This window comes from Pseudomonas sp. UME65, assembly GCF_014170225.1.
Taxonomy (GTDB): Bacteria; Pseudomonadota; Gammaproteobacteria; order Pseudomonadales; family Pseudomonadaceae; genus Aquipseudomonas; species Aquipseudomonas protegens.
In genome coordinates, this window is record NZ_LZZQ01000010.1 from 172,319 (window position 1) to 282,444 (window position 110,126).

The following is a 110,126-nucleotide window of genomic DNA, read 5'->3' on the forward strand; positions in this document are numbered from 1 at the left end:
GGTGGATTTACCGCCCATGTTCGGACCGGTGATCACCAGCATCCGCGTGTTGTCGTCCAGGCTCAGGTCGTTGGCCACGAAAGGCGTGGTCAACACTTGCTCCACCACTGGGTGACGACCCTGGGTGATGCGCATGCAAGGTTCGCTGACAAAACGTGGGCAGTTGAGGTCCAGGTTCAAGGCGCGCTCGGCCAGGTTGCTCAACACGTCCAGCTCAGCCAGGGCACCAGCGGTATCCTGCAACGGCGGCAAATGGCTGATCAGGGTTTCCAGCAGCGCGTCGTAGAGCATCTTCTCCCGGGCCAGGGCACGGCTCTTGGCCGATAGCGCCTTGTCTTCGAACGCCTTGAGTTCCGGAGTGATGAAGCGCTCGGCGCCTTTCAATGTCTGGCGGCGAATGTAGTCCGCCGGGGCCTGTTCGGCCTGCTTGCTTGGCAGCTCGATGAAATAGCCATGGATACGGTTGTAGCCGACCTTGAGGTTGGCCAGGCCGGTACGGGCTTTCTCGCGGGCTTCCAGGTCAATCAGGAACTGTCCGGCGTTCTCGCTCAGCGACTGCAGCTCGTCGAGCTCGGCGTCGTAGCCGGTCTTGAGTACACCGCCGTCACGGATCACCGCCGGCGGGTTGTCGATGATGGCCTTGGCCAGCAGAGCGGCCAGCTCCGGGTAGGTGCTGGTGGTGGCAGCCAGCTGATTGAGGTGAGTGGCCTCCAGTTCGGTCATGGCTTCTTGCAGCTCCGGCAGTGCAGCCAGGGCATCACGTAGACGGGCCAAGTCCCGCGGACGGGCATTGCGCAGGCCGATTCGCGCCAGAATCCGCTCGATATCGCCGATTTCCTTCAACTGCGGTTGCAACCGTTCGAAACGGTAGCCGTCCAGCAGGCAAGTAATGGAGGATTGGCGCGCTTCCAGGACCTTGAGGTCGCGCAGCGGGCGGTTCAGCCAGCGGGTCAGCAAACGGCTGCCCATGGCGGTCTGGCAGCGATCGACCACCGATTGCAGGGTGTTGTCCCGCCCGCCCGCCAGGTTGGTGTCCAGTTCCAGGTTGCGACGGCTGGCACCGTCCAGCACCACGGTGTCATCCAGGCGCTCATGACGCAGGCTGCGCAGGTGGGGCAGGGCGGTACGCTGGGTTTCCTTGGCATAGCTGAGCAGGCAACCGGCGGCGCCGATGGCCAGGGTCAGGGTTTCGCAGCCAAAGCCCTTGAGGTCCTGGGTAGAGAACTGCTGGCAGAGGCTCTTGTGCGCCGAGTCCCGCTCGAAATCCCAGGGGGCACGGCGTCGCACACCGCGGCGTTTTTCTGCCGGCAAGCCTTGTGGCCAGTCATCGGGGATCAGCAGCTCCACTGGGTTGATGCGTTCCAACTCGGCCAGCAAATTCTCCCAGCCCTTGATCTCCAGGACGCTGAAGTTGCCGCTGGTGATGTCCAGCACCGCCAGGCCGAACAGACGCTCGTCGCCCAGCACGGCGGCGATCAGGTTGTCGCGGCGCTCATCCAGCAGAGCCTCGTCACTCACGGTGCCTGGCGTGATGATACGCACCACCTGGCGTTCCACCGGGCCCTTGCTGGTCGCCGGGTCCCCCACCTGTTCGCAGATCACCACCGACTCGCCGAGCTTTACCAGCTTGGCCAGGTAGCCCTCGGCGGCGTGGTAGGGAATACCGCACATGGGAATCGCCTGGCCGGCCGACTGCCCGCGCGCCGTCAGGGTGATGTCCAGCAGCTTGGCGGCCTTCTTCGCGTCTTCATAGAAGATCTCGTAGAAGTCGCCCATGCGGTAGAACATCAACTGATCAGGGTGCTGGTTCTTGAGGCGCCAGTACTGCTGCATCATCGGCGTGTGGGAGGACAGATCGGAGGTATTTTTACTCATCGGTATTCAGGCGGATTCGTTGAATGGGTGAAGCAAAGGAGCGCTGGGCTCGGCTTTTTGCAGATGGCGGCAAGGTTACCATGGGTGCCCTGGCCTCGCAGGCACCAAGGCGCTACTGTGTTTGTCCGGTAAATGCAGCACAAATATGCAAAACAGCATTTGTCATTGACTAAAAGTTCGAGCAATATGCGTTCTATGCAAATACGCAACGTTTCTACCGTCTTAAGAGAGCTGCTGGATCGTGACGGAATCTCCCCCACGGAGCTTCACCGTCGCACCGGTGTGCCTCAATCCACCCTCTCGCGGATTCTCAGCGGGAAGATCGTCGATCCTTCGGATAAGCACATCTCGCGGATCGCCGAATACTTCCAGGTGAGCACCGACCAGTTGCGTGGGCGCATGGATATCGCGCCTGCCCGGGCTGCTGCGCCCCGTGACGAGATTCATTCGGAACTCAAGGACATAAGCCTGTGGGACGACGATACCCCTGTCGATGACGACGAGGTGTCGGTTCCCTTTCTGCGCGAGGTTGAATTGGCTGCTGGATCAGGAAGATTCGTCATCGAGGAAAGCGAACGCGCCAGCCTGCGCTTCGGAAAGCGCAGCCTGCGGCACAACGGCGTGCAGTTCGACCAGGCCAAGTGCGTCACGGTGCGTGGCAACAGCATGTTGCCGGTGCTGCGGGACGGCGCCACGGTGGGCGTCAATGCCGGCAAATGCGCAATTGGCGACATCGTTGATGGCGACCTCTACGCGATCAACCACAACGGCCAATTGCGGGTGAAGCAGCTGTATCGCCTACCTACAGGGATCCGCCTGCGCAGCTTCAACCGCGATGAACACCCGGATGAGGACTACAGCTTCCAGGAGATCCAGGAAGAGCAGATCAGCATCCTCGGTCACGTCTTCTGGTGGGGCATGTACGCCCGCTAAGCCAGCCCTCTTGAACAAAGCCCGCCCTTGAGCGGGCTTTTTTTTGCCCGCGAAAAATCCCCAGCCCTTTGTTTATGCGCCCCCATGCATTTCAGCAAATCTTGCGCATAAATAAATGCATTTACGCATTGACTGCATATGCATGAATGCATAATATGAGCCTCAAGCCGCGCAACAGCGGCTGCAAAGACGCTCTTTAGTGGCAAAGCAAAGGCAGCGATGAATCGGCCTCGACGGTTCAGAGGGTTGGCAACTGGCCCGGGTGTGCAGCGTAAAGCACCAAAAGCAGTTATCCGGCGGACAGGGTCGCGGTCGGAGGAACAATTTGAATGGGTCCGTACCGCACCAGTAGTGCCGAAAGACCAAGGTTTGCATTACTGAAAAGCCCGGGCGACCGGGCTTTTTGGAATGCCTGCCTAACGTGGGCCACCAACAGACAGGGACCCTTTGAAACATCGTTATCAGCCTTCTATCAACCGGCCATTTCGCTGGCCTCAATCCGCACGGGAGACGTGAATGACAAACGAGCAACAAGCGTTGCTGGACATGCCGATCTGGCTGGTCATCGTCCTGGCGCTGGTCGGTGGCGTTTCCGGTGAAATGTGGCGCGCCGACAAGGAGGGCGCCCGTGGCTGGTCGCTGCTGCGGCGTCTGGCACTGCGCTCCGGAGCCTGCGTGGTCTGCGGGGTCTCGGCGATCATGCTGCTGTATGCCGCCGGCGTGTCGATCTGGACCGCCTGCGCCTTCGGTTGCCTGACCGCCATGGCCGGCGCCGACGTCGCCATCGGCCTTTATGAGCGCTGGGCGGCCAAGCGCATCGGGGTATGCGAACCGCCTTCCCGGGATTCCCATTCGGACCAGCCTTGACTCACCGGGCGGCTACCGCCCTCAACATGGTCGTGCGCCCCGGGCTTTCGCCACCGGGGCCGCTTCGGCCTGATTCTGGAAGCAGACAATGAGCGTACTGACGCAGCTACCCGAGGCCATCACGTCCACGATCAAGACGGCCATGCCGCATCTGCACAAGGTCGAGGCATTTCCCGAGACCGTTGATGGCTCCGCCGAGACAGCGATCTACTTTGCAATCACCGGCATGGACCCGGGAGCTGATCCGGGCGACGGCCGTAGTTGCCTGCGGGCGACCTTCGAGGCCCGGGTGCGGGTTGACCCGAGCCTTGCGCAAGCCTCCTTGCAGGCGGTTGTTCTGGCAGCGCAGCTCATGGACCTGCTGCGTTGCCAGTACTGGAATCTTGATTCTGTCGATAGTGCGAAGGCGGTGTGGGCCAAACCAGCCGGCACGGCCGTGGATTCGGCGCCGAAAACCGAGTGGACCGTGCAATGGCAGCAGTCCATCTACCTGGGCCAGGAACAATGGCCCTGGCCCGATCAACCCCCGGGAACACTGGTATTGGGTTTCAGCCCCGACACCGGCCCCGGTCACGAGGGGCACTATCAGGCGCCGGAGCAGATGTCGTGAATTACGTCACCGCAACTCACGACCGAATGCTTTCTGGCCTGATCCTGCCTTGCGCTGTGGTCGGCGTGGACCTTGCCGCGGGCAGACTGCGGGTATCCGATGGCGCGGGCTGGACCAGCGCCTGGGTTCGCTGGCACAGCCAGGCCGCCGGCAAGGCCCGGCACTGGCGGGCGCCGAGCCTGGGGGAGCAGGGCGTACTGATCAGCCCCAGTGGCGAGCCGGCGCAGGGCACCTTCGTTCCCGGCCTATATGGCGATGCCGGTGCCCAGCCGGATAACCGCGAGCACGTCGAGGTCTGGCGCTTCGATGATGGCGGCTCGCTGGTCTACGACTGGCAGGCCAAGAGCTACAGCATCTCCCTGCCCAGCGGCACGGTGACGATTCAGGTCGGCACCAGTTCGGTCTTGGTGACGGACAGCAGCATTACCGGCAACGCCGACAGCATCACCCTGACGGGGGCAATCACCTTGAATGGCGAGGTGCAAATCAACGGTGCGAGCTTGAAGCACAACGGGGTGAATGTCGGCTCGACCCACATCCATCCAGCCGTGATGCCCGGCCCCGGAGCAACCGCTCCACCGCAGTGACGCCTTGGCGATCAACGCCGGCCACCCAACCTACAACCCCGATAAACCCGATCAATCTGCCGAATGCGGATTTTTTGTACCCGGAGAAAAGCATGGCAATCCCGAAAAAAAAGGCCGGCCGCACGGCCAACAGTGGCGCTGCGGTCTTTCGCGACACCCTCTACACCTCGCGCATTCTGATCCTGGCGGATGGCCGCGCGCTGTCGGTGGCCCAGGGCGAGGTATCGGTACCGGTCAGCGACACCCTCGCCCGAGACTACCTGGAGCAGCACCCGGACTTTCAGTTGCAGGAGTAACACGATGATCGGAATGGATCGCCGTACCGGCTTGCCGCTGTCCGGCATCGAGCATTTGCGGCAGTCCATCGAGGACATCCTGACCACGCCCTTGGGCAGCCGGCGGATGCTTCCTGAATACGGCAGCAACCTGCGCCGTTATGTCGACTTGCCGGTGACCGGTGGCTGGAAAAGCGCGGTTCAGGCAGAAGTCGCCCGGGCGCTGTTGCGCTGGGAGCCCCGCTTGAAGCTGGAGCGGGTAAAGGTTGTAGCGGTGGTGGAGGGCCAGGTCAGTTTCCAACTGACGGGCCGCTACCTGGGTAATGACGCGGTTTTGGAGGTGACGGCATGAGCATGCTGGATTTATCGGCACTGCCGGCGCCGCAGGTGCTGGAAACCCTGGATTTTGAAGCGCTGTATCAGGGCAAGCTGGCGACCTTTCGCCGCTATATGGGCGACAACTGGACGGCCAATCTGGAAAGCGATCCGGTCACCAAGCAACTGGAGCTGTCGGCCTACGGCGACATGCTGTTGCGGGCCCGGGTCAACGATGCGGCCAAGGCGCTGCTGCTGGCCCATGCCCAAGGCACGGACCTGGATCAGTTGGCCGCCAACGTCAACCTGCAGCGCCTGGTGATCCAGGCCGGTGACCTGCAAGCGGTACCGCCTGTGGCGCAGGTCAAGGAAGCCGACGACGCACTGCGCGAGCGTGTCCAACTGGCCTATGAAGGCCTGACCACCGCCGGGCCACGCAACAGCTACATCCTGCATGCCCGCAATGCCTCGGCCCGGGTGGCGGACGCCGAGGCCGAAAGCCCGTCACCGGCCTGCGTCACGGTTACGGTGATGAGCCTGGAAGGTGACGGCGCAGCGGCGCCGGAACTGCTGGCGACGGTCGCCGCGGCCCTCAATGACGAGGACGTGCGACCGCTGGGGGATCGGGTCACGGTGAACAGCGCCCAGATACTGCCGTATCGCATCGACGCGGTGCTGCACATGAAAGGGCCGGGCCCGGAAAGCGATGCCGCCCTGGCAGAGGCCGAGCGCAAGCTGGCCGCCTGGGTCAACCCACGCCGGCGCCTGGGCATCGAGGTGGCGCGTTCAGCCATAGATGCCCAGCTGCATGTGGCCGGCGTGGCCCGGGTTGAACTGCGGGGTTGGCAGGACATAGTCCCGAGCAAGGCCCAGGCCGCGTATTGCACCGGCTACAGCGTTACCTTGGGGAGCTGATATGACCAGCCTGCTGCCAAGCAACAGCACACTCTTGGAACGCGCCCTGGAGGCGACCAACAGCAGCGACACCGCCACCATGTTGCGCACCCTGTACAACCCCTCGACCTGCCCGGTGCACCTGCTGCCACAGCTGGCCTGGGCCTGGTCGGTGGATCGCTGGGACCCGCGCTGGAGCGAGACGGTCAAGCGCAATGCCATTCGCGCCTCGTTCTTCATCCATGCCCGCAAGGGCACCATCGGCGCTTTGCGCCGTGTGGTGGAACCGCTGGGCTACCTGATTGAAGTGGTCGAGTGGTGGCAGATGGCTCCCGAAGGCGAGCCAGCCACCTTTGCCCTGAAAGTCGGGGTGCTGGATACCGGCATCACCGAACAGATGTACCAGGAACTGACCCGGCTGATCGATGACGCCAGGCCGGTGAGCCGGCACATGACGGGCCTTGCCATCAGCCTGGAAACCTCCGGTGTCATCGGTTACGGCGCTTATGTGGACCAGGGTGAAGTACTCGACGTTTACCCCCCGACCCCTCGCGATATTGAAGTGATCGGCCGTTACGGCCAGGTCATGTGCATTGATGAAACAGACACCCTGGATGTGTACTCATGATCGATTCCAACAGTCAGTTCTTCGCCATCCTCACTGCGGTGGGCGAGGCGAAACAGGCCAACGCCACCGCCCTGGGCACGCCCTGGACCTTCAAGGACATGGCGATCGGCGATGCCAACGGCACCGACCCCATCCCGAACAGAACCCAGGCCAAGCTGATCAACGAATGGCGACGTGCCCCGGTCAATCAGGTGCGTACTGATCCGGCCAACCCCAACATCATCATCACCGAACAGGTGATTCCGCCTGATGTCGGCGGGCGCTGGATCCGTGAAATCGGCCTGCTCGATGCCGACGGCGACCTGGTGGCGGTGGCCAACTGCGCACCGAGCTTCAAGCCCCTGCTGGCCCAGGGTACCGGCAAGACCCAGGTCATCCGCATGAACTTCATCGTCGCCAACACTGCGCAGATCGTGTTGAAGATTGATCCGGCGGTGGTGCTGGCGACTCGTCAATATGTGGATGATTCCCTGGTGGCAGCCCTTCCGGCGGATAAGGTTGCCGGCGCTTATCGGCAAGTCACTATCGATAAGCGAGGCATAGTTGTCAGTGGCACCAACCCCACAACGCTATCCGGTTATGGCATTGCTGATGCATTTACCAAGTCAGAGACCAGTTCAGCCATACAGCTTTCAAAGGAGAGCATCGTAGCGGCGGCGCCTGTTGCACTCGACACACTAAAAAAGCTGGCTGGCGCAGTGGGCGATGACCCTGGCTTTTCAACGACAGTGACGAATGCGCTTGCCGGCAAAGCAGTAAAAGCCACCACTCTCGGTGGATATGGGATTACAGACGGGGTAACAAAAACTGACCTGGCGAGCGCAGTCAGCAATTTGCTTCCCACAACGGGTGGACGGTTGACGGGATCGGTATTGCTGTCGAGTGACAATAACGACTCGCCGGAGTTTGGCTGGGTGACGCCCACCTGTGACGCTCGCATGGATGTTCTAAATAACAACGTGAGGGTTTTTGCAAGTTATGGCGGTGAAACGTCAACACCGCTTCTTTTGAGTCTTGCCGACAGGACCGCCACCGTCTTTGGCAACTTGCTATGGAATGCTGGCAACTTTGACCCGACGCGAAAAGCAGACAAAGCGACCACGCTTGCAGGATATGGCATCACTGATGCTTTACCGGCGAATCGGCTGATCTACTCTCCAAATGCCCCTAAACCCACTGAGGGGGCGGTCGGTACGCTTTGGCTGCAATACGAGGAGCCATGATGAACTTCCACGTAAAACTGGATGGCGGTTACCGGCCTGGTGTCATGCCTTATGTAAAGCTTGCAGACGGCTGGCGAGAGGGTGCGGAACTGTTCATCAAAACCGAAAGTGGGTGGCGCACGGTCTGGCGGCGAACGTTTGTGTTTATCAACACGGTGGAGCGAGCAGGTGCGAGCATTTTTGAGCTCATGGGCAGTCCCGCCAGAGCCCGGAATTATCTCTTTATCAATCGCGCGATGATCTACGGCGGTGGCGCTGGATACTCACTGAGAACGGGTGTATTTCCCCCAGGCTCCACACTGAAAATCATCAATGAACACTACATCCGTGGTGCGGGCGGCGCGGGGGCTTATCCTCCTCGCCCTTTGCCAGGCGCTACAGCATTTGTTCTGGATTACCCAGCAACGTTGGACAACCGTAACGGGTACATTTTCGGTGGCGGCGGGGGCGGTGGGGATGCCTATTGGCCCAACGTACTGCACACCGGCGGTGGCGGCGGCGCGGGGCGTCCTGGTGGCGTGGGTGGAGGGATGTATCAAGTCTCGACTTACGGCTATGGCTATCCAGCGGCCGGCACTTTGGATGCTGGCGGCGCTGGCGGCTGGTACACCGCCGGGTGGAATGGTGGTGCCGGCGGAGCACCGGGCAGCCCTGGTGTCGGCTCGTCCAATCCCGCTGGTGCTGGCGGTTATTCGATTGAGAAAAATGGCAACAACTTGATCTTTGAAGCGGGCAACAGCCCTGATCGAGTAAAGGGGAATATCTTGTGAATGGATTTAAAGTTCTCTCTGTGTCGGCGACCGCTGGCACCATGCTTGTCGACTGGGGCGATGTGACGCTGAACCACTACATACCCCAGGAGATTCTGACCACCCCCGACATCGATGCCGTGGCCTTGGCCCAAGTCATCGAGAGTATGCGCCCAGCTCCAGCTGTCGCCTTGGAGTTGCCTCAAGCACTCCACGCAATGGTTGAACCTTCCAGCCTTGGAGACGATGAGCGACTCTGGCGTGCCGCGCAGTTGACGACGGTGACCTGGCTGCGCGATCGCCATTACGATCAGCTTGAAATGAAGGTATCCACCAATCTTTCGGAGCAGCAGTTCAACGAGCTTCTGATGTACATGCAATCCCTACGCGACTGGCCCCAATCTCCACACTTTCCACAAACCGAACACCGCCCCGCAGCTCCATTCTGGATCGCCGAACAAACCCGATAAACGCCCCGCACCGCCGGGGCGTTTTCTTTCCCGCTTCCCACTAATCAATCATCCCTACGAGCCCCCTTCACCCGGGGCTTTTTCATGTCTGGAGTTTATCCATGAGTGGTTTTTTCCACGGCGTTACTGTCACCAACGTCGACACCGGCGCACGCACCATCTCGCTGCCCACGTCTTCGATCATCGGCCTGGTGGATACCTTCACCGAAGGCCCTGACTTCAGCGCCAAGGCCAACGACCTGCTGCTGATCACCAATGAGCGTGAGGCCATTGCGGCCTGGGGCCCGGACGCGGCCATCACCAAGGCCTGCCAGGCCATCTACCAGCGGGCCAAGGCGGTGATCGTCGCTTGCGGCGTGGCCAAGGTGGCGGATGCGGCCGAGCAGACCTCGGCGATCATCGGCGGGGTGCTGGCCGACGGCAAGCGTACCGGCCTGCAAGCCTTGCTGGATGGCAAGAGCCGTTTCAACGCCCAGCCGCGATTGCTGGTGACCCCCAAGCACAGCTCGACCCAGGCGGTCGGTACTGCGCTGGTGGCCCTGGCCGACAAGCTGCGTGGCCTGGCGATCATCGATGGCCCCAACAGCACCGACGAAGCGGCCATGGCGTATGCCAAGCACTTCGGCGCCAAGCGCGCCTACATGGTCGACCCGGGCATTCAGTACTGGGACAACGGCGCCAGCGCCACCGTCGATGCGCCGGCTTCGGCCTGGGTCGCGGGCCTGTTTGCCTGGACCGACAACGAGTACGGCTTCTGGGCCTCGCCGTCGAACAAGGAGTTTGTCGGCATCACCGGCACTGCGCGTGCCATCGAGTTCCTGGACGGCGATGAAACCTGCCGCGCCAACCTGCTGAACAACGCCAACATCACCACCATCATTCGTGATGAAGGTTTCCGCCTGTGGGGCAACCGCACGCTCTCCAGCGATCCGAAGTGGGCCTTTGTCACCCGGGTACGGACCATGGACATCGTCATGGACGCGATCCTCTACGGCCACAAATGGGCAGTGGACCGCTCGATCACCGCGACCTACGTCAAGGACGTCACCGAGGGCCTGCAGGCGTTCATGCGTGATCTGAAGAACCAGGGCGCGATCATCAACTTCGAGGTCTACGCCGACACCGAACTCAACACCGCCAGCCAGCTGGAGCAGGGCAAGGTGTACTGGAACATCCGCTTCACCGACGTGCCACCGGCCGAAAACCCCAACTTCCGCGTCGAGGTCACCAACCAGTGGCTGACCGAAGTCCTCGAACACACCGCTTAAGGAGCAGCAGCAATGGCAATGATTCCCGAAACCCTGGCGAACATGAACCTGTTCGTCGATGGCATCAGCTTTCAAGGCGACGTGCCGAGCCTGACCCTGCCCAAGTTGACCCTCAAGACCGAGGAACATCGGGTCGGCGGCATGGATGTGCCCGTCGAGCTGGACATGGGCATGGAGAAGCAGGAAGCCGGCTTCACCACCACCGGTGTGCGCCGCGAGTCGCTGAAGATGTTCGGCCTGGCCGATGGCAGCGGTTTCAACGGCGTGTTCCGTGGCGCCTTCAAGGGCCTCAAGGGCAAGGTCACGCCGGTGATCGTGACCCTGCGCGGCTTGCTCAAGGAAGTCGACATGGGCGATTGGAAATCCGGCGACAAGGCCGAGGTCAAGCACAACGTGGCCCTGACCTACTACAAGCTGGAAGTCGATGGTCGCTTGATCTACGAGATCGATGCCCTGGGCATGAAGCGCGTGATCAACGGCGTCGACCAACTGGCCGCGCAACGTTCTGCCCTGGGCCTGTAAGGAAAAAACATGTCTCAAGCAATCGACAAGACCCCGTCCTGGATGACCCTGAGCAGCGACAGCGTGGTGCTGGCGCTGAGCAAACCGGTGGAGATGAATGGCGTGGTCTGCGACAAGGTCACCTTGCGCGCCCCCACCGTGCGTGATGTGCGTGCGGCCAACTCCGGGGCTGCCGGCGATGATGAACAGCGCGAACTGATGCTGTTTGCCAGCCTGGCGCAAATCAGTGCCAAGGATCTGGAGGGCATGGCGCTCAAGGACTATCAGCGCCTGCAGGCCGGCTATTTTCGCCTGGTGCAAGACGACGAGCTTTGACCCTGCGGTGATGAAGATGGCGGCGAAGCGGCTCGCCAGCGAGCTGCATTTTTCCGCCGAGGAAATCATGACCATGAGGTTTTCCGACATGGTCTGGTGGCTCACGGATTGAGCCCGTCACCCAAGGAGCAGGAGAAGCAGATGGCGAACAAGCTGGAATCAGGGCTGGTGGTGGTGGGTACCGCCCTCAGTTCGACGTGGGACGCCGCCTTCAAGACGGTGGAAGGCCGGATCAAGCAACTGGAGCAGCAGGGCAGCAAGGCCAGGGTACTGGAAAAGACCATTGGCCAGACCCTGCGCCTGCAGGATGAATGGAAAAAGGCCCATGACACCGGTGCTGCTTCTGCCGCCGGGCTGTTGCGCCGGTTGGAACAGAGCCGTGATGGCCTGCGCCAGCAAGGTGTGCAGGTACATAAACTGCGTCAGGAATATCAGGCGCTGGGTAAGGTGGCCCGGGGCTCCGCTCTGCAGGCCCGGGGGCACCAGCAGATCGACCAGGGGAAGGCCGACTTCAAGGCGGCGTATGGCTTGGCCAAGGACGGGGTCGGCAAGCTGGCCATTCCGGTCAAGATCAATGCCGACTATCAGGCGCTGATCCGTGACATCGCTATCAAGGCCGGTGTGGCCAATCAACCTCAGGAAGCGCAGCTGAGCCGCAGCGTCGTTCAGACTTCACGGAATACGGGAATGGCCCGCAACGAGGTGGCGGCTCTGGTGGGGCAGATGACTGCCAAGGGCATGTCGCTGGACAAGGCGCAAGGTTACGCGGGGCTTGCGGCCAGGTTCGCGGTGGGGCAGGGCGCGGGTATCGAAGATACGTCGAACCTGATGCGGGCCCTTGAGCTGAAGGCCGGGATCAGCGACCCCAAGGTCATGGAGCAGGCCCTGGAGGCCATCGCCCTGCAGGGGCAGGCGGGCAACTTCGAGGCTGCCGACATGGCGCGCTTGCTCCCGGCGCTGCTCGAGAGCGCGAGCGGGGAGGGGCTCACCGGCATGGATGCGGTGAGCCAGCTGGGCTCGATGCTGCAAGTGCAGATGAACACCGCGGGCGGTGCTGATCAGGCCGCCGGTCAACTGCAGAACTGGATCGAGAAAATCGGTTCCAGTGAGGCGGTCAAGGCTTACGAAGATGCCGGCATTGATTATCAGGCGTCGCTGAACACCGGTATCCAGAAGGGTATGTCGAGCCTGGAGGCGAGCTTTGCCCTGGCCATGCGCTATGTCAGGGCCATCGACCCGGCCAAGGCCGCGAAGATGGCCGAGGCCCAGGCGCAGATCAGCAAGGAAACCGATCCGGCGAAGGCCAAGTCCATGCTCGAGGCTCTGGAAGAGTCCCTGCGTACCGGTGACCTGTTCACCGATATGCAGATCAAGGCGGCCTTGCTGGCTCACACCCAGGGCCGGCAGCAATACGAGCAACTGAAGAAGGACTCGTTGAGTGCTTCGGGGGTTATCGACAAGAACCTGGCCGAGCGTCGGCAAGCCTCCGCCCAGCTGTGGAAGGAAACCGCGCAGGCGGTCGACGGTGGCATGCTTGCCGTGGGGAAGGCCCTGCAACCGGCCACGGATCTGGTGGCCCAAAGCATCACGCTGGTGGTCGGCAAGCTGACCGAACTGGCGGAGAAGGCACCCTCATTGGTACTGGGGGTGACTGCCCTGGGCGCCACTTATGTCGCGGTGAAAAAGCTGATGGCTGTCTACACCATTGGCAAGGGCCTGCTGAATGTCGCTCGAGGTTCACTGCAGGTTGGCCGCAAAATGGCGAAGCGCTCCTCTGGTGGCACTGCGAGCGGTATCGACTGTTGTGCGCCCATGCTCGATTGCGGCCCGGACAAAAAACGCCGCAAGGGCCGTGGCGGGCGCAAGACGCCCAGGCGCGAGCCTCGTTCGAGGGGCATGGGCAGCAAAGGCTTCAAGAGCCCTTTGACGCCCAGCGGCCTGGAGAGAGTGGCCAGAGGGGCTGCCACCTCTGGTGCCGTAATGAAAGGCGCCGGTTCCCTGGCCAAGGGAGTCGCGCCCTTGCTCAAGGGCGGTGCGATCCTTTCGGTGCTCGGTGCAGGCTTCCAGGTGGCGGACACTTACCTGAATGCCCAGACCCAGGATGAAAAAGCCGAAGGCTACGGCGAGGCGGCGGGCAATCTTGCTGGCGCCGCCGCGGGTGCAGCAGCAGGGGCGGCCATTGGCTCCGTGGTGCCGGTGATCGGCACGGTGATTGGCGGGCTGGTGGGCGGCGCCCTGGGTGCCTGGGGCGGTTCGGCCGCCGGTGGCGCCTTGGGTAAAAAGCTGTTCGGCTCCGACGAGTCGCTCAAGCACTTGCCTGCAGCCGGCCCGCTGATGATGCGCAACGCTGGACAGAACATCCCGCCGGTCATGGGCGATATCGCCAAATCCTTCCAGAAAGGCCAGACGCCCCCGCTGATGGGGCAGGCGGCGCGCTCGATGCTCAGCCCATCGTCGTCTGCTGCGGCGCCGGCCACGATCACCGCGCCGGAGTCGCTCAAACCCCAGGTACCTCCAGTCATCGAGCAGCAGTTCAGCTTCGCGCCCTACTTGTCGATCTCGGTCCAGGGTGATGTGCGCGACCCCGCGCAACTGGCTCGGGAACTGGAACCCCACCTGCGCTGGCAGTTCGACGAGTTCAGCCGCCAGGCTGCCGCTCGCCAGCTGTTCGACGCCGCACACGTTTAAGGAGATCGCATGGCTTACATGGAGCAGCTGCAATCGGGGCTGGGTTCCCTGGTGGCGGCAGCGGAAGCGGGGCGGCGCAGTGCTGATGAAATGCTCGGGCCCATGAACGGTGCCATCAGCGACATCAGCGGCGCCGCCCTGGAGCTTGAAAGCCTGCCCGTTGTCGGGCCGGCGCTGGGCGCCAAACTGCAACGCACGATGCGCAGTATCGGCGCGGCGCAGTCGGCGGTGGGTGAAGTCGCGGCCAAGTACAGCCAGATCGTGACCGTGGCGGGGCAGATGCAGCAGCGTCTTGGCGCCTTGCAGGAGCAGGTGGCCAAGGCCGGCGCGGCGATCAACCGCATCGGCGGGCAGATCAGCCCGGCCCTGGGCAATATCTTCCCTTCCGGTGCGCTGGCGCCTCAGGACACCCCGGCGGCGGAGGCGGTGAAACCCTTCCCGCACCTGTTGATCCTGCAGCCTCTGGGGGCCGGTGCCGAGCCTTTCTACTTCAACCTCGACACTGCGGCCTTCGATGAGTTGCGCCGCCAGACCGGCTTTCGCTGGGCGGCCCAGGAGCGTTTGAGCCGCGGCATCGCGCAGCAGGCGGTGGGACAGGGTGACGACAAGATCTCCCTCAAGGGCGCGATCTACCCCGGGTTCAAGGGCGGGCTGGGCCAGTTGCAGGCGCTGCGCAGCATTGGTCGGCGTTTGCAGCCCCTGAGCCTGACCACGGGTTACGGCGAAGTGCTGGGCACCTGGTGCCTCACCAGCATCGACGAGGAACAGAGCCACCTGCTGGCAGGCGGTATTCCCCGCAAGCAAGGCTTTTCACTGGAGTTTGTGAGCTATGGCAACGACCTGCAGAACCTCTGACGGTGATCTGCTCGACACCCTGTGTCATCAGTATTACGGACACCTCAATGGCAGCGTCGAGGCGGTGCTGGACGCCAACCAGGGCCTGGCCGATGAGCCACAACCCTTTCGGGCCGGGGTACTGATCCTGTTGCCGGATCTGCCGATTCGGGCCGAGGCGATGGTTCAGCTATGGGACTGACCTTGCATCCAATCAACAGACCCCGTCGTGTACGGGGTCTTCATTTTCTGGAGCACGGAGCATGACCCCAGTCTTTCGCATCCTGGCCGATGGCCGGGATATTACGGCGCAGATCAACGACCGGCTGCTGACGCTGCGAACCTCGGATAAACCGGGAATGGAGTCGGACGAGTTTGAACTGCGTATTGATGACCGCGACTCGGCGGTTGCGCTGCCCAGTCGTGGCGCCAGCATTGAAATATTCCTCGGCTACGCCGGCCAGACACTGACCCGGCTGGGGCGCTACACGGTGGATGAAGTGGTGGTGAGCGGGCCGCCGGATTCGATCGAGATCCGCGGCAAGGCCAGCGACATGCGCGGCAGCGGCAAGACCACCCGCAGCGGCAGTTGGGAGAACGTGGCGTTGGCGCAGATTGTCCGCGACCTGGCGGCCCGCAACGGCTGGACGCCCATCTGCCCCGTCACCACCAAGGTGCTGCGGATCGACCAGCTCAACGAGTCCGACTTCAACTTCATCACCCGCCTGGCCCGGCAGTACGACTGCACCGCCAAGGTGGCCGAAGGCAAGTTGCTGGTGCTGCCTCGTCAGGCCGGGTTGAGTGCCAGCGGCAAGGCCCTGGGCGTGGTCACCCTCAGCCGTGGCGACGTTAGCCGCTATCAGTTCCGCCTGAGTGACAGCAGCACCCACAAGGCGGTGCAGACCCGGCATCAGGACAAGAAGAGCGGCACGCTCAGGGTGATCGACCTGGGCAACAGCGACTCACCGGACAGCGTACCGGCAGTGCATACCGATCGGCACCTGTACCCCAACAAGTCCGCCGCCGAGCAGGCGGCCAAGGCCCGTTTGGCCGCCTTCAACCGCAGCAACGCCAACGTCCGTCTGGAGATGCCGGGGCGCACCGACCTGTTCGCCGAGCGCCTGATCAATGCCCAGGGCTTCAAGCCCGGTCTGGATGGCGAGTACCTGGTGGACTCGGTGGAGCAGATGTTCAACCCGTCCGGGTGGAGCACCACGGTCGAATGCAACGGCGGCAAGCAAGGCAAAGCCAAGGCCAAGGCCAAGAAAAACACCGCCAAAAAACCACTCAGGGTGGTGCAGCTTTAAACCCTTCAACGGCGCCGCGAGCATTCTCGCGAACTGCTCATTCGGATCGTCTCCGATCCAGCATTCACTCCCTTTCAACCCACGCGGAAAACCCGCAGGAGTATTCATGAATCCAGGCATCAGCAGCCCGGCCTCGAAGCGAGGCATCCGGCATTTTTTTCAGGGATTGATCGCGGGCTGCACCCTGTTGCTGGCAACCGCAGCCCATGCCGAGCCCTTTGTTCTGGCCTACACCGACGGTCAGGTCGAAGCGTCCTACAGCAATCTGCAAGCGTTCTACCGCAACCTATCTGCCGTCGGTCTGGGCAGTACTTACGGGCTGACGGTCACCGGCCAGTTACATCAGGAGGGGATGAACGAAACCACCGAAAACATCATCCGCTTCGCCCAATCCAAGTCCCTGCCGCTGTATCCGACCGTCTCCGACTACAACGAAGGCATTGGTGATTTCGACCCGGCCATTTCCCACTCCATCGTCAACGACAAGACCTTGAGTGCCGGCAGCATCAAGCAACTGGTGACGCTGGCCAAGGACGGCGGTTTTGCCGGTATCAACCTGGACTTCGAAAAGGTCGAACCGAGGAATGCCAAGGCCTTTTCCGCCTATGTCAAAGCCCTGGGCAACGCCCTGCATGCCAGCAACAAGAAGCTGATCATCAGCATCCCGCCCAAATCCAGCGACCGCGAGCCCGAGTACCTCCAAGGCTACGACTACAAGGCCCTGGGCGCGGCCGTGGATTACTTCCAGGTCATGACCTATGACCAGGTCGGGCCCGGCTGGAGCAGTGGAGGTTTCCACGATGAAGTCTGGCCCGGCCCCGAGTCGGGCGTCGACTGGCAGCAGGCGCTGCTCAGCTACGCCGTGTCGCGAGTCGCGCCGAGCAAGGTCCTGGCGGGGCTTCCGGCTTACGGTCAGGACTACAGCATTGGCAATCGGGTGCACTGGTCGGCTTACCAGGAAGTGATTACCGAGCATCGCGCCGCTACCCATCTGGACGCCGCTTCGGCCACGCCTTACGCCACCTGGGGGCCGGTGCAGAGCTTCGCCGATGGTGTGGAATGGACCCAGGAGCGGGCACAACCGGTGCTCTGGTACGACGATGCCAAGAGCATCAGGACCAAGGCTGCGTTGGTCGCCAAGCTGGGGCTGGGCGGTACCAGTATCTGGGCCATGGGCTATGAAAATGCCGAGTTCTGGACGGCGGTTCAGGCTGGTCTCAAAGGCGGTCAGGCGTTGCTGCCTGCCGGGCTGGAGTGACCCTGGCCGGTGTCCATCGAGCTTGCATGCACCGAAAACCAGGAGCCTCTCTATGAAACTCACCGCTGTTCTCACTCAGTTGCAAACCCGGTGTCCCAGCCTTGCTGAGCGCATCATTGTTGGCGTCAACCTCGACACCCTGAGCAGCACTTCGCCCGCTGTTCCCGCCGCCTACGTCGCTCCGCTGAACGATCTGGCCACCGCCAATACGGCCCAGAACGCCCACCGCCAGATCATCCGCGACCGCTTCGAAGTCGCCTTGCTCCTCGACGCCAGCAACCCACAACAAGCCCTCGACCAACTCCACGACCTACGCGCCGAACTCTGGCGTGCCCTGGTCGGTTTCAAGCCCGGCACCGAGTACAACCCGATCCAATACGACGGCGGTGAACTGGTGTCGTTCGACGCCACCCGCCTGCTCTACCGCCTGCGCTTCTTCGCCGAGTTCCAGCTGGGGCGCAATCTGCCCGGCCAGCCGGCGGAAACCTGGCATGAGCGTGAACTCGACGGCTTGCCGTCCTTGACCGGGGTCACGGTGCGGGTCGATGCCATCGATCCGGCGGACCCCAATCTGCAACGCCCAGGGCCCGACGGGCGCCTGGAGCTGACTTTTTCAGGAGAGCTGAAGCAATGAGCAAACGCATCACCGTGCTGCCGGTTGCCGGCCGCGCCGTACCGGACCCGGAAGCAGGCGATCTGCTGCCCGCTTCCGGCCGTGAAGTGTCGGACAGCGCCTGGTGGCGCCGGCGTCTGGCCGATGGCGATATCACTAGCAAAGCCGTGAAAGCGGCGAAATCTCAAGGAGCCAAATAATGGCGATCGGTTTCAGCAATATCCCGGCGGACATCCGTGTGCCGCTGTTCTACGCCGAGATGGACAATTCGGCGGCCAATAGCGCGTCCTCGGCCATGCGTCGTCTGATCGTCGCCCAGGTCAACGACAACCAGGCCGGCGACGATCTCGGCAAACTGGTGCTGGTGTCCAGCGTGGCCCTGGCCAAGAGCATCGGCGGCCAGGGCTCGATGCTCGCTTCGATGTACGAAACCTGGCGCAAGACCGACCCGGTGGGCGAGATCTGGTGCCTGCCGCTGCACAGCACCGAGGGCAGCGTGGCCAAAGCCGAGCTGAAGATCAGCGGTAGCGCCAGCGCCGCCGGCCTGCTCAATCTGTACGTCGGTGGGGTGCGGGTGCAAGCCTCCATCGTCAGCGGCGCCAGTGCCGCACAAGCGGCCAGCGCCCTGGCCTTGAAGGTCAACGCTGCAGTAGATCTGCCGGTGACCGCCACCGCGGCCGAGGGCACTGTGACCCTGAACGCCAAGTGGACCGGCGACAGCGGCAATGACATCAGCCTGCAACTCAATCGCCTGGGCAAGAGCAATGGCGAAGAGACCCCGGCGGGCCTGACCCTGGTGCTGGGCAAGATGGCCGGTGGCACCGGTGCGCCGGATCAGGTCGCGGCGCTGGCCGCCCTGGGCGACGAGCCGTTCGAGTTCATCTGCATGCCCTGGACCGATACCGCCAGCTTGAATGCCTGGCAAGCGGTGATGGACGACAACACCGGCCGCTGGTCCTGGGCCAAGCAGCTGTTCGGCCATGTCTACAGCGCCAAGCGCGGCACCGTCGGCACCCTGGTGGCGGCCGGCCAGGCACGCAACGACCAGCACATCACCATCCAGGCCCTGGAAGGCGGCGTGCCGCAACCGGTGTGGGTCCAGGCCGCCGCCCTGGCGGCGCGGACTTCGGTGTTCATCTCCGCCGATGCCAGCCGCCCGACCCAGAGCGGCAGCCTGCCGGGCGTCGACCCGGCGCCGGCCAGCGAGCGCTTCACCCTCACCGAGCGCCAGTCGCTGCTGAGCTACGGCATCGCCACCGCCTACTACGAAGGCGGCTACATGCGTATTCAGCGGGCGATCACCACCTACCAGAAGAACGCCTACGGCCAGGCCGACAACTCCTACCTGGACAGCGAAACCATGCACCAGTCGGCGTTCATCGTGCGCCGCCTGCAAAGCGTGATCACCAGCAAATACGGGCGCCACAAGCTGGCTGCCGACGGCACTCGTTTCGGCGCCGGCCAGCCGATCGTTACCCCGAGCACCATTCGCGGTGAGCTGATTGCCCAGTACGCCAAGCTGGAGCTGGAGGGCCATGTGGAGAGCGCCGAGCTGTTCGCCGAGCACCTGATCGTCGAACGCGATGTGCAGGACCCGAGCCGGGTCAACGTGCTGTTTCCGCCGGACTACATCAACGGCCTGCGAGTGTTCGCGCTGCTCAACCAATTCCGCCTGCAGTGCGACGCGGCGGCCTGAGCCGGACCTGCATCGCTGCGCTTTTTCAGCCCGCCTTGAGCGGGCTTATTTTTTGGGAGAAACAACATGGGTCAACTGATAGCGGGCACCTGCTACGTCAAAGTGGACGGCGCTCAACTGACCATCAGCGGCGGCTGCGAAGCACCACTGATGGCCGTCAAGCGGGAAACCGTGGTTCCGGGCTTCTACAAGGAAACCGACCTCACGCCGTCGTTCAAAGTCACCGCGCTGCACACCCCGGACTTTCCGCTCAAGCAACTGATCGAAGGCTCCGACATGACCGTCACCTGCGAGTTCGCCAACGGCAAGGTCTACGTACTGGCCGGTGCCTACCTGGTGGACGAGCCTATTGCCAAGGGCGACGACGCCAGCATCGAGCTGAACTTCGAAGGGCAGAAGGGGACCTGGCAATGAGCAACACGGTGAAGCTGCAGGTGCCCATCGAGGCCCACGGCGAGCCCCTGGCCGAACTCAGCCTGCGCCGCCCGACGGTGCAGGAAGTACGGGCGATCAAGGCGCTGCCGTACAAGATCGACAAGAGCGAAGAAGTCAGCCTCGACATGGACGTCGCGGCCAAATACATCGCGGTCTGCGCCGGCATTCCACCGTCCTCGGTGAACCAGCTCGACCTGGTGGACCTCAACGCCTTGAGCTGGGCGGTGGCGAGTTTTTTCATGAGTGCGGCATCGCAGCCATCGCCGACCTGATCGCTGTCGCCTATGACCTGGCCTGGTTCTGGAAGGTCGACCCCGAACAGATGATGGCCAGGCCACTGGATGTGCTCCGCGAATCCCTGGAGCACGCGCAACGGATCAATGCGATGCAGCAGGTGCAGTGATGGCGTATCGAAAAAGAAACAAGACCAAGGGCCGGCGGCCCAAGCAGACAAGACAGGCCAAACCGGCAGCACCTGTGCAGCAGGTCAAAGCCGAAACTGAGGTGGTCAAGCCTGCTGTGGCCGAGAGCGCAAGCAAGGCCGTCGACCCGGAGCTCACCGGCATTCGCCAAGTGGTGGGCAAGTTCAGGAAAAGCCTGGAAGAAAGTGGCCTAGGAAATCTCGATCTTTCAGGATTGTTTTCTGGGCAGGGCCTATTGACCCCCTTTGTTGCGGGCATGCAGTCGGCGATCAAGGCGCAGAACATCCAGGCTGTAACGGCCGCCGCAGTCAGGGGGGAGGTAAGTCCGGAGAACGAGCTGGGCAATACCGCGCAAAACCTCAAGCACTTTGATGAGGCAGTGGAAAGAATCACCCTCAATGTGGGGGTTGCACTGTTGCCGGCCATCAACAGCATTGTCACGGGGCTTCAGCCCGTACTGACATCGGTCGGTCAATTTGTCGCTGATAACCCCGGGTTGGTGGAAGGGCTCGCGGCCGCCGCAATCGCTTTTACGGTGGCAGCTTCGGCGGCCACGGTCTTTGCTGCACTGTCCTCGCCTATAGGTTTGGCGATGCTGGCGATTGCTGCGGTAGCCGGTGTGGTGGTGGCCAATTGGAAGCCGGTTTCGCGGTTTTTCATCCAGCTGTGGGGGAAGATTTCACCCACGATCATGTCCATGGTCGGTCTTTTCAAGGAGGTGTTCGCCTGGACGCCCATTGGGCAATTGATTGCCAACTGGGGGCCGGTTAGCGCTTATCTGAGCGCCCTCTGGCAAGACTTTAGCGCCGGTACCGGGCGGGTGTACCAGGCGTTGAATCTGCTCTTCAACATGAGCGGGTTTGGGTTGTTGATCAGAAACCTGGAGCCCATCAGAGAGGCTGTCCAGGTGATTTTTCGCAGCCTGCGAGAGGTTTTCGAGTGGAGCCCGCTTGGATTGATAAGCAGTAACTGGCAACCCGTGGTAGGCCTGTTTGCAGCGATCTGGGATCTGATCTGGGCGTTGTCGATCACGGCAAAGAACAACGTTGCCAGTCTGTTCAGTTGGTCACCCGGTGAGGGGATGAGAAAGGACCTCGACGGTTTGATCCAGTGGTTCTCTTCGTTTCGTGAGCGGCTGGAAAAGGTCCTGGAGCCAATCCGCGAAAAGCTCCGAGCGACCTTTGGCAATTTGCTTGTCAGTGTCACCGGGAGCATCAATTCGCTGACCGAGAGTGTGGTGGAGCACAACAACTCGGCAAACCGGGGTGAGGACTCGCTGACCGATACACCTTCTCCGCTGCTAACCCCGGGCAATTTGCCGCAAAGCTCCAGTTCGCTGCTGCAACAGGCTGCGGCCAACAATCGCACTCGGCTTGAAGGCGGGCTGCTGCTGCGCTTTGAGAACGCACCTCCCGGCCTGCGCGCCGAACAGGCCACGACCAATCAACCGGGTTTGAACATCGCTTCGACCCTGGGCTATCGCTCACTTTCCCTAGGAGGTTCCCATGGCGGATAACTGGCGTGATCGTTTGTTGCCCGCATCCTTTCGCGGCGTGCCCTTCTGGGTCGACCAGGCGAAAACCCCGGTGGGGCAAAAAGGCCAGTTGCATGAGTACCCGCAGCGCGACCAGCCGTTTTTCGAGGGCCTTGGCCAGCAGGCGAAAGTCCATGACCTGACGGCCTTCATCGTCGGCGCCGATTGCCTGGAGCAGCGCGACAGGCTGCTCAAGGCCCTGGAGGAGGGCAGCGGCGAGCTGGTGCATCCGTGGCTTGGACGGATGCAGGTCAAGGTCGGCGAGTGCGAGATGACCCAGAGCCGCCAGGATGGTGGCCTGGTGACCTTCAGCCTGAAGTTCTACCCGGACCAGCCGCTGCGCTTTCCTTCGGCGGTGGTCAACACCCAGCAGCAGGTGCTGGTGGCCAGCGATACCTTGCTGGGCTCGGCGGTGCTGCGGTTCGAGTTCGCCACCAACCTGATCAAGCAGGCGCGGATCGGCGTGGATTCGCTGCGCAAGGGATTGACCGAGGTGTACGCGGTCATCGAACACGAGTTCAAGCCGCTGATCGAGTTCTATGGCGACCTCAACACCCTGGTCAAGGCGGTCAAGGAAATACCCAAGGAGCTGAGCACGGAGTTCAAGGGGTTGCTGGAGGATGTACGCGGGCTCAAGGATTTTGCCCGCACCGGCTATCGGCAGATGCTCGCCGATATTTCCCAGCAGGTGGAGGCGGCCAGGCGCATCGATGCGCCCAAGCTGACCACCGGCAAGGACACCACCGCGGCGGCCGAGGCGGTAGCGAACCTGGTCCAGGATGCGTTGCTGGTGCAGATCGCCCGGTTGGTGTCGGCCTTGCCGGTGGCCACCCCGGTGGTCAAGCTCAAGAGCACGCCGCCCCTGGCGCAGCAGGCCAGCCAGCCGGTGCAGCGCCTGGAGGTGCCGGTGGCCGACGATGTACTGGCCCTGCGTGACCAGCTCAACGAAGTGATCTGGCAAGCCGCGCTCAAGGCCGACCCGATGCATTACCAGGCGCTCAACACCCTGCGCCAGCAATTGCAGGGCCACCTCAATGTAGTGGCTTCGTCCGGGGTACGGCTGGTCAGCCTCAGCCCCAAAAGCAGCATGCCGGCGCTGGTCCTGGCTTATGAGCGGTTTGCCGATGCGACGCGTGTCGGTGAAGTGGTACAGCGCAACCGGGTGGCCCATCCGGGCTTCCTGCCGCCGGCCGATCTGCAGATTGCGCGGGAGTGACCCATGGACGAACTGGCAAATATCGTCACCCTGACGGTGGACGGGCTGGACTACAGCGGCTGGAAAAGCGTGGAGATCACGGCGGATCTGGAGCGCCAGTTCCGCACCTTCAGCCTTAACATCACCTGGCAATGGCCGGGGCAGGATGGGCAGGTGCGGATCCGCCCGGGCGCTCGCTGCCAGGTGCGCATCGGCTGCGACCTGGTGCTCACCGGGCATGTCTACAAGGCGCCGGTCAGTTATGACGGCAGGCAGATCAGCCTGAGCATCCAGGGCAGCTCCCTGACCCAGGATCTGGTGGATTGCGCGGCCATCAACCGGCCGAGCCAGTGGCGCCAGCAGGATGTGCTGAGCATCGTCCGCGCCCTGGCCGGCTCTTACGGGGTGGGGGTGCGCAGCGAGATTGCACCCACCAGCAAGTTGCACACCCACAGCATTGTGCCGGGGGAGACGGTGTTTGCCTCCATCGACCGCTTGTTGACCTTGTACCGGGTGTTCTCCACCGATGACGCCGACGGCTACCTGCTGCTGGCGGCACCGGGCAGCGGCGGGCTCGCCAGCGATGCCCTGGAGCTGGGCAAGAACATTCTTTCGGCCAATGCAGCGATGGATTTTTCCGCGTTGTTTTCCGAGTACCGGGTGATCGGCCAGCACAAGGGCAGCGACCAGAGCAGCGGTGTTGCGGTCTGCGAGGTGTCCGGCCAGGCCAGCGATGCCCGGGCTTCGCGCAAACGGGTGACGGTGATCAACGAGGCGGCGCAACTGAGTGCGGAACTGGCTCAGCAGCGGGCTGACTGGGAGTGCGGCACCCGCACCGGCAAGGCGCTGACCACCACCTATCAGGTGCAGGGCTGGCGCCAGAGCAATGGTGATTTGTGGCGACACAACACGTTGGTGCGGGTCATCGACCCGGTGCTGGGTTTCGACCAGGACATGCTGATCTCCAAGGTCACCTGGTCGCTGTCCGACCAGGGCTCCATCACCACCTTGCAGGTGGCGCCGCCGCAGACCTTCGATGCCAACCCGACACCCGAAAAAAACTGAAACCTGCGCCCAACCGCAGGAGCCGGCTGGCCGGCGAAGGCACCCGGCACGAAACCGCGCAATCCCTGTTCGCCGGCAAGCCGGCTCTTCTCCCCCCAAGGAACCCAGCATGAGCCTACTGACACGCCTGTTGGCGCGGGGCACCGTGGTGCTCGCCCATTCGGCCAACAAATTGCAATCGCTGCAAATGCGCCTCACCGCCGGCGAGGTCAACGACGACATGGAGCATTTCGAGCCTTACGGTTTTACCAGCAACCCCCTGGCCGGCGCCGAGGGCATCGCCACCTTCCTCGGCGGCGATCGCTCCCATGGAGTGGTGCTGGTGGTGGCCGACCGGCGCTATCGCCTCAAGGCCCTGGCCGCCGGTGAAGTGGCGATCTACACCGACGAGGGCGACAAGATTCACTTCAAGCGCGGGCGGGTCATCGACATCGACACCGCCACCTTGAATATCCGCGCCAGCAGCGGCGTCATCATCGACAGCCCGACCCTGAGCATGAGCGGCAAGATCGTCTCCCAGGGCGATCAGGTCGCCGCCGGCATCAGCCAGATCAACCACGTCCACAGCGGCGTGCAACCCGGCCCGGGGCAGACCGGCGCGCCGGTGGGAGGTTAAGCATGTTCGCCACTTATGACCTGAAGAACGCCCTGACCCGGGCTGTGGAAATCAGCCTGTTCACCTGGCGCCGCGCCGCCGATGACGACGCCCTGGATGACGACCAGCGCTACGGCTGGTGGGGCGACAGTTTTCCCAGCGTGGCCGACGACCGTATCGGCTCGCGGCTGTGGCTGTTGCGCCGGGTCAAGCTGAGCCGGCAGACCCAGCTCGATGCCGAGTTCTATGCCCGCGAGGCCCTGCAGTGGCTGATCGACGATGGTCATTGCAACGCTGTCGAGATCCTCAGCGAACGCCTCGATGCCCAGCGCCTGAACCTGCGCACGGTGCTGATCCTGGCCGACGGCGAACGTCTGGACCTCAACCCCATTCACAGTTGGCAGGTGACCTATGCCGTTTGAAACCCCTTCGCTGCCGGTGCTGATTCAGCGCACCCAAAGCGACCTGGCCAGCGATTCGCTGCGCCAGTCCGATGCCCAAGTGCTGGCCCGCACCCTGAGCGGCGCCGCCTTTGGCCTGTATGGCTACCTGGATTGGATCGCCGAGCAGATCCTTCCGGACAAGGCCGATGAGTCGACCCTGGAGCGCATCGCCGCGCTGCGCCTGAACCAGCCGCGCAAGACCGCCCAGGCGGCCAGTGGCAGCGTCAGTTTCACCGCGGCAGCCGGTGCCGTGCTGGATCTCGGCATCCTGTTGCAAAGCAGCGACGGTCGCAGCTACACAGTGACCGCCGCGCGCACCACCAGCGCAGGCCTCAACAGCACCACGATCCAGGCCGTCGACGGCGGTACCCTGGGCAATGCCGATGCCGGCCTGGAGCTGACCGCGGTGCAGCCGGTGCAGGGCATCAGCAACTCGTTCACCGTCCTGGCCCCGGGCCTGAGCGGTGGCGTGGCCCGGGAAAGCCTCGAATCCCTGCGCTCGCGGGTGATCCGTTCCTATCGGATCATTCCCCATGGCGGCTCGGCGGACGACTACGAAACCTGGGCCATGGAGTGCCCGGGCATCACCCGTGCCTGGTGCCGGCGCAATTACCTGGGGCCGGGCACCGTGGGCTTGTTCGTCATGCGTGACGACGACCTGCAGCCGATTCCCAACGCCGAGCAACTGGCGCAGGTCCAGGCCTATATCGAGCCGCTGCGCCCGGTCACCGCCGAGGTGCATGTGCTGGCCCCGGTGATGCTGCCGGTGACCTACACGTTGCGCCTGACCCCCGACACCAGCGCGGTGCGCGCCGCCGTCGAGAGCCAGTTGCGCGACCTACACAGCCGCGAGGCCGGCCTGGGCCAGACCCTGTTGCTCAGCCATATCCGCGAAGCCATCAGCAGCGCCACCGGCGAGCAGGATCACCAACTGTTGGCGCCCTTGGCCGATGTGCCGGCGGCGAATAATCAGTTGCTGGTATTCGGAGGTTGCCAATGGCTGCAATAAGAAGCGCCACCCAGTACCAGGGCCAGCTGCGCAGCCTGCTACCCAGCGGCCCGGCCTGGGACCCGGAACGGGTGCCGGAGCTTGAACGGGTGTTGCAGGGCATCTCCCAGGAGCTGGCGCGCATCGACGCCCGGGCCGTGGACCTGCAAAACGAAATGGACCCGGCCAGCGTCAGCGAACTGGTGACGGATTGGGAAAAGGTCATGGACCTGCCCGACCCCTGCCTGGGCCTGACCCCGCTGTTCGAAGACCGGCGCCTGGCCGTGCGCCGGCGTCTGTTGGCAGTGGGCAGCCAGCGCGCCGCCTACTTCGTCGAAATCGCCCGCAGCCAGGGCTATCCCAATGCCAGCGTCACTGAGCTGAGTACCCCGCGCATGGGCCGCTCACGCTTTGGTCACGCGCATTTCGGCACCTGGCGGGCGAACTTCATGTGGACCCTCAATACCGGCGGCCGCCTGCAACTGGGCCGGCGCTTCGGCGCCAGCTATTGGGGCGAACGTTTTGGCATGAACCCGGGCAGCGCCCTGGAGTGCCTTATCCATCGCAGTACACCGGCGCATACACAGGTGTACATCAACTATGACTAGAGAAGACAAGAACAAGTGGATTATCCGAAAAGTGTTCCCAGCGTAGGGCTGGTGAACGGGAAGTTTGTCGAGGAGAACCCGGTGACCGGGCAAGTCGGCTCACTGATTTCCTCTGAGTGGGGAAACGCGGTTACCGACGAATTGCTCAACGTGATTCGTGCGGGAGGGGAAGAGCCGGCCGAGGCCGAGCATGACCAGTTGCTGGCGGCGATCAAGGCGATCGTGCGTGGTTCGATACCGCCGGAGAAGATTCGCACCACCCTGGCCGAGTACGGGATCACCGATGCCTATACCAAGTCGGTGACCTATACCAAGGCGGAGATCGAGGCGCTGCTGAAGAACATGTCGGCGTTGCCGGTGGGGGCGATGGTGCCGTTTCCCAAGGGTACGGTGCCGGCCGGATTCCTGGAGGTGGACGGGAGCGTGCAGAGTACCAGGACTTATCCAGACCTGGCGGCGTATCTCGGGAACACCTTCAATAAGGGCGATGAGGGAGTTGGAAGTTTCCGGCTGCCTGAGTCTCGTGGTGAATTTTTTCGAGGTTGGGACCATGGGCGAGGTATCGACGCAGGACGGGTGCTTGGCGTCTATCAGGACGATGCATTACAGAACATTTTAGGTAATGTGGGCGGGGTGCGTAACGATAGTGCTCCGACTGCCCCAAACGGGGCCTTTTATGCAACCGCCGATGCTGGTGGTTTTCAGGGCGCCGGTGGGCGGTTTTCCGTTGTCAATTTTGATGCATCGAGAGTTGTTAGAACTGCGACAGAAACCCGGCCGCGCAACCTGGCTGTTATGTGGTGCATCAAGGCCTGGAATGCCCCGATCAATCAGGGAAACATCGACATCGCAAGCTTGGCCGCAAACGTTGCGGCACTTGAGGCCAGGCCACGTGGCCTGGGCGATGGCCAAGTTTGGCAGAACCTTACAACGAGCCGCGTATCTGGAACTGTCTACACCAACACGACGGGGCGGCCCATTCAGGTACATGTGGCGATCACGACCGGCAGTATTTACGCCAAGGTAGGTCCTGTGGACGTATCTTTTTCGGCCTATCACGCAGCATTCGTAGTACCTGCTGGAGCCACTTATACAGTCACACTCAGCAATCCTGTTAATTTGTGTTGGTCGGAGTTGCGCGCATGAAGTACTTCCAGAACCCCGAAACTAACGAAGTCCATGCCTATGATGACGATGCCCCTGGCCACTTCATTCCGAGCAGCTTGTTGCCAATGGCCGAAACGCGGGTGCAAGCCTATATCGCCAGTGCGACAACTGCCTTGCCTGCCAAAGAAGATATTGAGCGTGGCTGGCGTGATAGCGAACTGACTTCGCTGATGTGGCTGCGTGAGCGGCATCGTGACCAGCTCGACATTCAAGCACCGACAAGCATTGATGGGGAGCAATTCAAGGAGCTGCTGGTGTATATGCAAGCCCTGCGCGACTGGCCGCAATCGATGGATTTCCCCGATGCCTATCTGCGTCCGCTAGCGCCCCCCTGGATTGCCAAACAAGTTCAATAAACGCCCCGCCTCGCCGGGGCGTTTTCTTTTCCAGTTTCTAACTATGTTCACATCGAACTGTGTCGGCGTGGATGAATGACAACGAGAGGACAGACGAGTGGATTATCCAAAGAGTGTGCCAAGTGTTGGGTTGGTTAATGGGAAGTTTGTCGACGAGAACCCGGTCACGGGGCAAGTGGGTTCACTGATTTCTTCCGATTGGGGTAATGCAGTGACCGATGAATTGCTCAACGTGATTCGTGCGGGAGGGGAAGAGCCGGCCGAGGCCGAGCATGACCAGTTGCTGGCGGCGATCAAGGCGATCGTGCGTGATTCGATCCCACCGGAGAAGATCCGCACCACCCTGGCCGATTACGGGATCACCGATGCCTATACCAAGTCGGTGACCTATACCAAGGCGGAGATCGAGGCGCTGTTGAAGAACATGTCGGCCTTGCCGGTGGGGGCGATGGTGCCGTTTCCCAAGGGCACGGTGCCGGCCGGATTCCTGGAGGTGGATGGCAGTGTGCAGAGTGCTGCGACCTATCCGGATCTGGCGGCTTACCTGGGGACTGCGTTCAATACCGGAGGCGAGGGTGCGGGGAATTTCCGGTTGCCTGAGACGCGGGGTGAGTTCCTGCGGGGCTGGGATCATGGACGTGGGGTGGATGTTGGGCGGAATCTGAGTGGTTATCAGCTTGATCAGATGCAAGGCCATGTTCACGAGTATCTGTATAAATCGAACCGGTCGGGCGACTCAGCAATTTTTCCTGAGGGGTACGCTGTATCTGCGGCTGGCTCAGGGGCCAACCTTGCGACGTCGGTGCCTGCTGATGCAGTAAATATAAAGTTCATCGGGAAGCCACTCGTCGATGGTACTAACGGGGCACCGCGTACAGGCTCAGAAACCCGTCCCCGAAATTTGGCTGTCATGTGGTGCATCAAAGCCTGGAGTGCACCAGTCAATCAGGGAAGCATTGATGTGGCTGAACTGGCCTTGGAGGTCCAGAAGCAAAAGCCGATAGCGATTATCGGCGGGCATAGGAACTTGAAGGTTTCGGCTTCGGGCCTGAGTGCGCAAGTGAATGTATCAGCCGATCAGTTGATTGTCGGCACCGGTCAACTGGTGCATTCGCTGAGCGGGATTAACTTTAGCTTTAGTGGCCAGGCAGTGGGGGAAAACGGGATAGACGTGGGCGAAATGGCTCCTTCGACCTGGTACAGCGTTTGGGTGATTTGGGGCGGGAGCGCGCCAGCTGGTTTGTTATCGCTGAATGCAACATCTCCCAAGTTGCCGCCCGGCTATACACATAAAGCACGAGTCAGCTGGATTAAAACAGATGCGACGGCCAACAACTATCCGCTGAACTTTATACAAAGTGGTAAGCGTTGCAGTTACAGAGTAACTCCCGGCAGCAATGTACCAGGCAATATTGTTATATCGGCGGGCGTGCAGGGGCACATCAGCACTCCGATCTATGTCCCGATTCCTGTCGCGCCATTTGTGCCCCCTACAGCTGTCACGATACATATGGCGATGACAGGCACCAACAGCACGCAAATGGTTGCGCCCAATGATAGTTATGGCGGCTACACGAACCTTGCTAATCAACCATTGGTGTTTTATGCATCATCCCAACACCTTGCGCAGTACCAGTTACAGCTGGAAGGTCCGAACATCTATCGTGCCGCCCAGTACGCTGGAGATCGTTTGACGTGTTTGGGATGGGAGGACAGTTTATGAGTTTTGCAGTTCGTAATGATGGACAGGGCTGGCGACCAGTTTCGGGTCCTGAGAATGTAGGTGCTGATGAATGGTATTGCGTCGGTATTCCCCCTGATCCGGTTCCGCTACCTCTCACTGAAGAAGAGCTGGCGGCCAGTGAGCGTTCCTATCGGGACAAAGAACTGGCGAGGGGGGTGTGGCTGCGCGATCGTCATCGTGATCAACTGGAAATCGTAATGGTCACAACGCTTTCTGCCGAACAATTCACACAGTTACTGGTGTACATGCAGGCTCTACGCGAGTGGCCGCAATCGCCGCACTTCCCCGACTCTCAGTACCGCCCTGTCGCGCCATCCTGGGTTACTGAACAAACTGAATAAACGCCCCGTACCGCCGGGGCGTTTTCTTATCCGACCTGCAAACACTGACCATGCCAATAACCGAAGAACAACTGCTGCAAATCATGCCTAACGCCCGCCGCCAAGCGGGCGTTTTTGTTTCTCCACTCAACACCGCCATGGCCAAGCGGCAGATCGATACGCCGAAGCGCCAGGCGGCCTTTCTGGCTCAGATCGGACACGAATCCGGGCAGCTGCAATACGTACGCGAATTGGGCAGTGATCAATACCTGAGCAAGTACGACACGGGCTCTCTCGCCGCGCGCCTGGGCAATACCCCCGAGGCGGATGGCGACGGCCAGCGGTATCGCGGGCGCGGGCTGATCCAGATCACCGGGCGCAGCAACTATCGCCAGTGCAGCCTCGGGCTGTTTGGCGATGAGCGCCTGCTGGATTTGCCGGAGCTGCTGGAGCAAGCGCAATGGGCCGCCGAGTCGGCGGCCTGGTTCTGGGAGCGCGGTGGGCTCAATGCCCTGGCTGACCGCGATGAGTTCAACAGCATTACCCGGCGGATCAATGGGGGCCTGAATGGCTTGCAGGACCGCCTGCAACTCTGGGCCAGGGCGCGGGCGGTGCTGTGTTTGCCGGTGGTTTGAGGGCTGCCGTCTGAAGGTCCTGCGGACCTTTTCGCAGCCTGCGGCAGCGGCTACAGGTTTTTTTGGCAGGCTGGGTGATTCATTTCCTGCCCGCCTCAGGAGGGCTTGATGAATATCCGTGGCTGGCTGGCCATCGCTGTGGCGGCCGGGTTGCTTTATGCACTCGGCTACGTCAGCGGTGCCGGCAGTGAGCGCAGTAACAACCAACGCCTCGATGAGGCTCGTCTCAAACAATCCTTTGAACAAGGCCGGGCCCTGGGCACGGTCAGGGAAAAGGTGGTGGTCGAGTACGTCGACCGTATCGTCACGGTCTATCAGGCGGGCGCCACCATCACCAAGGAGGTTCCTGTCTATGTCTCGAAAGCGGCTGATAGAGCCTGTGTTGTGCCTGCTGGTTTTGTCCGGGTGCACGACGCCGGCGCCGCCAACCTGCCCGTGGCCGGAGGCCCCAGCGTCACTGATGGCGCCGCCTCGGGCCTTGCACTCTCTACCGTCGCCGCCAGCGTCGTCGACAACTACAGCGAATGCCACGCCAATGCCGAGCAATTGAAGGCGTTGCAGCGGTGGGTGCGCGAATCCCAGGCTGTGCTGCGCAGCTCTACGGGGATGTTGCTGCAGCCCTGAGAGCAGGTTGCCGATCCGCTCTCCGGCTCCACTGGAGCCGGCCGGTTGGGTTGCATCCAGGTGGAAGGGAGGAGTGACAAGGTGACGGCCAGTGATAGCCAGTAAAAGTGCTATCGCATCAGCGATGCAGGACATTGGCTTATGGCCTCGGGTACTTGGGGACTTATATGAAGTTCGCATTATTTGGCCGTTTCAGGATTGCCGAATGCGCACGGCTTTGTTTGAAAAATGAGCATGTACGCTCGGAATGAGAACTACTGGAGAAGTTATGCAGAATACTAAAAACATCTTGCTGATGAGCTTGTTTGCACTGATCGGGATTTCCCTCAATGTGAGTGCAGAGACGGCGATGTCGTGGAACCTGGCAAGGGATGTAATGCTGGCCAAGGAGAGCGTCGTGGCGAACTCGCCCTGGACATTCATGCAGAACACATCAGGGGTGAATAAGCCTGAAAACTATACGTTGCTACCTTTCTTCAAGGCGGACGACTGCACTGCTCAACCTGTGACCTGTTGGCAGGACCCGGTATCAGGGGCTCACGTATCGGTCCACTTCAAGACTTATACATTCACTGGAAACGGCAGTTTTGTTATCGCTCCGGGCAATGTGGCGTTTCACCCCGGGAAAAATAGCCAGACGGTTATCCGCTGGAGCAGCCCGGTCGTTGGTGAGGTAAATGTTCTCGGGCGTGTCAACAGCATTCACGACAGCTGTGGCGATGGGGTTGCCTGGTCCCTGAATTTGGATGACTCGGTTCTTCAGTCGGGTAGCTTGGCCAGAGGTACGGGAGCTGTTTTTTCGGTAAGCAAGGTGCCTGTCAGCAAGTTGTCGTCCATCTATTTTGTCCTGGACAAGAAGGCCAATTACTCTTGCGATACCAGCACCATCGACATGCTGATCACCAAGTGACGTGCCTCTATCAGTGGTTCTGGAGGCCGCGCGTGATTGTCGAAGCTGCGCAAGGGAGATAGACCGGTCCAAGAGTACTCAACTCTGATTCCGATCTAACAGCCTGTCACTTGCAAGCCACCTCGCCTGGTGTACGGTAAGCACACGCCAGCCCCATCAGGAGAGGATTGTGAAAGAAATCACCCAGCTTGCCGCTGAACTCGGCAGGCGTTTGCAGGTTCTGAATGCCCACGTCACCACCGCAGAGTCCTGCACCGGGGGAGGCATCGCCGAGGCGATCACGCGGATCCCTGGCAGTTCGGCCTGGTTCGAGGCCGGTTATGTCACCTATTCCAATCGCCAGAAGACCCTGCAATTGAATGTGCCGGCCGATTTGTTCAATTCGGTCGGCGCTGTCAGTCGTGAAGTGGTCGAGGCCATGGTCCGGGGGGCACAGGCCAGGAGTCATGCGCATTTTGCCGTGGCGGTCAGCGGTATCGCCGGGCCGGATGGCGGTTCTGCGCAGAAGCCTGTGGGCACTGTGTGGCTGGCCTGGGGGGCGGGAGAGACGCTGACCACCGAGTGCCGGCACTTTCCGGGAAATCGCGATGAGGTCCGCCGACAAACGGTGAAGGCCGCGCTAGAGGGGTTGCTGCAACATGCTGCGGCAGAAATCGCAAATCAGGGGTAGGCGATCCTCGAACGCTGTGGAATAATACTGGCTACTTATACAGGTGTTGGCCGTCAGGCCTTATTGATTACGTGAGGACTTTAATGGACGACAACAAGAAGAAAGCCTTGGCTGCGGCCCTGGGTCAGATCGAACGTCAATTCGGCAAGGGTGCCGTAATGCGTATGGGCGATCACGACCGTCAGGCGATCCCGGCCATTTCCACCGGCTCTCTGGGTCTGGACATTGCTCTGGGCATTGGCGGTCTGCCAAAAGGCCGTATCGTTGAAATCTACGGCCCTGAGTCGTCCGGTAAAACTACCCTGACTCTGTCGGTTATTGCCCAGGCGCAGAAAGCCGGTGCCACTTGTGCGTTCGTCGATGCCGAGCACGCACTGGATCCGGAGTACGCCGGCAAGCTGGGTGTGAATGTTGACGACCTGCTGGTTTCCCAGCCGGACACCGGCGAACAGGCCCTGGAAATCACCGACATGCTGGTGCGTTCCAACGCGGTTGACGTGATCATCGTCGACTCCGTGGCGGCCCTGGTGCCCAAGGCTGAAATCGAAGGTGAAATGGGCGACATGCACGTGGGCCTGCAAGCCCGCCTGATGTCCCAGGCGCTGCGTAAAATCACCGGTAACATCAAGAACGCCAACTGCCTGGTGATCTTCATCAACCAGATCCGCATGAAGATCGGCGTGATGTTCGGTAGCCCGGAAACCACCACCGGTGGTAACGCGCTGAAGTTCTACGCTTCGGTCCGTCTGGACATCCGCCGTACCGGCGCGGTGAAGGAAGGCGACGAAGTGGTGGGCAGCGAAACCCGGGTCAAGATCGTCAAGAACAAGGTGGCTCCGCCATTCCGTCAGGCCGAGTTCCAGATTCTTTACGGCAAGGGCATCTACCTCAACGGCGAGATCATCGATCTGGGCGTGCTGCATGGCTTCCTGGAGAAATCCGGTGCCTGGTACAGCTACCAGGGCAACAAGATCGGTCAGGGCAAGGCCAACTCGGCCAAGTTCCTGCAGGACAACCCGGAAATCGGCAACGCGCTGGAGAAGCAGATCCGTGAAAAACTGCTGACTGCATCGCCAGACGTCAAAGCCAACCCGGTCAAAGAGACCGAAGACGATATGGCCGACGCTGATATCTGATTGATCCAATGACCGCCGTACTCGATACCCTCGTCGCGGTGCGGCGAACCGCAATGGACCTGCTCGCAAGACGCGAGCACGGTCGTGTCGAGCTGACGCGTAAACTGCGTCAGCGCGGCGCCCCTCCTGAAATGATCGAAGCAGCCCTTGACCGTTTGACGGAAGAGGGCCTGCTGTCCGAATCCCGTTATCTCGAAAGCTTTGTTTCCTATCGTGCACGGTCCGGTTACGGGCCCATGCGTATTCGTGAGGAACTGGGCCAGCGCGGCTTGCAGCGCAGCGATATTGATCTTGCGCTGCGCGAGTGCGGTATCGATTGGCAGGAACAATTGCGTGACGTCTGGCAGCGCAAGTTTGCCGGGCGGTTTCCTGTAGATGCTCGAGAGCGTGCCAAGCAAGGGCGTTTCCTGAGTTATCGCGGGTATTCCATGGACATGATCAGCCGCTTGTTGAGTGGCCGAGGCATGGACGACTGACGCCGTACCCGCTGCATAACGCAGCGGGCTAGGGCTGGGGTCAGTTGGCTTTGCTGGTTTCTCGTGCCCGTTGCGTTGTTTGGGGCTGAGGCCTGGCCCAGTTTTCCGGCAGGTTGATGAAGTCGATCAGCTCGCGCAGGCGACCGTTGTCGCGAGCATTGAAGGCGAATGACAGCCGCGCCAGATGGCTGAACTGCACTTCGTCGTGTTCCTCCCCGCTGTAGGCATGCTGTTGAAACTGACCACTCAGGCACAGGTCGGCGAATGCTGTCTGCATCTGCTCCAGCGCCTGCTCATTGAGGTTGTAGTTCATGCGGATGACGAACTGCTGCTTGAGCCAGCGGCTGGAGTGGAAGTTGGCATAGAACTGCTGGATTTCCTGCACCGCTTCTTCAGTGCTGTGCACCAGGCGTACCAGCTTCATGTCACTGGGCAGAATGTAGCGATTGGCTTCCAGTTGGTTGTGGATGAAGTCCAGGGCGCCTTGCCAGAACTGTCCACCCGGCATGTCCAGCAGTACCACGGGTACCAGCGGGCTTTTGCCGGTCTGAATCAGGGTCAGTACTTCCAGGGCTTCATCAAGGGTGCCAAAGCCGCCTGGGCAAAGCACCAGTGCGTCGGCCTCCTTGACGAAGAACAGCTTGCGGGTGAAGAAAAAGTGGAACGACAGCAGGTTCTCCGTACCACCAACGGTGGGGTTGGCATGCTGCTCGAAAGGCAGGGTGATGTTGAACCCCAAGCTGTGCTCCAGGCCTGCACCATCGTGGGCGGCGGCCATGATGCCCCCGCCGGCCCCGGTAATGACCATCAGATCCGAGCGGGCCAGGGCCGCGCCCAGCTCTCGGGCCATGGCGTATAGCGGGTGTTCACTGGGGGTGCGTGCCGAGCCGAAGACCGTCACTTTGCGTCGGCCCTTGAACTGTTCCAGGACACGGAAGGCGTGCTCCAGTTCGCGCAGGGCCTGCAGGGTTATCTTGGCATTCCAGCGATTGAGGTCATCCTCGGCCATACGTAGGACGGTGAGCACGATGTCGCGGTAAAGAGGAAGATTCGGGCTGTTGGGGGCTATCTGGTTGAGTTGCGCTTCGACCTGGTTCGTCAGGTCGACGCCGTTGCTCTGAAAATGACGACTTAACAGGTCATTCGATTGGTAAGGCATTCAGCTTCTCCTTCTGCACAGAACCTTGCGCACGATCGAGATATTCGAATGTGCCACGACACTGCCTGTGTCGCTGCCTGCTCAGCCCAGCGAATGAGCGAATTTCCGGACCCGATCACAGCTGACAATCGCTGGGCAGTGTTGGGGTCATCCACAGAGGTCCTGCTTTCCTTTATTTGAGAACATTTGCACAGCAAGACGCACAAGGACGGCCTCCTCACCGTCCGCAAGCCGTTTCGGACATGGCTTGATCATGTGCTCATAAAGTCTTGGCTGGCAACCGCTTGTTCGCGGTTTTCCCCAGGCTGGCACCGCTGGTCAGGAGGGGCGGCAAGGGATGACGGCTCTGATTTACTAAGGTGCAGCGTCTGGCGCAGGAGCAGGGGCCGGAGAGAGGCAAGCGGGTTCTGGGCCATGCAGGCCCAGAGCAGGGAGGCAGAGGATGACCATTGTCACGCTGGAGATTGATCCGCAGTTGTATCAGCTGCTGCAAGCCGCCGCCGCTGACCATCAAATAAGCCTGGAGGATGAGTGCCGGCGCCGATTGGCAGCACAGGAGCGGCCATCGCGATACCTACAGGCCCTGGTCGCCGAACTGCGCGCCGATGATCAGCAGCGGCGCGCCGCTCGTTCGTGATTACTTTTTCTTGGGCGTGCTTTGCGCCGGGCAATCCGACTCCTGAAAGCGCGCCGACGCCACCGGGCGATTGGTGCGGTTTTCAGTGAACTCGTAACGCATGATGGCGCCTTTGGCCATCAGCTTGCGGTAGTTGGGGTTGCGGCAGACGCTTGCCCCAAGTTGCAGGTAGACCGCCTTGGGATTGGCGCGCATCTGCTCGGCATGGCCAGACTGCACGCTGAGGTGGTTGATCAGTTCCTTGCCTTCAACGGTATAGCCCTGGTCGAGAATGTTCTCGTTGATTTCCCGAGGAGTGCCGACGTTGCTTTCCGCAGCGACCTTCTCCAGCATTTTGCCCAGTTCGAATTCTTGCAGGGACGCAGCTTGGGCACCCAGGGGCAGGGCCAGCAGAAGGGCGACGGTAGGAATGGTAAAGCGCAACATGAAACTCTCCTGGTGCAGTGACTGATGCTTCGACCAGCCACTCGACTGTGCGTTCAGTGGCGACGAATTATAGGGGGAGAGGCCGCAGGGCGGTACAGGTTTGAACAGATAGCTCTGATAAACTTGTCCGACTTTTTACCCTCTTGAGTGTTTGTCGTGTTGATTCCTGTTTCTTGCTGGCATGTCCTGCGATGAGTCATGCGGTTTCCCGTCTACGTGATCTGCGGATGGCGCGCGTGGCCAAGCCCTTTTTCGCACGCGGCTCACGGGCTGAACGCTGCCCCCGCTGCCGAGTGATTCCCAGCCATTGCCTGTGTGCCTGGCGACCGAAAGTCGTTGCCCGGTCAGCCATGTGCCTGGTGATGCACGACGTCGAACCGCTCAAGCCGAGCAATACCGGTTGGCTGATTGCCGATGTGATCGGCGACACGACGGCGTTCAGCTGGTCGCGTACTGAGGTCGATCCGCAACTGCTGGCGTTGCTGGCCGACCCGCAGTGGCAGCCTTATATCGTGTTTCCGGGCGAGTTCGTCGCGCCCGAACGGGTGGTCAGCGAAGTCAGGCAGGAGGAGGGCAAGCGGCCGCTGTTCATTCTGCTGGACGCTACCTGGAGCGAGGCGCGCAAGATGTTCCGCAAGAGCCCTTACCTGGAGCACTTGCCGGTTCTCAGCCTGTCCCCGGAGAAGCTCTCGCGCTACAAGCTGCGTCGCTCCAAGCGTGATGATCACTTCTGTACCGCTGAAGTGGCGGCGTTATGCCTGGAACTGGCCGGCGATGAGCAGGTCAGCCAGGTACTGGATGCCTACCTCGATGTGTTCAGCACCCATTACCTGTCAGCGAAGTTCCAGAAGGCCATCGATCCGGATGACGATGTGCATGCCCGGCTCAAGCCCTTTGTGTAGTCGTGCTGGAATGAGGCTTTTGTGGCCATAGCTGGGCTACCAGCATGCCGCTGAGCATCAGCGCGCAGCCGAAGTAGCCGCGGGCCTGCAGCGACTCATCCAGCAACCAGGCCCCGGCAATGGCGGCAAATACCGCTTCCAGGGACAGAATGATTGCCGCGTGAGAGGCGATTGCGTCCTTTTGGGCAATCACCTGCAAGGTGTAGCCGATACCGACGGCCACCACCCCGCCATAGAGAATGGCCGGCCCGGCGCCGACAATCGCTTCCCAGCGAAGCGGTTCCAGGCACAACGCCAGGATCAGGCTGACCACCGCGCAGGTAGCAAATTGCAGGAACGCCAGGCGAATCGGGTCATGACGGCCGGCGAAAACTCCCACCAGAATCACGTGCCCACCCCAGACGAAGGCGCCAATCAACTGCAGCCAGTCTCCCGAGGCAACGTGGAAGCTGTCGCTGACGCTCAGCAGGAACATGCCCACCACCGCCAGCACGGCGCCGAGCCAGGTACCCAAGCCAGTCTTGTGGCCAATCAGCAGCCCCAGAAGCGGCACTACAATGACATAGAGCCCGGTGATGAAACCTGCATTGGTGACGGTGGTGAACATCAGCCCCACCTGTTGCAGATTGATGCCCAGGGCCAGGGCCAGCCCCATGAGTACGCCGCCCAGTAGCAGCCCACGATTGAGCAAGGGTTCGGGCTGACGATCCGTGGGTGTTTTACGCAGCACCAGCGGCAAGAGGCAGAGTGAGCCCAGGGCGAAGCGCAGGCCGGAATAAAGGAAGGGGCCGATATGATTCATACCGGAAGTTTGTGCGACAAACGCCGAGCCCCAGATCACCGCGGTAATCAGCATCAGGACATCGGCACGCAAGGCTTGGCTGCGCATGATGGCTCTCTTATTAGTTAGCCAGCTAAGATGCCGCAAAGCTTCACGCTTGACCACCCTGGCTTGGCTGGGCATGCTTGGCGCCGATTAGGGCGCCGGCGCTGTTTGAACCACTGTTTTGCTCAGGCTTTTCGCGGCGTTCGTGCTCTTTGGGTGCGGTATTCTGGCGTGCCTCCGTGTTGCTTTGGTGAGGGCTGAATGCATCAGTCCTGCCATGAAAAACAGGATCATTTGAAAAATGGCCACATACGAAATCCTGATTGCCGATGATCACCCGCTTTTTCGCAGTGCACTGCATCAAGCTGTCACCTTGGGCCTGGGCCCCGATGTGCGTCTGGTGGAAGTGGCAAGCATTGCCGAACTGGAAGTGCGACTCACCGAAAAATCCGACTGGGATCTGGTCCTGCTGGACCTGAACATGCCCGGTGCCTACGGTTTTTCCGGTCTGGTGCTGTTGCGCGGGCAGTACCCGCAAATTCCGGTGGTGATGGTTTCGGCGCAGGAAGAAGCCTCCGTCATGGTGCGCTCCCGAGAGTTCGGCGCCAGCGGTTTCATTCCCAAGTCCAGTTCCCTGGAAGTCATCCAGCAGGCCGTGCGCAGTGTGCTCGACGGTGATGTCTGGTGGCCGCCCCAGGCGTTTGAAGAGGTCAGTGTCTCAGCCGAAGCCAAGGCCGCCAGCGAAGGCCTGGCTAGCCTGACGCCCCAGCAGTTCCGGGTTCTGACCATGGTTTGCGAAGGGTTGCTGAACAAGCAGATTGCCTACGAACTGAGCGTGTCGGAAGCCACGATCAAGGCCCACGTGACGGCGATCTTCCGCAAGCTCGGGGTGCGTACCCGGACCCAGGCAGCGCTGCTCTTGCAACAACTTGAGTCAATTTCCAGCCATTAACCGGCTGTTTGTTCACGCTTTTTTGACTTTGGTTGAACTAGCTTCCCCACTTCTTTTTCTTCAGTTGCCCAGCTTATGTCGCCTTTCAAAGGTCAAACCGGTCTCAAACGTATCCTTAACGCCTCCGGCTATTCGTTCGATGGCTTGCGCGCGGCGTTCACTGGCGAGGCGGCATTCCGTCAGTTGGTGCTGCTCAATGTGATCCTGATTCCCCTGAGCTTCCTGCTCAATGTCAGCCGGGTCGAGCGTGCGCTGTTGATCGCCGTGTGCCTGCTGGCGCTGATCGTCGAGCTGCTCAATTCGGCGGTGGAGGCGGCCATCGACCGCATCTCCCTGGATCGTCATCCCTTGTCGAAAAACGCCAAGGACATGGGCAGCGCGGCGCAGTTTGTCGCTCTGAGCATGATCACCATCGTCTGGGCAGTGATCCTGATCTGAATCAGGGAATGCTCGGCAGGACGATCTCGTCGCTGCGTTGCACCCCGGCGGTAAAGGCGCGACACAGTTCCAGGAATTCGCGCATGGCCGAGGTCTGGTACTTCTGCTTGTGCCAGATGAAGTAGAACTGCCGGGCCAGGTCCAGGCCCGGGGTTTCCACTGGCACCAGGCTGCCGCGGCGAAACGCATCGCGCAGGGCCAGCCGGGAAATGCAGCCAATCCCCAAACCCGACTCCACCGCACGCTTGATGGCTTCGGTGTGCTCCAGCTCCAGGCGGATGTTCAGTGCACTTCGGTGGTGACGCATGGCCTGGTCAAAGGTCAGGCGCGTCCCGGAACCCTGTTCGCGAAGGATCCAGGCTTCATGGGTCAGTTCTTCCATGGTGGCGTGGCCGCGCTTGGCCAGTGGATGCTGGGGCGCGCAGAACACCACCAGTTCATCTTCGACCCAGGTCTGGACTTCGATATCCGGATGGCTGCAGTCGCCCTCGATTAGACCCAGATCAATTTCGTAGTGGGCCACCTGTTGCACGATATGCGCAGTGTTCTGCACATGGAGCTTCACCTGGCTCTCCGGGTGCACCTGCATGAAACTGCCGATCAGCAGGGTGGCCAGGTAGTTGCCGATGGTCAAGGTCGCACCTACCGAAAGCGAGCCGAACCCGGACTTGCCGTTGAGCAGGTCTTCGATCTCCTTGGCCTGGTCCAGCAGGGCCACTGCCTGTGGCAGCAGCTGTTTGCCCAGGGCATTGAGGCTCAGGCGCTTGCCCGCGCGATCGAACAGCTGGCAACTGGATTGGCGCTCGAGTTCGGTGATCGAGGTACTGGCGGCCGATTGCGAGAGGGACAGCAGCCCCGCAGCACGAGAAACGCTCTCTTGCTGGGCGACGGCGACGAAGACTTGCAGTTGACGGAGAGTAAATCGCATATCGATATAACCGATAACCCTTATCTTAATAATCCAGTTAACAGATATTGTCGCCGCCATTAGAATGCTGTGCAATTGCGCTCATGGTCAGCGCAGGCAATTTCTAGGAGCCCCCGTACATGAGCAACATGAACCACGAGCGTGTCCTCAGTGTTCATCACTGGAATGACACTCTGTTCAGCTTCAAGTGCACCCGCGATCCGGGTCTGCGCTTCGAGAACGGTCAGTTCGTGATGATCGGCCTGCAACAGCCTAATGGCCGTCCGCTTATGCGTGCCTACTCCATTGCCAGCCCGAACTGGGAAGAGCATCTCGAATTCTTCAGCATCAAGGTTCCAGACGGTCCGTTGACTTCCCAGCTGCAGCATCTGAAGGAAGGCGACGAGATCATCATCAGCAAGAAGCCAACCGGTACCCTGGTACTGGATGACTTGAAGCCCGGCAAACACCTGTACCTGCTCAGCACCGGCACCGGCCTGGCGCCGTTCATGAGCGTGATCCAGGATCCGGAAACCTACGAGCGTTTCGAAAAAGTGATCCTGTGCCACGGCGTACGCTACGTCAACGAAGTCGCCTACCGCGAGTTCATCACCGAGCACCTGCCGCAGAACGAGTTCTTCGGCGAAGCCTTGCGTGAAAAGCTGATCTACTACCCCACCGTGACCCGCGAGCCGTTCGAGAACGAAGGCCGCCTGACCGACCTGATGCGCAGCGGCAAGCTGTTCCGCGACATCGGCCTGCCGCCGATCAACCCGCAGGACGACCGCGCCATGCTGTGCGGCAGCCCGAGCATGCTGGATGAAACCAGCGAAGTGCTCAACAGTTTCGGCCTGACCGTTTCGCCGCGCATGCGCGAGCCGGGTGACTACCTGATCGAGCGTGCATTCGTCGAAAAGTAGGAGCGAGCGTGCTCGCGAAGACCGTCCAGGCAGCGCATTGGTGCTGACTGGGCGGATTCTCCCGGACACAGAAAAGCCCGCGTTGCCTGGAAAGGCAGCGCGGGCTTTTTCGTTTCCGGGGTTCAGCCCGCCGGGACCACTTCCAGCACCCGGATTACCCCGGGCTCTGGGTAATGCCAGCGCACGTCCAGATCCCAGAACTGGGCGCCGTACTCACGCTCGGTCGTGGGCACCTGGTAGGCCGGACGCGGATCCTGAGCCAGGCACTGCTCGATCAGCTCCACCAGGGGCTCCTGCAGACGCTGAGCGTGGATCTGAGCCTGTTGCAGGGCATTGTCCTGCCACTGCACCGGAATAATCTGCGGCGCGGCGCTAGCGATCTCATTGCTCGCCGTGGCAATGATGTCGGCGTAGGGCACGTAGGGCTTGATATCGAGGATCGGCGTACCGTCCAGCAGGTCGATGCCGGAGATCCACAGGCGGTTGGCCTCGACCTTGTCCAGCTTGACCACCGACTGGCCGATGCCATTGGGGCGGTGGGTCGCACGGGTGGCGAAGACCCCCATGGACTTGTTGCCCCCCAGGCGCGGCGGGCGCACCTTGAGTCGCGGCTTGTCCTCCAGGGCCTGGTGAAACAGGAATAGCAGCCAGACGTGGCTGACCTGCTCCAGCCCTTGCACCGCGTCGCCCTGGTCGAAAGGCGCCACCAGTTCCAGCACCCCGCGCGCGGCCGGAGCCAGTTGCGGTTGGCGCGGGATGGCGAACTTCTCCTTGAAGCAGGAGCGCACGAAGCCGATGGGGGAAACGCTGTAGGTCATGTTCTGGGGTCGAGGCTGTAAGGGGAGGGCATGATAACCCGTTCGCTGGCAAGCCAGCTCCTACAACACCCGCGCCACCTGTAGGAGCCGGCTTGCCGGCGAATTGCACAACATAGATCAGAGACTGAAGCCGCCATCCAGAGGAATGATGTTGCCGGTCATGTAGGCCCCCGCAGTGCTTGCCAGGCTGATGGCCAGGGCGGCCATTTCCTCTTCCCGGCCCCAGCGTTTCATCGGGATCAGCGCCACGTCTTCGGCTAGGGCCTGTTCATCGTTACCGATGTGCTGGGTCATCTTGCTGGGAAAACGTCCCGGCGCGATGACATTGACGTTGATGTGCTGGCTCACCAGCTCCCGGGCGAGGATCCGCGACATCTGGTGCAGCGCCGCCTTGCTCGGGCCATAGGCGTAGGCCTGTTCGCCGAAGGAGCTGATTCCGGCCACCGAGCCGATATTGATGATGCGCGCCGGATGGGCCGCCGAGCCAGCACGGCGCAGCAGCGGCAGCAACTGCTGGATACAGCTGAACACCGAGGTCACGTTCAATTGCATGACCTTTTCCCAACCCTTGGCCGGGTAGCTTTCCAGTGGCGCGCCCCAAGTCGTGCCGGCGTTGTTCACCAGGATGTCCAGGGAGTCGAGTTGCTGGCCCAAAGTGGCGGCAAGCTGCTGCACGCCTTCCTCATTGGCCAGGTTGGCGGCCAGCCCCCGGCACTCTCCGAATGCGGCCAGTTCCTCGGCGACCTGCTGGCAGGCGTCGGGATCACGGGCGCAGATATACACCCGGGCGCCGGCTTCGACAAAGGCCTTGGCAATCATCTTGCCGATACCACGGGTGCCGCCGGTCACCAGGGCGGTGCGGCCTTGCAGGGAGAAATAGGGATGCATGGGAAGTCCTGAGCAGATAGGTGTGTGCCTACCCTAGTCTTCAGGCGCTTGCCGGGGAGCCACTATTGCCTGGGGCAATAGCGGCTCATCAGGGCCGCTGAGAATGTACTGCGGCCGCGCGAGGGGTTCAGCCGCGTACGCGCAGGGTCAGGCCCTTGAGAAAGTTGCGCAGCAGCTGATCGCCGCACGGGCGGTAGTTGGTGTGGCCGAACTTGCGGAACAGCGCGCTCAGCTCCGGCTTGGACACCGGGAAGTCGGCCGCCTTGAGCACGGCGTGCATGTCGTCTTCCTTGAGTTCGAAGGCCACTCGCAGCTTCTTCAGAATGATGTTATTGGTGACCGGCAGTTCGATCGGCAGCGGAGGACGGCTTTCGTCCTTGCCGCGCTTGAAGATCACCAGGCCATCGAGGAAGTGCGCCATGACTTCGTCCGGGCAATGCACAAAACCTTCTTCCTCATCCTTCTTCAGGTAGCTGACGACATCGTCCAGGCTGACCTTGAAACCGGTGAGCTTGATGATCTCGACGACCTTCTTGTCGCTGATGTCGAGCATGTAGCGCACGCTGCGCAGTACATCGTTATGAATCATGGTTACAGTCCTGATCAATGCGCGTGGAGCGCCGCGCAAGGGCACGGCGTCTGAATGGGGGCGGCTTTAGAACTTCTCTTTGGCCGACAGGTAGCGCCACTGGCCCAGCGGCACCTTGCCGATGGACACGCCGCCGACTCGTATGCGGCGGATGGCGACGACCTTGAGGCCGACGGCCTGGCAAAACAGCGCAATCACACCCGGCTGCGGGTTCTTCATGGCGAAGCGCAGGCGGTTCTCGTTCTGCCAGCTGGCTTTTACCGGTGGCAGCTCGCGGCCTTTGTAGGTCAGGCCGTGGTTCAGGCGGTTGAGCCCGTGGTCGATCATCTCGCCTTCGACCTCGACCACGTATTCCTGCTCGATCTTGGCCACGTCGGCAGTCAGCTTGCGCAGCACTTTCCAGTCCTGAGTGAACACCAGCAAGCCGCTGGCGTTGGGCTGCAGGTCATCGCTGGCGGTCAGGCGCAGGAAATGCCCGCGCAATGGACGTTTGCCGTAGCGGTGTTCTTCGGACAGGCTGTCGGCGCCAATGGACTGCATGGCGCTGTCCAGGTCCTGGCCGGCAGGCACGTTGAGCAGGATGGTCACAGGCTCCGGCGCGGTGGCCTTGGCCTCGGGGTCCAGAGCGACGGTTTGCGCGCCGACCTTGAACTGCGGTTCGTCGATGACTTCGCCGTCTACGGTGACCCAGCCGCCCTCGATGAACAGCTCAGCCTCCCGGCGGGAGCAGCCGACCAGTTCGATGAGGCGTTTGGAGAGACGAATCGGGTCAGTCATGACAGGGGCCGTAACAAAAGAGGGCAGCTATTGTACCTGCCTGGCGCCGGTTAATCGCGGGTCCATTTGCCGGCTGTGGCTTTTAGCCGCGCCGGGCCTGCAGTTGTGCCTGTTTCAGGCGCATGTGCAGCAGCGGGTAGGGCTGGCCCATGCCGTCCTGCTCCGAGCGCCCGACCACTTCGAAGCCTTGCCTGAAGTAGAAGCCCAGGGCTTGGGGGTTCTGCTCGTTGACGTCCAACTGCTGGGCATTGAGGTGTTCCACCGCGTACTGCAGCAGCTGGCGGCCCAGGCCTCGGCCCCGGTGGGCCGGGTCGATGAAGAGCATTTCCACCTTGCCCGCCGCGACCCCGGCAAAGCCGGTGATGCGTTGGCGTGCATCGCGGGTGCAGATCAGCATCACCGCGTCCAGGTAGCGGGTCAGCACCAGTTTGCGCAGCAACTCTATATAGCTGTCCGGGAGAAAGTCGTGGGTGGCACGTACCGAGGCTTCCCAGACCTGGGTCAGTTCCGGGTAATCGCTGAGTTTGGGTGTATGCACGACCGAGTGTTGGCGCATGCCGCCTGCCCCTGAAGTGATAGGCCGCAGTGATTGCAGGCCTGGCAGAGCAAACGATAGACCGAAAAAAGCCCCGCATCTCGTGGCGAGAGCGGGGCTTGGCAGTTTTTTTACGCCTTACAGGGTTTCGGCCCAGAGGTCGTATTCGTCGGCGTCGGTCACCCGGCACCAGACCTTGTCGCCCGGCTTCAGGTCGCCCGCGCCGTCGATGAACACATTGCCGTCGATTTCCGGGGCATCGAAGAAGCAGCGGCCCACGGCGCCATTCTCGTCGACTTCATCGATCAGCACTTCGATTTCCTTGCCAATGCGCTGTTGCAGGCGTGCCGAGCTGATTTCCTGCTGGTGCGCCATGAAGCGCTCCCAACGGTCCTGCTTGACCTCGTCCGGGACCACTTCCAGGTCCAGGTCGTTGGCTGGAGCGCCTTCCACCGGCGAGTACTGGAAGCAGCCGACGCGGTCCAGTTGGGCTTCGGTCAGCCAGTTCAGCAGGTACTGGAAGTCTTCTTCGGTTTCGCCCGGGAAGCCGACGATAAAGGTCGAACGGATGATCAGTTCAGGGCAGATCTCGCGCCAGTTCTTGATTCGCGCCAGGGTCTTGTCTTCGAAGGCCGGGCGCTTCATGGCCTTGAGCACTTTCGGGCTGGCATGCTGGAACGGGATGTCCAGGTACGGCAGGATCTTGCCGGCGGCCATCAGCGGAATCAGCTCGTCCACGTGCGGGTAGGGGTACACGTAGTGCAGGCGAACCCATACGCCCAGGGTGCTCAGGGCTTCGCAGAGCTCGGTCATGCGGGTCTTCACCGGCGCGCCGTTCCAGAAGCCGGTGCGGTACTTGACGTCGACGCCATAGGCGCTGGTGTCCTGGGAGATCACCAGCAGTTCCTTGACCCCGGACTTGACCAGGCGCTGCGCCTCGTCGAGCACATCGCCCACCGGGCGGCTGACCAGCTTGCCGCGCATCGACGGGATGATGCAGAAGCTGCAGCTGTGGTTGCAGCCTTCGGAAATCTTCAGGTAGGCGTAGTGTCGCGGGGTCAGCTTGATGCCTTGCGGCGGCACCAGGTCGATCAGCGGGTTGTGGTCCTGTTTCGGTGGCACCACTTCGTGCACGGCGTTGACCACCTGCTCGTATTGTTGCGGGCCGGTGACCGCCAGCACGCTAGGGTGCACGTCACGGATATTGCCTTCTTCCACGCCCATGCAGCCGGTGACGATGACCTTGCCGTTTTCCTTGATGGCTTCGCCGATCACTTCCAGGGATTCGGCCTTGGCCGAGTCGATGAAACCGCAGGTGTTGACCACCACGACGTCGGCGTCCTGGTAGGTGGAGACCACGTCATAGCCTTCCATGCGCAGTTGAGTGAGGATGCGCTCGGAGTCGACCAGAGCTTTTGGGCAACCCAGGGATACGAAGCCGACTTTCGGGTTGGCCGGCGCGGAGGGGGTGGACATGTCTAACCTCGGTATTGGGTGTCGAGCCACTTGGGGGGCAAGTGCGACGGTTGGGCGCTGGCTGCGCCTCTGATCAAAAAGTGCGCAATTCTAGCGATGGTCGAAGCGCTTGACCAGCTTTATGCGGGGGAAATACGACGAGCGCTGGACTATGCTTCGTCCCGTTATACCCGGTTGCTTTCATACGGTGTTAGTTGGTGCCTTAGTGGTAATAAGAATCTGCAAATTACATGGCAAACTGCGCAACTTAAGAGAATAGCGCTTGTATAACCTTGCGCTTTCTATATAAGAAGCCCCGGTCTTGAGTAGTAGGAGTCATTGATGGGTCAGGCAAGTAGTCAGGCGGCGAGTGGCGAGCACTCCGGGGGCAAGCCTCTGGGGATGCTGGTGGCGGCGGTCGGGGTGGTGTATGGCGATATCGGCACCAGTCCGCTCTACACCCTCAAGGAGGTGTTTGCCGGCCATTATGGGGTTCAGGTCAATCACGACGGGGTGTTTGGCATCCTGGCCCTGATTTTCTGGTCGTTGGTCTGGGTCGTCTCGATCAAGTACGTGCTGTTCGTCCTGCGGGCCGACAACCAGGGCGAGGGCGGCATCATGGCCCTGACCGCGCTGGCCAGGCGGGCTTCCGGTTCCTATCCGCGCTTGCGTTCGATGCTGGTGATTCTGGGCCTGATCGGGGCGGCGCTGTTCTATGGCGACAGCATGATCACCCCGGCGATTTCCGTGCTGTCGGCGGTAGAGGGCCTGGAGCTGGCATTCAGCGGCCTGGAACACTGGGTAGTGCCGATGGCGCTGGTGGTACTGGTGGCTTTGTTCCTGATCCAGAAACACGGCACTGATCGCATCGGCAAGCTGTTTGGCCCGGTGATGGTGGCCTGGTTCGTGGTTCTGGGCGGGCTGGGGGTCAATGGCATTCTCCAGCACCCCGAGGTGTTGCAGGCGTTGAACCCGATGTGGGGCGTGCGCTTCTTCATTGTCCATCCGGGCATGGGGGTCGCCATCCTCGGGGCGGTGGTTCTGGCATTGACCGGTGCCGAAGCCTTGTACGCCGACATGGGGCACTTTGGGCGCAAGCCCATTGCCCGGGCCTGGTTTGCCCTGGTGTTGCCGGCGCTGGTGCTGAACTACTTCGGCCAGGGCGCGCTGCTGCTGGAAAACCCTGAAGCCGCCCGCAACCCCTTCTACCTGCTGGCGCCGAGCTGGGCCCTGATTCCGCTGGTGGTGCTGGCCACTCTGGCCACAGTGATCGCGTCCCAGGCGGTGATTTCCGGGGCTTTCTCCCTGACTCGCCAAGCGATCCAGTTGGGTTACATCCCGCGGATGCACATTCAGCACACCTCCAGCGCCGAGCAGGGGCAGATCTACATCGGCGCGGTGAACTGGGCGCTGATGGTGGGTGTGATCCTGCTGGTGCTCGGTTTCGAGTCCTCCGGTGCCCTGGCTTCGGCCTACGGCGTGGCAGTGACCGGGACCATGCTGATCACCAGCATCCTGGTGTCGGCGGTGATCCTGCTGCTGTGGAAGTGGCCGCCGATGCTGGTGGTGCCGCTCCTGGTGGGCTTCCTCCTGGTGGACGGGCTGTTCTTCGCCGCCAACGTGCCGAAGATCGTCCAGGGCGGTGCCTTCCCGGTGCTGGCGGGGATCGTGCTGTTCATCCTCATGACCACCTGGAAGCGCGGCAAGGAATTGCTGGTGGACCGCCTGGACGAAGGTGGGCTGCCGCTGCCAATCTTTATCGGCAGCATCCGCGTACAGCCGCCGCATCGGGTGCAGGGCACTGCCGTGTTCCTCACCGCCCGTCCAGACGCCGTGCCCCACGCCTTGCTGCACAACCTGTTGCATAACCAGGTGCTGCACGAACAAGTGGTGCTGTTGACGGTGGTCTACGAGGACATTCCGCGAGTGCCTGCAAATCGGCGCTTCGAGGTGGACTCCTATGGTGAAGGTTTCTTCCGGGTGATCCTGCACTTCGGCTTCACTGACGAGCCGGATGTACCGGAAGCCCTGAAACTGTGCCACCTGGATGAACTGGACTTCAGCCCGATGCGGACCACCTACTTCCTCAGCCGCGAGACGGTGATCGCCTCCAAGCTGGTGGGCATGGCCCGCTGGCGCGAAGCGCTGTTCGCCTTCATGTTGAAGAACGCCAACGGCAACCTGCGCTTCTTCAAGCTGCCGGTGAACCGGGTGATCGAGCTGGGCACCCAGGTCGAGATGTAACCCCGAGCCAACAAAAGCCCCCGCTGCCGAAAGGCAACGGGGGCTTTTTCGTTTCACGGCCCTGTAGGAGCGAGCTTGCTCGCGATAACGGACCGGCCATCGATATCGATGCTAATGACAGGACGGTTTCTCCCGGAGCCCACCGGCCCCGAGATCGCCCATGGCGCTCAGGTAGTACGCTGCCCAGGCGTGACGATCGCTGTCCTTGCTGTAGGCGGCGTCCTTGGCAAAGGCCTTGGCCAGGGGCGGCAGGTCGGAGGCTTCCCACAAACCTAACCCGTCCCCAATCAGTGAGGGCATTTATACCGTCGATGTAAAAAAGCCCCCGCAACCTGAGGCTGCGGGGGCTTTGTCGGGCGAGGCTCGGCTCACTCTTGAGCGGTGGCCTGATCCTTGGCCTGGCGCTTCTCGATGGCATCCACCAGGCGCTTGGCCAGTGCCGGGTAGTTCTCATCGAAGTGATGGCCCCCTGGCAGCTTCATGGCTTCACCAACGGCGGTCTTGTCGGTGCAACCGCTTTCATCGACCTCTTCCACGCCGTAGATGCACACCACCTTGGCGGCCGGCAGCTTGGCCATTTCCGGGCCGGTAGCGGCTTCCTTGCCGGCGTTGCCCAGCCAGCCTTCGACTTCAATCTCGAAGCTGCCGGTGCGGGCGAAGGCCAGCAGGATAATGGCGTCGACACGCTGCTGCTCGGCTTCCGGCAGGCGGTTGTAGATGGCAGGCAGCACGTCGGCGCCGAAGGAGTAGCCGGTCAGCACGAAGCGCTTGGTGCCCCATTTCTGCCGGTAGTGCTGCATCAGCTCGGTGAGGTCGATGGCGCTCTGTTCCGGGGTCTTGTGCTGCCAGTAGTAGCGCAGGGTGTCGATGCCCACCACCGGGTAGCCGATCTTGGCCATTTCGCCGGCCACGTCGCGGTCCAGGTCGCGCCAGCCGCCGTCGCCGGAGAGGAACAGGGTCACGGTGTCCTTGGTCTGGCCGGCCGGCACTTCCACCACGGGGATGCTAAGGCCGCCGTTTTCCGAACCCACCAGCAGCTTGCGCAACTCGTTGTTCAGCACCTGGGGCAGGTGGATGTCGTAGTCGCTGATGCTGGTGGTGGCGTTGGGGGTATCACGCACGAAGCCGGCGCTTTCGTCATCCGGGTTGTCGTTCCAGGCCACCAGCCAATGGCCGTGGGCCAGGGTCTTGGGCAAGGGATCGGTGCAGCCGGGCGCCGGGTTGATGGTGAAGCCTACCGACACGGCCTGGGCCTTGTCGTCGTTCTGGCTGGCGATCCAGCGCCAGGCCAGGGCTGCGCCCGGGCCGATGCCGCTGACCAGGGTGGCCGGGCCGGCGAGTTGCGGCAGGGCGTTCTGCAGGGCTTGTTCCTGCAGCTTGCAGTCGTCCTTGGGCAGGACCACCTGGACGATCTGCGCCGCGCCGCTGCGGCTCAGGGCCAGCAGTTGCTTGTCGGTCAGGGTCGCGTCAGGCAGCACTGCCACCACTACCCGGGCCTTGGCCTGGGTACCTGGGGTCACGCGGGTCAGGGTCGAGCCGTCGGCCTGAGTCAGTTGTTCCAGGGTCGGTTCGGGAGCGGGGCGGTTCCACCACCAGTAGCCGCCACCTGCAATCAGAGCCAGCACCACCAGGGTCGCCAGCAGGTACCGCCAAGAGCGTTGAATCATTAGCGTTTCACCAATCCAGTCAAGCCGCCTGCGATCAGGGCGGCAGTGTCGGCCAGTGCAACCAGCGGGTCCAGCCCTGCCGGCACGGCCATGTAACGGGGTTCCCAGTCAGGCTGGAACTTGTCTTTGAAACGGCGCAGGCCCTGGAAGTTGTACAGCTGTTCGCCACGGCGGAACACCATCGAGCCCAGGCGCTGGGTCAGCGGTGCGCCACGCCGTGGTTGCAGGCCGGACAACGGCACCATCCCCAGGCTGAAGCGGGCATATCCATGATTTTTATAATGCTGGATCAGGCCGACCATCATGAACTCCATGGTCAGCTTCGGCGCGTCCGGGTGCGCGCGCATCAGGTCGAGGCTGGCCAGGTCGTGGCTGTAGGTCTCGAGCAGGTTGGCGAAGGCCACCGGGCGCCCTTCAAAACGAATGATGGCGATGCGAAAGTGCTTGAGATAGTCGTCGCTGAAGCGGCCCAGGGAGAAGCCTTTCTCGCGGACATTCTTGCCGGTGAGCCAGGCGTCGGAGATCACTTTCAGCTCGTCCATCGGTGCTTGGCCCGGCTCGTGGATCTCCAGCGACAGGCCGTCGCGGGTGCCACGGTTCCAGGTGTAGCGCAGGTCCTTCATCTCCTTGCCCTTGGCTTCGAGATCAAAGCGCTGCAAGTCGACCCGGGCTTCTTCGCCGAGCTTGATCGCGGTCAGGCCGATGTCCATGTAGTAGGGCAGGTTCTCCGCCCGTACCTGGTAGAACACCGGGCGCGCGTGGTGCACGTCGCACAGGTCGCGGAACTGCCAGATCATTTCCGCGCGTTGCTGGGTCGGGCCGATGGGGTCGTACAGCGCCACCAGGCTGCGGCCGCGGCGGGCGTACATGAGGAAGGCGTCGTCGTTGGGGTGGAACAGCAGCGCCTTGTCGCCGGTCAGGGCCAGGCCGCCATCGGGTTGGGACGAGGCCATGAGGATCTTCGCAGCTTTGTCCAGCTCCTCGCTGGTGGGCAGGTGGATCACCGGGCGCGCGGTGCGCAGCAGCCAGGTCAGGGACACCACCAGCAGCAGCACCGCGGCGCCCAGCAGCGAGCGCAGACCGCGGGGCGCATCTGCGTCGAGGGTGAACTGCCACCACAGTTGATGGCTGTAGGGCACGTCCTGATAGGCGAACAGCAGCAGCCAGATGGAAGCCCCCAGCACGCAGACGCTGGCCACCAGGTACAGCGGCGAGAACGGCAGTTCAGTGAGGCGGCTGGGGCGATAGAACGAGCGGCGGAACACGGCCAGCAGGCTGGCGGTGAGGGTCATCAGGCAGGCTTCTTCCCAGTCAAAACCCTTGAGCAGGGAGAGCAGGGCACCCACCAGCAAGAGAATTGTGGTCAGCATCCAGGCCGCCGACAGGCGCCGACGCAGGCCCTGGGCCAGCAGCAGGCAGAGCACGCCGATCAGGCTGGCGCCGAAGTGCGAGGCATCCACCAGGCGATGGGGAATCAGGAAACCGATGTGTTGCAGACGGGTATCGATTTCCGGGGTGGCACCGGAAAACAGCAGCACCACACCGGAGAGGAACACCAGCACCGCGAGGATCGGAGCGGCCAGGCCGGATGCCACCCGCAGCGATTGGCGGGTCTGGAACAGGCGCTGGGCTTCGTTGATCAGCAGCAGGACGCAGGCCACCAGCATCGGCAGCACCACGTAGATCAATCGGTACAACAGCAGTGCCGCAGCCAGGGGCGCGGCACCGAGCTTGTCGGCGAAGGCCGCCAGCAGGATGGCTTCGAACACCCCGACGCCGCCGGGCACGTGGCTGAGCACACCTGCGGCCAGGGCCAGCAGGTACACCAGCAGGAAGGCGCCGAACGGCGGTGCTTCGGGCAGCAGCAGATAAAGCACTGTGGCGGCCGCAGCGACGTCCAGGGCGGTGATGATCAGTTGCAGGAAGGTCAGGCGGCGTCCGGGCAGGCGCAGGGTGCGGCGGCCGACGCGCACCAGCAGGTTGTCGCGCAGGGGCTGTTCCGGCAGGCGCCGGCGATAGATGCCGATGGCCAGCACCGCTCCCAGCAGCAGGATGGCCAGGGCGATGCCCGCCAGCAGGCTTTCCGGCAGGCGCAGGGCCGCGGAGGCTGCCGGCAGGTTGCTCAGTGTGGCCAGGGCTGCCAGCGGAGGCAGGGCACAGCCCAGGGACAGGCTGGCGAACAGGGTCATGTGGGCCACATCGGCGGCCCCCAGCCCATGGCGGGCGTACAGCCGGTAGCGCACTGAACCGCCGGAGAGCAGCGACAGGCCTATGGCATTGCCGATGGCGAAGGCCGTGAAGCCGCCCAGGGCCAGGGTGCGGCCGGGCAGGTTGACCCCGGCATAGCGGCTGGCGGACCACTCGTAGCCCAGCAGGATGATGAAGCCGACGATGGTCGCGCCCAGCGCGCCGAGCAGGGCCGGCTTGGGCACGTCGAGGATCGAGTCGTGCAGTGCGTAGAAGTCCAGCTCGCTGAGCAGGTGGCGACAGGCGATCAGGGCAATGGCGAACAGCAGCAGGGTCACGGCCAGGCCCAGCGGCTGGCGGTATTTGCTCAACAGGTCCAGCCAGCGCAAGCGAGTGACTGTAATGGGTTGAGTGGCGGTAGCGGTATCGGCGTCTTGTGAATCAGACATGTTGGCGCGCATCAATCACCTCGTGGATTGTGCGCGACAGGATGGGGGTATCCAGCCAAGTTACCAATCCCTGTAGAAAAAATAATTTCAAATATTAACGCGTCTCACCGTGGCCCGGCGAGCCTGCGCGATCAACGCAAGGTGGTTGCCCCGAGACAGAGCATAGCTTGCATGGTGAAGAGTCGACGCGCTGCTAAAGGTTCGCAACACATTGCCAGATCATTGTTGCCAAAGGACTTTTTCGACAGATACAAAAAAGGCCACTCTTTCGAGCAGCCTTTTTTGATGTTTGGTTGCGGGAGCCGGATTTGAACCGACGACCTTCGGGTTATGAGCCCGACGAGCTACCAGACTGCTCCATCCCGCGTCTGTGTGGCGGCATTCTACAGGCGAACGACTGAGTGTCAACCGTTAATGGTCCCAGAGGTCAAATTAACGTCGAAAACCTGGCTGGCCGACTTAAGTCATGGACCTGCAAGGAGTTTTACAGGGCGTGAGGGTAGGGAAAAACGCACGCGCACAAAAAAGGCCACTCTTTCGAGTAGCCTTTTTTGATGTTTGGTTGCGGGAGCCGGATTTGAACCGACGACCTTCGGGTTATGAGCCCGACGAGCTACCAGACTGCTCCATCCCGCGTCTGTGTGGCCGAATTCTACAGAGCTGGCAGATCCTGTCAATCATTAAATTTTGAAAATTGCTTCCGGTTCAATCGCTTAGCTTCCTTGAAGGGGCTTTTCGGAAGGCTCGGGCCTAGCTAGAACGGGGCTTGCAGCTCTATTGAAGGCGTTGTTGTCATTGAGCAAATAAATTCAGCCGGACCTGATGAAGGTCAGCGCGAAGATGCAAGGTACTGGTGCTATATACAGGTGTCGGTAGATACTTGCCTTCTGCTTTCATTGCGACCTGTGCCTTTCATGATCTCTGCCTTTATATGATGCAGCGCAAAATCATCCACATTGACTGCGATTGCTTCTACGCCGCCATCGAAATGCGCGACGCCCCGCACCTGGCCAGCAAGCCGCTGGCGGTGGGCGGGTCAGCGGATCGACGGGGGGTGATTGCTACCTGCAATTATGAGGCGCGGGCCTATGGGGTGCGCTCGGCCATGTCCTCCCGGCACGCCCTGACCCTGTGCCCGGACCTGGTGATCGTCAAGCCGCGCATGGAGGCCTATCGGGAAGCCTCCAAAGAGATCCATACGATCTTTCGCGACTACACCGACCTGATCGAGCCCCTGTCGCTGGACGAGGCCTACCTGGATGTTTCCGAAAGCCCGAGCTTTGCCGGCAGCGCCACGCGTATCGCCCAGGACATTCGCCGTCGGGTTTCCAATCAGTTGCACATCACCGTGTCGGCCGGGGTGGCGCCGAACAAATTCCTGGCGAAGATCGCCAGTGACTGGAAAAAGCCCAACGGCCTGTTTGTGATCACCCCTGACCAGGTGGAGGATTTCGTCTCCGAGCTGCCAGTGAGCAAGCTGCACGGCGTGGGCAAGGTTACGGCGGACAAGCTGGGGCGCCTGGGCATTGTCGACTGCCTGCAATTGCGGGACTGGAGCAAGCTGGCGCTGGCGCGCGAGTTCGGCAGTTTTGGCGAGCGCCTGTGGAGCCTGGCCCGGGGCATCGATGAGCGGCCAGTGCAGAACGATAGCCGGCGGCAGTCGATCAGCGTGGAGAATACCTACGACGTGGACCTGCCGGATCTGGACAGTTGCCTGCAGAAGTTGCCGGAACTGATGGAGATCCTGGCGGGGCGCATGGCGCGCATCGACAGCAGCTACCGGCCGGGCAAGCCTTTCGTCAAAGTGAAGTTTCATGATTTTACCCAGACCACCCTGGAACAGGCGGGGGCGGGGCGTGACCTGGAGAGTTATCGGCAATTGCTGACCCAGGCCTTCAAGCGCGGCGGCAAGCCGGTGCGCCTGCTGGGAATTGGCGTGCGTTTGCAGGATATGCGCGGCGCTCATGAACAGCTGGAGCTATTCCGAGGGGGGGTGTAGGGGCTGGCCGGTTGCGATCCATCCGAGGCATCGCTTTCGCCGGCAAGCCGGCTCCTACAGGGGGTCAGTTGCTGCCGGGGTCGGCCACCAGGCGGCCGGCATTCTTGGTCAGGGACTTGAGGAACTCGTTCTGCAGCTCCGGATCGTTGCGGGTCAGCTCGATCAGGCTTTGCTCCAGTTCGCTGGCTTCTTCCTCCAGGCCCAGCTCCGACAGGCGCTTGACCCGGTGCACCCACTGGCTCACCTCATCATCTTCCAGGTCGTCGTAGATCAGTGCATGGGCTTCCTGCAACTTGCTGCGCAGGCCGCTGCTGATGCTCAGGGAGGAGTCCGAATGCACTTCGTCCTGAGCGTCTTCGACACTGATCTGCAGCTTGCCGATGTGATTCAGGTCCTGCTCGGAAAACGGATTGTCCAGCAGGTTCAAGCGCAGCACGCCATTGCGGTCGGTGCTCAGCTCGTAGGTCTGCTTGCCGGCCTTGACCTGCACCGGACGCTCGCTCCATGGCAGGCTCGAATACTCCAGGCGCTTGTCGCGCTGGACTTCATCGATGGCTGCCAGGTTCTGCTGGGCACGGCCATGGGACGGCATGTTCATGAACGGGTTGAGTCCGGACACGCCGTAGCTGATCCAGTCCTTGGTCACGCTGTCCGGCAGGTTGCCCAGGGCGAACACATTGACCACATTGGCCCCGACGCCCGCCACCAGTGCCACCGCGCCCAGCGGGATCTCGTAGATCTCGCGCCAGGGTTGGTAGGGCGTGTAGCGATCGTAGCGGCGAGTGACCTCGAACTCGGTGACTTCGAAGGTCTTCTGTTCGTGAATGCGCACTCGGCGTTGCGGCAGCTCAAGCACCTTAGGCTCACCGACATCGATCTGCAGGCTGTGATCGAGCAGTTTGCGCTCGACACGTTCCTCGTGTTCGCTGCGTTGCGACATCTGGTTGGCACAGCCGCTGACCAGCAGGGCGCCGCATAAAGCGGCGCCCCCGAGGCTTAAGGTGTTTCGCTTGAACATGACTTCTCTATCTGGTTTCAGCGACGGATACGGGCTTGAAGGAAGGACAGTACGTCGGCCACGGGCAGTGCTTGCGCCTCGGCTTCGGTACGGCTCTTGTATTCCAGGTTGCCTTCGGCGAGGCCGCGGTCGCTGACCACGATCCGGTGAGGAATGCCGATCAGCTCCATGTCCGCGAACTTGATGCCCGGGCTGGTCTTCTTGTCACGATCGTCCAGCAGCACTTCGAAGCCGGCAGCGGTGAGTTCCGAGTAGAGCTTGTCGGTGGCTTCGCGAACCTGCTCGGTTTCGTAGCGCAGTGGCACCAGGGCAATCTGGAACGGCGCCAGGGTGTCGCTCCAGATGATGCCGTTGGCATCGTTGTTCTGCTCGATGGCAGCAGCCACCACACGGGATACGCCAATGCCGTAGCAACCCATTTCCAGGGTCACCGGCTTGCCGTTTTCGCCCAGCACTTCGCACTTCATCGCCTTGCTGTACTTGTTGCCCAGCTGGAAGATGTGCCCGACTTCGATGCCGCGCTTGATTTCCAGGGTGCCCTTGCCGTCCGGGCTCGGGTCGCCGGCCACCACGTTACGCAGGTCGGCCACGGTCGGAACCGGCAGATCGCGTTCCCAGTTGACGCCGAAGTAGTGCTTGTCGTCGATGTTCGCACCGATACCGAAGTCGCTCATCAGCTCGACCGAGCGGTCGATGATGATCGGCAGCGGCAGGTTCAGTGGGCCGAGGGAACCGGCGCCGGCGCCAATGGCGTCACGCAGTTCGGCATCGGACGCCATGACCAGCGGGCTGGCAACGCCAGGCTGGTTGGCGGCCTTGATTTCGTTGAGTTCGTGGTCGCCACGGATGATCAGGGCAATCAGCTTGCCTGGCTCTTCGGCGTGGACGATCAGGGTCTTGATGGTCTTTTCAATCGGCAGATTGAATTTTTCCACCAGCGCGGCAATGGTCTTGGTGTCTGGCGTATCGACCAGGCGCAGTTCTTCGGCTGGCGCTGGGCGCGAGGTTTCGCGAGGCACGGCCTCGGCCTTCTCGATGTTCGCCGCGTAGTCGGAGCCGTTGCTGAAGACGATATCGTCTTCACCGGATTCGGCCAGCACGTGGAATTCGTGGGAGCCGGCGCCGCCGATGGAGCCGTTGTCCGCTTCAACCGGGCGGAACTTCAGGCCCAGGCGGGTGAAGACATTGCAATAAGCCTGGTGCATGCGGTCGTAGGTGACCTGCAAGGACGCCTGGTCGGCGTGGAAGGAGTAGGCGTCCTTCATGATGAACTCGCGGCCGCGCATCAGACCGAAGCGTGGGCGGATTTCATCGCGGAATTTGGTCTGGATCTGGTACAGGTTCAGCGGCAGCTGCTTGTAGCTGCTCAGCTCGTTGCGAGCCAGATCGGTGATCACTTCTTCGTGGGTCGGGCCGGCGCAGAAATCGCGACCGTGACGGTCTTTGAAGCGCAGCAGCTCCGGGCCGTATTCTTCCCAGCGACCGGATTCCTGCCACAGCTCAGCCGGCTGAGTGCTCGGCATCAACACTTCAAGCGCGCCCGCGGCGTTCATTTCTTCGCGAACGATGGCTTCAACCTTACGCATCACCCGCAAGCCCATCGGCAGCCAGGTGTACAGGCCGGAAGCCAGTTTACGGATCATGCCGGCGCGCAGCATCAGCTGATGGCTGATCACGACCGCGTCGGAAGGCGTTTCTTTCTGTGTGGCGAGCAAATATTGACTGGTGCGCATGGTAGGCCGTTGTCGGTTGCTGAAGACTGGAAGTGACGGAGCATTGTACGGGCGAGTTCCGCTGGCGTACAGGATTGCGCTCGGAGGGGCCGGGGGCTACTGCGAAAAGTGCGCAACCCCCGGGATTTTCTAGGATTCTTCGCCGACTGCGGTGCTGTTGGCGGAGCTTTCGGGCTCGGGTTTCGGCCCGGCGCGGCGGCTCTCCTGGAACCAGTGAATGGCGATCAGGATCAGTGTCGGCACCCCGAGGATCGCGGTGATGAGAAAGAAGTCGTGATAGCCGAACTTTTCCACCATGACCCCGGAATAGCCGCCGATCAGGCGCGGCAGCAGCAGCATGATGGAACTGAGCAGGGCGTACTGGGTGGCGGAGAACTTGAGGTTGGTCAGGCTCGACAGGTAGGCGACGAAGGCTGAAGTGGCCATGCCTGAACTGAAGTTGTCCAGGGAAATGGTGACGATCAGCATCTTCAGGTTGGGGCCCATGTCGGCAAGCATCAGGAACAGGAGGTTGGTCCCGGCCGATGCGGCGCCGCCGATGAACAGGATCGGCAGGATGCCGAACCGCACGATCAGCAGGCCGCCCATGCCGGCGCCGAGCAGGGTCATGATCAGCCCGAAGATCTTGCTGACCCCGGCGATCTGGTCTTTGGTGAAACCCTGGTCGATGTAGAACACGTTGGCCATGACGCCCATGACCGTGTCCGACATGCGATAGGTGGCAATCAGCCCCAATAGCAGAAAGGCTTGCCAGCGATAGCGCAGGATGAAGTCGTTGACCGGCGTCAGCACCGGCGCCAGGCCCCGGCGGCCCATGGCCGAGAGGCACAGGGTGCTGAGGGTGATGTAGAGGATGGCCCGCAGGAAGGCGCGGTCTTCCAGCAGCAGGTCCAGCAGGCTGACGCCGTCGAAGATCACGCTGGCGAAGTCGGTGTTGTACAGCTGGGTGAAGGTGGCGGGGACGGAAACCAGTAGCACGATCAGCACGAATACCGAGATCAACTGGTGAGCGAAGCTGTAGCGCCCGGCGGACAGTTGGGTGCGCAGCGGCACCGCGGGTTCACGCATCAGCAAGGTGGTGATCAGGGCCGGGATCATCAGCACCCCGAACAGCACGTAGGTGCCGGTCCAGGCCGAGTGCTTGTAGCTGAAACCGGTGGAGCCGAAGCCTTCGGCGAAAAACAGTGCGCCGGCAGTGGCCAGCAGCACGGCAACCCGATAGCCGGACATGTAACTGGCGGCAAGGGCGGCCTGGCGGCTGTCGTCGGCGATTTCCAGGCGGTAGGCGTCGATGGCGATGTCCTGGGTGGCCGAGGCGAATGCCACGATCACCGCAATGGCAATCAGCCAGGAAAGGTGCTTTTGCGGGTCGCAGAAACCCATACCGATCAGGCCGAGAATCACCAGGGTCTGCGCCAGCACCAGCCAGGAACGACGTCGACCGAGCTTGCCCAGGAGGGGCAGGCGCCATTGGTCGAGCAAGGGCGACCATACCCACTTGAAGGCATAGGCCAGGCCGATCAGGCTGGCGTAACCGATGGTTTCACGGGCCACACCGGCCTCGCGCAACCACACCGAAAGAGTCGAGAACACCAGCATGTAAGGCATGCCGGCGGCGAAACCAAGCAGCAACAGCACGAGCGTCGAGGGGCTGGCATAGGCGGCAAGTGCGGCGCGCCAGGTTTTACGGGGCATGGGCTGAAGTCTGCCTCAGATTACGGAAACAAAGCGCGCACTCTAACCGCTGTGCTCCACCGGGCGCCAGCCATGGCGCTGAATATCCACGCGATTGTTCAGGATAGAGACACCTTCGCCACGCAGTCTGGCCCGCTGCTCGTTGCCCGAGGGACTGCCGGCCGGCAAGCTCAGGCGACCACCGGCGCCGAGCACTCGATGCCAGGGCAGGCTGGTGTCGGCGGGCAACTGGCTGAGGGTGCGCCCGACCCAGCGTGCCGCCCGCCCCAGGCCTGCCATCTCCGCCAGTTGGCCGTAGCTCACCACCCTGCCTTCGGGGACCTGGGCCAGGGTCAGGTACAGCGCCGTACGTCGGATCTGTGCAGGGCTTTGCGGCTCTTCGCTGTGTTCGGTCACATTCGCGGTTCCAGATAATAGAGGAGGGACGCTGGTCGGCTGTGGTGATCAAAGCCGGATGAGTATTGAACTCACTCTCAATACCCGGGTCAGTCCTGACTAAGGCTTGTTCAGCAGGAATAATGCCGTTTTTTTTCGCAAGATCGAGTCCTCTATTGCTTATGTTGCCTAGAACTTTGCTGTGTTTCGCGGTGCTCAGCGCCTCCATGCCTGTATTGGCCGATACCGTGTGGTTGAAGAACGGTGATCGCCTGAGTGGCAAGATCAAGGTGTTCGACGGCGGCAAGCTGTTGATCCAGACCGACTATGGCGGCGCCATCAATATTGACTGGAAGCAGGTCAAGACTCTGGAGAGCGACCAGGAGCTGCTGGTCAAGCAGGATGCCTACACCGGGGAGAAGGCCAAGTCGCTGCAGGCGGCGGACGAAGGCAAGGTGATCCTGGCCAACGGCGAGGCGCCCAAGACGGTGGAGCTGGCGAGCATCCAGCAGATCATGAAGCCCAAGCCGCTGGTGGAGGACATGGTCTGGAAAGGCAACGTCGATGTGGCCATGGACTACAAGCGCGCCGAAAAGAACACTGATGACTACGACATCGACTTCAAGACCTCGGCGCGTCACGGGGCCTGGCGCCACAATGCCCAGGGCGAATACAACCGTGAGTTCCAGGATCATGTGGTGACCACGGACAACTGGAGCGCCGAGTACGCTCTGGACCGTTTCATCACGCAAAAGTGGTTCTGGGAGGGGCGCCTGACCTACAAGCGGGACAAGGTCGAGGACCTGGCGCGGCAGCGGGTGGTGGGTACCGGCCCCGGCTACCAGTTCTGGGATGATGAGCTGGGTGCGTTCTCCCTGGGCTCGCTGCTCAACCGTACCGATTACGAGTACGCCGATGGCGGCAAGGACAACTTCTATTCCCTGGCGATGAAGTGGGACTACAACCGTTACCTGATCGGCAAGCGGGTGGAGTTCTTCACCAATGGCGAGGTGGGGCGGCCGCTTTCGGGGGTGGCCGACTATGCACTGGATGCCGAGATGGGGCTGCGCTACAAGGTCACCGACTGGGCTTCATTGAACCTCAAGGCGGAAAAAGACCTGATCCGCGGTACCGAAGACAGCGATCTGGACAAGACCCGCTACACCGTGGGCTTTGGCGTGACCTGGTAACCCGGGACGCATGGGCGCCTTTTCAACGAGGGCGCCGACAAAAGTGACGGGCACAAAAAAGCCCCGCTGTTGAGGGCGGGGCTTTTTTACTGGATCAGTACAAGTTAGATAACTTGAACTTCTTCAGCTTGCATGCCTTTCTGACCGCGGGTAGCGATGAAAGAAACCTGTTGGCCTTCTTTCAGGCTTTTGAAGCCGTCGGATTGGATAGCTTTGAAGTGTACGAACAGGTCGTCACCGGATTGTGGAGTGATGAAGCCGAAGCCTTTTTCATCGTTGAACCACTTAACGGTACCGGTTTGGCGATTAGACATGGTGTATCTCCTTGGACAAAGTTAACTGCGACTCAGGAAAAGCCCTGGCCGAGACTGAGTGCAAAGAGCAGGAAAAATTCTTGGAGATGGTTGGATCGAAATTCAACATCGTGTAGAGATTCTCAGTGACACAAGCAGCACAGTGGCGCCACCTTAACCCTTTTTCCTGAACGTGCCAATGGTCAGTGCGAAGGTTTCTCGGTTTTCGTGACTGACGGCGGGGCGCTCGTCGCCCAGCCCTTGAAAATCGTGGCGTGAGGCGAGAAAAACGTCCCAGACTTTGAACCCGACCTCGCGCCCCGGTAAGATGCCAGACCGTTTTTTTTCACCTCGCTATTTCAGGACACCCGCCATGAGCATCAAATCGGACAAGTGGATTCGCCGCATGGCGCAAGAGCACGGCATGATCGAGCCCTTCGTAGAGCGCCAGATGCGTGGCGAAGGCCAGGATCGGCTGATCTCCTTCGGGGTGTCGAGCTACGGCTACGACGTGCGTTGCGCCGACGAATTCAAGGTGTTCACCAACATCAATTCGGCCACTGTCGATCCGAAGAACTTCGATGAAAAGAGCTTTGTCGACATCAAGAGCGACGTCTGCATCATTCCGCCTAACTCCTTTGCCCTGGCACGCACCGTCGAGTACTTCCGCATTCCGCGCAACGTGCTGACCATCTGCCTGGGCAAGAGCACCTATGCCCGTTGCGGCATCATCGTCAACGTGACGCCGCTGGAACCCGAGTGGGAAGGCCACGTGACCCTGGAATTCTCCAACACCACCACCTTGCCGGCGAAGATCTACGCCAACGAAGGCGTGGCGCAGATGTTGTTCCTGGAGTCGGACGAAGAGTGCGAAGTGTCCTACAAGGACCGTGGCGGCAAATACCAGGGCCAGCGTGGCGTGACCCTGCCACGCACCTGAGTTCGTCTGTCTGACGAATAGCGGGAATTCCTGAGCCGGCAGGCACTCTATTGGAGGTACTGCCGGTACGCGCAAGGCGTACCCGGCACAGCTCAGGAGTGCCCTCATGAAGATAGATCCGCGAATCAGTGCCACCTTGGCCAGGCTGGAACCCAATCAGGTTGGCGTACTGGCCTGGACCCTGCTGGCGCATCCTCCCGTCAGCATGGCCGGTGGCATTCCCGGCCAGCCGGATCCCGATTCCCCGCAACCCCTTGAACCCACCGAGCCGGGCGAACCGACCCTGCCCGACGAGCCGCCTCCCGCGCCTGTCGCCTGAAGCCCGTACCGCGCCCGCCCGGCCCAGAGCCTGAACGGGTGCGGTACCGCTGTTACTTCAGGTTGCCGCTGAGAAACTGCTGCAAGCGCTCGCTTTTCGGGTTGCCCAGCACGTCCTCCGGAGCCCCTTCTTCCTCTACCAGGCCCTTGTGCAGGAACAGCACCTGGCTTGACACCTTGCGCGCAAAACTCATCTCGTGGGTGACCATGATCATGGTCCGGCCCTCTTCGGCCAGGCCCTGGATCACCTTGAGCACCTCGCCTACCAGCTCCGGGTCCAGGGCCGAGGTGGGTTCGTCGAACAGCATGACCTCCGGCTCCATGGCCAGGGCCCGGGCGATGGCCACCCGTTGCTGCTGGCCGCCGGAGAGAAACGCCGGGTACTGGCTGGCCACCCGTGCCGGCAGGCCGACCTTGTCCAGGTAACGCCGGGCGCGTTCCTCGGCCTCCCTGGTGCTGACCCCCAGCACCCGGCGCGGGGCCATGGTGATGTTTTCCAGCACGGTCATGTGGCTCCACAGGTTGAAGTGCTGGAACACCATTGCCAGGCGGGTGCGAATCCGCTGCAGCTCGGCCGGGTCGGCCACGTGCATGCCGTGGCGGTCGCTGACCATGCGGATCTGCTGGCCATCCAGGCTCATGGCGCCGTCATCCGGGGTTTCGAGAAAGTTGATGCAGCGCAGGAAGGTGCTCTTGCCCGAGCCGCTGGCGCCGATCAGGCTGATCACGTCGCCGGTCCTGGCCTTGAGGGAAACACCTTTGAGCACTTCATTGTCGCCATAGCATTTATGCAGGCCTTCAACGGTCAATTTGTACATGGGGGCGTGCATCCTCAAGGCGAAAGTAGGTAACCGCTGCGATAGGCCTCGCGACCGGCGACATGGGCGATCACCATGCCTGCGGTGGCCATGCGTCGCAGCGAGCGGGAGTACATGAGCCCGGCGTTGTTGCAATGGATGGGGGTGACCCGGTCGTGGATCGGGTCGATGATTTCGGCCACCAGTTGCCCGGCTTCCAGGTATTCCCCGGGCAGCGCGTTGAACACCAGCAGCCCGCCTACCGGGGTCGCCACCGGTTCGACGCCGGCCAGGGGCGTGGCCGGGAAGGGCAGCTCGGGCAGTGGCGGCGCTTCACCGGCGATGGCCCCAAGCCGGGTCAGGTAGTCGATCAGGGCCTGGCAGTCTAGGCTGGCCAGGCCGTGGTTGACGTCGCCCTGGCCGCGCAGCTCGACGGTCACCGCAAAGCTGCCTGTCGGGATGGCGAAACGCTCGCCGAAGCGCTGTTGCAGTTGCCACCACAGCAGGCTGAAGCATTCGTCGAACGACCAGGCCGCGGAGTCGGTGGCCAGCAAGCAGGCTTCGGCGCCCAGGTAGCGAGCCAGCGGCTCCACCCGGGGCCAGGCTTCGGGGGTGGTGTAGAGATGCGCCACAGCCTCGAAGTCGCAATGCAGGTCCAGCACCATGTCGGCATCGCAGGCCAGCCGTTGCAGGGTCAACTGCAGGGACTGCAGTTGGGTTTGCGGCCGCTGGCGGGCCAAGGCATCGATCAGGTGGCGGCGGATCAGTTCAAGGTTGTGTTCAGGGTCGGCATTGAGCAGCCCTTCGATGGCATCGCCGACTTGTTCGCCCAGGTCGGCGAAGCCGCGGTTGAAGTTCTGCCCGCTTTCCAGCTGGTAGCGGCCCAGGGGCACATCCATCAGCACCTGTTCCAGGCCCACCGGATTGGCCACCGGCACCAGGACGATTTCCTGGCGCAGGCGCCCGGTGGCTTCCAGCTCGGCCAGGTGTTGCTTGAGGTGCCAGGCCACTAGCATGCCGGGCAACTCGTCGGCGTGCAGGGAGGACTGGATATAGACCTTGCCGGCGGCCTGGGGCGGGCCGAAGTGAAAGCTGTGGACCTGGCGCGCTGTGCCCGGCAGCGGGGCGAGCAGGTCGTGGATCTCGTGGCGCATTGACGGTTTTCCTGCAGCAAGTCCTAGTGGGTCGGCCCGAGGAAGGCCAGCCAGCGGCGTTCAGCGAGGCGGAACAGGCCCACCAGGGCGAAGGTCACGCACAGGTAGATGATGGCGGCGATGCCGAACGACTGAAATGTCAGGAAGGTCGCCGAGTTGGCGTCGCGGGCGATTTTCAGAATGTCGGGAATGGTCGCGGTGAAGGCCACGGTGGTGGAGTGCAGCATCAGGATCACTTCGTTGCTGTAGTAGGGCAGCGAGCGGCGCAGAGCCGAGGGCATGATCACGTAGGCGTACAGCTTCCAGCCGCTCAGGCCATAGGCCTTGGCCGCTTCGACTTCGCCGTGGGCCATGCTGCGGATCGCCCCGGCGAAGATCTCCGTGGTGTAGGCGCAGGTGTTCAGGGCGAAGGCAAGGATGGTGCAGTTCATTGCATCGCGAAAGAACGCATCCAGGACTGGCTGTGCGCGAATCGCGGCGATGCTGTAGATCCCGGTGTAGCAGATCAGCAACTGGATATAGAGCGGTGTGCCACGAAACAGGTAGGTGTAGAACTGCACCGGCCAGCGGATGTAGCGCTTGGGCGAGACCCGGGCGATGGACAGCGGGATCGACACCAAAAAGCCGATGCAGATCGAGGCACTGAGCAGCCACATGGTCATGGCCAGGCCGGTCACGTGGTAGCCATCGCTATAAAGGAAGGGACGCCAGTATTCCTGCAGGAGTTCGATCATCGCACGGCCTCCCGGGCGCCGGCGGCGTAGCGCCGTTCAAGCCTGCGCAGGACAAAGTTGGAGGCACTGGTGATCAACAGGTAGATCAGCGCCGCCAGAACCAGGAAGTAGAAGAGTTGGTAGGTGCTCTTGCCGGCGTCCTGCGCAGCCTTGACCAGGTCGGCCAGGCCAATGATCGATACCAGGGCCGTGGCCTTGAGCATCACCATCCAGTTGTTGCCGATGCCTGGCAGGGCAAAGCGCATCATTTGCGGAAAGACCACGAAGCGAAAGCGCTGGCCGCGTTTCAGGCCATAGGCGGTGGCCGCTTCCACCTGGCCCCGGGGCACGGCAAGGATCGCCCCGCGAAAGGTTTCGGTGAAGTAGGCGCCATAGATGAAACCCAGGGTGATCACCCCGGCGCTGAAGGGATTGATCTCGATGTAGTCCCACTCCATGAAATCGGTAAAGGAGGTCAACCAGGTTTGCAGGCTGTAGAAAATCAGCAGCATCAGGACCAGGTCCGGTACGCCGCGGATCAGGGTGGTGTAGAGCTGGGCCGGAACCCGCAGCAGGGCAACGCTGGACAATTTGGCGCTGGCGCCGATCAGCCCCAGTAAAACGCTGACCAGCAGCGACAACACCGACAACTTGATGGTCATCCAGGTGCCTTCCAGCAGCAGAGGGCCGAAACCCTTCAGGCTGAGCGCGGAAAGCCCCAGGTTTTTTAGAAGTTCTTCGAGCATCGATCTGTGACCCGTAGCGATAAAAAAAGCGCCCATCGAGGATGGGCGCCGACAGGTTATTTACCGCTGTAGAGGTTCAGGTCACCGAAGTGTTTTTTCTGGATGGTGGCGTAGGTGCCATCATCGTGTAACGCTTTGATACCTTTATCCAGAAGCGCTTTCAGCTCTTTGTTACCTTTCGAGATACCCACTGCGGTCTTGGCCGGCAGCAGCGGGTCGTCCACCGGCTTGCTGATCTCATAGTCAGCGCCTTGCGGTGACTTGAGGAAGCCCAGTTCGGCCTGCAGCATGTCCTGGATCGAGGCATCGAGGCGCCCGGAAGTCAGGTCGGCATAGACCTGGTCCTGGTTCTGATAGGCCTGGGTCTTGACCCCGGCCTTGTCCAGCACGGCCTTGGCGTAGGCTTCCTGAATGGTGCCCTGCTCGTAGCCGACGGTCTTGCCCTTGAGCGAGGCGGTGTCTTCGCTCAGGCCCGAGCCTTTCTTGAACACGAATGCGGTGGGGCCGGAAAACAGTTCGTTGGAGAAGTCGATGACTTTCTCGCGAGCCGGGGTGACGGTCATGGACGAGATCACACCGTCGAATTTATTGGCCTTGAGGCCTGGAATCATGCCGTCGAAGTCACTTTCGACCCACTTGCACTTGACCTTCAGCTCGGCACAGATGGCATTGCCCAGGTCGATGTCGAAACCCACCAGGCTGCCGTCGGCGGCCTTGGATTCGAAGGGGGCGTAGGAAGGGTCGACGCCGAAGCGCAGTTCCTTGTATTCCTTGGCCAGCGCGGAGCCGGCGGCCATGCAGAGAGCCAATGCAGAAAGGGTCAGCAATGCTTTTTTCATTATTCAATCCCTAAGAACCAATATGAGCGCTTGTGGCGCATGAGTACTGTTACTGGACCGCATAAGACTTAATGAAAGTAGCAATTTCCGAACCAGAGTCCCGAACAGGTGTTTTAAAAGCGCTGGAAAGCAGCGACACGAGGGAACCCGTGCGCTGAGATGGGGCGTGATTTTTGGTAGGCGCCAATAAGGTGCGAAGGGGTGGGCAATCTACGATGGGCGAACTGACAGGGCTGCCAGTGCCAAGCGCGGTTGAGGGCGCCGGTGAGCTGTTCGTTTTGGAGCAGGCCCGCTTGCACAGGACGTGCAAGCGGGTGGGGGAAGGTTACTTGCCTGGAACCAGGGTCAGGCGGGTCTTGCCGTAGCTGCGCTCGAAGTTCTGCGGTTGCATCGGCAGGCTCAGGTACTGGGCCTTGAGCCAGCCGTCGATGCCGTTGGCATAGTTGGGGCTCACCGGGTTGCCGGACTGGCCGCTGCTGTTGAGGCCCATCAAGGGTTCGCTGAGGCCGAAATCCACGATCAAGCGCAGGGCCGGTGTATCGGTGATGGCAAAATCCTGCCCCCAACGGTACGCGGCGCTGTTGATGGTGTTGTGGTCGCCCCCGGCCTGAAGCGGGCCACGGATCTGCCGGCCATTGGCGTTGGTCCACTGGTAGCTGTGCAGCTTGCCCCATTGCCAGGTCTTGCGGTCGGCGCCCAGCAGTTGCTCGCCGGAGCTGATGGCGGCTGCCAGGCTACGGGCGAGGATGGCTGGCTTGTCTTCCTTTTGCGCGGTGCGCGAATCGTCCCAGAACGGGCTGTCTTCCTGGCCCAGCAGGTGGTCGGCCTGGGCCGAGTAGGAAAGGTTGCCGTTGGCGACGAAGGCTTGCCAGGCGTCACTGGACTCGGGGCCGAGCTTGTCGAGGAAGATCTGCTTGGCGCTCTCCTGCAGGAACAATTCGTACAACGCCGCGTCGGCCGAGCCGGCGCTGACCTTGCCGTCGAACGCCAGCAAGCGGCTATAGGCTTCCCTGGCCTTGGCGCGTTCGGTATCGGGCAAGGCCTCGATGGCCTGCTTCAGCGGCTGGGCCATGCCCGGAGCTTCGAACATCTTTTTCAGTTTGGCGGCGAACAGGGTGCTTTGGTCGTACTGCAGGGCGATCAGGCTGCGGTTGTCCTGCTTGCCGCTGGAGGCCAGACCGGCCATGCGCTCGGCCCGTTCCGGGGCGTGCCAGGAATTGGACAGCTGCATGCCGTAGCCCCGCGAGATCACTCGCTGGTTGGCGGTGGCGATCCAGCCCTGGGGCGGGTCCTGGTCGTAGGGGTGGAGCATCGGGTCGGCGTAGCCGTCCCAGTCGTAACGGCCATCCCAACCCGGTGAAGGCAGCAAGCCTTCGCCTTCGCGGCGGTTGGGGAAGCGCCCGGTGACTTGCCAGCCGATGTTGCTGGCGTCGGCAAACACCATGTTCAGGGCGATGGCGCGGATTTCCCGACTGGCATCCGAGGCCTTCTCGACGTTCTGCGCCCGGGACAGGTCGAAGAAGGCGTCCAGGGTCTTGTCGTCCTTGAGCTCCGGCGTCTGCAGGGCCAGGCCGAAACCGTTACCGAGCGCTGCCCCCAGGGCGCTGTTGAGCAGCGGGCCATGGCGGGTTTCGTACACGGCTTCGCGAATCGGCCGTTGGCCTTTGACGAAATAGGTTTCGTTGCGCACGGTCACCGGCTGCCATTTGCCGTTGTTCTGGTAGTACAGGGCGTTGCCCTGGCGCTTGAGCTTTTCCAGGAACAGGTCCTGGTTGTCTCCCTCCACCGAGCTCATGCTCCAGGCCACCTTGCCGTTGAAGCCCTGGAGAATCGCCGGCAGGCCAGCGATGGACGCGCCAGCGGCCTGGTATTTAGGCGCGCGGATCTGGGTGTAGTACCAGGCTTGCAGGTGGCTGTCGGCGGCCAGCAGGCTGCGGCCGGTGCGGCTGCGCTGTGGGGCGATGGCCAGGTTACTGCCGCCGCGGGTGCCCAGGCTGTTGAGCTGGGCCAGACGGTTGATGGCGCGGCTGACTTCGTTCAGGCCCGGCACAGTGAGATTCAGGCCCTTGAGCTTGTCCGCTTCGGCCAAGGGCAGGGGTTCATCGGGATAGCTCGGAGTCAGCCACGGCAGTTTGTCGCTGCCGACTTTCTGCGCCAGCACCAGGGCGTTGATCTCTTCTTGCAGGTTGGCGGACTGGCCGAAGTTCAGCAGGCAGAAGATCAGCGCCGAATCCTCGGCTTTCCAGTATTCGGGGGTGTAGCCCTGGGCTGCCAGGTCCGGCGGCAGCTTGTCGCGATAGCGGAACAGGTAGGCGTTGACGCCCCGGGCATAGACCTCGAAGAAGCGCTTGATCCGTGGCGACGAAGCCTTGTACAGCTCATCGGCGCTTTTCTTCAGGTTGATCGCGCGCATCAGGCGGTCCACTTCCAGTGCGTCGGCACCGGACATTTCGGCCAGGCGGCCCTGTGCCAGCAGGCGCAGGGTCACCATCTGGCCAATGCGGTCGCTGGCGTGCACATAGCCCAGGGTGAACAGGGCGTCATGGAAGCTGCTGCTTTCGATCAGCGGTACGCCGACCGCGTTGCGCCGCACGGAAACGTTCTGTGCCAGGCCCTTGAGCGGTTGCACGCCAGAGGTGGGGGGCAGGGTGTCTTGAGTGTTCCAGGACTGGCAACCGGCCAGGCTCAGAGCACTGGCCACTGCCGCGGCAACGCCGAACCGGGGAAGAAAATGTGAGAAGGCTGGCGAGGCCATGGCAAAGCTCCTGCGGGGGGTAGCGTCGATAAAGGCGCTACGTTAGTGAGCAGGCGAGTGCCGCGCAAGCGGGGGCAGGAGGTATTTCTCGACGACGCTGCAAATAGCGATCGCCGGCGCGTCAGCGCCTGGCAAAACCCGTAGGAGCCGGCTTGCCGGCGAAGAGGCCTTCTGGCCTTGGCTGGCCCTTGCGGGCACCGTGACTGGCAAGCCAGCTCCTGCAGGCACAAGGCTCAGGAGGCGGGATTGACCTGCTCTACCAAGGCATAGGCCCGCTCGGTAGCCGGCCGGGCCTGGATGCTGTTGAACCAGCGCTGCAGATGCGGGAAGTCCTCGAGTTTCTGGCTCTGCTTCTTGTAGGAAGCGATCCAGGGATAGATCGCCATGTCGGCAATGCTGTAGTCGCTGCCGGCGACGAACTTGCGGTCCGCCAGGCGCCTATCGAGCACGCCGTACAGGCGCGCGGTTTCATCCACATAACGTTTGATGGCGTAGGGGATCTTTTCCGGGGCGAACTGGCTGAAGTGATGATTTTGCCCAGCCATCGGCCCCAGCCCGCCCATCTGCCAGAACAGCCATTGCAGGGCTTCCTGGCGCCCGCGCAGGTCCTGGGGCAGGAACTGGCCGGTCTTTTCCGCGAGGTACAACAGGATCGCCCCGGACTCGAACAGCGACAGTGGTTGGCCGCCATCGGTGGGTTGGTGGTCAACGATCGCCGGAATGCGGTTGTTGGGCGCGATCTTCAGGAACTCGGGCTTGAACTGCTCACCCAGGCCGATGTTCACCGGGTACAGGGTGTAGGGCAGGCCGGCTTCTTCCAGGAACAGGGAGATCTTGTGGCCGTTGGGGGTGGTCCAGTAATACAGGTCGATCATGGAACGCTCCAATTGGGTTGTATCTGTGCTTAAGGACAGCAAACTCCGGCATTAGGTCGTCCTGTCTGCATTCGATGGCTTGCCTGAACAGCTAAGTGATGCTCAAGTGCGGCAAATTCAATGACCTCCACAGAGAAAAACATGCCCCTTCCGGCCAGCACCGCACTGATGCTCATCGACCAGCAGCAAGGCATCCTCCAGCCTCGGCTTGGCCCGCGCAACAACCCAGAGGCGCAGGTGCGGATGCTCGAACTGCTGGCCCACTGGCGCGCCCGCGGCTGGCCGGTGATCCATGTGCAACACCTGTCGCGTTCGCCGGATTCGGTGTTCTGGCCCGGGCAGTCGGGGGTGGAGTTTCAACCGTGCTTTGAGCCCCGGGACGGGGAATGGCGGGTTCAGAAGCAGGTGCCGGATGCGTTTTGCGCCAATTCGCTGGAAGCGGATTTGCGGCGCGAGGGGATTGCTGGGTTGGTGATTGTCGGTGTTGCCACCAACAACTCTGTGGAGTCGACGGCGCGTACGGCTGGCAACCTGGGCTTTGCTGTGTGGGTGGTGGCCGACGCCTGCTACACCTTCGACAAGCCCGACTTCAACGGTCGGGCCCGTAGTGCCGAGGAGGTGCATGCCATGTCGCTGGCCAATCTGGATGGCGAGTACGCCACCGTCCTGGACCTGGCGCAGTTGCTGGCCCAGGAGGCCGGGCGCAGCTGAAGGCGCAAGTGCTCAGGCAGGCCCCGCCCGCGCTCAGGTCAGGCGCCGTGGCACTTCTTGAATTTCTTGCTGCTGCCGCATGGGCAAGGGTCGTTGCGGCCAACGTCTTTCAGTGCGTTGCGTACCGGCTCCTGGTGGGCGTGGTTGCAGTGCGGGCCGTGAACATGGCCATGGTCGTGATCGTGGTGGTCATGATCGTGGTTGCAGTCAGGGCCATGGACATGAGGTTGCTGGGTCATTGCGGGTTACTCCGGGATAAAATCGCCGGGAATTATCACGCCATTGCGCTTCAGGTGCACGTCCTGGCCGATGAATAATCCGATTTCCAGTTCCCCTTCGAGGCGGTAGGGGATAGGTCGCTCGGGCTTGCGCAGCAATTTCACCACATCGCGGATCTGCGGCCACAGGTTGGTCCGCACCGGCACCTTGAAGAAGCGGCTGCTGTGGGGCGTGACGGTGAACCAGTGTTCGTGCTCGCCTTCGCTGAGCAGGAAGCGCTCCAGGTAGACCTTGTAGGTCAGGCGACGCACGGTCAGGTCGCTGTCGTTGGGGTTATCCACCCGCAGGTGCAGGGTGAAGCGTTGTTCCAGCAGGTTGGCCTTGACCACCTCGACCTTGACCAGATGCACCGTCGGGTCGACGGACTCATCGCTGAACCAGGAGGCACAACCCGTCAGGCCCAGCGCGCCGAGCAGGCACAAGGTTCGTAACGCACGCAGCTCACCGATCATTGCAAGACTCCCTCTGGATGCCGGTGCCCATCCTGGGCCCGGGTTGGTATCGGCCAGTCGCGGCTCAGCGGCTGAAGTAGCTGGCGCAGCACTTCTTGAACTTGTGCCCGCTGCCACAGGGGCAGGCGTCGTTGCGGCCGGATTTGAGGGGAACCGTGGGGTCGATGAAATACCAGCGTCCCTGGTTCTGCACGAAGGATGAGCGTTCGCGGTGGCTATGCTCGCCCTGGCTGTCGTGCCAGCGGGCAGTAAAGGTGACAAAGGCATGCTCGGGCTGGCCGCCGAAGACTTCCGAGCTTTCGACCTGCAACCCCAGCCAGGTGCTTTGGGCGCTCCAGTCGCTGATGGACTGGCGATCCAGGCCCGCCTGTTGCGCCGGCAGGGTGGTGGCCAGCAGGTAATCCACCTGCCCCAGCACATAGGCGCTGTAGCGCGAACGCATCAGGGCTTCCGCGCAGGGCGCGGGATGGCCGGCATGGTAGTGGCCGCAGCAGGCATCCAGCAGGTTGCCGCTGCCGCAGGGACAAATCGAGGCACTCATTGTGTTACCACCAATACTTTCCAAAGTTTTCCGGGTTTGCCCAGAAGCGTGAATTGAGCCAATCGGGCACTTGCTTGTATTCAAGCAGATCGTAGGTGAACAGGGTCAGGACCTGTTCATCGCGCTGAAAGCGTTCGCTGGCCTGCAACGCCAGGGAATAGAAGTCGGTTTCCTGCCAGCCGCAGGCCTGCAGATCGGCCAGTACGGCGATCCGGCTGGCATTGAGGTTGCGGATGCCTCCCAGCAGGTTCAGGCCGTCGCGCTTGGGCAAGTGCTCCAGGCAATCCACGGCCAGGGCCAGGTCGAAGCGCCGCGCTGCCAGTTCCGCAGGCAGAGGGCCGGGTGCCGCCTGGGCCACTTGGGTCGTGGGGTGGGCCTCCTTGAAGGCAGCCAGGGCGGGGAAGTCGCTGGCACCGATCAGCAGCAGCTGTTGTGGTGCGTAGCGATCCAGCAAAGCCGCCAGGGCCTGCTGCGGGGTACGGTCGGAAATGCCGGCGCTCATCTTAGCTCCTCGGTCAGAACGCTAAAGACTAGCGTGCCGGCATCTGCGGGCCTAGAGCGGTTCACCACTAAATCGGCGAACCTCCCGTGTTTACGGGGCGAAACCGGTGATAGCCGGGTGCTGGCGCAGATGAAATGCGCGGTCTTTACTCCGTGAATCGGCCTTGAGCCGATCCCTCAGGAGAAATCAGATGAGCATCATTCGGACGGCAGTACCCCTGGTTCTGTTAACCAGTGTGTTGACTGGTTGTGCAGGTTTGCAGAAAACCGACTGGCCGATCTGCGCCGCGGTAGGTGGCGTCACGGGCGCGGCGCTGGGCGCCACCGAAAGCTCCTCGTGGGCGGGCGGCGGCGCACTGGTGGTCGGTGGCCTGGCGGGTGCGTACTGCTGGGTAAAAGGTGATGGCGACGAGGACGGCGATGGCGTGCCGGACAGCCGCGACAAGTGCCCACACACACCCAGAGGCGTCCAGGTCGATGCCAACGGCTGCCCACCACCGCCACCGGTGGTAGAAGAGGTGGTAGTGGTCAAGGAAGAAACCATTGTCATTCGTGATGTGCACTTCCATTTCGACTCGGCCAAGCTGACCGATGCCGACAAAACCAAGCTCAACACCATTGTCACCCGACTGAAACAGGAGGCGTCGAGTGCCCAACTGCGAGTGACCGGCCATACCGACAGCGTCGGCAGCGATGCCTACAACCAGAAACTCTCGGACAAGCGCGCCCACTCGGTCGTGGAGTACCTGATCAGCAACGGCATTCCCCGCAGCAGCTTCGTCTCGGTAACCGGTGCCGGTGAAAGCAAGCCAGTGGCGGATAACAAGACCGCCGAAGGCCGGGCGATGAACCGTCGTACGGAAATCCAGATCAACCGCTGAAACCCCAGGGCCTGTGCGGCGACGAGCCGCACGTGGCCGCCTCTGCTCCTGTGCCAGGACCATGCTGATGGCGCAGGAGCCTTTGATCCCGGTGCCTTCTCGGCGATGGGCTCAGCCTGTCTGTAACGGACGATCCTCGTCGATCCGGTGGCTAAACAGCCACTTCGTGAAGAATTTTCATTCCCCTCTGGCTTACCCCCGGGATAAGTCGTTACTGTGCGCGCAAAGAATAATTCACGAGGGGAGCGTATGAAGGTTTTATGGGGGCTGGGGAAGTTTCTGACCTTGGTTTTCTGGTTGGTGGTGCTGATCAACCTGGCCAGGCCGTTGATCAACCCGCTGCATCTTCTAGTGAATCTGGCGGGCAGCCTGTTGCTGCTGACCCATTTGCTGGAACTGCTGCTGTTCAACGGCAGCCTCAAGGATCGGCCACATCCCTGGCGTGACCGGCTGTACATCCTGCTGGTGGGGATCTTCCACCTGCAGACTCTTCCTGCTCCTGTCGTTGTCGAGGCCGACCATGCGTAAGCTCTGCCTGCTGGCTCTTTTCTGCAGCCCCCTGGCCATGGCCCAGGTGGTCAAGGTCGAAACCAACTCCCTGATGCGTCTGCCCAATACCGCCAGCACTCTGCAACTGGAGCGGCTGGAAGTGGCGGACTATGGCACCTTGCTGATCCCGGCCAATGTCACCGAACTCAAGGTGGACGAACTGCGGCTGGGGCATGAGGCGCGGATCGCCATCGTCCCTACCGAACAGAGCCTGCACTTGACTGTCCGCCGTGCGGAGCTGGAAGCGGGCAGCCAGATCACTTCCCGCGGCGCGCCGGGTACCTACCTGAAGGCCGCCAAGCCGGGGCGCAACCTGAACCTGCGCATCGAGTCGTTGCAGGCCGAGACGCTGTCCGTGGACGCCCGGGGTGGTGCCGGTGCGCCGGGTTATGTCGGTCTGGATGGCGCCAATGGCCAGGAACCGGGCTGCACCTGGGGCAGCGCGGGGCGTGGGGCTGACGGTGACAATGGCGGCGATGGCCATCCTGGTGCGGCAGGCGCCCAGGTCCGGGTGGAACTGCCGCGGGACTTCCCCAGCGAGCAGATCAAGGTCTGGGTCGATGGTGGCGCAGGCGGGCTGGCCGGTGCCGGTGGCAAGCCGGGTGCGGGCGGCAAGTCCAAGGGGTGCCTGGTGTACCGCACCGACGGTGGCAAGAGCGGACGGCCCGGCGCCCAGGGGCAGCCCGGCCCGGCCGGCGAGCCTGGCGCGCTGACGGTGCAGCGCCTGTAACGTAACGTTTGCGTTGAACCTTGCCCGGCCGCCCGCTTCTGTAGCGGGCGGCCTGTTTTCAGAAGGTCGGCCGGGCCGCCGCCAGGGCGACCAGCACCAGGCCGATGATCAGGTTGCTGCCCACCAACCGGCGGATCTTGCCCAGCGCCGCGGCACCAGCGGGCCAATCCTCGGCCGCTACTGCCTTGCGCAGCTCCGGCAACTGCAAGGACTGGATGCGGATGAACAGGGCGGTCATCACCAGGTACAGGCCCATCATGATCTGCACATACTTGGGCGCGGTTTCAAAGCCGCTGAAGCGCAAATGCAGCAGGCCGATACCGCTGATCGGCAACAGCACCACGGCGATCCACACCCAGACGAAAAAACGCGGAAACACTTGCGCCCACAACTTCAGCCGCGCCGGCCCCTCCAGGGCCACCATGGCCGCCGGGCGCAGGACCATCCAGGCGAAGAACATGCCGCCGACCCAGACCAGGGCGGCCAGGACATGCAGGGTGTAGGCAAGGGCGAAAGGGGTCATTCGGGTACTCCGTTCTGCGCGGGATGAATTAGCGGGGTATGATAGCGGCCGATTCGAACCACTGAAAATTTATCCAGCGTTTTGTGCGCCCGAAAAACCATGATCAGCAACGAACTCAAAACCACGATCCAGGGCGCCTACTCGCGTTTTCTCGAAGCCAAGAGCCTCAAGCCGCGTTACGGCCAGCGCCTGATGATCGCCGAAGTGGCCAAGGTCCTGGGTGATATCGACACCGACGACGAAGGCCGGCGCAGTGGCGACCCGGCGGTGGTCGCCGTGGAAGCCGGCACCGGTACCGGCAAGACCGTGGCCTACAGCCTGGCGGCAATTCCCACGGCCAAGGCCGCCGGCAAGCGCCTGGTGATCGCTACCGCCACCGTCGCCCTGCAGGAGCAGATCGTCTACAAGGACCTGCCCGACCTGATGCGCAACAGCGGGCTGAACTTCAGCTTCTCCCTGGCCAAGGGCCGTGGTCGCTACATGTGCCTGTCCAAGCTCGACATGCTGCTCCAGGAAGGCCACGCCCAGACCGCCACGGCCCAGCTGTTCGAGGAAGAAGGCTTCAAGATCGAAGTGGATGAAGCCAGCCAGAAGCTGTTCACCAGCATGATCGAAAAACTCGCCGGCAATAAATGGGACGGCGACCGCGACAGCTGGCCCACGGCCCTGGAAGACGCCGACTGGGCGCGCCTGACCACCGACCACAGCCAGTGCACCAACCGCCATTGCCCGAACTTCGGCCAGTGCGCCTTCTATAAGGCTCGGGAGGGCATGGGCAAGGTCGATGTGATTGTCACCAACCACGACATGGTCCTGGCCGACCTGGCCCTGGGCGGCGGCGCCGTGCTGCCGGACCCGCGCGACACTCTCTATGTGTTCGACGAAGGTCACCACCTGCCGGACAAGGCCATTGGCCACTTCGCCCATTACACCCGCCTGCGCTCCACTGCCGACTGGTTGGAGCAGACCGCCAAGAACCTCACCAAGCTGCTGGCCCAGCATCCGTTGCCGGGTGATCTGGGGCGCCTGATCGAGCAGGTGCCGGAGCTGGCGCGGGAGATCAAGACCCAGCAGCAGTTCATGTTCACCGCCTGCGAGCAGATCGCCGATTTCCGCACCGGCGAAGACATGGAAGGCCGCGAGCGGCCACGCCACCGTTTTGTCGGCGGGCTGATCCCCGAGCATATGCGCGAGATGGGCCTTGAGTTGAAAAAGGGCTTTTCCCGTCTCACCGACCTGTTCACCCGCCTGACCGAGTTGCTCAAGGAAGGCATGGATGGCGAGGTCAACATCGGTATCGCCAGCAACCAGGCCGAAGAGTGGTACCCGCTGTTCGGCAGCCTGCTGGCCCGTGCCTCGGGCAACTGGGAACTGTGGACCGCGTTCACCGTCGAGGACCCGGAAGACAATCCGCCCATGGCCCGCTGGCTGACCCTGGCCGAAAGCGGCTCGCTGTTCGACATCGAGGTCAACGCCAGCCCGATCCTCGCTGCGGAAATGCTCCGACGCAATCTGTGGAACGTGGCCTACGGTGCCCTGGTGACGTCGGCGACCCTGACTGCCCTGGGCACTTTCGACCGTTTCCGCATGCGTGCCGGCCTGCCGAAAAAGGCCGTGACCGCCGTGGTGCCGAGCCCTTTCCACCATGCCGATGCCGGGGTGCTGCGGGTGCCCGACCTGCGGGCCGACCCGCGGGACGCGCCGGCGCATACCGCGGCGATCATCCGCGACCTGCCGGAACTGGTGGAGGGCTCGCGGGGCACCCTGGTGCTGTTCTCCTCGCGCAAGCAGATGCAGGACGTGTTCGACGGCCTGGACCGGGACTGGCGCAAGCAGGTGTTCATCCAGGGCAACCTGTCCAAGCAGGAAACCCTGAACAAGCACAAGGCGCGGGTCGACGGTGGCGATTCCAGCGTGCTGTTCGGCCTGGCGAGTTTCGCCGAAGGGGTGGACTTGCCCGGGGCCTACTGCGAACACGTGGTGATCGCCAAGATCCCGTTCTCGGTGCCGGATGACCCGGTGGAGGCGGCGCTGGCGGAGTGGATCGAAGCCCGTGGTGGCAACCCGTTCATGGAAATCTCGGTACCGGATGCATCCCTCAAGCTGGTCCAGGCCTGCGGTCGCCTGCTGCGCACCGAACAGGACCGCGGCACCATCACTCTGCTGGACCGCCGTCTGGTCACCCAGCGCTATGGCAAGGCTATTCTCAATGCCTTGCCGCCGTTTCGCCGAGAAATATCTTAAGCACGGCCCGCATATTTGCGTGCCGTGCTGTCTATTTCATGTCACCGCTTCAGCACCGGCCGTTCATCGGTCTTTAGGGAGAGCCAGGTTCATATGATTCGCCGTTCGTTGCCCGCTGTATTTGCCCTGTTGTTTGCCGCGCCCGTCTGGGCGGCCCCTGCCGGACAACAGACGCTGTTCAACTTTGTCCGACCTGCTGCTGTGGTGCAGGTGGCGACACAGGATGCCAGCCTGCCGCAATCCAACGCAGAGCAAACGGCCGAAGGCGAAGTGCTGCGGCGCATCATCTTCAACCCCACGAGCCGGCCGAGCCTGAGCCTGGCGCCCCAGAGCGGGGCCTGGGACTGGTCGCAGTCGGGAATGATGAGCCTGCGTATCCAGAGCGCGATGAACTGGGCCCTGACCCTCTACGTGACCATCCAGAGCAATGACGGCAAGACCCTGGTCAGCCGCGTCGACCTGCCGGCCGGCCCGGCGCAGACCCTGCTGGTGCCGCTGGTGGCCAGCAGTCCGCTGAGCCAGGGCATGAAGGCCGCGCCACCGATGCCGATGACCCTGGACGGCCAGCGCATCCTGCTGGCCAGCAGTGAAGGGCAACTGGACCGCAGCCAGGTGGTGTCGGTGACCTTGTCCATGGACAACCCCAAGGCGGCCCAGAGCATTCTGCTGGAGCGTTTCGGCGTGCAGGATGGCGAGGGGGTGATCAAGGCGGTCTACGGTTCCCTGGTGGATGCCTACGGTCAATCGACCCGGGCCCGCTGGCCGGAAAAAATCACCAGCGACGATCAGCTCAAGGCGGCCGACGCCAAGGAGCAGCAACAGCTCCAGGGCTGGCTGGGGGAGCGCGAGAAGGCTTCGCTGGACAGCTACGGTGGCTGGAACAAGGGGCCGAGCTTCAAGGCCAGCGGCTTCTTTCGCACGGAAAAACGAGATGGCCGCTGGTTCCTCGTGACCCCGCAGGGGCATCCGTTCTATTCCCTGGGGGTCAATACTGTGGCGCCCGACAACAACCAGACCTATGTCGCGGGCCGGGAATGGATGTTCGGTGCCTTGCCCAAGGACGACGAACCCCTGGCGGCGTATTACGGTGAAGGCGACAACCGTGGCGGCAATGGCGCCGACCAGGGCCGTGGCTATGGTTCAGGGCGCTGGTATGACTTCTATCAGGCCAACCTGCAACGGACCTACGGCAAGCCCTGCACCGCGGACAGTGCCACTGCGCAGCAGGCGCCGGCCGACACCTCGCCGGCGCCCCAGGCAACTCCTTGCGTGGCACCGGCCTTCGACCAGAAACGCTGGGTTGGCCACACCCTGGACCGCTTGCAGGCCTGGGGCTTCAATACCATCGGCAACTGGAGCGCTCCGGCCCTGGGGCTGGCCGACCGGGTGCCTTACACCTTGCCGCTGTCGATCGTGGGTGATTACGCCAGCATCAGCACCGGCAGTGACTGGTGGGGCGGCATGCCGGATCCTTTCGACCCGCGCTTTGCCATGGCCACCGAACGTGCCGTGGCCATTGCCGCCCGCGACCATCGGGACGACCCCTGGCTGATCGGCTACTTTGCCGACAACGAATTGGCCTGGGCCGGCCCCGGCGACGATGCCAAATCCCGCTATGCCCTGGCCTACGGCACCCTGCGCCTGACCACCGACGTACCGGCCAAGCGCGCGTTTCTCAAGCAACTGCGGGACAAGTACCGCAACCAGGCCGGGCTGTCGAAAGCCTGGGGCATCGACCTGCCGGCCTGGGAGTTGATGGAAGACCCGGGTTTCGTGCCGCCGTTGCCGAGCCCGGAGCACCCGGAGATCGAGGCCGATTTCAAGTATTTCCAGAAGGTCTTCGCCGATACCTACTTCAAGACCATCTCCGACTCGCTGAAATGGCACGCCCCCAACCACCTGCTGCTGGGCGGGCGGTTTGCCGTGAGCAACCCTGAGGCCGTGGCTTCCTGCGCCCAGTACTGCGATGTCCTGAGCTTCAACATGTACACCCTCAAGCCCCAGGACGGTCAGGACTTTGCCTACCTGCGCAGCCTCGACAAGCCGGTACTGGTGACCGAGTTCAACTTCGGTTCCCGGGATCGCGGTCCGTTCTGGGGCGGTGTGACCGAGCTGGCCCGGGAAGAGGACCGTGGCCCGGCCTATGCCAACTTCCTCAAGCAGGCGGTCAGCGAGCCGTCGATTGTCGGCGTGCACTGGTTCCAGTACCTGGACCAGCCGGTGACCGGGCGCTTGCTGGACGGTGAAAACGGCCATTTCGGCCTGGTGGGCATCACCGATGTGCCGTTCCAGGGCTTTGTCGACAGCGTGCGCAAGAGCAACCTGCAGGCCATTGATCAGTTGGGCAAGGCCGCGGAGCAGGCTCGGGTCGAGGCGGAGCAGGCCGTGGCTGGTGAGCATGGGGGCGATGGTGCTGACAAAGGCCGCGCCGGTAAGGGCCCGGGCGGGCACGCCGGAGGCCATGCCGGCAACGGTCATTGACGTTCACAAGGCCTGAGCGGCTTTCCGGGAAACCCCGGGCAGCCCTCTGAAACGAGGGTTTGCCGGTGATAGCCGGCAGCTCGCCGGCTGTTCCCAAATGCCTTCGGGGCTGGAACAATGCGCGCCACGTTGTCGAGCATTGTTGCAGGGGGAGTCAGGGGTGCAGATTCAAGGTCATTACGAGCTTAAATTCGAAGCGGTACGCGAGGCGTTCGCCGCCCTGTTCGAGGACTCCCAGGAGCGCGGCGCGGCGCTGTGCATCCAGGTCGGCGGGGAAACCGTCATCGACCTGTGGGCCGGTACCGCGGACAAGGACGGCGCCGAGGCCTGGCACAGCGACACCATCGCCAACCTGTTCTCCTGCACCAAGACCTTTACCGCGGTCACCGCGCTGCAGTTGGTGGCCGAGGGCAAGCTCAAGCTGGATGCGCCCGTGGCCGACTACTGGCCGGAATTCGCCGCGGCGGGCAAGGCAGCCATTACTTTGCGCCAGTTGCTCTGCCATCAGGCCGGCCTGCCGGCAGTGCGCGAGCTGTTGCCCGCGCAAGCCCTTTACGAATGGCAGACCATGGTCGATGCCCTGGCCGCCGAGCAGCCCTGGTGGACGCCCGGTGAGGGGCACGGCTACGCAGCCATCACCTATGGCTGGCTGGTGGGCGAGTTGATCCGGCGTGCCGATGGGCGCGGGCCGGGGGAGTCCATCGTGGCCCGGGTCGCCAGGCCTTTGGGGTTGGACTTCCATGTCGGCCTGGCCGATGAGGAGTTCTACCGCGTGGCGCATATCGCCCGTGGCAAGGGCAACATCGGCGATGCTGCGGCCCAGCGCCTGCTGCAAGTCACCATGCGCGAACCCGATGCGATGAGTACTCGGGCGTTTACCAATCCACCGTCTATCCTGACCAGCACCAATAAACCCGAGTGGCGGCGCATGCAGCAGCCGGCGGCCAACGGCCACGGCAATGCCCGCAGCCTCGCCGGGTTCTACAGCGGCCTGCTGGACGGCAGTTTGCTGGAAGCCGACATGCTCGAAGAGCTGACTCGGGAACACAGCCTGGGCATGGACAAGACGTTGCTGACCCAGACCCGCTTCGGCCTGGGTTGCATGCTCGACCAGCCCCAGGTAGCCAATGCCACCTTTGGCCTGGGCGCGCGGGCGTTCGGGCATCCGGGGGCAGGGGGCTCCATCGGTTTTGCTGACCCGGAGCATGATGTGGCGTTCGGTTTTGTGACAAATACCCTGGGGCCCTATGTATTGATGGACCCTCGGGCACAGAAGCTGGTGCGGGTTTTGTCGGATTGTCTGTAAAAAGGTTGCTGTTAAGAACTTTTTTGCTTAAACATGCTTGGAAAGCTGCAGGATGGAACCCTGTGGCTTTTATAATTTCCAAGCGTCTGTTTGTAACGGTTGTTTAGACCGAATTTTTTATCTCATTTTGTGGATATCCCATGTCGTCGAACAAGTCTCTAGCCTTGGCCATCTGCCTGACCGTCACCGGTTGCGCGCAAACCCCACAAAATGAAGCGGATGGCGGCCACTGGTGGTCATTCGGCTCCGATAAGGCCAGCAGCAAGGAAACCCCAGCTGCGCCTGAAAAGCCGGTTGCCACCACTGAAGCCGCACCTGCCGCTTCTGCAAGCAAGCCTGCGGTAGTGGCCAAGGCCGCTGCACCGGCCCCTGCTGCCAAGAACACAGCCGCTGGCAAGCACCCGGCCCCTGCCGCCAAGGCCGCTGCTGGCGCCAAGCCGGCGCCTGTCGCTGCTGCCGAGCCCGCTCCAGCTCCAGCGCCGGTCGTTGCCGCAGCCCCTGCCGCTCCTGCCGCCAAGGCCGAGAGCAGCAAGTGGTGGTGGCCGTTCTCCTCCAAGGATTCTTCCGACAAGCCAGTGGCCGAAGCGAAGAAGGCCGAGCCTGCCCCAGCGCCGGCAGTGGCAGCGGCAGCCGACTCTGAAACCCACTGGTGGTGGCCGTTCCCCAAGAGCCAGCCCAAGCCTTTGAGCAAGGTCAATGTGGCGGACATCCCGATGCCCGACCCGAAAATCACCCAAGCCTGGCTGGACGACTACGAGCCACGCCTGCGCGAAGCGGTGAAGGACAGCAAGCTGCAGATCGAGCGTCGTGAAAACGTGCTGGTGGTCACTGCGCTGGTAGATGCCTCGTTCAACCCGGATCGTCCAGCCATGCTGCTGCCGGTCACCCTGGGTCCGTTCACCCGCGTCGCCAAGGCGGTGGAAGGTGATCCGAAGACTGCCGTATTGATTCTCGGCCATGCCGACGCCACCGGCCCGACCCTGGCCAACCAGAAGCTGAGCCGTGATCGTGCCCAGTCCGTAGCGGCAATCTTCAGCCTCAGCGGCCTGAAGCAGGACCGCCTGATGCTGCGTGGCATGGGTTCGGTGATGCCGCGTGCCGCCAACGACAGCCCCCAGGGTCGCTCGCTGAACCGTCGGGTAGAAATCATGCTGACCCAGCGCAGCACCATGCTGGGCCTGCTGAGCAAGTACAACCAGCCGACGCCTTCCGAGACTGAAATGGTTGCCGTACAGGATGCCGTGCCTCCAGTACCCGCGGCTTCTGCCAAGAAAGCGGCGCCTGCGAAGAAGGCTACCGTGGCCAAGAAGCCGGCAGCCAAGAAGGCTCCGGTGAAGAAGGCCGCCGCCTCTTCGAAGACCGCAACGGCTACCGCCCAGGCTAAAAACTGATTTTCAAGGATAAGGAAGCAGGCATGACTCAGTCCCTGGCTGATATGCGCCGCGACTACACTCGCGACGGCTTGTCCGAGGCGCAGGCCCCGGCTGAACCTTTTGCGCTGTTCCACCAGTGGTTTGCCGATGCGGTGAAAACCGAGCAACCGCCGGTGGAAGCCAATGCCATGACCGTGGCGACCGTCGATACCGATGGTCGCCCTCACTGCCGCATCCTGTTGCTCAAGGGCCTGGATGAGCAGGGCTTCACCTTCTTCACCAACTACGAGAGCGCCAAGGGCCAGCAGCTGGCTGCACGGCCCTTCGCCGCCATGACGTTCTTCTGGCCGACCCTGGAGCGTCAGGTGCGGATTGAAGGGCGGGTGGTCAAGGTCACTCCACAGGAGTCCGATGCCTATTATCAGGTGCGTCCCCTGGGCAGCCGGCTGGGAGCCTGGGCTTCACCGCAGAGCCGGGTGATCGCCGATCGTGACGAACTGCAAGAGTTGCTCAAGGCCACTGAAGCTCGCTTCAGCGATAGCCAGCCCGATTGCCCGGAACACTGGGGTGGTTATCGCCTGCTGCCGGAGCGCATCGAGTTCTGGCAGGGGCGCCCCAGCCGACTGCATGACCGTTTGAACTATCGCCTGCAAGGCCAGGAGTGGGTCCGCGAACGTCTGGCTCCTTGATCGGATTGCAGGTCACTCGCCGGGGTAGCCGGCCGCAGCGGTTTCCAGCCATTGCGGCAGGTCCCGGCGTTTTACTTTCTGGCGCTGGGCCTCGGCCAGTTGCTCCAGCATGAATTGCTTCTTCTGGGCATCGGTTCCGGCCAGGGAGAGGGCCAGGTCCCGATCGGTCCAACGCTTGATGCGTACATACAGCCACCAGTGGAAATACAAGCCAGCTGCGGTGGTCGCGATGATGATGAAGTAGTCCATGGAAAATCCTTTGTTCGGTGGCGCTATGCAGGGAGCTGGAGCTACCGTAATGAGAAAGCCTGGCGTTTACGCAGCCTGTACTTTGGCTGAATGAAAGCAATTTTATCCGGGCGACGCCGTGACAGGCGTCAAGCTGCGGAGTCTAATGATTATCTGTCCTTTGGAGTTGATCCTATGCGTAAGTCTGTTTTGCTGGTTGCATCCTTCACCACGATGGCAATGTTGCTCGGTGGCTGTGCCTCCAACCTGACCGGTGACTCCTATTCCCGTGATGAAGCGCGTCGTGTGCAAACCGTGCGCATGGGCACCATCGAATCCCTGCGTCCGGTGAAAATCGAAGGCACCAAGACCCCGATCGGCGGCGCTGCAGGTGCTGTGATCGGCGGCGTTGGCGGCAGCGCCATCGGCGGCGGCCGTGGCAGCATCGTCACCGCAGTCATCGGTGCAGTAGCCGGCGGCCTGCTGGGCTCGGCCACTGAAGAAGGCCTGACCCGTACCCAGGGCGTTGAAATCACCGTGCGTGAAGACGACGGCAGCATGCGTGCCTATGTGCAGCAGGTTCAGGAAAACGAAGTGTTCCGCGTGGGCGACCGCGTGCGCATCATGACGGTCAACGGTACCAGCCGCGTTACCCGCTGACCCTCCCTGCTACAAAACAAAACCCCGGCCAGGCAACTGGTCGGGGTTTTGTGTTTTCAGCCTGGCCAAGCGCTGCGGATCAGGACGCCAGGGTGTTGTTCCTGCGGCTGGCAGCGGCGGTGACGGCGTAACCGATCAGGGCCGCAAACAGTGAACCGGTCAGGATGCCCATGCGGTCCATACCGGCGTATTCGCTGCTGCCGGGCTCGAAGGCCAGGGAGCCGACGAACAGGCTCATGGTGAAGCCGATACCACACAGAATTGCCACGCCGAGCACCTGGCCCCAGTTGGCCCCGGACGGCAAGGCAGCGATACCGGTTTTCACTGCCATCCAGGTCAGGCCGAAGACGCCGATGGTCTTGCCCAGCAGCAGGCCGACCGCGATCCCCATGGGAACATGGTGGGTGAAGCTTTCGAGGGTCACGCCGCTCAGCGACAGCCCGGCATTGGCGAAGGCGAACAGCGGCAGGATGCCGAACGATACCCAGGGATGCAGGGCGTGTTCCAGCGCCTTGAGCGGCGAGGGTTCGGCGTTGCGGGTGCGCAAGGGTATGCAGAAGGCCAGGGTCACGCCGGCCAGGGTCGCGTGGACCCCGCTCTTGAGCACGCAGACCCAGAGGATCAGGCCGATGATCATGTAGGGTCCGAGCTTGACCACGCCCATCCGGTTCATCGCCACCAGGGCGGCGATGCAGGCGCCAGCCAGCATCAGCGACAGGGTCGACAGCGTGCCGGAGTAGAAGATCGCGATGATCACGATCGCTCCCAGGTCATCGATGATCGCCAGGGTCATCAGGAACAGTTTCAGCGAGGTCGGCACCCGCTTGCCCAGCAAGGCCAGCACCCCGAGGGCGAAGGCGATGTCGGTGGCGGTGGGAATCGCCCAGCCATTGAGGGCGGGCGGGTTGTCACGGTTGAGGAACCAGTAGATCAGCGCCGGCACCAGCATGCCGCCGATGGCCGCTGCGCCGGGCAGGACGATCTGCGACGGCTTGGCCAACTGCCCCTCCAGCACTTCGCGCTTGACCTCCAGGCCTATCAGCAGGAAGAACAGTGCCATCAGGCCATCGTTGATCCACAGCAGCAGCGGCTTGGCGATCTTCAGGGCGCCAACCTGGGCCACCACCGGGGTTTCCAGCAGGCCGTTGTACAGCCAGGACAGGGGGGAGTTGTTGATAATCAGGGCCAGGATGGCTGCGGCGATCAATAACAGACCGCTGGCAGCTTCCATGGCAAAGAAACGAGTGAAAGTGCTACGCAGAGGCAAGGTCGCTCTCCATCTAAAAACTAAAAAGGTGGCACACCCTAACCCGTACAGTTAGTTGTTAAAACAAAAGTTATATTCTTTTTTGTTATATGCAGAAGGCAAGCGGGCTGCTGAAAAATCCCCCTTGCAGTTGTGTTTCCAATTGCTTCATAGCTGTACCTGTAAGGGGGGCAGGATATTTCCTAACATGTCCGTCCGCAGCGGCTGAGGGGGCATTTTTTCCAGGAAAAGGCGCCTGCCCGTCGCGAGCCTGGATCACCTATGCTGGGTGCATTTCATCTTCTTGCGCCGGTACGGCGTGCGATCCAACGAGAATAGAGCATGAGCGACAATCGCCAGTGGGCCCGTGAGGCCATCCGTATCATCGAAGCCGACTTCCAGCGCAGCGCCGACACTCACCTGATCCCGCTGCCGTTGCCGGGCCTGCCGGGCATCGAGCTGTATTTCAAGGATGAATCCAGCCATCCCACCGGCAGCCTCAAGCATCGCCTGGCCCGCTCGCTGTTCCTCTATGCCCTGTGCAATGGCTGGCTCAAGCCCGGCGCGCCGGTGATCGAGGCCTCCAGTGGCTCCACGGCGATCTCCGAAGCCTATTTCGCCCGGCTGCTGGGGCTGCCGTTCATTGCCGTGATGCCGGCGACCACTTCCCAGGAGAAAATTGCCCAGATCGCCTTCTATGGCGGCAAGAGCCACCTGGTGCAGGACCCGACGCAGATCTACGCCGAGTCCGAGCGCCTGGCCCGGGAGAGCGGCGGCCATTTCATGGACCAGTTCACCTATGCCGAGCGCGCCACCGACTGGCGGGCCAACAACAACATCGCCGAGTCGATATTCCAGCAGTTGCGTTTCGAGCGGTACCCGGAGCCCAGCTGGCTGATTTCCAGCCCGGGCACGGGTGGTACCACCGCGACTCTGGGGCGCTACGTGCGCTATCGCCAGCACTGCACTCGGGTGCTGTGTGCCGACGCCGAGCGCTCGGTGTTCTTCGACTATTACCAGAGTGGCGACGCCAGCCTGCGCCTGGACTGCGGTTCGCGGATCGAGGGCATCGGCCGGCCGCGGGTCGAGGCTTCGTTCCTGCCCAAGGTGATCGATGCCATGGTCAAGGTGCCGGATGCCCTGTCCCTGGCGGCCATGCATTATCTGGCCCAGCGCCTGGGTCGTCGGGTTGGCGGCTCCAGCGGCACCAACCTGATCGGCGCGCTGATGGCCGCGCAGCAGATGGTTGCGGCCGGCGAGTCGGGGTCGATCGTGGCGATTCTGTGTGATGGGGGCGAGCGCTATGCAACCACCTACTACGATGAGCAGTGGCTGGCAGAGCAGGGTTATGAACTGACGGTGTTGATCGAGGCGGTAGCCGCCAGTGTCGAGCGTGGTGAGGCGCTACCTGCCAGCGTATTGCGCGCCGGTATCTGAACTTGTCGTAGGCGCCGGCTTGCCGGCGAAGAGGCCCTTGAGCCTTGCGTTGTTCTGGACGACGCCTTCGCTGGCAAGCCAGCTCCTACGGTAGGCGGTAGGAGCCGGCTTGCCGGCGAAAGGGCCCGTCCCTCAGGCCTGGATGCCGAGAATGTCGCGGGCCACGGCTTCGGCAATGCGAATTCCGTCGACCCCGGCGGAGAGAATCCCACCGGCATAACCGGCGCCTTCACCGGCCGGGTACAGCCCCTTCACATTCAAGCTCTGCATCGAGGCGTCGCGGGTAATGCGCAGCGGCGATGAGGTGCGGGTCTCGATACCGGTCAGCACCGCGTCATACAGCGAATAGCCCTTGATCTGCCGTTCGAAGGCCGGCAGGGCTTCACGAATGGCCTCGATGGCAAAGTCCGGCAAGGCCAGGGCCAGGTCACCCAGGGTCACGCCGGGCTTGTAGGACGGCTCGACGCTGCCCAGGGCGGTGGTGGGCTTGCCGGCGATAAAGTCGCCCACCAGCTGCGCCGGGGCCTGGTAGTTACTGCCACCCAGGACAAAGGCGTGGGACTCCAGGCGCTCCTGCAACTCGATGCCTGCCAGCGGGCCGCCCGGGTAATCCACTTCCGGGGTGATGCCCACGACGATGCCGGAGTTGGCGTTGCGCTCGTTGCGCGAGTACTGGCTCATGCCATTGGTCACCACCCGGTTCGGCTCGGAGGTCGCCGCCACCACGGTACCGCCCGGGCACATGCAGAAGCTGTAGACCGAACGGCCGTTCTTGGCGTGGTGCACCAGCTTGTAGTCGGCGGCGCCGAGTTTCGGGTGGCCGGCGTACTTGCCCAGGCGCGCGCTGTCGATCAGCGATTGCGGGTGCTCGATACGAAAGCCCACCGAGAACGGCTTGGCTTCCATGTACACGCCGCGGCTATGGAGCATGCGGAAGGTGTCGCGGGCGCTGTGGCCCAGGGCCAGGATCACGTGCCGCGAATGCAGTTGTTCGCCGCTGGCCAGTTCCACACCTTGCAGTTGACCGTCTTCGATCAGCACGTCGGTAACCCGCTGCTCGAAGCGCACTTCACCGCCCAGGGCGATGATCTGCTGGCGCATGTTTTCCACCACGCCGGTGAGGCGGAAGGTGCCGATGTGCGGCTTGCTGACGTAGAGGATCTCGTCCGGCGCACCGGCCTTGACGAACTCGTGGAGCACCTTGCGGCCGTGGTGTTGCGGGTCCTTGATCTGGCTGTAGAGCTTGCCGTCGGAGAAGGTCCCGGCGCCGCCTTCGCCAAATTGCACGTTGGACTCGGGGTTGAGCACGCTCTTGCGCCACAGGCCCCAGGTGTCCTTGGTGCGCTGGCGCACTTCCTTGCCACGCTCGAGGACGATCGGCTTGAAGCCCATCTGCGCCAGCAAGAGGCCGGCGAAGATCCCGCAGGGGCCGAAGCCCACCACGATCGGCCGCTGGCTGAGGTCGGCCGGAGCCTGGCCCACCACCTTGTAGCTGACATCCGGCGCCGGGTTGACGTTACGGTCGTCGGCGAACTTGAGCAGCAGCGGCGCTTCGTCGCGCACGCTGAGGTCGATGGTGTAGATGAAGCACAGCTCGGAAGACTTCTTGCGCGCATCGTAGCTGCGCTTGAACAAGGTGAAATCGAGCAGCTCATCGCTGGCGATCCCCAGGCGCTGCACGATGGCGGCGCGCAGGTCTTCATCGGGATGGTCGATCGGCAACTTGAGTTCGGTGATTCGTAACATGACAGGATCCGGGGTAGGCGGTGCGCAACAGTGCGCCGGCTTGCTTTGCACAAACCGGCGATTATAAGCCGCAAACCACCTTGGCCGTGAGGCTAAAACCGCTGCTCGTCGAATCAGTCGTTGCGCGAGCCGCCGAAATAGCCGCAGCCGCGCTGCACCTGGCCGTCCACCCGCAGCTCTGCGCTCAGGTGCTGAACGCTGCCGGTGACGGGGTCGACGCAGCGTTGCGGGGCCACCCACAGCTCCACGCGCTGGTGATTGGCTTCACTGGTGAGGTTGAAGCGGCCATCCCCCAGCTGTTCTTCCAGATAGGGCAGGGCCAGGGTCGGCTGGCCGGCGCGTTCGATCATCATGCCCTTGGCGCTGACATCGACGTTCCACGCCGGGTTCTTGCTACCGGCCCGCAGGATCAGGCGCTGGAAGTTCGGATCGCTGCAGGCGCTGGCGGAGCGCTCGACGCGGTACAGTTGGCGCAGGTCCAGCTGGCCGTCGCTGCTGGCACTGGCGGAGAACTTGCCCCGCAGGTCGGCAAACAGCTTGCCCTGCTTCTCGGCCAGGGTTGCCGCTTCCTGCAGCACACTGGTGTTGCCGCCATCGTTGACCACATAACGGCGGTCTTCGGTGCAGGGTTTGAACAGCAGCTTGCCATCGGCGGCACTGAGTTCACCCTGCATCCGGGTCAACCCGGCCATGGACGGCGCCTGGGGCTGTTGGTTGAACATCGGCAGCATCTGGCAGCCGGCAAACAGCGGCAATAGGGCGAAACAAAGCAGGGAACGGGCGGTGCGCATCATTGGGCCTCCAGGCGGAAGTCCGACACGTTACGCAGCCCGCCCGGCCACCACAACCCCGGATTGAACGCAGCAGCGCCATCCACTGTAGGCGCCGGCTTGCCGGCGAAGAGGCCCAGGAGCCTTGTGTGGTTCGGGAGGACGCCTGCGCAGGCGAGCCAGCTCCCGCACAAGCCGGCTTTTGCACAAACGGGCTTAGCCGACGCGATAGGTCTGGCCAGTCTGCAGGCCTTCCACGCTCTTGGCGTAGGCCAGGGCCACGTCGGCCGCCGGCACCGGCTTGAAACCGCGGAAGTAGGGCGCGTAGCTGCCCATGGCTTCCAGCAGCACGTTGGGGCTGATGGAGTTGACCCGCAGGCCCCGGGGCAGCTCGATGGCAGCGGCCCGCACGAAGCTGTCGATGGCGCCGTTGACCAGGGCGGCCGAGGCGCCGCTGCGGATCGGGTCATGGCTCAGGACGCCGGTGGTGAAGGTGAAGGAGGCGCCGTCGTTGGCGTACTCGCGGCCGATCAGCAGCAGGTTGACCTGGCCCATCAGCTTGTCCTCGAGGCCCAGGCTGAAGTGCTCGGCAGTCATTTCCCCCAGCGGCGCGAAGGTCACGTTACCGGCTGCGCACACCAGCGCATCGAAGCGCCCGGTCTTTTCGAACAGCGCGCGGATCGACTGGCTGTCGCTGATATCCACCTGGAAATCACCGCTGGTACGGCCGATGCGCACCACTTCGTGACGTTGTTCCAGCTCCCGCGCGACCGCCGAACCAATGGTGCCATTGGCACCGATCAAGAGAATCTTCATGGGCTGTTCCTCGAAAAGGGGGTGAGGTCGCAGTCTAGAGTGGTTTTTTTCATGGATTAACGCGCTAATAGGCAACCTTTGGTTTTCAAATGGAAACAATCCATGAGCGAGATGGATGACCTGGCGGCATTTGCGGTGCTGGTGGAAGCCGGCAGCTTTACCCAGGCGGCCCAGCAGTTGGGGTGCAGCAAGGGCCAGCTCTCCAAACGCATCAGCGCCCTGGAAGCCCGCTACGCCGTGGTACTGCTGCAACGCACCACCCGGCGCCTGGACCTCACGGCCGCCGGCGCGGCGTTGCTACCCCAGGCCCAGGCCCTGGTGGCTCAGGTCGAGCGGGCCCATCAGGCCCTGGCCCGGCTCAAGGACGATATGGCCGGCCCGGTGCGCCTGACGGTTCCGGTGTCCCTGGGAGAGACCTTTTTCGATGGCCTGCTGCTGGAGTTCTCCCGGCACTATCCCCAGGTGCAGATCGAGCTGGACCTGAACAACAGCTACCGCGACCTGACCCGGGAGGGTTTCGATCTGGCCGTGCGCTCGGAGGTGGCCAACGACCAGCGCCTGGTGGCCCGGCCGCTGTTGGCCTGGCATGAAATGACCTGCGCCAGCCCGGCCTACCTGGAGCAATACGGCGAGCCGCGCACGCCTCAGGAGCTGGCCGGGCATCGCTGCCTGCTCAATAGCCATTACAGCGGTCGGGAAGAGTGGTTGTACCACCAGCGCCATGAACTGTTGCGGGTGCGGGTCAGCGGCCCCTTCGCCAGCAACCACTACAACCTCCTGAAGAAGGCTGCCCTGGTGGGCGCGGGGATCGCCCGGCTGCCGTCCTATGTGCTGCACAGCGAACTAGCGGACGGCCGCCTGCGCTGGCTGTTGCGGGACTACCAGACCCGCAGCATGCCGATGTACCTGGTGCACTCCTATCAGGGCGGCCTGCCCAAGCGTACCCAGGTGCTGGCCGATTACCTGATGGACTGGTTTCGTCGCAGCGGTGAGGCGCTGGATCGTTTGTAGCTTCCTCCGGCTTTACCGTCGTTTGTGAACTTGAAGGGCCTGCGGCCCTGTTCGCAGCCTGCGGCAGCGGCTACAGAGGACGGTGGCGAAAATGCCGGGCCAGCAGGTGGTCGAGGGACAACACGCCCGGGCCGCGGGCCATCAACAGCAGGAAGATCGCCGCCCAGGTGCCGTGGGTCGGGTAGGCGTCCGGGTAGACGAAGAGCTGGATGGTCAGGGTCATCCCCAGCAGCGCCAGGGCGGAAAAGCGCGTGGCCAGGCCCAGCAGGATCAGCATCGGGAAAAAATGCTCGGCAAAGGCCGCCAGGTGCGCCGCCACTTCCGGCGTCAACAGGGGCACGTGGTACTCGCTCTTGAACAGGGGAATGGTCGAATCCGCCAGGCGCGGCCAGCCCAGCTGGAAGGTGCCATCGACCAGGTCGACGGCCAGCCCCTCGACCTTGGTCTGTCCGGATTTCCAGAACACCGCGGCAATGGAAAAACGCGCGATAAAGGCGATCAGGCTGTAGGGAATGCGCTCAAACCCTTGAATGATCCGATTCACCAGTCCGGCAATGGGTGTTTCTGTCTGGGTGTTCATGGTCAGGCCTTCTTCTGGGGTTGCAGGTCGATAAGAGCGCCGTGGCCGAGCAGCAGGCCCAGGCACTGGCCCAGGTCGAAGTCGGCCTGGGCGTCCAGGGCATGGGCCGCGGCGATTTCCAGCGGCCAGTGGTTGCGTAGGGCTTCAATGAAGGTCATGGCGCCGGTATCCACGGCGATCACCTCGACCTCCAGGGCGTTGCGCAGCACCAGGGCGTTCTGCCCCTGCTGCAGGTCGAAAGCCGGCCAGGGCTGGTCGCTCTGGTGCGCCGCCCACAGGCTCACTACGGCGTAGCCGGAGTGCAGGGTGCGCAGTGACGGATGCAGGAGCAGTTGCGCCTGGCCGAGGCGGTCGGGCTGGTTCATCGCCGCCAGTAGCCGTGACGGCTCCATGGGGCGGGCGTCGGCGGCGTGGTAGGCCTCGACCCGCAGCCGCTCAAGGCGGGCCATGTCGGCCAGGTAGGGCAGGCCGGCGGCCGGCCCGAAGCCCTGGATAAAGTCGCCCAGATCCCGGCCATAGTCGTTGAGCAGAGGGCTGGCGGGGGCGAAGTCCCGGATGTAGAGCGCGGCCATGGCGTTGAAAAACTCGCGACCAACCAATTGCATGACGACCGGGTATGACTCGGCCAGGGCGTTGCTCAACGAGGCCTGCACATTGTTGCGATAGACCGCGAAGCGGCTGGCCGGATCGGCGCCGTTGCTGCTGGACAGCCCCTGTGGGCAGCCCGGTTCGGCGCTCAGCAGGGCCCTGGCGAATTCCCCCTGGCCACTCATGGCTGCACCTGGGCGCCGAGCAACAGCGCTTCTGCCTGGCTGGCCTCGGCCATCAGGGTGGCAAAGGCCGGCAGGTGGTTGTCGCGCTCGATCAGGGTGGCCATCGGGCCGATGAGCCCCAGCACCTCCTGGTACAGGGCCCAGACCGCAGCGTCGACCGGGGCGCCGTGATCGTCGATCAACAGCCGGTCACCGAGGCTGTCCCGGTCTTCGGCGAACCCGGCCAGATGAATCTCGCCCACCGCCTGCAGCGGCAGTGCTTGCAGGTAGGCCAGGGGATCGCGCTGGTGATTGATGCACGACACATAGAGGTTGTTGACGTCCAGCAGCAGGCCGCAGCCGCTGCGCTGGACCACTTCGCGGATGAAGTCGGTCTCGTCCAGGGTCGAGCGTTGGAATTGCAGGTAGGTGGCCGGATTCTCCAGCAGCATGGTTCGTCCCAGATGGTTCTGCACCTGGTCGATGTGCTCGCAGACCCGGCGCAAGGTGGGCCCGTCGTAGGCCAGGGGCAGCAGGTCGTTGAGGAACACCTGGCCGTGGCTGGACCAGGCCAGGTGTTCGGAAAAGGACTGGGGCTGATAGCGTTCGATCAAGCCGGCCAGCCGCTCCAGGTGAGCCAGGTCCAGGGGGCCTTCGCCACCGATGGACAGGCCGACACCGTGCAGCGACAGCGGGTAGCGTTCGCGGATCAGGCCCAGGTAATGGTGGAAAGGGCCGCCCGCCACCATGTAGTTCTCCGCATGCACCTCGAAGAAACCGATGTCGGGCTGCTCTTCCAGCACGTGTTTGAAATGCTCGGTCTTGAGCCCCAGCCCGGCGCGGGGCGGCAGGCTGGAGGCGCGCGCCTGAATGTCGTGGCCAGGGTGGTGCAGCGGGGCGGTGTTCATCGTCGACACTCAGGCAGGCGCAGGATCAGGACTTGGCTTTGAAGGCTTCGAGCTGGCCGAAACCGGTAGGCGAGGTACTGCTGGCGGTTTTCTCGCAGCTGCCCTTGGGTACCAGCTTCCAGGCGTTGGCCTGGTCGTTGACCTTGGAGGTCCCGGCGCAGGTGGTGCCGGCGCCCGCGGCGCAATCGTTCTTGCCCTTCATGGCCACGCCGAAGCACTTTTCCATGTCGTCCGCGGCATGGGCGGTGGTGGGCAGGGCGGCGACGCTGAGGGCAGAGCCCAGGGCCAGGACCAGGGCAGTGGCGGACAGGGTACGAGTGTTGCTCATGATGTTTCTCCAGTGCGGTTGGGGTAAGGAAGCATCTGTGCTTGCTTACCCCTCTAGAGAAGGCTCATGGGGATTCGTTACAGCCCGGGGCAGTTTTTTATCCCGGAACAAAAAAAACGGCCCCGAAGGGCCGTTTTCAGTGACGCAGGTGCTTAGCCGCCCAGGTAGGCTTCACGCACCTTCGGATCGGTCAGCAGCGATTCACCGGTGCCTTGCATCACCACCCGGCCGTTCTCCAGCACATAGGCACGGTCGGCGATCTTCAGCGCCTGGTTGGCGTTCTGCTCCACCAGGAACACCGTCACGCCGTCGCGGCGCAGCTGTTCGATGATGTCGAAGATCTGCTGGATGATGATCGGCGCCAGGCCCAGGGACGGTTCGTCCAGGAGCAGCAGCTTGGGCTTGCTCATCAGCGCACGACCGATGGCGAGCATCTGCTGTTCACCGCCGGACATGGTGCCGCCGCGCTGGGTGAAGCGCTCCTTGAGCCGTGGGAACAGCTCCAGGACCTTGTCCATCTGCTCCTGGTAGTCGCCCTTGTCGGTGAAGAAGCCGCCCATGGCGAGGTTCTCTTCCACGGTCAGGCGGGCGAATACCCGGCGGCCTTCCGGCACCACGGCAATGCTCTTGCGCATGATCTGCGCCGAGCTTTGCCCCACCAGTTCTTCACCCAGGTAACGGATGCTGCCGCTGTGGGCCTGGGGCGAGCCGCAGAGGGTCATCAGCAGGGTGGACTTGCCGGCACCGTTGGCGCCGATCAGGGTGACGATCTCGCCCTGGCGGATCTCGACGTTGACGCTGTGCAACGCCTGGATCTTGCCGTAGAAGGTGGAAACGTTTTCGAACTGCAGCATTTACGCTTCCCCCAGGTAGGCTTTGATCACTTCGGGATTGTCGCGGATCTGTTCCGGCGTGCCGTCGGCCAGGGGCGTGCCCTGGTTGATCACCACGATATGGTCGGAAATGCTCATGACCAGTTTCATGTCGTGTTCGATCAGCAGCACGGTGACGTTGTGCTCTTCGCGCAGCACGCTGATCAGCGCTTTGAGGTCCTCGGTTTCCTTGGGGTTGAGGCCGGCGGCTGGCTCGTCGAGCATGAGGATCCGCGGGCGGGTCATCATGCAGCGGGCGATTTCCAGGCGCCGTTGCTGACCATAGGCCAGGGTGCCGGCGGGGCGGTTGGCAAACTCCCGCAGGTTGACCTTGTCCAGCCAGTAGCCGGCGTACTCCATGGCCTCGCGCTCGCTCTTGCGAAACGCCGGGGTCTTGAACAGCCCGGAGAGGAAGTTGGTGTTCAGGTGCCGGTGCTGGGCGATCAACAGGTTCTCGACCGCGGTCATGTCCTTGAACAGCCGCACGTTCTGGAAGGTACGCACCACGCCCTTGCGGGCGATCTTGTGGCCCGGCAGGCCTTCGATCGGCTCGCCGTCCAGGAGGATGCTGCCGGCGCTGGGCTGGTAGAAACCGGTCAGGCAGTTGAACACCGTGGTCTTGCCGGCACCGTTCGGGCCGATCAATGCCACCACTTGTTTTTCCTTGACGGTCAGGGCCACGCCGTTGACCGCCAGCAGGCCGCCGAAGCGCATCGACAGGCCGGTTACTTTGAGGATCTCACGGCTCATTTGCGCAGCTCCATGTGAGGACGTTGCATGGGCAGCAGACCTTGAGGACGCCAGATCATCATCAGCACCATCATGGCGCCGAACATCAACATCCGGTATTCGCTGAATTCACGCATCATTTCAGGCAAGAGGATCATCACGATCGCCGCCAGGATCACACCCAGCTGCGAGCCCATGCCACCCAGCACGACGATGGCGAGGATGATCGCCGACTCGATGAAGGTGAAGGATTCCGGGGTCACCAGGCCTTGGCGCGCGGCGAAGAAGCTGCCGGCGAAACCGGCGAACGCGGCGCCCAGGGTAAAGGCCGAGAGCTTGATCACGGTGGGGTTCAGGCCCAGGGCACGGCAGGCGATCTCGTCTTCACGCAAGGCTTCCCAGGCACGGCCGATGGGCATGCGCAGCAGGCGATTGATGACGAACAGCGCCGCCAGTGCCAGCAGCAGGGCCACCAGGTAGAGGAAGATCACCTTGTTGATCGAGTTGTACTGCAGGCCGAAGAACTCGTGGAAGGTCTGCATGCCTTCTGCTGCCTTGCGCTCGAAGGTCAGGCCGAAGAAGGTCGGCTTCTCGATGTTGCTGATGCCGTTGGGGCCGCCGGTGAGATCGGTCATGTTGCGCAGCAGCAGACGGATGATCTCGCCAAAGCCCAGGGTCACGATTGCCAGGTAGTCACCCCGCAGGCGCAGCACCGGGAAGCCCAGCAGGAAGCCGAAAGTGGCCGCCATCAGGCCGGCGATCGGCAGGCAGATCCAGAAGCTCAGGCCGAAGTAGTGCGACAGCAGCGCATAGCTGTAGGCGCCGACGGCGTAGAAACCCACGTAACCCAGGTCCAGCAGGCCGGCCAGGCCGACCACGATGTTCAGGCCCAGGCCCAGCATCACGTAGATCAGGATCAGCGTGGCAATGTCCACCGCCCCGCGGGAGCCGAAGAACGGCCAGACCAGGGCGCCAAGGATCAACGCCAGTATGATCCAGCGCTGGGTGCTGGGCAGGGTCAGGAAGTTGCTGGCCTTGGCCGGGATCAACGGCATGCTGGGAGAGGACTTCCAGGCGGCGCTGATCTGGCTATGGAACAGCACCCGCAGGAACATCAGCACCGAGCACACCGCGATGGTGGCAAGAATGGTCGGGCTGGTGTTGTGGACTTCCAGGTTGATGCCGACGATGGTCAGTTTCAGGCCCAGCACCGGGTAGGCGACAGCCCAGACCAACAAGGCGCTGAACAGCGCCGATTTAAGATTCCTAGTCATACTTTCTCAACCTCCGGACGGCCCAGAATGCCGGTCGGACGGAACAACAGCACCAGAACCAACAGGCCGAACGCCACGACGTCCTTGTACTGGTCGCCGAACACGTCGGCACCAAAGGCTTCGGCCACCCCCAGCACCAGCCCGCCGAGCATCGCGCCCGGAATGCTGCCGATGCCGCCCAAGACCGCTGCGGTGAAGGCCTTGAGGCCCACCAGGAAACCGGCGTTGGGGTTGATCACACCGTATTGCATGCTCAGCAGCACGGCGGCGATGGCCGCCAGCGCGGCGCCGATCACGAAGGTCAGGGCGATGATGTTGTTGGTATTGATCCCCAGGAGGTTGGCCATCTTGATGTCCTCGGCACAGGCGCGGCAGGCGCGACCCAGGCGAGAACGGGAGATGAACAGCGTCAGGCCGAGCATGGCGATGAGGGTCACCACGAATACCACGATCTGCATGTAGGAAATCAGCACTTCATGTGCGCCGCCCGGCCCGATGGAGAAGTTGCCCGGGATCAGGTTGGGAATGGATTTGTCCTTGGAGTCCTGCGCCAGCAGAACGGTGTTCTGCAGGAAGATCGACATGCCGATGGCGGAGATCAGCGGGATCAGGCGGTTACTACCCCGCAAGGGGCGGTAGGCGATCCGTTCGATGCTGTAGCCGTAGGCACTGGTGACGACGATGCTCGCGATGAAGGCTGCGGTCATCAAGAGCGGGACGCTGTCGAGTCCCATCATGGCCAGCCCGGCGATGGCGATGAACGCCACGTAGGAACCGATCATGTACACCTCGCCGTGGGCGAAGTTGATCATTCCAATGATGCCGTAAACCATCGTATAGCCGATGGCGATCAGGGCATACGTGCTGCCAACGGTGAGACCGTTAACCAGCTGTTGGAAAAAGTGATAGATGTCAGGCATTACAACGCTCCTAAAAACCTGATACGCATTTCACTGGTGGAGTCATTTTCCCGCCCAGGCCCCGTGGATCTGCACCCACTTCGGGCTGGGTTTTGCCAGCGAACCGCTGATGACGGTTTTGAGATTTTCAGGTGGGCGGGATTCCGGATCACGGAACACAGGCCCATACATTCGTAAAACAAAGCCCACGGCACGCCGTGGGCTTTATTGGCAGTCAGTCAGGCCGCGCCTTACTGAGGGGAAACTTCGGTTTTAGGTTTGCCGAAGTGCCACTCGTAGACCACGAACTTGAAGTCTTTCAAGTCGCCCTTGGCGTCGAAGCTCAGGTCGCCGGTAGGGGTTTTGAAGGTGCCGGCGTGGATGGCTTCAGCCACCTTGGCCGCGTCTTCGCTCTTGGCGTTGGTGATGGCGCCGGCGATGACTTCAACTGCGGAGTAGGAAGGGAATACGAAAGGACCGCTCGGGTCTTCTTTCTTGGCCTTGAACGCGTCAGCCAGGGCCACGTTGGCCGGGTCCTGGTCGAAGGATTTAGGCAGGGTGACCAGCAGGCCTTCGGAAGCATCCTTGGCGATCTGCGAAATGGAGTCGTTACCCACGCCTTCCGGGCCCATGAACTTGGCCTTCAGGCCTTTTTCCTGGGATTGGCGCAGGATCAGGCCCAGCTCAGGGTGGTAGCCGCCGTAGTAGACGAAGTCGACGTTGGCCTGCTTGAGCTTGGCAATCAGCGAAGAGAAGTCCTTGTCGCCGGCGTTGATGCCTTCGAATACGGCGACCTTGGTGCCTTTCTTCTCCAGGGTCTGCTTCACGGCGGTGGCGATGCCTTCACCGTACTGCTGCTTGTCGTGGAGCACGGCAACCACTTTGGGTTTCACGTGGTCGGCGATGTAGTTACCGGCGGCAGGGCCCTGGGCGCTGTCCAGGCCAATGGTGCGGAACACCATCTTGTAACCACGGGCGGTGATGTCCGGGCTGGTGGCAGCCGGGGTGATCATGATCACGCCTTCGTCTTCGTAGATGTCGGAAGCAGGTTGAGTGGAGCTGGAGCACAGGTGGCCGACCACGTACTTGACGCCATCGTTGACCACTTTGTTGGCGACTGCCACGGCTTGCTTGGGATCACAGGCATCGTCGTATTCAACGGCTTCGAGCTTCTTGCCGTTGACGCCGCCTTTGGCGTTGATCTGTTCGATGGCCATTTTCGCGCCACTGAACTGCATGTCGCCGTATTGGGCTACAGGACCGGTCTTGGGGCCGGCGATACCGATCTTGATGGTGTCAGCTGCGAACGAATGGCTGGCAACCCCGGCCAGGACCATAGCGGCAAACAGTTTGGAAATCTGCTTAGTAGCCTTATTCATAGTGCTCCACTCTTACTGTTGTAATTTTTATAGTTCCGGCGGCCTTGGTCGCAGAACCGAATCAGATATTTCGTGAATACCCGTCGGAAAATGCCCCTGGCAACTGTACCGGTACAGTGTAGAGCGCCGGTTGTTCGCTTGAAAAGCTGGCTGCTGGGGGCAAAAACGCGGGGTGTCGCTTAATTGAAAGAAAAAGACAGATTTGCGGCGTGGCTTGCGCCCGGTTCGGCGTCAGTCCCTGGCGCTTCTGAGCTTCTCGATCGGTGTCGCGCTTGCTTCTGGGTTTTTCTGCCAGAGCCCCGACGTTATGATTGCGCCGATTTCATTTCTGGACAGTCCCATGACTCAAGAACCTAGCACCCTCTATGCCAAGCTGCTTGGTGAGACCGCATCTATCAGCTGGAAGGAACTGGAGCCGTTCTTCGCCAAGGGTGCCCTATTGTGGGTCGAGGCTGACCTGGATCTGATCGAGGCGGCCCAGGCCGTGGCCGAGAACCAGGCAGAAAAAGTGGCGGCCTGGCTGGCCGAAGGAAAGGTCGAGAAACTGTCTGCGACGCGGGCATCCGATCTGCTGGAACGTGATCCGACGCTGTGGGCGGTGGTGGTTTCACCCTGGATCCTGATCCAGGAAAGGGCATCGCGCTAAGAGCGTGCACCGATAAGGGGCGGGTTTTTGTCGGACAAAAGTGTGTAGCCGAGTAACCGTGAATCCAGTGATGGCACCTTGCCGTAGAGAAAGGCCCCACGGGCTTTTCCCTCAGGGTGACGTTCACGGAAGGGGAACAGTTTCAAGCCCAGCCGACGAGCTGCTTAATTGTTTCGCGATGTGAGCAAATTGACCATTCGCCAGCCAGCCGGTTCCCACAGGACAGGAGGTTTTTCCCTGCCGTGCAGGAGCCGGCTGGCCGGCGAAGCCCTTCTTAATACGCGGTCTTGCCCGTGTGACTGTTGAGCGAGATGACCCGGGTCTTGCCGATACGGTGGCGGTAGATTTCCCGCAGGTACTTGATGGCCTTCTTCACGCAATCCCGGGACAGGCGGATGTCGTTGATCGAGACGAACTTGTCCTTGTCGTTGATCAGCTCGCGGTACTTCTTCTCGTACATCGGCTTGATCGCATACCAGTTGGTGTCGAGGATCTTCGCCGGGTTCTCGAATTCGTTGAGCAGATCGTCGATGCGGTCTTCATCGAACTGGTCACTGACGATGAAATCCAGCACCGAGTTGTCCAGGGTGTCGTCGAAACGGTATGGATTGCGCGCAAAGCAACGCTTGATAAAGGCCACGATCAGGGTCAGGAAGTCGTCCGACAGGCACGGGCTCTTGGCGATCAGGGTGGTCAGCGACAGGTTGGCCGAAGCGCCGATCACCAGCGCATAGCGCTTGAGGGTGGTGTTGGGGAACAGGCTGTTGAGGTGGGTCTTGAGCCGGTTCAGGTCCATGTAGGACAGCTTGTAGTCCTTGGGCAGGGACACGATCGATACCACCGACGAGCAGTTCTTGAAGAAGTGCAGGTCATGCAGCGCCGCGGCGTCATAACCCGAAGCCTTGTATTGCTCCAGGGCCGCGCGGTAGCGCTTGGACTCGATCGGCAGCAGGCTGATGCCCTCGATGGCCTGGGTCACCTTGTTGAAGTGCGGCAGGTCGATGGAGCGGAAGAACAGGTCGTCGATGTTCAGGCGCTGCGGCTCTTTCTCGAACACCTTGAACTTGTCGCCGGTGGGCACCGGCTGCTCCGGCACCACGGATTCGGCGTAGGCGATCGCCACCGGGCCCGCCAGGCTCATGAACAGGTCGTTGGCATCCAGGCGGATGGTTTCGCCGATGTCGATGCCGGCCCGCCGGAAGTAGTTCTGGTCGTAGTCGGTGGTCACCGCCTGGGCGGTGAGGATGTTGAAGATCTGCTGGGAGATGTACTGGTTGGCGTGCTTCTCCATGGCGTTGACGTCGATGTTCTGGATGTTGCCGTCATCGCTTTCTTCGGCGTAGCGCATGATGTCGTTGGAGATCAGCATCATCGCGTTCCAGGGGCGGATCCGTCCCATGACGCTGGCTTCGCTGCTGTCTTCATTGTCGAAGTTGTAGGAGAAGTCCCACTCTTCCGAAAGGTATTTGCACAGCAGGCGGCCGGCGTTGATGTGCAGCGCCTCGGACATTTCGCTGCGATGGTCCGAAATGTTCGGTAGCACGCAGATGCCACTGGTGAAGATCGGCTCGAAGACGAAGGAGTGCCCGCTCTTGCTGTCGTGCTCGTCCATTGGCTTGGTGTCGAAGGTCTTGTTCATGTACGAGTACTGCTGGGCCAGGCCGAATTCCGAGGCCATGCCCGAGCCGGTACCGCCGCCGGCACTGAAGATCGAGAAGTACAGGCGCGACTGGTTGGCCTTGATCCCGCAGGAGTCGATCAGGTACGAGTGGATCATCTTCCAGTCGGGGCTGGAGAAGCGCTGGGTGTCCTTGTTGAGGATGATCTTGGCCAGGTACTGGCCGAGGATCGGCGCGTTACCGGCGCCACCGGCGTGGACTTCCGAGAGGTCCATGATCTTCATCTTGCTGTAGTCGCGGATGAAGCCGCTTTTCTCGCCCTTGCGCGAGAAACGGATGCGCCCGGCAATGTCCTTGTCCAGGTCGCCGAGCATCACCAGCGGTTCCACCAGGAACACCGGCTTGCTGGCCTTGTTCTGGCCCAGGCGCAGGTTCTGGCGGATCCACTGGCCGGGGCTGTAGCCGCCTTCGTAGGCCTTGTCTTCGTTATTGAATTCGTTGAGGTAGAACTTGCGGGCGTTGTACACCAGCTCGGCCACATCCAGGGCGATGTTGGAGCCGCAGCGGCCCAGGCCGATCAGGCAGACCGACGGAAATTCCTGGTCGCGACGGTTGTCCGGCTCGCCTTCCAGGTGCGGTGGCCGCGGGAACACCGTGTCGCGCAGACCGTCGAGGTTGTCGAGGATGCGGTCGGTATTGGTTTCGGTGAAATACAGGTACTGCTGAGTCGACAGGGGGCGTGAACTGGACAATGGCTTCGGGTCTGAGGGGCTAGTTGTGGGGGAGGTCAGCGTCATCTCGGAGACTGCGTTGGCAGGTTTGTTTTTAGAAGTCATTGTGCGCCATATGCCTGGTCAGGTTGGCTCGTGGACGAGGTGTCGTCGAACCATCACGGAATGGGACCTCGTCGCTGCGTGGAGCGCGAATTTTGCCCAAGGCGTCAGGGTTTTTTCTGAGCGACGCTCGGGGGAATCCTTTCCTGAATCATGATGAATCGGCCAGTATTCGGTGATCTTTAATCAAATGAGGGCAATATGATGTCAGCGTTACCTTCACTCGGCTTTGCCGGAATCGGCCTGATGGGCTTGCCGATGTGCCGCCGGCTGCTGGCGGCGGGCTATCCGCTGACGGTGTGGAACCGCAACCCGGAAAAATGCGCGCCCCTGGTGGCTGCCGGGGCGCGACAAGTTGCCACGCCGGCGCAGCTGTGCGCCGATGCCGACCTGATGCTGATGTGCCTGGCCAATACCGAGGTGGTGCGCGAGGTGGTGTTTGGCCCCCAGGGTATCGCCCAGGGCGCCCGGGCCGGTCAGCTGCTGCTGGACCTGTCCAGCCTGGAACCCACGGCTACCCGGGAAATGGCCGCCGAACTGGCCGCGAGCCGCGGCGTGGCCTGGGTCGATGCGCCGGTGTCCGGCGGTACCCCGGGCGCCGAGGCCGGCAGCCTGGCCATCATGGTTGGCGGTGAGGCGACGGACGTCGAGCGGGTGCGGCCAGTGCTGCTGACCCTGGGGCAGCGGGTCACGCACATGGGGGCGGTGGGCGCCGGGCAGGTGACCAAGGCCTGCAACCAGATGATCGTCGCCTGCAACGCCCTGGTGATCGCCGAGGTGGTGGCCCTGGCCGAGCGCTCGGGGGTGGATGCGCGGCTGATCGCCGAGGCCCTGGCCGGTGGCTTTGCCGACTCGAAACCTTTGCAGATCCTGGCCCCGCAAATGGCTGAAAGCCGGTTCGAGCCGGTGAAGTGGCATGTGCGCACCCTGCTCAAGGACCTGGATGGAGCGGTGAAGTTTTCCCGCGAACAAGGCTCGGCGACGCCGATCAGCGGATTAGCTGCGCAGTTGATGCGTCTGCATGGTGGGCAGGGCTATCTGGAAAAAGATCCAGCGACCCTGGTTCGCCTTTATCGGGACCCGGCGCCCGCGGATTGATCGGCGCGGCGTGGCGCTGGTCGAGCTCCTCCAGCACCCCGCGCAACTCCCGCAGCGGCACCGGATGGCTGAGCAGGTAGCCCTGCAGGTAGTCGCAGCCATGGTGCTGGAGAAACGCTTGCTGTTCCGGGGTTTCGACCCCTTCGGTGACCACCTGCAGGTGCAGGGTGTGGGCCATGATGATGATCGCCTGGACGATCTCCATGTCCTGGGTCGACTTGGGGATGTCCTGGATGAACGAGCGATCGATCTTCAGGGTGTTCAGGGGCAAGCGCTTGAGATAGGCCAGGGATGAGTAGCCGGTGCCGAAGTCGTCGATCGACAGCGACACCCCCAGCCCGCGGATCTGCTTGAGCAGCGCCAGGGTGCTGGCAATATTGCCCATCAGGGCGTTTTCCGTGACTTCCAGCTCCAGCCGCTGCGGCGCCACCTGGGCCTGGCGCAGGGCGCTTTCGATCTCCCCGGCGAGCTCTTCGCGGGTCAGGTTCAGGGCCGAGCAGTTGACCGCGATCTTCAGTTCGCCACCGCCATGGCGCGACAGGTAGGCCAGGTCCGCGCAGGCCTTGCGCAGCACCCAGTTGTCCAGCTCGGCGATCATGCCGTTGGCTTCGGCAATGGAGATGAAGCGATCCGGGGTCAGCAGCCCATGTTGCGGGTGCTGCCAGCGGATCAGGGCTTCGAGCTTGGTGACCCTGCCGCTCTTGAGGTCGTAGATAGGTTGGTAATACAGCAGCAGGCCCTGGTCGTCGCGCAGGGCGTTGCGCAATTCCTCTTCCAGTTGCAGTTCCAGGGTGGCCCGGGTCTTGAGGTGGGAGTTGAAGAAATGCAGGCTGTTGCGCCCGCAATCCTTGGATTGATACAGGGCCAGGTCGGCGTTCTTGAGCAACTCCTCGCAGGTCTTGCCGTCATCGGGGAAGACGCTGATGCCGATGCTGGTGGTCATCACCATGCGCCGCCCTCCCAGTTCGATCGGCTCCTTCATTTTCTGCATGATGCGCTGGGCCATCTGCCGGGCTTCTTCGCGCTCGTACAGATTGATGAGGATGCAGAACTCGTCGCCGCCCAGGCGTGCCACCACGTCTTCATGGCTGCGGGTGGAGCTCTTGATGTGCCCGGCGATGACTTTCAGCAACTCGTCCCCGGCATCGTGGCCGAGGCTGTCATTGATGCGCTTGAAGTGGTCGATGTCGAGGAACATCACCGCCAGCATGCCGCCAAAGGTGGTTTTCTCGATGAGCTTTTCGGCGAACAGCTGGTTGAAGCCGCGGCGGTTGATCAGGTTGGTCAGGGCGTCGTAGTGGGCCACCTGCTGCAGGGAAACCCGGGCCTGGTCCAGTTGCGAAAGCAGGGCATTGACCCGCCGCAGGTCCCGCTCCTTGTGTTGCAGCTTCTTGTCCGCCAGGGCCGCGCTGATGCCGCTGCCGATGATCAAGAGCACGATCGCGCTCAGGGTCAGGCCCAGTTGCAGATGCCCGTCGGATGTGGCGGGGGCGGGCAGGCTGCCGGCGGGCAGCACCAGGGTCATGGCCCAGATGCCGGTGAAGTGCATGAGCACGATGGCAGCGCCCAGCACCAGGCTGCTGGCGTACTTGAGCAACTGGTGGAACATGCCGCTGCCTTCGCGCAGGTGACGGGACAGCAGCAGCGCCGCCAGGCTGCAGGCGATCGCCACCAGCACCGACAGCGCCATCAGTAAGGGGTCGTAGTACAGGCTGGCGCTGCTGCGCATGGCCGCCATGCCGACGTAGTGCATGGCGGCGATGCCCAGGCCGATCCAGATCGAAGCAACGCCATAGCGCCACAGCGGCATGTGCGCGTGGCTCAGGGTGTTCATCGCCAGCCAGGCGGCGACCAGCGCGATCAGGAGCGACAGCAGGGTCAGGGGCAGGTCGTAGTGGATCTGCAGCGGCGCCTCGAACGCCAGCATGGCGATGAAGTGCATGGCCCAGATCCCCCCGGCCAGGCAGCAGGCTCCGACCCAGCGCCACAGGCGCTGGCTGGCCGGTCGCTCGGCATGACTGACACGTTCGGCCATGTCCAGGGTGGCGAAGCTGGCGGCACAGGCTACCAGGTAGGCCAGAAGCACCAGAACCGGGTTGTGGGTGCAATGCAGGACCACTTGCCCGGCCTGTGGAAGCTCGGTAATGAAATGCACGCCCAGCCAGTCCATAGCCTGCCCATCTCTGAGTCATCTGAGGTCGGCGGAGCCGCGCGCCAACGAGTGCTTGGAGTATAGAAGGCACCCGCTGGCTGCAATGGGAGGTGGCACGCTGCTGCTAATGATTTGCTTATGGGCCCTATCGCCAAAGGTGCTAAGCGCTTTCCTCGTACCAGGGCTCGGTGTCCGCCGGTTCCAGGGGGGCCAGGCCGAAGGCGGCGCGGGCGGCGTCGCAGTCGCTGTTGGGCTGGCCGTCGGTCCAGGAAGCCTCGAACTCGCGGCACGGGCTGGAGCGCTGGTCATAGATCGAACAGCTCACACCCTGGCCGACCTCGCCTTCAAGGGCGATGCAGCGCGGGGATTTGCAGTCGGTTCCGAGCATTGCCACCCGGCTGGGGCTGATGCTTTGCACCAGCTCGTCGGGGACAGTCCCGCCGGATGAGGCGCATTCGCCCCAGAAAAAAGACACACGAAAGTATGAACAGCAGGCACCGCAATTCAGACACGGACTGGCTTCGGACATTGGCGTATTCGATGGGGGAGGGGTTGATAAGGGGGGCTGGCAAGGCGGCTATTCTAGGCTTCGCATCGGCCTTGGGAAGGGGGGGCGCAAGGTATTTTTTCGGCCTTGGCCAAGCCCTTGAAAAGACTGGGAAAGGCCCGGGTAGCGGGGGCTGTGGCGAAGTTCGGGCGGCTTGCTCCGGGGAGCCGCAAGTGCCATCCCCGCGCCTGCCTGCGATGCCTTGGTATCAGGCTGGCGAATGATTACAGACAGCGTGGGTGCGGCTGACTAGATTGCAGCTTCCAGGCCCGCTCGCGTCTGGCCCAATAACAATAAAAGAGATCGATCCATGGATAATTCGACTCAAGCGGCAAATGCCTGGCGCATTCTGTTCCTGTTGTTTTTGGCAAACCTGTTCAACTTCTTCGATCGCACCATCCCCGCCATCATCATCGAGCCGATCCGCATGGAATGGCACCTGAGCGACTTCCAGCTGGGGATCATCGGCACCGCCTTCACCATCGTCTATGCCATTGCCGGCTTGCCCCTGGGGCGCCTGGCCGACACCGGCTCGCGCAGCAAGCTGATGGGCTGGGGGCTGGCGGTGTGGAGCGGGCTCACCGCGGTCAACGGCATGGTCGGCAGCTTCTGGAGCTTTTTGCTGGTGCGCATGGGCGTGGGGATTGGCGAGGCCAGCTACGCCCCGGCCGCCAACTCGCTGATCGGCGACCTGTTCCCCGCTCACCGCCGGGCCCGGGCCATGGGTATCTTCATGCTCGGCCTGCCTCTGGGGCTGGTGCTGGCGTTCTTCACCATCGGTGCCATGGTCAAGGCCTTCGACAGCTGGCGGGCGCCGTTCTTCATTGCGGCGGTACCAGGGCTGGTGCTGGCGGTGTTCATGTTCTTCATCAAGGAACCCAAGCGCGGCGCGGCGGAAACGGTGAAAGTGGCCCAGGTGCGGATTGACCGGCCCATTCGCCGGGTGCTGGCGATACCGACCTTTCTCTGGCTGACTCTGGCCGGGCTGACGTTCAACTTCGCCACCTATGCCTGCAACTCGTTCCTGGTGCCGATGCTGCAGCGCTACTTCCTCATGCCCTTGCAGGAAGCCGCCATGGCCACCGGGCTGATCGTCGGGGTGACCGGCCTGGTGGGCCTGACCCTGGGCGGCTGGATCGCCGACAAGATTCATCAGCGGGTAGCCAATGGTCGTTTGTTGTTCGCGGCCTGCAGCCTGATCATCTCGACCCTCGCCACCGGGTGGGCACTGCATGCCGGGCGGGTGGAGGTCGGGGTGTTCGTCGCGGTATTCAGTGTCGGCTGGCTGTTTGCCTACAACTTCTATACCTGCGTCTATACCGCCCTGCAGGATGTGGTCGAACCGCGCTTGCGCGCCACCGCCATGGCCCTGTTCTTCGCCGGCCTGTACCTGTTGGGGGGCGGCCTGGGGCCGGTGGTGGTGGGGGCGCTCTCCGACCACTTCGCCCATTCGGCAATGTATGCCGCAGGCGCAGAGCTGATGACCGAGGAGTTCAAGGCCATCGGTCTGCACGACGCGATGTACCTGATTCCCGTGGCCCTGTTCCTGACCCTGCTGTTTCTGTTCCAGGCAGCGCGCTGTTTTGTCCGTGACGCCCAGCGGATGAAAGAGGGTCTGGCCTGTGGGGATGCCGCTGATGCCCCAGCAGAGGTGAGCCTGCCGGCGATCAACGATGGTGCAGTGAGCCGCTAGGGCGCGTTGCTGCATTGGCAGGCGACAGGCAAAAAAAAGGCCCGCACAGTGCGGGCCTTTTGTTCAGTGCTGACAACCGGGCTATCAGCCCGCCACCAGCACCCGGATCGCTTCCAGGCGCAGGGCGGCTTTTTCCAGCATGGCCAGGCCCTGTTCGCGCTGTTGACGCAGGGCCACCAGCTCGCTGTCACGGACAGTCGGGTTGACCGCCTGCAGCGCGGTCAGGCGCGCCAGTTCTTCGTCGGTGTCGGCTGCCAGGCGGCGTTGCGCCTCGGCCACACGTTCGGCGTGACGCGGTGCGACCTTGGCTTCGCCGGCGTTGATCTTCGGCGCCAATTGATCGCGCTGGGCCTGGATGAACTTGTTGGCGCTGGCCTTAGGCACGCTTTCCAGCTGGTCGTTCAGGGTCTCGAAGGCGACCCGCGCCGACAGGTCGTTGCCATTGGCGTCCAGCAGGCAGCGCAGGGCAGCCGGCGGCAGGTAGCGGCCCAGTTGCAGTGAGCGCGGGGCGACCACTTCACTGACGTACAGCAGCTCCAGCAGCACGGTGCCGGGTTTGAGCGCCTTGTTCTTGATCAGCGCCACGGCGGTGTTGCCCATGGAGCCGGACAGCACCAGGTCCATGCCGCCCTGCACCATGGGGTGTTCCCAGGTGATGAACTGCATGTCCTCGCGAGACAGCGCCTGGTTGCGGTCGTAGGTGATGGTCACGCCTTCGTCGTCGCCCAGGGGGAAGCTGGCGTCGAGCATCTTCTCGCTGGGCTTGAGGATCAGGGCGTTTTCCGAATGGTCCTCGCTGTCGATGCCGAAAGCGTCGAACAGGGTTTCCATGTAGATCGGCAGGGCGAACTGGTCGTCCTGTTCGAGGATCGCTTCCACCAGGGCGTCGCCTTCGCCGGCACCACCGGAGTTCAACTCCAGCAGGCGGTCGCGACCGGTGTGCAGCTCGGCTTCCAGGCGCTCGCGTTCGCCGCGGGCTTCGTCGATCAGCGCTTGCCACTCGCCGTCATCGGCATTTTCCAGCAGCGGCAGCAGGCGTGGGCCGAACTGGTGCTGCAGGGCGTTGCCGGTCGGGCAGGTGTTGAGGAAGGCGTTCAGGGCTTCGTGGTACCACTGGAACAGGCGCTCTTGCGGGCTGGTTTCCAGGTACGGCACGTGCAGTTCGATCACGTGCTTC

At 62.3% G+C, this 110,126-nt stretch carries 113 protein-coding genes, 2 tRNA genes and 2 pseudogenes (2 of these 117 running past the window's edge); 66 read left to right on the top strand and 51 right to left on the bottom strand.

Annotated elements, in window-relative coordinates; all coding sequences use genetic code 11:
- A protein-coding gene (gene mutS, locus A9971_RS08465) for a DNA mismatch repair protein MutS (RefSeq protein ID WP_053156555.1) crosses the window boundary here: on the bottom strand, positions 1 to 1,875 show its 5' portion. The gene continues 705 nt to the left of window position 1, outside the view; 1,875 of the gene's 2,580 nt are visible here — the first part of the coding sequence; its start codon is at positions 1,873 to 1,875; its stop codon lies beyond the left edge, outside the window.
- 186 nt (positions 1,876 to 2,061) lie between these two features.
- On the opposite strand from mutS, the gene A9971_RS08470 reads away from it, so the two are divergent.
- The 41 genes and pseudogenes from A9971_RS08470 (at position 2,062) to recX (ending at position 35,250) form a co-directional block, all read left to right on the top strand.
- Positions 2,062 to 2,808: an XRE family transcriptional regulator gene (locus A9971_RS08470; RefSeq protein ID WP_041751977.1), complete on the top strand. Its 747-nt coding sequence runs from the start codon at positions 2,062 to 2,064 to the stop codon at positions 2,806 to 2,808.
- A 516-nt stretch (positions 2,809 to 3,324) separates the two neighbouring features.
- A complete protein-coding gene (locus tag A9971_RS08475; protein WP_011059558.1) occupies positions 3,325 to 3,675 on the top strand; it encodes a phage holin family protein in 351 nt (116 codons plus the stop codon).
- A gap of 88 nt (positions 3,676 to 3,763) precedes the next feature.
- Positions 3,764 to 4,285, top strand: a complete 522-nt coding sequence (locus A9971_RS08480; protein ID WP_041751978.1) for a hypothetical protein — start codon at positions 3,764 to 3,766, stop codon at positions 4,283 to 4,285.
- Positions 4,282 to 4,872: a phage baseplate assembly protein V gene (locus A9971_RS08485; protein ID WP_041751979.1), complete on the top strand. Its 591-nt coding sequence runs from the start codon at positions 4,282 to 4,284 to the stop codon at positions 4,870 to 4,872. Before A9971_RS08480 ends, A9971_RS08485 begins: the two co-directional genes overlap by 4 nt.
- Positions 4,873 to 4,964: 92 nt before the next feature.
- Positions 4,965 to 5,168, top strand: a complete 204-nt coding sequence (locus A9971_RS08490; protein ID WP_015634348.1) for a hypothetical protein — start codon at positions 4,965 to 4,967, stop codon at positions 5,166 to 5,168.
- A 4-nt stretch (positions 5,169 to 5,172) separates the two neighbouring features.
- The gene (locus A9971_RS08495) at positions 5,173 to 5,499 is read left to right on the top strand and encodes a GPW/gp25 family protein (RefSeq protein WP_015634349.1); all 327 of its coding nucleotides are present in this window, start codon (positions 5,173 to 5,175) and stop codon (positions 5,497 to 5,499) included.
- Positions 5,496 to 6,377, top strand: a complete 882-nt coding sequence (locus A9971_RS08500; protein WP_053149296.1) for a baseplate J/gp47 family protein — start codon at positions 5,496 to 5,498, stop codon at positions 6,375 to 6,377. The genes A9971_RS08495 and A9971_RS08500 overlap by 4 nt, the downstream gene beginning before the upstream one ends.
- 1 nt (position 6,378) lies before the next feature.
- Positions 6,379 to 6,984: a phage tail protein I gene (locus A9971_RS08505; protein WP_183001393.1), complete on the top strand. Its 606-nt coding sequence runs from the start codon at positions 6,379 to 6,381 to the stop codon at positions 6,982 to 6,984.
- Positions 6,981 to 8,207, top strand: coding sequence for a phage tail protein (locus tag A9971_RS08510; protein WP_183001394.1), 1,227 nt, complete (start codon positions 6,981 to 6,983; stop codon positions 8,205 to 8,207). The genes A9971_RS08505 and A9971_RS08510 overlap by 4 nt, the downstream gene beginning before the upstream one ends.
- Positions 8,207 to 8,977: a hypothetical protein gene (locus A9971_RS08515; RefSeq protein WP_134532553.1), complete on the top strand. Its 771-nt coding sequence runs from the start codon at positions 8,207 to 8,209 to the stop codon at positions 8,975 to 8,977. Before A9971_RS08510 ends, A9971_RS08515 begins: the two co-directional genes overlap by 1 nt.
- Positions 8,974 to 9,426 carry a phage tail assembly chaperone gene (locus tag A9971_RS08520; RefSeq protein ID WP_134532557.1) on the top strand — a complete coding sequence of 151 codons (453 nt, stop codon included), beginning with the start codon at positions 8,974 to 8,976 and terminating at the stop codon, positions 9,424 to 9,426. Before A9971_RS08515 ends, A9971_RS08520 begins: the two co-directional genes overlap by 4 nt.
- A gap of 101 nt (positions 9,427 to 9,527) precedes the next feature.
- Positions 9,528 to 10,694 (top strand): phage tail sheath family protein, encoded by a 1,167-nt coding sequence (locus A9971_RS08525; protein WP_015634354.1) that lies wholly within the window; start codon positions 9,528 to 9,530, stop codon positions 10,692 to 10,694.
- A 12-nt stretch (positions 10,695 to 10,706) separates the two neighbouring features.
- Positions 10,707 to 11,216, top strand: a complete 510-nt coding sequence (locus A9971_RS08530; protein WP_015634355.1) for a phage major tail tube protein — start codon at positions 10,707 to 10,709, stop codon at positions 11,214 to 11,216.
- 9 nt (positions 11,217 to 11,225) lie between these two features.
- Entirely contained in the window at positions 11,226 to 11,531 is a 306-nt protein-coding gene (locus A9971_RS08535) for a phage tail assembly protein (RefSeq protein ID WP_015634356.1), read from the top strand.
- A 141-nt stretch (positions 11,532 to 11,672) separates the two neighbouring features.
- Positions 11,673 to 14,219, top strand: coding sequence for a phage tail tape measure protein (locus A9971_RS08540; RefSeq protein WP_015634357.1), 2,547 nt, complete (start codon positions 11,673 to 11,675; stop codon positions 14,217 to 14,219).
- A 9-nt stretch (positions 14,220 to 14,228) separates the two neighbouring features.
- Positions 14,229 to 15,074 (top strand): phage tail protein, encoded by an 846-nt coding sequence (locus tag A9971_RS08545; protein ID WP_123473859.1) that lies wholly within the window; start codon positions 14,229 to 14,231, stop codon positions 15,072 to 15,074.
- Positions 15,049 to 15,255 (top strand): tail protein X, encoded by a 207-nt coding sequence (locus A9971_RS08550; protein ID WP_123473858.1) that lies wholly within the window; start codon positions 15,049 to 15,051, stop codon positions 15,253 to 15,255. Before A9971_RS08545 ends, A9971_RS08550 begins: the two co-directional genes overlap by 26 nt.
- Positions 15,256 to 15,316: 61 nt before the next feature.
- Positions 15,317 to 16,360 carry a phage late control D family protein gene (locus A9971_RS08555; RefSeq protein WP_077933424.1) on the top strand — a complete coding sequence of 348 codons (1,044 nt, stop codon included), beginning with the start codon at positions 15,317 to 15,319 and terminating at the stop codon, positions 16,358 to 16,360.
- Between the two features lie 106 nt (positions 16,361 to 16,466).
- Positions 16,467 to 17,618 (top strand): glycosyl hydrolase family 18 protein, encoded by a 1,152-nt coding sequence (locus tag A9971_RS08560; protein ID WP_183001395.1) that lies wholly within the window; start codon positions 16,467 to 16,469, stop codon positions 17,616 to 17,618.
- A gap of 52 nt (positions 17,619 to 17,670) precedes the next feature.
- Positions 17,671 to 18,252 carry a hypothetical protein gene (locus tag A9971_RS08565; RefSeq protein ID WP_183001396.1) on the top strand — a complete coding sequence of 194 codons (582 nt, stop codon included), beginning with the start codon at positions 17,671 to 17,673 and terminating at the stop codon, positions 18,250 to 18,252.
- Positions 18,249 to 18,431, top strand: a complete 183-nt coding sequence (locus A9971_RS08570) for a DUF2635 domain-containing protein (protein WP_011059562.1) — start codon at positions 18,249 to 18,251, stop codon at positions 18,429 to 18,431. Before A9971_RS08565 ends, A9971_RS08570 begins: the two co-directional genes overlap by 4 nt.
- Complete coding sequence (locus A9971_RS08575) at positions 18,431 to 19,927, top strand: phage tail sheath subtilisin-like domain-containing protein (protein ID WP_183001397.1); 1,497 nt, start codon at positions 18,431 to 18,433, stop codon at positions 19,925 to 19,927. The genes A9971_RS08570 and A9971_RS08575 overlap by 1 nt, the downstream gene beginning before the upstream one ends.
- Positions 19,928 to 19,993: 66 nt before the next feature.
- Entirely contained in the window at positions 19,994 to 20,341 is a 348-nt protein-coding gene (locus tag A9971_RS08580) for a phage tail tube protein (RefSeq protein ID WP_183001398.1), read from the top strand.
- Positions 20,338 to 20,634, top strand: a complete 297-nt coding sequence (locus A9971_RS08585) for a phage tail assembly protein (RefSeq protein WP_011059565.1) — start codon at positions 20,338 to 20,340, stop codon at positions 20,632 to 20,634. The genes A9971_RS08580 and A9971_RS08585 overlap by 4 nt, the downstream gene beginning before the upstream one ends.
- Positions 20,635 to 20,764: 130 nt before the next feature.
- Complete coding sequence (locus A9971_RS08590) at positions 20,765 to 22,300, top strand: hypothetical protein (protein WP_183001399.1); 1,536 nt, start codon at positions 20,765 to 20,767, stop codon at positions 22,298 to 22,300.
- Entirely contained in the window at positions 22,290 to 23,534 is a 1,245-nt protein-coding gene (locus A9971_RS08595) for a DNA circularization protein (RefSeq protein WP_183001400.1), read from the top strand. Before A9971_RS08590 ends, A9971_RS08595 begins: the two co-directional genes overlap by 11 nt.
- A gap of 3 nt (positions 23,535 to 23,537) precedes the next feature.
- Positions 23,538 to 24,578 carry a phage baseplate assembly protein gene (locus A9971_RS08600; protein ID WP_183001401.1) on the top strand — a complete coding sequence of 347 codons (1,041 nt, stop codon included), beginning with the start codon at positions 23,538 to 23,540 and terminating at the stop codon, positions 24,576 to 24,578.
- Between the two features lie 109 nt (positions 24,579 to 24,687).
- Positions 24,688 to 25,194 (top strand): phage baseplate assembly protein V, encoded by a 507-nt coding sequence (locus A9971_RS08605; protein WP_011059569.1) that lies wholly within the window; start codon positions 24,688 to 24,690, stop codon positions 25,192 to 25,194.
- Positions 25,195 to 25,196: 2 nt separating this feature from the next.
- Positions 25,197 to 25,595: a phage GP46 family protein gene (locus tag A9971_RS08610; RefSeq protein ID WP_077933431.1), complete on the top strand. Its 399-nt coding sequence runs from the start codon at positions 25,197 to 25,199 to the stop codon at positions 25,593 to 25,595.
- Positions 25,585 to 26,625 (top strand): baseplate J/gp47 family protein, encoded by a 1,041-nt coding sequence (locus A9971_RS08615; RefSeq protein ID WP_077933432.1) that lies wholly within the window; start codon positions 25,585 to 25,587, stop codon positions 26,623 to 26,625. The genes A9971_RS08610 and A9971_RS08615 overlap by 11 nt, the downstream gene beginning before the upstream one ends.
- Positions 26,613 to 27,212, top strand: a complete 600-nt coding sequence (locus A9971_RS08620; RefSeq protein WP_125062664.1) for a YmfQ family protein — start codon at positions 26,613 to 26,615, stop codon at positions 27,210 to 27,212. The genes A9971_RS08615 and A9971_RS08620 overlap by 13 nt, the downstream gene beginning before the upstream one ends.
- 15 nt (positions 27,213 to 27,227) lie before the next feature.
- Positions 27,228 to 28,083: pseudogene (locus tag A9971_RS08625) on the top strand (phage tail protein); the annotation flags it as partial.
- A 271-nt stretch (positions 28,084 to 28,354) separates the two neighbouring features.
- The gene (locus A9971_RS08630; RefSeq protein ID WP_183001403.1) at positions 28,355 to 28,735 is read left to right on the top strand and encodes a phage tail assembly chaperone; all 381 of its coding nucleotides are present in this window, start codon (positions 28,355 to 28,357) and stop codon (positions 28,733 to 28,735) included.
- A 97-nt stretch (positions 28,736 to 28,832) separates the two neighbouring features.
- Entirely contained in the window at positions 28,833 to 30,458 is a 1,626-nt protein-coding gene (locus A9971_RS08635; protein WP_183001404.1) for a phage tail protein, read from the top strand.
- Entirely contained in the window at positions 30,455 to 30,820 is a 366-nt protein-coding gene (locus tag A9971_RS32865) for a phage tail assembly chaperone (RefSeq protein WP_259652358.1), read from the top strand. The genes A9971_RS08635 and A9971_RS32865 overlap by 4 nt, the downstream gene beginning before the upstream one ends.
- Positions 30,821 to 30,870: 50 nt before the next feature.
- Positions 30,871 to 31,434, top strand: a complete 564-nt coding sequence (locus A9971_RS08645) for a glycoside hydrolase family 19 protein (protein WP_183001405.1) — start codon at positions 30,871 to 30,873, stop codon at positions 31,432 to 31,434.
- 108 nt (positions 31,435 to 31,542) lie between these two features.
- Positions 31,543 to 32,058 (top strand): hypothetical protein, encoded by a 516-nt coding sequence (locus tag A9971_RS08650; protein WP_183001406.1) that lies wholly within the window; start codon positions 31,543 to 31,545, stop codon positions 32,056 to 32,058.
- A 268-nt stretch (positions 32,059 to 32,326) separates the two neighbouring features.
- A complete protein-coding gene (locus A9971_RS08655; protein WP_041116265.1) occupies positions 32,327 to 32,968 on the top strand; it encodes a hypothetical protein in 642 nt (213 codons plus the stop codon).
- Between the two features lie 169 nt (positions 32,969 to 33,137).
- Positions 33,138 to 33,638 (top strand): CinA family protein, encoded by a 501-nt coding sequence (locus A9971_RS08660; protein WP_011059578.1) that lies wholly within the window; start codon positions 33,138 to 33,140, stop codon positions 33,636 to 33,638.
- Positions 33,639 to 33,721: 83 nt separating this feature from the next.
- A complete protein-coding gene (gene recA, locus A9971_RS08665) occupies positions 33,722 to 34,774 on the top strand; it encodes a recombinase RecA (RefSeq protein WP_011059579.1) in 1,053 nt (350 codons plus the stop codon).
- 8 nt (positions 34,775 to 34,782) lie between these two features.
- On the top strand, positions 34,783 to 35,250 hold the full coding sequence (recX, locus tag A9971_RS08670) for a recombination regulator RecX (protein ID WP_019093478.1): 468 nt from the start codon (positions 34,783 to 34,785) through the stop codon (positions 35,248 to 35,250).
- Between the two features lie 40 nt (positions 35,251 to 35,290).
- On the opposite strand, the gene A9971_RS08675 is transcribed toward recX, so the two are convergent.
- On the bottom strand, positions 35,291 to 36,409 hold the full coding sequence (locus A9971_RS08675) for an LOG family protein (protein ID WP_183001407.1): 1,119 nt from the start codon (positions 36,407 to 36,409) through the stop codon (positions 35,291 to 35,293).
- A 442-nt stretch (positions 36,410 to 36,851) separates the two neighbouring features.
- On the opposite strand from A9971_RS08675, the gene A9971_RS08680 reads away from it, so the two are divergent.
- Entirely contained in the window at positions 36,852 to 37,046 is a 195-nt protein-coding gene (locus A9971_RS08680; RefSeq protein ID WP_011059582.1) for a hypothetical protein, read from the top strand.
- On the opposite strand, the gene A9971_RS08685 is transcribed toward A9971_RS08680, so the two are convergent.
- Complete coding sequence (locus A9971_RS08685; RefSeq protein ID WP_011059583.1) at positions 37,047 to 37,472, bottom strand: quorum-sensing-regulated virulence factor family protein; 426 nt, start codon at positions 37,470 to 37,472, stop codon at positions 37,047 to 37,049.
- Between the two features lie 191 nt (positions 37,473 to 37,663).
- Between A9971_RS08685 and A9971_RS08690 the strand changes: the two genes are divergently transcribed.
- A complete protein-coding gene (locus tag A9971_RS08690; RefSeq protein WP_011059584.1) occupies positions 37,664 to 38,374 on the top strand; it encodes a tRNA-uridine aminocarboxypropyltransferase in 711 nt (236 codons plus the stop codon).
- Here A9971_RS08690 and A9971_RS08695 read toward each other — a convergent pair.
- On the bottom strand, positions 38,358 to 39,263 hold the full coding sequence (locus A9971_RS08695; protein ID WP_011059585.1) for a DMT family transporter: 906 nt from the start codon (positions 39,261 to 39,263) through the stop codon (positions 38,358 to 38,360). The two genes, A9971_RS08690 and A9971_RS08695, sit on opposite strands and share 17 nt — an antisense overlap.
- Before the next feature lie 238 nt (positions 39,264 to 39,501).
- Here A9971_RS08695 and erdR point away from each other — a divergent pair, with 238 nt between their 5' ends.
- Together erdR and A9971_RS08705 are read left to right on the top strand one after the other, a co-directional pair.
- Positions 39,502 to 40,152, top strand: a complete 651-nt coding sequence (gene erdR / locus A9971_RS08700; protein ID WP_011059586.1) for a response regulator transcription factor ErdR — start codon at positions 39,502 to 39,504, stop codon at positions 40,150 to 40,152.
- 75 nt (positions 40,153 to 40,227) lie between these two features.
- Entirely contained in the window at positions 40,228 to 40,590 is a 363-nt protein-coding gene (locus tag A9971_RS08705) for a diacylglycerol kinase (RefSeq protein ID WP_065364477.1), read from the top strand.
- A 1-nt stretch (position 40,591) separates the two neighbouring features.
- Here A9971_RS08705 and A9971_RS08710 read toward each other — a convergent pair whose 3' ends face one another.
- Positions 40,592 to 41,518 carry a LysR family transcriptional regulator gene (locus tag A9971_RS08710; protein WP_011059588.1) on the bottom strand — a complete coding sequence of 309 codons (927 nt, stop codon included), beginning with the start codon at positions 41,516 to 41,518 and terminating at the stop codon, positions 40,592 to 40,594.
- Positions 41,519 to 41,637: 119 nt separating this feature from the next.
- Here A9971_RS08710 and fpr point away from each other — a divergent pair, with 119 nt between their 5' ends.
- Positions 41,638 to 42,417: a ferredoxin-NADP reductase gene (fpr, locus tag A9971_RS08715; protein WP_003198368.1), complete on the top strand. Its 780-nt coding sequence runs from the start codon at positions 41,638 to 41,640 to the stop codon at positions 42,415 to 42,417.
- A gap of 122 nt (positions 42,418 to 42,539) precedes the next feature.
- On the opposite strand, the gene tsaA is transcribed toward fpr, so the two are convergent.
- The 6 genes from tsaA to rimO form a co-directional block, all read right to left on the bottom strand.
- Entirely contained in the window at positions 42,540 to 43,235 is a 696-nt protein-coding gene (gene tsaA, locus A9971_RS08720) for a tRNA (N6-threonylcarbamoyladenosine(37)-N6)-methyltransferase TrmO (protein WP_065364476.1), read from the bottom strand.
- A gap of 117 nt (positions 43,236 to 43,352) precedes the next feature.
- Positions 43,353 to 44,123 carry an SDR family oxidoreductase gene (locus A9971_RS08725; RefSeq protein WP_015634379.1) on the bottom strand — a complete coding sequence of 257 codons (771 nt, stop codon included), beginning with the start codon at positions 44,121 to 44,123 and terminating at the stop codon, positions 43,353 to 43,355.
- A gap of 127 nt (positions 44,124 to 44,250) precedes the next feature.
- On the bottom strand, positions 44,251 to 44,712 hold the full coding sequence (locus A9971_RS08730; protein WP_011059591.1) for a DUF1456 family protein: 462 nt from the start codon (positions 44,710 to 44,712) through the stop codon (positions 44,251 to 44,253).
- 66 nt (positions 44,713 to 44,778) lie between these two features.
- Positions 44,779 to 45,489: an rRNA pseudouridine synthase gene (locus tag A9971_RS08735; protein ID WP_011059592.1), complete on the bottom strand. Its 711-nt coding sequence runs from the start codon at positions 45,487 to 45,489 to the stop codon at positions 44,779 to 44,781.
- A gap of 82 nt (positions 45,490 to 45,571) precedes the next feature.
- On the bottom strand, positions 45,572 to 46,045 hold the full coding sequence (locus tag A9971_RS08740; RefSeq protein ID WP_015634381.1) for a GNAT family N-acetyltransferase: 474 nt from the start codon (positions 46,043 to 46,045) through the stop codon (positions 45,572 to 45,574).
- Between the two features lie 117 nt (positions 46,046 to 46,162).
- A complete protein-coding gene (gene rimO, locus A9971_RS08745) occupies positions 46,163 to 47,500 on the bottom strand; it encodes a 30S ribosomal protein S12 methylthiotransferase RimO (RefSeq protein ID WP_011059594.1) in 1,338 nt (445 codons plus the stop codon).
- Positions 47,501 to 47,881: 381 nt separating this feature from the next.
- Here rimO and A9971_RS08750 point away from each other — a divergent pair, with 381 nt between their 5' ends.
- The gene (locus A9971_RS08750; RefSeq protein WP_370059471.1) at positions 47,882 to 49,723 is read left to right on the top strand and encodes a potassium transporter Kup; all 1,842 of its coding nucleotides are present in this window, start codon (positions 47,882 to 47,884) and stop codon (positions 49,721 to 49,723) included.
- 111 nt (positions 49,724 to 49,834) lie between these two features.
- Here the strand turns inward: A9971_RS08750 and A9971_RS08755 are convergent.
- The 5 genes and pseudogenes from A9971_RS08755 to A9971_RS08775 all read right to left on the bottom strand — a co-directional run.
- Positions 49,835 to 49,993 (bottom strand): annotated as a pseudogene (locus A9971_RS08755) (DUF3077 domain-containing protein); the annotation flags it as partial.
- A gap of 98 nt (positions 49,994 to 50,091) precedes the next feature.
- On the bottom strand, positions 50,092 to 51,390 hold the full coding sequence (locus A9971_RS08760; protein WP_123430172.1) for a virulence factor family protein: 1,299 nt from the start codon (positions 51,388 to 51,390) through the stop codon (positions 50,092 to 50,094).
- A complete protein-coding gene (mprF, locus tag A9971_RS08765; RefSeq protein ID WP_011059597.1) occupies positions 51,390 to 54,038 on the bottom strand; it encodes a bifunctional lysylphosphatidylglycerol flippase/synthetase MprF in 2,649 nt (882 codons plus the stop codon). The genes A9971_RS08760 and mprF overlap by 1 nt, the downstream gene beginning before the upstream one ends.
- Positions 54,039 to 54,316: 278 nt before the next feature.
- Positions 54,317 to 54,393 (bottom strand) — tRNA-Met (locus A9971_RS08770).
- 192 nt (positions 54,394 to 54,585) lie between these two features.
- Positions 54,586 to 54,662, bottom strand: a tRNA-Met gene (locus A9971_RS08775).
- A 295-nt stretch (positions 54,663 to 54,957) separates the two neighbouring features.
- On the opposite strand from A9971_RS08775, the gene dinB reads away from it, so the two are divergent.
- The gene (dinB, locus tag A9971_RS08780) at positions 54,958 to 56,025 is read left to right on the top strand and encodes a DNA polymerase IV (protein WP_053156649.1); all 1,068 of its coding nucleotides are present in this window, start codon (positions 54,958 to 54,960) and stop codon (positions 56,023 to 56,025) included.
- Positions 56,026 to 56,089: 64 nt separating this feature from the next.
- Here dinB and A9971_RS08785 read toward each other — a convergent pair whose 3' ends face one another.
- The 4 genes from A9971_RS08785 to A9971_RS08800 all read right to left on the bottom strand — a co-directional run bounded on the left by A9971_RS08785 (position 56,090) and on the right by A9971_RS08800 (position 60,867).
- Positions 56,090 to 57,043 (bottom strand): hypothetical protein, encoded by a 954-nt coding sequence (locus A9971_RS08785; RefSeq protein WP_011059599.1) that lies wholly within the window; start codon positions 57,041 to 57,043, stop codon positions 56,090 to 56,092.
- A gap of 17 nt (positions 57,044 to 57,060) precedes the next feature.
- Positions 57,061 to 58,776 carry a proline--tRNA ligase gene (locus A9971_RS08790; RefSeq protein ID WP_011059600.1) on the bottom strand — a complete coding sequence of 572 codons (1,716 nt, stop codon included), beginning with the start codon at positions 58,774 to 58,776 and terminating at the stop codon, positions 57,061 to 57,063.
- 129 nt (positions 58,777 to 58,905) lie between these two features.
- Positions 58,906 to 60,471 (bottom strand): AmpG family muropeptide MFS transporter, encoded by a 1,566-nt coding sequence (locus tag A9971_RS08795; RefSeq protein WP_011059601.1) that lies wholly within the window; start codon positions 60,469 to 60,471, stop codon positions 58,906 to 58,908.
- Between the two features lie 42 nt (positions 60,472 to 60,513).
- On the bottom strand, positions 60,514 to 60,867 hold the full coding sequence (locus A9971_RS08800; RefSeq protein WP_183001409.1) for an MGMT family protein: 354 nt from the start codon (positions 60,865 to 60,867) through the stop codon (positions 60,514 to 60,516).
- Positions 60,868 to 61,028: 161 nt separating this feature from the next.
- On the opposite strand from A9971_RS08800, the gene A9971_RS08805 reads away from it, so the two are divergent.
- The gene (locus A9971_RS08805; RefSeq protein ID WP_041116290.1) at positions 61,029 to 62,036 is read left to right on the top strand and encodes a DUF481 domain-containing protein; all 1,008 of its coding nucleotides are present in this window, start codon (positions 61,029 to 61,031) and stop codon (positions 62,034 to 62,036) included.
- Positions 62,037 to 62,140: 104 nt separating this feature from the next.
- Here the strand turns inward: A9971_RS08805 and A9971_RS08810 are convergent, their stop codons facing one another.
- The gene (locus tag A9971_RS08810; RefSeq protein ID WP_002554837.1) at positions 62,141 to 62,350 is read right to left on the bottom strand and encodes a cold-shock protein; all 210 of its coding nucleotides are present in this window, start codon (positions 62,348 to 62,350) and stop codon (positions 62,141 to 62,143) included.
- A 352-nt stretch (positions 62,351 to 62,702) separates the two neighbouring features.
- Here A9971_RS08810 and dcd point away from each other — a divergent pair, with 352 nt between their 5' ends.
- Entirely contained in the window at positions 62,703 to 63,269 is a 567-nt protein-coding gene (gene dcd, locus A9971_RS08815; RefSeq protein WP_011059604.1) for a dCTP deaminase, read from the top strand.
- Between the two features lie 106 nt (positions 63,270 to 63,375).
- Entirely contained in the window at positions 63,376 to 63,588 is a 213-nt protein-coding gene (locus tag A9971_RS08820) for a hypothetical protein (protein ID WP_011059605.1), read from the top strand.
- 52 nt (positions 63,589 to 63,640) lie between these two features.
- On the opposite strand, the gene A9971_RS08825 is transcribed toward A9971_RS08820, so the two are convergent.
- The 7 genes from A9971_RS08825 to A9971_RS08855 all read right to left on the bottom strand — a co-directional run bounded on the left by A9971_RS08825 (position 63,641) and on the right by A9971_RS08855 (position 71,466).
- Positions 63,641 to 64,405, bottom strand: coding sequence for an ABC transporter ATP-binding protein (locus A9971_RS08825; protein ID WP_015634391.1), 765 nt, complete (start codon positions 64,403 to 64,405; stop codon positions 63,641 to 63,643).
- Positions 64,406 to 64,419: 14 nt separating this feature from the next.
- Positions 64,420 to 65,538, bottom strand: a complete 1,119-nt coding sequence (locus A9971_RS08830; protein ID WP_183001410.1) for a succinylglutamate desuccinylase/aspartoacylase family protein — start codon at positions 65,536 to 65,538, stop codon at positions 64,420 to 64,422.
- 23 nt (positions 65,539 to 65,561) lie between these two features.
- Positions 65,562 to 66,272, bottom strand: a complete 711-nt coding sequence (locus A9971_RS08835; RefSeq protein WP_011059608.1) for an ABC transporter permease — start codon at positions 66,270 to 66,272, stop codon at positions 65,562 to 65,564.
- Positions 66,269 to 66,997, bottom strand: a complete 729-nt coding sequence (locus A9971_RS08840) for an ABC transporter permease (RefSeq protein WP_011059609.1) — start codon at positions 66,995 to 66,997, stop codon at positions 66,269 to 66,271. Before A9971_RS08840 ends, A9971_RS08835 begins: the two co-directional genes overlap by 4 nt.
- Before the next feature lie 56 nt (positions 66,998 to 67,053).
- Entirely contained in the window at positions 67,054 to 67,836 is a 783-nt protein-coding gene (locus tag A9971_RS08845) for a transporter substrate-binding domain-containing protein (RefSeq protein WP_011059610.1), read from the bottom strand.
- 325 nt (positions 67,837 to 68,161) lie between these two features.
- On the bottom strand, positions 68,162 to 70,591 hold the full coding sequence (locus A9971_RS08850; protein WP_183001411.1) for a penicillin acylase family protein: 2,430 nt from the start codon (positions 70,589 to 70,591) through the stop codon (positions 68,162 to 68,164).
- Positions 70,592 to 70,824: 233 nt separating this feature from the next.
- Positions 70,825 to 71,466 (bottom strand): glutathione binding-like protein, encoded by a 642-nt coding sequence (locus tag A9971_RS08855; protein ID WP_041116296.1) that lies wholly within the window; start codon positions 71,464 to 71,466, stop codon positions 70,825 to 70,827.
- Positions 71,467 to 71,607: 141 nt separating this feature from the next.
- Between A9971_RS08855 and A9971_RS08860 the strand changes: the two genes are divergently transcribed.
- Positions 71,608 to 72,177, top strand: a complete 570-nt coding sequence (locus A9971_RS08860; protein ID WP_011059613.1) for a cysteine hydrolase family protein — start codon at positions 71,608 to 71,610, stop codon at positions 72,175 to 72,177.
- Between the two features lie 38 nt (positions 72,178 to 72,215).
- Here the strand turns inward: A9971_RS08860 and A9971_RS08865 are convergent, their stop codons facing one another.
- The 4 genes from A9971_RS08865 to A9971_RS08880 all read right to left on the bottom strand — a co-directional run bounded on the left by A9971_RS08865 (position 72,216) and on the right by A9971_RS08880 (position 73,951).
- Positions 72,216 to 72,416: an SEC-C metal-binding domain-containing protein gene (locus tag A9971_RS08865; RefSeq protein ID WP_007923047.1), complete on the bottom strand. Its 201-nt coding sequence runs from the start codon at positions 72,414 to 72,416 to the stop codon at positions 72,216 to 72,218.
- A gap of 6 nt (positions 72,417 to 72,422) precedes the next feature.
- Complete coding sequence (locus tag A9971_RS08870; RefSeq protein WP_015634397.1) at positions 72,423 to 72,908, bottom strand: LEA type 2 family protein; 486 nt, start codon at positions 72,906 to 72,908, stop codon at positions 72,423 to 72,425.
- 64 nt (positions 72,909 to 72,972) lie between these two features.
- A complete protein-coding gene (locus A9971_RS08875) occupies positions 72,973 to 73,449 on the bottom strand; it encodes a YchJ family protein (protein ID WP_011059615.1) in 477 nt (158 codons plus the stop codon).
- A gap of 4 nt (positions 73,450 to 73,453) precedes the next feature.
- Entirely contained in the window at positions 73,454 to 73,951 is a 498-nt protein-coding gene (locus A9971_RS08880; RefSeq protein WP_183001412.1) for a DUF6231 family protein, read from the bottom strand.
- Positions 73,952 to 74,141: 190 nt separating this feature from the next.
- Here A9971_RS08880 and A9971_RS08885 point away from each other — a divergent pair, with 190 nt between their 5' ends.
- The 3 genes from A9971_RS08885 to A9971_RS08895 all read left to right on the top strand — a co-directional run bounded on the left by A9971_RS08885 (position 74,142) and on the right by A9971_RS08895 (position 76,110).
- Positions 74,142 to 74,831 (top strand): OmpA family protein, encoded by a 690-nt coding sequence (locus tag A9971_RS08885; protein WP_011059617.1) that lies wholly within the window; start codon positions 74,142 to 74,144, stop codon positions 74,829 to 74,831.
- A 249-nt stretch (positions 74,832 to 75,080) separates the two neighbouring features.
- Complete coding sequence (locus A9971_RS08890; RefSeq protein WP_011059618.1) at positions 75,081 to 75,359, top strand: DUF1145 domain-containing protein; 279 nt, start codon at positions 75,081 to 75,083, stop codon at positions 75,357 to 75,359.
- Entirely contained in the window at positions 75,352 to 76,110 is a 759-nt protein-coding gene (locus A9971_RS08895; protein ID WP_183001413.1) for a collagen-like protein, read from the top strand. The genes A9971_RS08890 and A9971_RS08895 overlap by 8 nt, the downstream gene beginning before the upstream one ends.
- A 58-nt stretch (positions 76,111 to 76,168) precedes the next feature.
- Here the strand turns inward: A9971_RS08895 and A9971_RS08900 are convergent, their stop codons facing one another.
- Positions 76,169 to 76,633, bottom strand: coding sequence for a CopD family protein (locus A9971_RS08900; RefSeq protein WP_011059620.1), 465 nt, complete (start codon positions 76,631 to 76,633; stop codon positions 76,169 to 76,171).
- Between the two features lie 99 nt (positions 76,634 to 76,732).
- Between A9971_RS08900 and dinG the strand changes: the two genes are divergently transcribed.
- The 5 genes from dinG to pdxH all read left to right on the top strand — a co-directional run bounded on the left by dinG (position 76,733) and on the right by pdxH (position 84,726).
- The gene (gene dinG, locus A9971_RS08905; protein ID WP_011059621.1) at positions 76,733 to 78,877 is read left to right on the top strand and encodes an ATP-dependent DNA helicase DinG; all 2,145 of its coding nucleotides are present in this window, start codon (positions 76,733 to 76,735) and stop codon (positions 78,875 to 78,877) included.
- A 93-nt stretch (positions 78,878 to 78,970) separates the two neighbouring features.
- Complete coding sequence (locus tag A9971_RS08910) at positions 78,971 to 81,358, top strand: beta-galactosidase (RefSeq protein WP_053156658.1); 2,388 nt, start codon at positions 78,971 to 78,973, stop codon at positions 81,356 to 81,358.
- 160 nt (positions 81,359 to 81,518) lie between these two features.
- The gene (locus A9971_RS08915) at positions 81,519 to 82,664 is read left to right on the top strand and encodes an EstA family serine hydrolase (RefSeq protein WP_019094465.1); all 1,146 of its coding nucleotides are present in this window, start codon (positions 81,519 to 81,521) and stop codon (positions 82,662 to 82,664) included.
- A gap of 140 nt (positions 82,665 to 82,804) precedes the next feature.
- Positions 82,805 to 84,055 (top strand): OmpA family protein, encoded by a 1,251-nt coding sequence (locus A9971_RS08920; RefSeq protein WP_053149407.1) that lies wholly within the window; start codon positions 82,805 to 82,807, stop codon positions 84,053 to 84,055.
- 23 nt (positions 84,056 to 84,078) lie between these two features.
- Positions 84,079 to 84,726 (top strand): pyridoxamine 5'-phosphate oxidase, encoded by a 648-nt coding sequence (gene pdxH / locus A9971_RS08925; protein WP_011059625.1) that lies wholly within the window; start codon positions 84,079 to 84,081, stop codon positions 84,724 to 84,726.
- Positions 84,727 to 84,738: 12 nt separating this feature from the next.
- Here the strand turns inward: pdxH and A9971_RS08930 are convergent, their stop codons facing one another.
- Positions 84,739 to 84,975 (bottom strand): hypothetical protein, encoded by a 237-nt coding sequence (locus A9971_RS08930; protein ID WP_011059626.1) that lies wholly within the window; start codon positions 84,973 to 84,975, stop codon positions 84,739 to 84,741.
- A gap of 174 nt (positions 84,976 to 85,149) precedes the next feature.
- Here A9971_RS08930 and A9971_RS08935 point away from each other — a divergent pair, with 174 nt between their 5' ends.
- Positions 85,150 to 85,614 (top strand): glycine zipper 2TM domain-containing protein, encoded by a 465-nt coding sequence (locus A9971_RS08935; protein WP_011059627.1) that lies wholly within the window; start codon positions 85,150 to 85,152, stop codon positions 85,612 to 85,614.
- Positions 85,615 to 85,693: 79 nt separating this feature from the next.
- Here the strand turns inward: A9971_RS08935 and nhaA are convergent, their stop codons facing one another.
- Entirely contained in the window at positions 85,694 to 86,881 is a 1,188-nt protein-coding gene (gene nhaA / locus A9971_RS08940) for a Na+/H+ antiporter NhaA (RefSeq protein ID WP_011059628.1), read from the bottom strand.
- Between the two features lie 321 nt (positions 86,882 to 87,202).
- Here nhaA and A9971_RS08945 point away from each other — a divergent pair, with 321 nt between their 5' ends.
- Positions 87,203 to 88,297 carry a PLP-dependent cysteine synthase family protein gene (locus A9971_RS08945; protein ID WP_011059629.1) on the top strand — a complete coding sequence of 365 codons (1,095 nt, stop codon included), beginning with the start codon at positions 87,203 to 87,205 and terminating at the stop codon, positions 88,295 to 88,297.
- A gap of 132 nt (positions 88,298 to 88,429) precedes the next feature.
- On the opposite strand, the gene A9971_RS08950 is transcribed toward A9971_RS08945, so the two are convergent.
- From A9971_RS08950 to A9971_RS08960, 3 genes are all read right to left on the bottom strand, one after another.
- A complete protein-coding gene (locus tag A9971_RS08950; RefSeq protein ID WP_053149409.1) occupies positions 88,430 to 90,043 on the bottom strand; it encodes an NAD(P)/FAD-dependent oxidoreductase in 1,614 nt (537 codons plus the stop codon).
- A gap of 113 nt (positions 90,044 to 90,156) precedes the next feature.
- Positions 90,157 to 90,834 (bottom strand): COG3650 family protein, encoded by a 678-nt coding sequence (locus A9971_RS08955; RefSeq protein WP_041120567.1) that lies wholly within the window; start codon positions 90,832 to 90,834, stop codon positions 90,157 to 90,159.
- A gap of 195 nt (positions 90,835 to 91,029) precedes the next feature.
- On the bottom strand, positions 91,030 to 91,629 hold the full coding sequence (locus tag A9971_RS08960; RefSeq protein WP_011059632.1) for a short chain dehydrogenase: 600 nt from the start codon (positions 91,627 to 91,629) through the stop codon (positions 91,030 to 91,032).
- Between the two features lie 102 nt (positions 91,630 to 91,731).
- Here A9971_RS08960 and A9971_RS08965 point away from each other — a divergent pair, with 102 nt between their 5' ends.
- Positions 91,732 to 92,640, top strand: a complete 909-nt coding sequence (locus A9971_RS08965; RefSeq protein ID WP_123473847.1) for a LysR family transcriptional regulator — start codon at positions 91,732 to 91,734, stop codon at positions 92,638 to 92,640.
- 70 nt (positions 92,641 to 92,710) lie between these two features.
- On the opposite strand, the gene A9971_RS08970 is transcribed toward A9971_RS08965, so the two are convergent.
- The 9 genes from A9971_RS08970 to A9971_RS09010 all read right to left on the bottom strand — a co-directional run bounded on the left by A9971_RS08970 (position 92,711) and on the right by A9971_RS09010 (position 100,361).
- Positions 92,711 to 93,220, bottom strand: a complete 510-nt coding sequence (locus tag A9971_RS08970) for a DoxX family protein (RefSeq protein ID WP_015634409.1) — start codon at positions 93,218 to 93,220, stop codon at positions 92,711 to 92,713.
- Positions 93,221 to 93,222: 2 nt separating this feature from the next.
- On the bottom strand, positions 93,223 to 93,993 hold the full coding sequence (locus tag A9971_RS08975; protein WP_072451115.1) for a DNA-binding domain-containing protein: 771 nt from the start codon (positions 93,991 to 93,993) through the stop codon (positions 93,223 to 93,225).
- Complete coding sequence (locus tag A9971_RS08980) at positions 93,990 to 94,880, bottom strand: DUF692 domain-containing protein (RefSeq protein ID WP_183001414.1); 891 nt, start codon at positions 94,878 to 94,880, stop codon at positions 93,990 to 93,992. The genes A9971_RS08975 and A9971_RS08980 overlap by 4 nt, the downstream gene beginning before the upstream one ends.
- A gap of 25 nt (positions 94,881 to 94,905) precedes the next feature.
- Positions 94,906 to 95,208 carry a DUF2282 domain-containing protein gene (locus A9971_RS08985; protein WP_011059637.1) on the bottom strand — a complete coding sequence of 101 codons (303 nt, stop codon included), beginning with the start codon at positions 95,206 to 95,208 and terminating at the stop codon, positions 94,906 to 94,908.
- 152 nt (positions 95,209 to 95,360) lie between these two features.
- Positions 95,361 to 96,062 carry an ABC transporter ATP-binding protein gene (locus tag A9971_RS08990; RefSeq protein ID WP_015634412.1) on the bottom strand — a complete coding sequence of 234 codons (702 nt, stop codon included), beginning with the start codon at positions 96,060 to 96,062 and terminating at the stop codon, positions 95,361 to 95,363.
- Positions 96,063 to 96,830 carry a high-affinity branched-chain amino acid ABC transporter ATP-binding protein LivG gene (gene livG, locus A9971_RS08995; protein WP_011059639.1) on the bottom strand — a complete coding sequence of 256 codons (768 nt, stop codon included), beginning with the start codon at positions 96,828 to 96,830 and terminating at the stop codon, positions 96,063 to 96,065.
- Positions 96,827 to 98,083 (bottom strand): high-affinity branched-chain amino acid ABC transporter permease LivM, encoded by a 1,257-nt coding sequence (locus A9971_RS09000; protein WP_011059640.1) that lies wholly within the window; start codon positions 98,081 to 98,083, stop codon positions 96,827 to 96,829. The genes livG and A9971_RS09000 overlap by 4 nt, the downstream gene beginning before the upstream one ends.
- The gene (gene livH / locus A9971_RS09005; RefSeq protein ID WP_011059641.1) at positions 98,080 to 99,003 is read right to left on the bottom strand and encodes a high-affinity branched-chain amino acid ABC transporter permease LivH; all 924 of its coding nucleotides are present in this window, start codon (positions 99,001 to 99,003) and stop codon (positions 98,080 to 98,082) included. The genes A9971_RS09000 and livH overlap by 4 nt, the downstream gene beginning before the upstream one ends.
- A 230-nt stretch (positions 99,004 to 99,233) precedes the next feature.
- Positions 99,234 to 100,361, bottom strand: a complete 1,128-nt coding sequence (locus A9971_RS09010; RefSeq protein ID WP_011059642.1) for a branched-chain amino acid ABC transporter substrate-binding protein — start codon at positions 100,359 to 100,361, stop codon at positions 99,234 to 99,236.
- Between the two features lie 340 nt (positions 100,362 to 100,701).
- Between A9971_RS09010 and A9971_RS09015 the strand changes: the two genes are divergently transcribed.
- The gene (locus A9971_RS09015; RefSeq protein ID WP_041116319.1) at positions 100,702 to 101,007 is read left to right on the top strand and encodes a DUF2288 domain-containing protein; all 306 of its coding nucleotides are present in this window, start codon (positions 100,702 to 100,704) and stop codon (positions 101,005 to 101,007) included.
- A gap of 274 nt (positions 101,008 to 101,281) precedes the next feature.
- Here A9971_RS09015 and A9971_RS09020 read toward each other — a convergent pair whose 3' ends face one another.
- Entirely contained in the window at positions 101,282 to 103,462 is a 2,181-nt protein-coding gene (locus tag A9971_RS09020) for a hypothetical protein (RefSeq protein ID WP_011059644.1), read from the bottom strand.
- Between the two features lie 198 nt (positions 103,463 to 103,660).
- Between A9971_RS09020 and A9971_RS09025 the strand changes: the two genes are divergently transcribed.
- Positions 103,661 to 104,557: an NAD(P)-dependent oxidoreductase gene (locus tag A9971_RS09025; RefSeq protein WP_011059645.1), complete on the top strand. Its 897-nt coding sequence runs from the start codon at positions 103,661 to 103,663 to the stop codon at positions 104,555 to 104,557.
- Here A9971_RS09025 and A9971_RS09030 read toward each other — a convergent pair.
- Positions 104,448 to 106,727 (bottom strand): bifunctional diguanylate cyclase/phosphodiesterase, encoded by a 2,280-nt coding sequence (locus A9971_RS09030; protein ID WP_183001415.1) that lies wholly within the window; start codon positions 106,725 to 106,727, stop codon positions 104,448 to 104,450. The two genes, A9971_RS09025 and A9971_RS09030, sit on opposite strands and share 110 nt — an antisense overlap.
- Positions 106,728 to 106,869: 142 nt before the next feature.
- Entirely contained in the window at positions 106,870 to 107,238 is a 369-nt protein-coding gene (locus A9971_RS09035; RefSeq protein ID WP_015634416.1) for a YkgJ family cysteine cluster protein, read from the bottom strand.
- 328 nt (positions 107,239 to 107,566) lie between these two features.
- Here A9971_RS09035 and A9971_RS09040 point away from each other — a divergent pair, with 328 nt between their 5' ends.
- The gene (locus tag A9971_RS09040; RefSeq protein ID WP_011059648.1) at positions 107,567 to 108,949 is read left to right on the top strand and encodes an MFS transporter; all 1,383 of its coding nucleotides are present in this window, start codon (positions 107,567 to 107,569) and stop codon (positions 108,947 to 108,949) included.
- 84 nt (positions 108,950 to 109,033) lie between these two features.
- Here A9971_RS09040 and rapA read toward each other — a convergent pair whose 3' ends face one another.
- Positions 109,034 to 110,126 carry the 3' end of an RNA polymerase-associated protein RapA gene (gene rapA / locus A9971_RS09045; protein ID WP_015634418.1) on the bottom strand. It continues 1,757 nt past the right edge of the window, so the window shows 1,093 of its 2,850 coding nt (coding positions 1,758-2,850); the start codon falls outside the window, past its right edge; the stop codon is at positions 109,034 to 109,036.

Bases quoted from the DNA above. Each gene is read 5' to 3' on its own strand.
- A9971_RS08600 (WP_183001401.1), top strand. From the start codon at position 23,538: ATGGACGAACTGGCAAATATCGTCACCCTGACGGTGGACGGGCTGGAC.
- A9971_RS08550 (WP_123473858.1), top strand. From the start codon at position 15,049: ATGGCAACGACCTGCAGAACCTCTGACGGTGATCTGCTCGACACCCTG.
- A9971_RS08630 (WP_183001403.1), top strand. From the start codon at position 28,355: ATGAAGTACTTCCAGAACCCCGAAACTAACGAAGTCCATGCCTATGAT.
- A9971_RS08645 (WP_183001405.1), top strand. From the start codon at position 30,871: ATGCCAATAACCGAAGAACAACTGCTGCAAATCATGCCTAACGCCCGC.
- A9971_RS08900 (WP_011059620.1), bottom strand. From the start codon at position 76,633: ATGACCCCTTTCGCCCTTGCCTACACCCTGCATGTCCTGGCCGCCCTG.
- rimO (WP_011059594.1), bottom strand. From the start codon at position 47,500: ATGTCCACCCCCTCCGCGCCGGCCAACCCGAAAGTCGGCTTCGTATCC.
- A9971_RS08845 (WP_011059610.1), bottom strand. From the start codon at position 67,836: ATGAAAAAAGCATTGCTGACCCTTTCTGCATTGGCTCTCTGCATGGCC.
- dinG (WP_011059621.1), top strand. From the start codon at position 76,733: ATGATCAGCAACGAACTCAAAACCACGATCCAGGGCGCCTACTCGCGT.
- A9971_RS08735 (WP_011059592.1), bottom strand. From the start codon at position 45,489: ATGACTGACCCGATTCGTCTCTCCAAACGCCTCATCGAACTGGTCGGC.
- A9971_RS08985 (WP_011059637.1), bottom strand. From the start codon at position 95,208: ATGAGCAACACTCGTACCCTGTCCGCCACTGCCCTGGTCCTGGCCCTG.
- A9971_RS09010 (WP_011059642.1), bottom strand. From the start codon at position 100,361: ATGAATAAGGCTACTAAGCAGATTTCCAAACTGTTTGCCGCTATGGTC.
- A9971_RS08725 (WP_015634379.1), bottom strand. From the start codon at position 44,123: ATGCATCCCTATTTCTCCCTGCAAGGCCGCACCGCCCTGGTGACCGGC.
- A9971_RS08860 (WP_011059613.1), top strand. From the start codon at position 71,608: ATGCCCCTTCCGGCCAGCACCGCACTGATGCTCATCGACCAGCAGCAA.
- A9971_RS08760 (WP_123430172.1), bottom strand. From the start codon at position 51,390: ATGATTCAACGCTCTTGGCGGTACCTGCTGGCGACCCTGGTGGTGCTG.
- A9971_RS08505 (WP_183001393.1), top strand. From the start codon at position 6,379: ATGACCAGCCTGCTGCCAAGCAACAGCACACTCTTGGAACGCGCCCTG.
- A9971_RS08970 (WP_015634409.1), bottom strand. From the start codon at position 93,220: ATGAACACCCAGACAGAAACACCCATTGCCGGACTGGTGAATCGGATC.
- A9971_RS08875 (WP_011059615.1), bottom strand. From the start codon at position 73,449: ATGAGTGCCTCGATTTGTCCCTGCGGCAGCGGCAACCTGCTGGATGCC.
- A9971_RS08910 (WP_053156658.1), top strand. From the start codon at position 78,971: ATGATTCGCCGTTCGTTGCCCGCTGTATTTGCCCTGTTGTTTGCCGCG.
- A9971_RS08515 (WP_134532553.1), top strand. From the start codon at position 8,207: ATGAACTTCCACGTAAAACTGGATGGCGGTTACCGGCCTGGTGTCATG.
- A9971_RS08820 (WP_011059605.1), top strand. From the start codon at position 63,376: ATGAAGATAGATCCGCGAATCAGTGCCACCTTGGCCAGGCTGGAACCC.
- A9971_RS08945 (WP_011059629.1), top strand. From the start codon at position 87,203: ATGAGCGACAATCGCCAGTGGGCCCGTGAGGCCATCCGTATCATCGAA.
- A9971_RS08650 (WP_183001406.1), top strand. From the start codon at position 31,543: ATGAATATCCGTGGCTGGCTGGCCATCGCTGTGGCGGCCGGGTTGCTT.
- A9971_RS08490 (WP_015634348.1), top strand. From the start codon at position 4,965: ATGGCAATCCCGAAAAAAAAGGCCGGCCGCACGGCCAACAGTGGCGCT.
- dcd (WP_011059604.1), top strand. From the start codon at position 62,703: ATGAGCATCAAATCGGACAAGTGGATTCGCCGCATGGCGCAAGAGCAC.
- A9971_RS08565 (WP_183001396.1), top strand. From the start codon at position 17,671: ATGAAACTCACCGCTGTTCTCACTCAGTTGCAAACCCGGTGTCCCAGC.
- A9971_RS09020 (WP_011059644.1), bottom strand. From the start codon at position 103,462: ATGACTTCTAAAAACAAACCTGCCAACGCAGTCTCCGAGATGACGCTG.
- A9971_RS08555 (WP_077933424.1), top strand. From the start codon at position 15,317: ATGACCCCAGTCTTTCGCATCCTGGCCGATGGCCGGGATATTACGGCG.
- A9971_RS08605 (WP_011059569.1), top strand. From the start codon at position 24,688: ATGAGCCTACTGACACGCCTGTTGGCGCGGGGCACCGTGGTGCTCGCC.
- A9971_RS08990 (WP_015634412.1), bottom strand. From the start codon at position 96,062: ATGCTGCAGTTCGAAAACGTTTCCACCTTCTACGGCAAGATCCAGGCG.
- A9971_RS08790 (WP_011059600.1), bottom strand. From the start codon at position 58,776: ATGCGCACCAGTCAATATTTGCTCGCCACACAGAAAGAAACGCCTTCC.
- A9971_RS08865 (WP_007923047.1), bottom strand. From the start codon at position 72,416: ATGACCCAGCAACCTCATGTCCATGGCCCTGACTGCAACCACGATCAT.
- erdR (WP_011059586.1), top strand. From the start codon at position 39,502: ATGGCCACATACGAAATCCTGATTGCCGATGATCACCCGCTTTTTCGC.
- A9971_RS08470 (WP_041751977.1), top strand. From the start codon at position 2,062: ATGCGTTCTATGCAAATACGCAACGTTTCTACCGTCTTAAGAGAGCTG.
- A9971_RS32865 (WP_259652358.1), top strand. From the start codon at position 30,455: ATGAGTTTTGCAGTTCGTAATGATGGACAGGGCTGGCGACCAGTTTCG.
- A9971_RS08655 (WP_041116265.1), top strand. From the start codon at position 32,327: ATGCAGAATACTAAAAACATCTTGCTGATGAGCTTGTTTGCACTGATC.
- A9971_RS08475 (WP_011059558.1), top strand. From the start codon at position 3,325: ATGACAAACGAGCAACAAGCGTTGCTGGACATGCCGATCTGGCTGGTC.
- A9971_RS08880 (WP_183001412.1), bottom strand. From the start codon at position 73,951: ATGAGCGCCGGCATTTCCGACCGTACCCCGCAGCAGGCCCTGGCGGCT.
- A9971_RS08560 (WP_183001395.1), top strand. From the start codon at position 16,467: ATGAATCCAGGCATCAGCAGCCCGGCCTCGAAGCGAGGCATCCGGCAT.
- A9971_RS08500 (WP_053149296.1), top strand. From the start codon at position 5,496: ATGAGCATGCTGGATTTATCGGCACTGCCGGCGCCGCAGGTGCTGGAA.
- A9971_RS08835 (WP_011059608.1), bottom strand. From the start codon at position 66,272: ATGATCGAACTCCTGCAGGAATACTGGCGTCCCTTCCTTTATAGCGAT.
- A9971_RS08530 (WP_015634355.1), top strand. From the start codon at position 10,707: ATGGCAATGATTCCCGAAACCCTGGCGAACATGAACCTGTTCGTCGAT.
- A9971_RS08620 (WP_125062664.1), top strand. From the start codon at position 26,613: ATGGCTGCAATAAGAAGCGCCACCCAGTACCAGGGCCAGCTGCGCAGC.
- A9971_RS08685 (WP_011059583.1), bottom strand. From the start codon at position 37,472: ATGTTGCGCTTTACCATTCCTACCGTCGCCCTTCTGCTGGCCCTGCCC.
- A9971_RS08935 (WP_011059627.1), top strand. From the start codon at position 85,150: ATGCGTAAGTCTGTTTTGCTGGTTGCATCCTTCACCACGATGGCAATG.
- livH (WP_011059641.1), bottom strand. From the start codon at position 99,003: ATGCCTGACATCTATCACTTTTTCCAACAGCTGGTTAACGGTCTCACC.
- A9971_RS08545 (WP_123473859.1), top strand. From the start codon at position 14,229: ATGGCTTACATGGAGCAGCTGCAATCGGGGCTGGGTTCCCTGGTGGCG.
- A9971_RS08730 (WP_011059591.1), bottom strand. From the start codon at position 44,712: ATGATTCATAACGATGTACTGCGCAGCGTGCGCTACATGCTCGACATC.
- A9971_RS08890 (WP_011059618.1), top strand. From the start codon at position 75,081: ATGAAGGTTTTATGGGGGCTGGGGAAGTTTCTGACCTTGGTTTTCTGG.
- A9971_RS08785 (WP_011059599.1), bottom strand. From the start codon at position 57,043: ATGTTCAAGCGAAACACCTTAAGCCTCGGGGGCGCCGCTTTATGCGGC.
- A9971_RS08975 (WP_072451115.1), bottom strand. From the start codon at position 93,993: ATGAGTGGCCAGGGGGAATTCGCCAGGGCCCTGCTGAGCGCCGAACCG.
- A9971_RS09035 (WP_015634416.1), bottom strand. From the start codon at position 107,238: ATGTCCGAAGCCAGTCCGTGTCTGAATTGCGGTGCCTGCTGTTCATAC.
- A9971_RS08795 (WP_011059601.1), bottom strand. From the start codon at position 60,471: ATGCCCCGTAAAACCTGGCGCGCCGCACTTGCCGCCTATGCCAGCCCC.
- A9971_RS08585 (WP_011059565.1), top strand. From the start codon at position 20,338: ATGAGCAACACGGTGAAGCTGCAGGTGCCCATCGAGGCCCACGGCGAG.
- A9971_RS08705 (WP_065364477.1), top strand. From the start codon at position 40,228: ATGTCGCCTTTCAAAGGTCAAACCGGTCTCAAACGTATCCTTAACGCC.
- A9971_RS08495 (WP_015634349.1), top strand. From the start codon at position 5,173: ATGATCGGAATGGATCGCCGTACCGGCTTGCCGCTGTCCGGCATCGAG.
- A9971_RS08710 (WP_011059588.1), bottom strand. From the start codon at position 41,518: ATGCGATTTACTCTCCGTCAACTGCAAGTCTTCGTCGCCGTCGCCCAG.
- A9971_RS08675 (WP_183001407.1), bottom strand. From the start codon at position 36,409: ATGCCTTACCAATCGAATGACCTGTTAAGTCGTCATTTTCAGAGCAAC.
- A9971_RS08825 (WP_015634391.1), bottom strand. From the start codon at position 64,405: ATGTACAAATTGACCGTTGAAGGCCTGCATAAATGCTATGGCGACAAT.
- A9971_RS08590 (WP_183001399.1), top strand. From the start codon at position 20,765: ATGGCGTATCGAAAAAGAAACAAGACCAAGGGCCGGCGGCCCAAGCAG.
- A9971_RS08480 (WP_041751978.1), top strand. From the start codon at position 3,764: ATGAGCGTACTGACGCAGCTACCCGAGGCCATCACGTCCACGATCAAG.
- A9971_RS08895 (WP_183001413.1), top strand. From the start codon at position 75,352: ATGCGTAAGCTCTGCCTGCTGGCTCTTTTCTGCAGCCCCCTGGCCATG.
- A9971_RS08805 (WP_041116290.1), top strand. From the start codon at position 61,029: ATGTTGCCTAGAACTTTGCTGTGTTTCGCGGTGCTCAGCGCCTCCATG.
- A9971_RS08830 (WP_183001410.1), bottom strand. From the start codon at position 65,538: ATGCGCCACGAGATCCACGACCTGCTCGCCCCGCTGCCGGGCACAGCG.
- A9971_RS08680 (WP_011059582.1), top strand. From the start codon at position 36,852: ATGACCATTGTCACGCTGGAGATTGATCCGCAGTTGTATCAGCTGCTG.
- A9971_RS08840 (WP_011059609.1), bottom strand. From the start codon at position 66,997: ATGCTCGAAGAACTTCTAAAAAACCTGGGGCTTTCCGCGCTCAGCCTG.
- A9971_RS08540 (WP_015634357.1), top strand. From the start codon at position 11,673: ATGGCGAACAAGCTGGAATCAGGGCTGGTGGTGGTGGGTACCGCCCTC.
- pdxH (WP_011059625.1), top strand. From the start codon at position 84,079: ATGACTCAGTCCCTGGCTGATATGCGCCGCGACTACACTCGCGACGGC.
- recX (WP_019093478.1), top strand. From the start codon at position 34,783: ATGACCGCCGTACTCGATACCCTCGTCGCGGTGCGGCGAACCGCAATG.
- recA (WP_011059579.1), top strand. From the start codon at position 33,722: ATGGACGACAACAAGAAGAAAGCCTTGGCTGCGGCCCTGGGTCAGATC.
- A9971_RS08920 (WP_053149407.1), top strand. From the start codon at position 82,805: ATGTCGTCGAACAAGTCTCTAGCCTTGGCCATCTGCCTGACCGTCACC.
- A9971_RS08965 (WP_123473847.1), top strand. From the start codon at position 91,732: ATGAGCGAGATGGATGACCTGGCGGCATTTGCGGTGCTGGTGGAAGCC.
- A9971_RS08525 (WP_015634354.1), top strand. From the start codon at position 9,528: ATGAGTGGTTTTTTCCACGGCGTTACTGTCACCAACGTCGACACCGGC.
- A9971_RS09015 (WP_041116319.1), top strand. From the start codon at position 100,702: ATGACTCAAGAACCTAGCACCCTCTATGCCAAGCTGCTTGGTGAGACC.
- A9971_RS08595 (WP_183001400.1), top strand. From the start codon at position 22,290: ATGGCGGATAACTGGCGTGATCGTTTGTTGCCCGCATCCTTTCGCGGC.
- A9971_RS08510 (WP_183001394.1), top strand. From the start codon at position 6,981: ATGATCGATTCCAACAGTCAGTTCTTCGCCATCCTCACTGCGGTGGGC.
- A9971_RS08740 (WP_015634381.1), bottom strand. From the start codon at position 46,045: ATGCGCCAACACTCGGTCGTGCATACACCCAAACTCAGCGATTACCCG.
- A9971_RS08615 (WP_077933432.1), top strand. From the start codon at position 25,585: ATGCCGTTTGAAACCCCTTCGCTGCCGGTGCTGATTCAGCGCACCCAA.
- A9971_RS08535 (WP_015634356.1), top strand. From the start codon at position 11,226: ATGTCTCAAGCAATCGACAAGACCCCGTCCTGGATGACCCTGAGCAGC.
- A9971_RS09030 (WP_183001415.1), bottom strand. From the start codon at position 106,727: ATGGACTGGCTGGGCGTGCATTTCATTACCGAGCTTCCACAGGCCGGG.
- A9971_RS08810 (WP_002554837.1), bottom strand. From the start codon at position 62,350: ATGTCTAATCGCCAAACCGGTACCGTTAAGTGGTTCAACGATGAAAAA.
- A9971_RS08980 (WP_183001414.1), bottom strand. From the start codon at position 94,880: ATGAACACCGCCCCGCTGCACCACCCTGGCCACGACATTCAGGCGCGC.
- A9971_RS09025 (WP_011059645.1), top strand. From the start codon at position 103,661: ATGATGTCAGCGTTACCTTCACTCGGCTTTGCCGGAATCGGCCTGATG.
- A9971_RS09000 (WP_011059640.1), bottom strand. From the start codon at position 98,083: ATGACTAGGAATCTTAAATCGGCGCTGTTCAGCGCCTTGTTGGTCTGG.
- A9971_RS08870 (WP_015634397.1), bottom strand. From the start codon at position 72,908: ATGATCGGTGAGCTGCGTGCGTTACGAACCTTGTGCCTGCTCGGCGCG.
- A9971_RS08750 (WP_370059471.1), top strand. From the start codon at position 47,882: ATGCTGGTGGCGGCGGTCGGGGTGGTGTATGGCGATATCGGCACCAGT.
- mprF (WP_011059597.1), bottom strand. From the start codon at position 54,038: ATGCGCGCCAACATGTCTGATTCACAAGACGCCGATACCGCTACCGCC.
- A9971_RS08930 (WP_011059626.1), bottom strand. From the start codon at position 84,975: ATGGACTACTTCATCATCATCGCGACCACCGCAGCTGGCTTGTATTTC.
- A9971_RS08695 (WP_011059585.1), bottom strand. From the start codon at position 39,263: ATGCGCAGCCAAGCCTTGCGTGCCGATGTCCTGATGCTGATTACCGCG.
- A9971_RS08570 (WP_011059562.1), top strand. From the start codon at position 18,249: ATGAGCAAACGCATCACCGTGCTGCCGGTTGCCGGCCGCGCCGTACCG.
- A9971_RS08610 (WP_077933431.1), top strand. From the start codon at position 25,197: ATGTTCGCCACTTATGACCTGAAGAACGCCCTGACCCGGGCTGTGGAA.
- A9971_RS08960 (WP_011059632.1), bottom strand. From the start codon at position 91,629: ATGAAGATTCTCTTGATCGGTGCCAATGGCACCATTGGTTCGGCGGTC.
- tsaA (WP_065364476.1), bottom strand. From the start codon at position 43,235: ATGACCTACAGCGTTTCCCCCATCGGCTTCGTGCGCTCCTGCTTCAAG.
- A9971_RS08950 (WP_053149409.1), bottom strand. From the start codon at position 90,043: ATGTTACGAATCACCGAACTCAAGTTGCCGATCGACCATCCCGATGAA.
- A9971_RS08885 (WP_011059617.1), top strand. From the start codon at position 74,142: ATGAGCATCATTCGGACGGCAGTACCCCTGGTTCTGTTAACCAGTGTG.
- A9971_RS08855 (WP_041116296.1), bottom strand. From the start codon at position 71,466: ATGATCGACCTGTATTACTGGACCACCCCCAACGGCCACAAGATCTCC.
- A9971_RS08850 (WP_183001411.1), bottom strand. From the start codon at position 70,591: ATGGCCTCGCCAGCCTTCTCACATTTTCTTCCCCGGTTCGGCGTTGCC.
- livG (WP_011059639.1), bottom strand. From the start codon at position 96,830: ATGAGCCGTGAGATCCTCAAAGTAACCGGCCTGTCGATGCGCTTCGGC.
- A9971_RS09040 (WP_011059648.1), top strand. From the start codon at position 107,567: ATGGATAATTCGACTCAAGCGGCAAATGCCTGGCGCATTCTGTTCCTG.
- A9971_RS08575 (WP_183001397.1), top strand. From the start codon at position 18,431: ATGGCGATCGGTTTCAGCAATATCCCGGCGGACATCCGTGTGCCGCTG.
- dinB (WP_053156649.1), top strand. From the start codon at position 54,958: ATGATGCAGCGCAAAATCATCCACATTGACTGCGATTGCTTCTACGCC.
- fpr (WP_003198368.1), top strand. From the start codon at position 41,638: ATGAGCAACATGAACCACGAGCGTGTCCTCAGTGTTCATCACTGGAAT.
- A9971_RS08690 (WP_011059584.1), top strand. From the start codon at position 37,664: ATGAGTCATGCGGTTTCCCGTCTACGTGATCTGCGGATGGCGCGCGTG.
- A9971_RS08955 (WP_041120567.1), bottom strand. From the start codon at position 90,834: ATGCGCACCGCCCGTTCCCTGCTTTGTTTCGCCCTATTGCCGCTGTTT.
- A9971_RS08580 (WP_183001398.1), top strand. From the start codon at position 19,994: ATGGGTCAACTGATAGCGGGCACCTGCTACGTCAAAGTGGACGGCGCT.